We start from the raw sequence: 115343 nt of genomic DNA, 5'->3' as shown, positions 1-115343 counted from the left end.
TCGTTGAGGCCGTGCACGACGTTCCTGATGTCGCCCTTGCCGGGGGCGGTGAGCAGGACGCGTCCGACGCCGCGGCTGCCGAGGTGCCGGGAGAGCCCCTCGGCGTCGCGCCAGCGGCCGGTGTTGTCGATGACGAGGGCGTCGGAGATGCCGTGGGCGGTGTAGTCGACGGCGGCGGGGTCGTCGGAGTAGATGACCTGCACGGCGGTGCCGTTGGCGATGATGCGCTCGCGCTCCTCGTCGACGGTGATGGTTCCGGCGAACGCGCCGTGCACGGAGTCGCGGCGCAGGAGGCTCGCCCGCTTGACGAGGTCGTTGCTGCCGCCGCGCCGCACGACGATGGCGCGCAGGCGCAGCCCGGAGGGGTCCTCGCCGCGTTCGAGCAGGATGCGGGCGAGGAGCCGGCCGATGCGGCCGAAGCCGTAGAGGACGACGTCGCGGCTGTTCGGTGCGGCGGCCCGCCGCCCGAGCAGGGGGGCGAGGGCGGCCCGCACCCGCTGCCCGAGGTCGCCGTCGCCGTCCGCGCCGAGGCGGGCCACGTCGACGGCCGCGGGGGCGAGGTCGAGCCCGCTCAGCACCCGGAGGATCTCCAGGCTGGTCTGCAGCGGCAGCTCCACGTCGTCCACCCGCCGCGCGAAGCGGTGGGTCTTGATGATGCCGACGACGGACTTGCCCACGAGGCTGCGCCCGTGGACCGTCGGGACGATGCCCTTCTCGCGGTGCAGCCGGCCGACGAGGGGGAGCATCGCCTCCGCGAGCGCCACCTTCTCCGTCCACGCGCTCTGGTCCGCTCCCGCGGTGCGCTCTGCCTGTGCATCCCGGTCTGGATCGTGATCCACCATGGACTCCTCGAACCTCCTCGTTCGTCTGGGGCGTCGTGCGCCTGCCGGGCCTCCCCTCCGCTGCTGGTGGCGCTCGGGGGACGCGGGTCCGGCCCGGGCAGGGTACGGCCGCGGCGGGGAGCGGAGGGCCGGTGCGGGGCGGGTGGGGACGTGGGGCTCGTCACGCCGCCGGGGCGGGGCGCCGCGGCCGCTCAGGCGGGGGAGGTCCCGCTCGACTCGCGCACGAGCAGGCGGTGTCCGACGACGACGGTGCGCGGCGGGGGAGCGTCGTCCGGTGCGGCGGCGAGCCGCTCGGCGAGGCACTGCGCGGCCCGCTCGGCGATGGCGTGCTTGTCGGGGGAGATCGTCGTGAGGGACGGGGTGGCGTAGCGGCCGTCCTCGACGTCGTCGAACCCGACGACGGCGAGGTCCTCGGGCACCCGCAGGCCGTGCTCCCGCGCGGCCCGCTGCGCGCCGAGGGCGAGCTGGTCGGTGAAGCAGAAGAGGGCGTCGACGTCGGTGCCGCGCTGCAGCAGCCGGTGGACGGCCGCGGCTCCGTCGGCGCGGTGCAGCGCGGTCACGGCCAGTTCGAGGTCGGGGTCGCGGGGGATCCCGGCGGCCGCCAGGGCGCGGTGGTGGCCCTGCAGGCGCAGCCGCGCGGTGTCGTCGCCGACGCGCGAGCGGGCGCCGACGGCGGCGATGCGGCGCCGGCCCGTCGCCAGCAGGTGAGCGGTGGCCTCCGCGGCGGCCGCCACGTTGTCGATCACCACGTGGTCCGCGGGGACGGGGTCGCCGGCGTGCCCGTCCACCCGCTCGCCGAGGAGGACGAGGGGGGAGCTGTCCCGTCGCTGCGCCAGGTCCGCGGCCCGCAGGGCCCAGGGGCTGAAGACGACGCCGTCGACGAGCTGGGCGCGCATCCCGTCGAGCAGGCGGCGCTCGCGCTCGGCGTCGCCGCCGGTCTGCTCGATGAGCAGGGTCCACTGCCGCTGCTCCGCGGCGCGGCTGAGCAAGGCGGCGATCTCGCCGAAGTAGGGCGAGTCCACCTCCGGCACGACGAGGGCGACGAGGCCGGAGCGGGCGCGGCGCAGGCTGCGGGCGGCGGCGTTGGGCCGGTAGCGCAGTTCCCGCATGGCCTGCTCGACGCGCGTGCGGGTGGCGGCGGCCACGAGCGGGGAGCCGTTGACGACGTTGGACACCGTCCGCGGCGAGACGCCCGCGCGTGCGGCCACGTCACGCATGCTCGCCGCCATCCCGCGCTCCTCCCCGCCGCTCCGCGCTCCCGCCGTCCGCGGGTCATCGTCGCAGCAGGCGAGTGCGTGCGCCGCGTGGCCCCACGGTGGATCGGCCCCGCATTGCCACGTGGCAATGCCACGTGGCAACCTGCTGGGAGCCGTGGATCCGAGGAGGAGCCGAGCCCATGAGCCTGACCGTCACCCGCGCCGGTGAGCCGCCCGTTCCCGCAGGTGCCGACGAGGAGGCGCGGGAGATCCTCGCCGGCCTCTACGGCGACGGCATCATCGCCAGGAGGGGCGCCTTCTCCCGGGAGTGGGCCGCCCGGATGGGCGAGGACATCGAGACCGCCTTCGCCGAGGCCCGCGGCCGGGAGGGTGGCGCCGTGGGGCGCGGCCCCAACCGCTGGTACGTCGAGATCCACCCCGAGCAGTTGCGCGGCTTCGTCGACCTCGTCGACCACCCGTGGGTCCGCAAGGTCTGCGAGACGGTGCTCGGGCCGCAGTACCAGATCGTCGAGGTCGGCTTCGACATCCCCTTCGCCGGTGCGGTCGACCAGCCGTGGCACCGCGACTTCCCCATGCCCGAGGAGACCCGCACCACCGGGCGGCTGACGTCGCTGGCGTTCAACCTCACCGCGGTCGACACCGAGGAGGACATGGGTCCCTTCGAGATCGCCCCCGGAACCCAGTGGGACCACTCGGAGGAGTTCGGCCACGGCATGTTCCCGCCGAAGTCGATGTGCGCCCGCTACGAGGAGCGCGCGGTGCGCAGGTACCCGCAGATGGGCGACGTCTCGGCCCGCTCGGCGCTCACCATCCACCGCGGCACGCAGAACCGCTCGGAGAAGGCGCGTCCGGTGCTCGTGCTGGGTGTCGACGCCCCGGGCGCGGGCAACGCCGAGCACCACGACCTGGCCGTCACCCGCTCCTACTACGAGCAGCTGCCCCGGCGGGTGCGCGACCACCTCGTCTGCCCCGTCGTCGACGAGCTGCGGCCGATCACGCAGAAGCACAGCATCGAGGGCCTGGTGATGGGCGAGGCCTGACGCCCGCCGCCGCCGGGACCGGCCGCGGCCACCTCCGGACCGGAGGTGGCCGCGGCTTCGTCGGTCACGACCCCGTAACACTCGCCCCCGGCCGCGGGTCCGGCCGCCTTCCTGTCGTAGGCTGTGATGGAAACGTTTCCAGCAGCCTTCGCCCGCAGGAGGGTGGTGCGCCGTGGCCGGACCGGCCGACGTCGCGCCGCCCGCCCGGCGGGGGAGGGGCTCCCGGGCGTCCGGCGGCCCCTGAGTCCGCCGGTGCGCACCGGTGCGCCGGGGCGGCCGCGCGGCGGCCCGTCCTCGGGTCGCCGCGCCCTGCGCCGGTTCCCGCCGGCGCGCCGGGATCGCCTGCCCCGCGGGCGATCTCACCCGAACAGCCCCCTCCCGGGGAGTTGACAGCTCGCCGGGAGGGGTGGAGTCTTCGACCACCGCGATGAGACCGGTCCCATCAGGGACGCGGCCTCACCGGCCCGCGAATGGGACCGGTCTCATCGCCTCTCGAACGCCCGCTCTGCCCTTCCGGGACCCCCGGTGGCCGGCAGTGGTGACCGGCGGCACCGGAGCCGCCCAGGAGTTGAAGGAGTCGACGTGCGCAACACCAGGAAGCCGTGGCTGACCCTCGTCGCGGGCATCGCCGGGACCGCGCTGCTCACCGCGTGCGGCGGCGGCGGGGCGGGGACCAGCGGCGAGGACGGCAAGACCACCCTCACCATCGCGACGTTCAACGAGTTCGGGTACGAGGAGCTGCTGAAGGAGTACGAGGCGTCCCACCCCGACATCAAGATCGAGCACCGCAAGGCCGCCACGACCAACGAGGCGCGCGACAACATGAACACCCGCATCGCCGCGGGTGGTTCCGGCCTCGCCGACATCGAGGCCATCGAGGTGGACTGGCTGCCCGAGCTCATGCAGTACCCGGACAACTTCGCCGACCTGTCCGACCCGGAGGTCGAGGGGCGCTGGCTCGACTGGAAGGCCGAGCAGGCCACGACCGAGGACGGCAAGCTCATCGGGTACGGGACCGACATCGGCCCGCAGGGCATCTGCTACCGCGCCGACCTCTTCGAGGCCGCCGGCCTGCCCACGGACCGCGCCGAGGTCGCCGAGTTCCTGGGCGACAGCTGGGAGTCCTACTTCGCGGCCGGCGAGAAGTTCACCGCCGCGTCCGACGCCGCCTGGTACGACTCCGCCGGCGCCATCTACCAGGGCATGATCAACCAGGTCGAGGCGGCCTACGAGAAGCCCGACGGCACCCCGATCCCCCTGGACCAGAACGCCGAGGCCGAGAAGGTCTACGAGACCGTCCTGAACGCCTCGGTGGACCGCGGCCTCTCGGCGGGGCTCACCCAGTGGAGCGAGGACTGGACGAACGCGTTCCAGAACGACGGCTTCGCCACCATGCTCTGCCCCGGCTGGATGCTCGGCGTCATCGAGGGCAACGCCGCGGGCGTCCAGGGCTGGGACATCGCCGACACCTTCCCCGGCGGCGGCGGCAACTGGGGCGGTTCCTTCCTGACCGTCCCCGCGGCCGGCAAGAACGTCGAGGCCGCCCAGGACCTGGCCGCCTGGCTCACCGCACCCGAGCAGCAGCTCAAGGCGTTCGAGGCGCAGGGCACGTTCCCGAGCCAGGTGGAGGCGCTGGCCAGCGACGAGCTGCTCAGCCAGAAGGACGCGTTCTTCAACGACGCCCCGACCGGGCAGATCCTCGCCAACCGGGCCGACGCGGTGGAGGTCACGCCCTTCAAGGGCCCGAACTACTTCGCGATCCACGAGACCGTCGCCGACGCCATCACCCGCGTCGACACGGACAAGACCGACGACGCCGCCGGCTCCTGGGCCAAGGCCGTCCAGGCGTACGGCGAGCTCGGCCTCGACTGATCCGGCCCGCGGGCCGGGCGGGTGATCCTCTCCCCGCCCGGCCCGCGTCCCACGTCACCAGGCCCGGAAGGAGCCCCATGGCCGACGTCACCACCCGACGGGACAGCCCCGAGGCCGTCGCAGCCGAGAAGCCCGGTCGCGCGCCGTCCCCGGCGCCCGCGCCTCCCGACCGGGCGCGCGAACTGCGGAGCCTGCTCGCCAGGGCGGACGTGAAGCTCTCGCCCTACCTCTACATCGCGCCGTTCTTCGTGCTCTTCGCCCTCGTGGGCCTGTTCCCCCTCGCCTACACCGCCTACGTCTCGGTGCACGACTGGCACCTCATCGGCGGGCAGGGCGAGATGGTCGGCCTGCAGAACTACGCCGACGTCGTGCAGCAGCCCAAGTTCCTGACGGCGCTGCGGAACACGTTCAGCATCTTCCTGCTCTCGGCCGTTCCGCAGCTGCTGGCGGCCCTCGTGATCGCCGCCGTGCTGGACGCCAACCTCCGGGCGAAGACGTTCTGGCGGATGGGGGTGCTGCTGCCCTACGTCGTCGCCCCCGTCGCCGTGTCCCTGATCTTCTCCAAGCTGTTCGCCGACCAGTCGGGCATGGTGAACACGCTGCTGGGGTTCGTGGGCGTCGACCCGGTCCGCTGGCACGCGGACGCCCTCGCCAGCCACGTCGCGATCGCCACGATGGTGAACTTCCGCTGGACCGGCTACAACACGCTGATCCTGCTCGCGGCGATGCAGGCCATCCCGCGCGACCTCTACGAGGCTGCGATCATCGACGGCGCGAACCGGGTGCGGACGTTCTTCTCCGTCACCGTCCCGATGCTGCGGCCCACGATGATCTTCGTCATCATCACGATGACCATCGGCGGCCTGCAGATCTTCGACGAGCCGCGGCTGTACGACCAGCAGGGCGACGGCGGCGCCGACCGGCAGTGGCTGACGATGACCATGTACCTCTACGAACTGGGCTGGGGCGCGCAGAAGAGCTTCGGCCGCGCGTCCGCCGTCGCCTGGATCCTGTTCCTCCTCATCGTGGCCATCGGCCTCGTCAACTTCGCCATCACCCGGCGGATCGCCTCCGACGGGTCGTCCTCGGGAGGGAAGCGCCGATGAGCCGCTCCGAGCTCTCCCTGGCCGCGGTCCAGCAGACCGCCGGCGCCGGTGCCGCCCGTTCCGCGGCACGCCGCCGCGGAGGCGCCGGCATGGGCGCGAACCGCCGGCCGGGCCGGGTCACCTACGCCCTCCTCGCCGTCGTCCTCGCCCTGTCGGCCTACCCGCTGTACTACGCGGTCCTGCTGGCGTCCTCGGACGCGGTGACGATCGCGCAGACCCCGATCCCCTCGCTGCTGCCGCAGGGCCACCTCACGGAGAACCTGCAGCGGGTGCTGGGCTCGAACATCGACTTCCTCCTGGCGTTCCGCAACAGCCTCGTCATCGCCGTGGTGACCAGCGTGTCGGTGGTCTTCTTCGCCACGCTGGCGGGCTTCGCCTTCTCCAAGCTGCACTTCCGCGGCCGCAAGCCGCTGCTCGTGTTCGTCATCGCCACCATGGCGGTGCCGACCCAGCTCGGCGTCGTGCCCCTGTTCATCCTCATGAGCGAGCTGGGCTGGGTCGGGAAGCTCCAGGCCGTCATCATCCCGGGCCTCGTCACGGCGTTCGGCGTGTTCTGGATGACCCAGTACCTCGAGGGCGCGCTGCCCTACGAGCTCATCGAGGCGGCCCGCGTCGACGGCTGCTCGATGATCCGCACGTTCTGGCACGTGGCGCTGCCCGCCTCGCGCACCGCCGCGGCCATCCTCGCGCTGTTCACGTTCGTCGCCTCCTGGACGAACTTCTTCTGGCCCTTCATCGTGCTCGGGCCGACGAACCCCACGCTGCCCGTCGCGGTGCAGCTGCTGCAGGCGTCCTACTTCAAGGACATGTCGCTCATCATGGCCGGGGTGGTGGTCTCCACCGTTCCCCTGGTCCTGCTCTTCGTCCTCGTCGGTCGCCAGCTGGTGGCCGGCATCATGCAGGGAGCCCTCAAGGGATGACCACGATCCCCGCCGCGTCCCGCGCGGCGCTGACCACCGACCCGACCGCCACCGACGTCCCGGTCCTGCCCGCACCGGAGGTCGGCGACGCGGGCCTCCGGTTCCCCGCCGCCTTCGTCTGGGGCGCCGCCACCGCGGCGTTCCAGATCGAGGGCGCCGCCCGCGAGGACGGCCGGACCGCCTCCATCTGGGACACGTTCTGCCGGGTCCCCGGGGCGGTGGCGGGCGCCGACACCGGCGACGTCGCCTGCGACCACTACCACCGCTGGCGCGAGGACCTGGACCTCATGGCGGAGCTGAACCTCGGGGCGTACCGCTTCTCCACCGCCTGGCCGCGGATCTGCCCCGAGCCGGGCACGGTGAACCGCAAGGGCCTCGACTTCTACTCCCGGCTCGTGGACGGGCTGCTGGAGAAGGGCATCGCGCCGTGGCTGACCCTCTACCACTGGGACCTCCCGCAGGCGCTGGAGGACCGCGGCGGGTGGGCGAACCGGGACGTGGCGCAGTGGTTCGCGGAGTACGCCCTCACCGTGCACGGCGCGCTCGGCGACCGCGTGCGGCACTGGACCACCCTCAACGAGCCGTGGTGCTCCGCCCTCCTCGGCTACGCCGGCGGGCAGCACGCCCCCGGCCGGCAGGAACCGCAGGCGGCGGTGTCGGCCGTGCACCACCTGCTCCTGGCGCACGGCACGGCGGTCCGGGCGCTGCGCGCAGCCGACCCCAGCGCCCAGCTCGGCATCACCCTGAACATGACGGTGGCCGACCCCGCCGACCCCGACGACCCCGCGGACCGCGCCGCGGCGGACCGGCTCGACGCGCTGCAGAACCGCCTGTTCGCCGAGCCGGTGCTGCTGGGGCGCTACCCGCAGGTCGCGATCGACGCCCACGCCGCGGTGGGGGTGGCGCTGCCCGTCCGCGACGGCGACCTGGAGGTCATCTCCGCGCCGCTCGACTTCCTCGGCCTGAACTACTACACCGGGGCGTCGGTCACGGCGCACCCCCCGGCGGGGGTGGAGGTGATGCCCGGCGGTGCCGACGTGGCCCGCCCGACGTCGGAGCCGAACGTCGGCCTGGGGCAGGTCCACTCCGTCTCCCGCGGGCTGCCCCGCACGGCAATGGAGTGGGAGGTCCAGCCCGACGGGCTGCGCCGGCTGCTGGAGCGGGTGCAGGCCGACTGGACCGGCCCGGCCGACATCCCCCTCTACGTCACCGAGAACGGCGCCGCCTACGACGACGAGGTCGCCCCCGACGGGTCCGTGCCCGACGCCGACCGCGTCGCCTACCTCGTGCGGCACCTCGAGGCCGTCCACGCCGCCCGGCGGAACGGGGTGGACGTGCGGGGCTACTTCGCGTGGTCGCTGCTGGACAACTTCGAGTGGGCGTACGGCTACGACAAGCGGTTCGGCATCGTGCGCGTCGACTTCGACACCCTCGAGCGCACGCCCAAGGCGAGCGCGCGGGCCTACGCCGAGGTCGCGCGCACCGGGCGCCTGGCCCCCGGGGGTACCGTCTGGCCGTGACCACCGACGGGAACGGCGCGGGGGTGGGCGGGTCCGCGGACGCGCCCACCCCCGCGGGCCCCGTCGGCGCCCGGGGCGGCCGGCGCGCCGCGCCCACGCTGCGGCAGGTCGCGGCGGCCGCCGGGGTGTCCCGGGCCACCGCCTCGCGGGTCATCAACGGCGGTCACCTCGTCAGCGACCAGGCGCGCGCGGCCGTCGAGGCGGCCATCGCCGAGCTCGGCTTCGTCCCCCACCCCGTGGCCCGCAGCCTCGCCACCCGCCGCACGGACTCCGTGGCGCTCGTCGTCCCGGAGCCCAACGAGCGCCTGCTCGGGGACCCGTTCTTCGGGCACATCATCAACGGCCTGTCCCTCTCCCTGGAGGCCGCGGACCTGCAGATGGTCCTCGTCGTGGTCCGTCCCGGCAGCGGGCAGGACCGGGCGGTGCGCTACCTCACGACCGGCAAGGTGGACGGCGCCGTCGTCACCTCCCACCACCGGGAGGACTCCCTCAACCGCCGCCTCGTGGAATCCGGGCTGCCGTGCGCCTTCCAGGGGCGTCCGCTCGGGGTGGACTCCGCCTGCTACGTCGACACGGACAACGTCGCCGGGGCCCGCCGCGCCGCCGAGCACCTCATCGCCTCGGGGCGCCGGCGCATCGGCACGGTCGCCGGGCCGGCGGACATGGCGGCCGGCATCGACCGCCTCACCGGCTGGCGGGAGGCCCTCACCGCGGCCGGCCTGCCCGTGGACGCCGTCGAGCACGGCGACTTCACCGTGGCGGGCGGCACGGCCGCCGTGCAGCGCCTCCTGCGGCGCCACCCGGACCTCGACGCCGTCTTCCTCGCCAACGACCTGATGGCCTCCGGTGCGCTCGGCGTGCTCGCCGCCTCCGGGCGGCGCGTGCCCGAGGACGTGGCCGTCTTCGGCTACGACGACCTCGGCCTGGCCGCGACGACCACCCCGCCGCTCAGCACGGTCGTCAACCCCGTGGAGCGGATGGCCGCGAGGGCCGGGGCGATGATCGCCGACCTCCTCGCCGGCGGTGAGCCGTCCAGCGCCCCCGTGATCCTCGACGCCGAGCTGGTGCTGCGCGCCTCGGCGTGACGCGGGAGGGATGAGGGTTCGGATGGCCATCCACGTGGGCACCTCCGGGTGGAGCTACGACCACTGGGACGACGTGCTCTACCCGCCGGGCACGCCTGCCCGCGACCGGCTGGGGCACTACGTGCGGGAGTTCGGCACGGTGGAGCTCAACGCCAGCTTCTACCGCTGGCCGCGCGAGGCCTCGTTCGCGTCGTGGCGGCGGCGGCTGCCGGACGGCTTCGGGATGTCGGTCAAGGCGCCCCGCGGCCTGACCCACGCGAAGCGGCTCTACGCGCCCGAGGTGTGGGCGCAGCGCCTCGCCGCGTCCTGGCACGAACTGGGTGCCCGGCGGGCCGTGCTGCTGGTGCAGCTGCGCCCCGACCACGCCCGCGACGACGACCGGCTGCGGTACTTCCTGGACCGCCTCCCGTGGTGGATGCGGGTGGCGGTGGAGTTCCGCCACCCCAGCTGGCACGACGACGCCGTCTACGGCCTGCTCGCCGAACGCGGCGTCGCCTACTGCGTGATGAGCGGCGCGCACCTGCCGTGCGTGCTGCGGGTGACGGCGCCGTTCGCCTACGTCCGGCTGCACGGCCCCGACCACCACCACCTCTACGGCGGTTCCTACTCCGGCTCGGACCTGGCGTGGTGGGCGGACCGGATGCGGGAGTGGGAGTCGGCCGGCACCGAGGTCTACGCGTACTTCAACAACGACGGCGGTGGCAACGCGGTGCGGGACGCGCGGGGGCTGCTGGCCGCCCTCGCCCGCTGACGCCGCCCCCGGCCCGCCACGGGGGTCAGCCGACGCGCTCCGCCGGTGCCGCCCGTGCGGGTTCCACCGCCCGCGCCGGTCCGTCGGCGCGGACGACGAGGACGGCCAGGTCGTCGCGCGGCGCGGACGTGCTGAACTCCCGGACCTCCTCCTCGACGTGTCGCGCCAGCGCCTGGGCGCTGAGGTCCGCCCGCCCCCGCAGGAGGTCGAGGAGGGAGCCCTCGCCGAACTGCGTGCCGCCGTCGCGCCGCTCGGTGACGCCGTCGGTGTAGAAGACGAGGCTCTCGCCGCGCTGCAGCGCCAGGTGCGACTCCGACACGGCGACCGCGGGCATCACCCCGACCAGGTCGCCGGCCTGTCCCACGAGGGCGGCGCCCTGCTCGCCGAGGAGCGCGGGCAGCGGGTGGCCGGCGTTGCACAGCCGCACGCGCACGACGTCGCCGTCGACCTCGACGACGCCCGCGGCGGCGGTCAGGAACCGGCCGCGGTCCCCCATCTCGAGGAGCACGTCGTTGAGCCGCTGGAAGCACGCCGGCAGGCTGAACCCGTCCTGCATCGACCCGCGCAGCACCTGGCGGGCCAGGCCGGTGATCGCCGCCGCCTCGGGGCCCTTGCCGCACACGTCGCCGACGGTGAGGCCGTAGCCCCCGCCGGGCAGCGGGAACACGTCGTAGAAGTCGCCGCCGACCTGGCTCGTGCCGGCCGCGGCGTAGCGCGCACCGAAGGACAGCCCCACCGCCTGCGGCAGGGACGACGGCAGCAGCGACTCCTGCAGGGTGCGGGCGACCGCCGAGCTCTCCTCGTACAGGCGCGCGTTGTCGAGGGTCTGCGCGGCCCGGCGGGCCAGGTCGAGGAGCAGGGGGACGTCCGAGGTGGGCAGTGTGCGCTCGCCGACGACGACGAGCACACCCAGGGAACGCCGGCGCGCGACGAGCGGCACCGCCACGACGTGCGGGCCGAACTCCGCCAGCACCCCGGCCTGCGGCAGCTGCACGGCCCGGCCCGCCCTCCCGCGGGCGGCGAGGTCCACCACCAGCGCGTGGCCCTCCCTGCTCTCGAGCAGCTCGCGCAGTCGCGTCGAGCGCTCCTCGTCCCGGCAGGTGACCGCCTCCACCCGCGGTGCGCTCTCGGGCAGCGTCACCACGGCCGCGCCGGAGCCGAACCGGGGCACCAGCAGCTGCGTCGTGAGGGAGGCGGCGAGCCGCACGTCGAGGCTCTCGGCGAACAGCTCGCTCGCCTCCGCCAGCAGTGCGAGCGCCCCCCGGTCGCGCTGGCGCTGCTGCTCGCGCAGGTGGTCGACGATGAGCAGGGTGAGCCGGTCCGCCACGACGCGCGCCAGGGCACGGGCCTGCGGGGAGAGCACCCGGCCGGGGCGCAGGACGACGGCGCCGATCTGCCCGAGCCCGCCGACCAGGGGGAGGACCAGCAGCTCCCCGAGGTCCAGCACCCGCTGCGGGCCGCGTGGACCCGCGGGCACCGCGGTGACGTCCTCCTCGCGCAGCCCTTCGCCGCGCACGGCCACCTGCTCGGCCTCGCTGTCGGGGCCGAGCACCGCGAGCACCGCGGCGTGGTCGACGTGGAGCGCGTCGCAGAGGCGGTCCAGGAGCTCGCGCACGACCACCTCCAGGGGGAGGCGCTGCTCGAGGTCCGCGGGCAGGTCCACGACCCACGCCAGGTCCAGGTCCTCCACCGCGGGGGCGCCCACCGCCGGTGCCGGAGCCGGCTGCGAGGGCTCCGGCGTCGCGCCGGCCGGGGAGAACCGGCACCAGACGGCCTTGCCGTGCGAGCGGTGCGCCGTCCCCCACTCCGTCGCCAGGGCGTCGAGCAGCAGCACGCCGCGTCCGCTCTCCCGCTCGTCGTCGGGGGCGCGCAGCAGCGGCAGCACACCGGGCAGCCGGTCCGCGACCTCCAGCCAGAGCGCCTCCTGCTCGTCGCGCAGGCGCAGCTCGACCTCGGTCCCGGCGTGCAGCACGGCGTTGGTCACCAGCTCGGTGACCACGAGGAGGGCGTCGTCGAGCACCTGCTCGAGCGCGCTGCCGCCGACGGCCTCGCGCACGTGACGCCGCGCCATCGCGGCCGAGCGCACGTCGGGGGGCAGCCGCAGGCCGGGCAGGTCCCTCACCGCCGGCGCTCCTCGAGGCGCTCCCGCAGGGCGGCCAGCGGCGGCTGCAACCGGGCGGTGACGTCCGGCGGCGCGTCGGCGGTGGCGACCTCGACCCGTTCGAGCAGGGCCAGCATCTCCTCGGCGTCCCGCTGCGCCCGCCGTTGGAGGCGGTCGCGCTGGCGCTGCAGCGCGCGCCGCTGCTCGTGCAGCTCGATGAAGACGCCGACCTTCGCGCGCAGGACCCAGGGGTCGAACGGCTTGGCCAGGTAGTCCACGGCGCCCGCCGAGTAGCCGCGGAACGCCTGGTGCCCCCCCGCCTCCAGCGCGGTGAGGAAGATGATCGGGATGTCGCGCGTCTTCTCGCGCCGCTTGACGTGCTCCGCCGTCTCGAAGCCGTCCATCCCCGGCATCTGCACGTCGAGCAGGATCAGCGAGACCTCCTCGCCGAGCAGGTGCTTCAGGGCCTCCTCGCCGGAGCCGGCGCGCAGCAGCTGGTGGCCGAGGCCCTGCAGGATCGCCTCGAGGGCGAGCAGGTTCTCGGGCCGGTCGTCGACGAGGAGGATCTTGACCTGGCCGGTCGAGGCGGACTCAGACACCCGGACCCGCCGTCTGCTCGCGCCCGGTCCACGTGGCGATCAGGCTCAGCAGCCGGTCCAGGTCCACGGGCTTGGTGATGTAGTCCGACGCGCCCGCTGCCAGGCTCTTGTCGCGGTCGCCGGGCATCGCCTTGGCCGTCAGGAACAGCACCGGCAGGTCCGCGAACGCCGGCATGCTCCGCAGCACCCGCGTCGTCTCGTTGCCGTCCATGTCAGGCATCATGACGTCCATCAGCACGAGGTCGATCTCGGGGTGCTCCTGCAGCAGGGCGAGGCCGGACTTGCCGTTGTCGGCGTAGAGCACCCGCATCCCGTGCAGCTCCAGTGCGCTGGTCAGCGCGAACACGTTGCGCACGTCGTCGTCGACGACGAGGACCGTCAGGCCGGCGAGGCCCTCCAGGTCGTGGCTGGCGGGACGCGCCGTGATCAGCGGGGGAGCCGCCGGCGTCGCCTGCTCCGGCAGGGCCGGTCCGCCCGGGTTCTCGCCCTCGCCCGCGAAGGGGTACGTGGCGGGCACGTAGAGCGTGAACGTGGACCCGCGCCCGCTCTCGCTCTCGACGGTGATCGCGCCGCCGAGCAGCCGCGCGATCTCCCGGCTGATCGACAGGCCGAGACCCGTGCCGCCGTACTTGCGGCTGGTCGTGCCGTCCGCCTGCTGGAACGCCTCGAAGATGAGGCGCAGCTTCTCCGCGGGCACGCCGATGCCGGTGTCGGCGACCCGGAAGGCCAGGACCTGCTCGGCGTCGTTCAGGGAGGGGACGCTGAAGAGCACGCCGGGCGGGGGCGTGCCCACCGACAGCCGCACGCTGCCCCGCTCGGTGAACTTCAGAGCGTTCGAGAGCAGGTTCTTCAGCACCTGGTGCAGTCGCTGCTCGTCGGTGATGAGGGCCGCCGGCAGGCCCGGCTCCACCTCGACCACCAGGTCGAGGCCCTGCTGCTCGGCGAGGGGGCCGAAGGCGCTCTGCACGTGTTCGACGACCTCGCGCAGCACGACCGGGGCCGGATTCACGTCCATCTTCCCGGCCTCCACCTTGGACAGGTCGAGGATGTCGTTGATGAGCGCCAGCAGGTCGCTGCCGGAGCCGTGGATGGTGCGCGCGAACTCGATCTGCTTGTCGGTGAGGTTGCGCTGCGGGTTGTCGGCCAGCAGCTTCGCGAGGATCAGGAGGCTGTTGAGCGGGGTCCGCAGCTCGTGGCTCATGTTGGCGAGGAACTCGGACTTGTACTGCGAGGACAGCGCGAGCTGCTCCGCCTTCTCCTCCAGGCCGGTGCGGGCCAGCTCGATCTCCCGGTTCTTCGCCTCGAGGTCGCGCGACTGCTCCGTGAGCAGGCGCGCCTTGTCCTCCAGCTCGGCGTTGGTGCGCTGGAGCTCGACGGACTGCTCCCGCAGCTCCTGCGCCAGCCGCTGCGACTGGTCGAGCAGGGCCTCCGTGCGGGCGTTCGCGATGATCGTGTTGAGGACGACGCCGATCGTCTCGACGAGCTGCTCCAGGAAGGTGGCGTGGACGTCGTCGTAGCGCCGGAAGGACGCCAGCTCGATGACGCCGAGGACCTCCTCCTCGAACAGGACCGGCAGGACCACCAGCTCGGCGGGCACGCCCTCGCCCAGACCGCTGCGCACGCGCAGGTAGCCGGCGGGCACGTCGCGGACCCGCAGGGGCCGCTTGTCGAGCGCGGCCTGGCCGATGAGCCCCTCGCCGAGGGCGAAGGCGTCCTCGTCGCTGCGGCCGCTGCCGTAGCTGGCCGCCCGCCGCAACCGGGCCCGCCCGACCTCGTCGTGCTCGGCGAGGAAGAACGCGCCCTGCACCGCCTCCACGACCGGGGTGACCTCGCTCATGATGAGCTGGGTGACGGCGCTGAGGTCGCGCTGCCCCTGCAGCTGGCCGCCGATGCGGGCGAGGTTGCTCTTCAGCCAGTCCTGCTGGGCGTTCTTCTCGGTCGTCGCCCTGAGGTTGGCGATCATCTGGTTGATGTTGTCCTTGAGCTCGGCGACCTCGCCCTGCGCCTCGACCGTGATGCTGCGGGTCAGGTCGCCGCGCGTGACGGCCGTGGAGACCTCGGCGATCGCGCGCACCTGGGTGGTGAGGTTGCCGGCGAGCTGGTTGACGTTCTCCGTCAGGTGCCGCCACGTGCCGCTGACCCCGGCCACCTCGGCCTGACCCCCGAGCTTGCCCTCGGTGCCGACCTCGCGGGCCACCCGGGTCACCTCCGCGGCGAACGCCGACAGCTGGTCGACCATCGTGTTGACGGTGCTCTTCAGGTCGAGGATCTCGCCCTGCGCGTCGACGGTGATCTTCTGGCTGAGGTCGCCCTGGGCCACCGCCGTCGTCACGAGGGCGATGTTGCGGACCTGGCTGGTCAGGTTGGACGCCATGAAGTTGACGTTGTCGGTGAGGTCGCGCCAGGTGCCGGAGATGCCCTTGACCTGCGCCTGGCCGCCGAGGCGGCCCTCGGTGCCGACCTCGCGGGCGACGCGGGTGACCTCGTCGGCGAAGGAGGACAGCTGGTCGACCATCGTGTTGACGACGTTCTTCAGGTCGAGGATCTCGCCCTGGGCGTTGACCGTGATCTTCTGGCTGAGGTCGCCGCGGGCCACGGCGGTGGCGACCTGGGCGATGTTGCGGACCTGACCCGTCAGGTTCGCCGCCATGAAGTTGACGTTGTCGGTGAGGTCGCGCCAGGTGCCGGAGACGCCCTTGACCTGCGCCTGGCCGCCGAGGCGGCCCTCGGTGCCGACCTCGCGGGCGACGCGGGTGACCTCGTCGGCGAAGGAGGACAGCTGGTCGACCATCGTGTTGATGGTCTGCGCGAGGGCGGCGACCTCGCCCTTCGCGTCGACGGTGATCTTCTGGGAGAGGTCGCCCTTCGCGACCGCGGTCGTGACCTGGGCGATGTTGCGGACCTGGCTGGTCAGGTTGCCGGCCATGCCGTTGACGTTGTCGGTGAGGTCCTTCCAGGTGCCGGAGACGCCCTTGACCTGCGCCTGGCCGCCGAGCTTGCCCTCGGTGCCGACCTCGCGGGCCACGCGGGTGACCTCGTCGGCGAAGGAGGACAGCTGGTCGACCATCGTGTTGACGACGTCCTTGAGCTCGAGGATCTCGCCCCGCGCGTCGACGGTGATCTTCTGGGAGAGGTCGCCCTTCGCGACCGCGGTGGCCACCTGGGCGATGTTGCGGACCTGGCTGGTCAGGTTGCCGGCCATGCCGTTGACGTTGTCGGTGAGGTCCTTCCAGGTGCCGGAGACGCCCTTGACCTGCGCCTGGCCGCCGAGCTTGCCCTCGGTGCCGACCTCGCGGGCCACGCGGGTGACCTCGTCGGCGAAGGACGAGAGCTGGTCGACCATCGTGTTGATCGTCGACTTCAGCTCCAGCGTCTCGCCGCGGACGTCGACCGACACCTTCTGCGACAGGTCGCCCTGCGCCACGGCCGTGGTCACCTGCGCGATGTCGCGGACCTGGGCGGTCAGGTTGGCCGCCATGCCGTTGACGTTGTCGGTGAGGTCCTTCCAGGTGCCGGCCACGCCGGGGACGTCGGCCTGCCCGCCCAGCTTGCCCTCGGTGCCGACCTCGCGGGCGACCGTGGTCACCTGCTGGGCGAAGACCTGCAGGGTGTCGGTGAGGTCGTTGATCGTCTCTGCCAGCGCGGCGACCTCGCCCGCGGCGTCGACGGTGATCTTCTGCGTCAGGTCGCCCCGGGAGACGGCGGTGACGATCTGGGCGATGTTGCGGACCTGGCTGGTCAGGTTGCCGGCCATGGAGTTGACCGAGTCGGTGAGGTCCTTCCAGGTGCCGGCCACGCCGGGGACGTCGGCCTGCCCGCCCAGCTTGCCCTCGGTGCCGACCTCGCGGGCGACGCGGGTGACCTCGTCGGCGAAGGACGAGAGCTGGTCGACCATCGTGTTGATCGTCCCCGCCAGCGCGGCGACCTCGCCCTTCGCGTCGACGGTGATCTTCTGGCTCAGGTCGCCCCGGGCCACCGCCGTCGCGACCTGGGCGATCCCGCGGACCTGGTTCGTGAGGTTCACCGCCATGGAGTTCACCGAGTCGGTGAGGTCGCGCCAGGTGCCGCTGACGTCGCGCACCTGCGCCTGCCCGCCGAGGCGGCCCTCGGTGCCGACCTCGCGGGCCACGCGGGTGACCTCGTCGGCGAAGGACGAGAGCTGGTCGACCATCGTGTTGACGGTGGACTTCAGCTCCAGGATCTCCCCGCGGGCGTCGACGGTGATCTTCTGGCTCAGGTCGCCCCGGGCCACCGCCGTCGTCACCTGGGCGATGTTGCGGACCTGGCTGGTGAGGTTGCCGGCCATCGAGTTCACCGACTCGGTCAGGTCGCGCCAGACGCCCGACACGCCGCGGACCTGCGCCTGCCCGCCCAGCTTGCCCTCGGTGCCGACCTCGCGGGCGACGCGGGTGACCTCGTCGGCGAAGGAGGAGAGCTGGTCGACCATCGTGTTGACCGTGGCGCCGATGCGCAGGAACTCGCCCTTGACCGGCTGCCCGGCGATCTCGAGCGCCATGTGCTGGCTGAGGTCGCCCTCCGCGACGGCGGCGATGACGCGGGCAACCTCCGTCGTCGGCCGCACCAGGTCGTCGATGAGGCTGTTCACCGCGGCGGACGCCGTGCTCCAGTCACCCTCGACCCCGACCTCGTCGAGCCGCTCGGTCATCCGCCCCTCCCGGCCGATGACGCGGCTCGCCCGGACCAGCTCGCGGGTCCGCCGCTCGTGCAGCCCCGCCAGCTCGTTGACTCGGTCCGCGATGAGGCCGGCCGCGCCGGACCTCGGCTCCAAGCGGACGCTGAAGTCGCCGGCGCACAGGGCGGCGAGCGCTCCTGCGATGTCGGCCAGGTCGCGGTCCACCGCAGCGTCGGTGCTGGGCGGGGCGTCGAGGGTCATGCTGGCTCCAGCCACTCGGTCCAGGGTCGGAACCAGTGTGGGGCAATCCGGGCCCGCACTCCCTGCCCGGCGCCGTTCTCCGTCTGCTCCGTGCGGGTGGCGCCGGGCGGCGCCCCAGCTCGGGAGGGCTCGGGAGGGGGCGGGTCGTGGGCGCTCGTGCTCGGCGGAGGGCCGGTGAGGCACCGCCGATGACCGGGGGAGCGGCCTCCGCGCATCGCGTGAGGGGCCCCGCGGCCCTGTGGGCAGCCGCCGCGGCTCCCGGGCGTCAGCGGGCACACTGCTGGGGGAACCGGCTGCGACAGCTCACGGGATGGGGACAGCGCGTGGACGACCTCGAGGACGACGTCTACCTCGTCGGAGCACTGGGCCCGCCCCAGGTCATCGACGGAGCCGACCCCGACCGTCGCTACTGCGTCGTGCAGCAGGGCAGCACGGTGCGCGGCCACAGCGAGGAGAAGTACGAGATCCTCGACCGGCTGCGCCACGGCATCCTCGTGCGCGAGCTGCTGCCGCTGCTGGGTCCCGACGGCCAGCGGCAGCTGGCGGAGCTGGTCCGTGAGCGCCTCGTCGTCGTCGACCCACTGCGCCGCCCCGAGCTCCTCGACGAGCTGCTCCTGGTGTCGGTGCTGGAGGACCTGGGTCCCTACGAGGGCTCGGAGCTGATCCACACCGTGCGCTTCGGCGACGGCACCGAGGCCCGCATCAGCGTGCACACCCTCGCGATGATCGAGGAGTGCGACGCCGGGCGCACCCTCGGGCAGGCCGTCGCCCTGGCCGAGGAGCACGGGACGGACCGCGACCTGCTCATCGCCATGCTGGACAGCGACCTCGGCCACCTCTTCGCCCAGCGCGTCGCCATGTTCGACTGGCTCGAGGAGCAGGGGTGAGTGCGCCTGGCGCCAGTGCCGCGGGCAGGTCGTGGTCCGACGACCTCGTCCGTGACACCCGGCGGTTGGGACTCCCCACCGCCGTGGGGCTGGCCCAGGACGCCGTCCTGGCCGACCGGAGCACCCGCACGCGGTCGCGGAAGGTCGCCCTGGGCGTCGGGGCCCTCAAGATCGGCCTCGGTGTGAGCCGGCTGGTGACGCTGGACGTCGGCACCGGCTTGCGGCAGATCAGCAGCGGCGGACGGCAGATCCTCGAGGCCGCCGGGGCACTGAAGAACGAGACCGCGGAGCGCGAAGCCCGGTTGAACATGACGCGCACCCAGGTCGAAGCAGCCGCTGCGCGATGGCCCCGGGAGATCGACAACATCTTGATCGGCATGCGCCACCAGCGGGAGCTCTACTTCACGCAGAACCCGTCGAAGAACCCGTCGCCGTCGCCGGTGGCCACCGGCCGGCAGTTGACCTGGCAGATCTACAAGGTCTTCCGCGGCAAGGGGGCCGCCACGGAGGCCTACCGGGAGGCGCGCGCCCACCTGGAGCAGCTGCGGGCGAGCGAGGCAGCCCCGCAGGCGCTCGCCGCCCACGTCACGCGGGCGCGGCCGACGCAGGAGGTCGCCACGGCGCACGTCGTCCGCACTGCGCTGCTGAGCCGGCCTCCCCGGGGCGTCACCCCCGGACTGCCCGTTGCCACCCGAGACCCCCGGAGCCATCTCGTGCGCGGCCGGAGCGCCGACCAGCCACGACGTCCGGGCCGGGAGCGCTGAGGGCCGGAGACGGCTATCGGTGCACCGGCCGAGGCCCGGCGTCGACGCCCGCCGGGCGCGATCACGCCCGGCGGATCGTGCGCGGTCTGCGTGAGGCCCCTGAGGGCGGCATGCGAAAGGCCCAGGTCCAGCGATCATGCCGCTGACCTGGGCCTTCGTCTCTGAGCGGGTGACGGGAATCGAACCCGCACTATCAGCTTGGGAACTGAACAACCCCAGTGCTCACCACAGGGCATCCGTGCTCAGACGGGTGGTCGTGAGCGGCCTGGAGTGGCCCCTCGTGGTCTCCCCGTGTGGCCCGTGTGTGGCCCGTGGCCGCGGCATCGGACGCTGCAACACCCGGGTTGTTCCAGCGTCGTATCCATGGAGCGGGGACAGCGGGGACAGCGGGGACAGCCTCAAGGGCTGACATGCCGATTCAGCGTGGCAGCCATCGCGGTGCGGCAGTTCTTCCGCACGTCTTACTAGGGTGAGCCGTACAAGAGACCGTGTGCGACCGTCCTCGTTAGGCGGCGATTGTCGAGCGCCGATCCGCAACCGTTGGTCTCATGTAGTGCCACGTTGGTCGTCTGAGATCAAGAAAAGGCAGTGGCACGGAGGTGACCAGTCCACGCAGATGCTTCCAGACGCAGACCCGACCGGTTGGCACATCGACCAACCTCGCCGCGGCCACGAGGATGCAGTCGCGCTCCGAGGCACGCATGCACCATGCTGGGCCAGTGGCCGACCCCACCGAAGTTACTCGCCTTGAAGAGGAGGCTGAGACACAGTGGCTAACAAGGCTGGTTGCTGCGCCCGATGCATGGCGTACACGCGGAGCCACCGCTGGCGGACTTTTAGGAGCGGCAACGGCAGCAACGCTTGCTATTGCGCTAAATAGTCCATCCCTCGAGGATAACGTTCTATTGCGGTCCGCCGTTGCGGCCGCACTGCTGTTCTTTACGTTGGCCGTCGTTCTCTTTCTGGTGGCCAGCGTTTATCCAAGCCCGAAAGCGCCCTCAGAGACTACCAATTTCGCGGAGGAAGTTAAGACATACTGCGAGAATGAAGCGCGCCCGATACGAGGATTTGTGACGGTTGGCGCAGTCTCTGCCGTATTGGCGGTGGCGGCCACTCTCGTGGCCGCCACCATTGCGTTTTGGAAACCTTCAGACGAGTGGAAACAGATCCGGGTGTTAGGTGGGGCCGACAGGCAGGAACTGGTCGACGCATGCCCCGCCCTAAAGGATGTGGTCACAGCGCAGGTGGAAGGCGGAGTTGGCGAGCCATTCGTGCTTAAGGTGCGCCGCGGCGTCTGCGGTGAGGCCGAGACGTCATTTAGGCTTGATGATCCAGATGTTTCAATAATGATCACTGCGGTTCCATGATTATTATTGTGACCCAGTTCTCGGGTCATCCTATACATCATCAGTGGGAGCGAGCGTACTTAGGCGCTCGCGATGATGTAGAACAGTCCAGGGATGTCAGGGTTCTTGACATTCGACAAGTGCGGGAAGTGGGTGCCCAGCCGACGAGTCTGGCGATTCATGCATTGCTCACCCAAGACGTCTGGACGGGCCATGCTCAATCGTCGATCTTGGCCTCGCGGGAGCGGCAGTCCACTGATCCGACGCTGTCAATCGGCATCGCGGCATTGGGCAATGACGCTGAATTAGCTGGCCAGCGAGTATATGAGTGGATGGGTCCACCTGCGCCTGAAGCCTCATTTTGGATATTTTGCGGTCCAGTAAGTGGCCATGGGCTCCGTGAGCGGATTGTGGAGTGGCTGCTTTTGGTGATCGATCGGCAGGCTGGACGTCAGGCTTTACCTTATAGAGGCGTGAGCGCAGACAGTGGATCGCCCGAGCTGGCTAATGAGGGTAATCCGGCGAGTCGCCCCGTTCGCCCATTTTGGAGGATTCCGTGACATCGATGCGATGGCTACTTGCCGTCTTGAATCCGCACAGCGTTGCTCCGGATGCTGCCTACTACGACGCTATTTACACGGACGCGCCCGCCGTATTGGCGGGCATGTTGGTTGGGGAACGCCTCAATGAAGAGGACATAGCCGCGAAATTCAGCGAGCACTCGGACATCTTGATCGAACTCCGGCGCATGCTAGGCCCAGCTTCCAATGCCAGCGCCATAGATCGCTTTGAGCGCCTGGTGTATGAGTTCGATGCTGGCGATAGCCGACTTGCTGCTTCTGTTCTTGTCGCAGCAGTTTGTCTCTCCGATAGGGATGAGCAGCACCGTGCGCTTATGCTGCTCGATCATGCGATTTCAGTGCTTTCGCGATCAGATGATTTCACCGCGCGCCTGTCGCGCACCGCTCTTCTTTTTCAGCGCGCGTTCCGCCTTTGGGAGATGAATGAGGACTGGGTCAATGGTTTCACGGAGGGACTCAGTGCTCTGGATCGACTGAGCGATGACGCGCGCAGTATGGAGTGGGAGTCATTCCCTGTGCAATCTGAGTCAGTCATAGATTTGCTCGATGCTCTCCGTTGGTCCGGCGAAATCTCCCTTCGCATGAGGGATGACATTGCCTTCTCTGACCATCCCCAGACGCAGATGCCAGTTCCCACACTGACCGAGCATGCAACGAAACTTGCCACTCGAGGCTATGCATCGTTTGTGGATGAGCTCTTTCGCAATACAGCTGCGCCGCAGACCGGCGTGAGCTGGAGACGTGATCCAATTGATACGCCTTTTTGGGAAGCGCTCTGGCACTTTGAATTGCTAGGCAATATCCGCCTGGCGTGCCTATATCGCGAGCGTTTGGCGAAGTTGCGTCTCCTGCGAGGGCAAGGGGCCGCGGTTGGGGGCGTCTATTATGACGTCATCCGGCTTTTGCGACATGCCGAGAGAATGAAGGAACTGGACCAGGCGCTTCGGTACGTTCGTGAGAATGGTCCCTTGGCGGAGCTTGCCGAGAATGCGAGAAGGGTTATTTCGCGAGGTCGGCACTTCCGGCGACATGGCGACGCTGATCTGTCAGTGTTGCGTGCAGGTGCGAGCCTCCTTGATGTCGAATCCGCGGCGGAGGGATATGAGCAAGTAGTTGCTAGCCTTCAGCTGACTCCGAAGGACAGGCGAACCTTTACACATAGGAGTGTGCGGCTTGAGCGCCTCTGGAGCGCGGCGGTCGGGCTCGCCCTCACATCCAACCGGCTTGACCACTTCCTAAGTGACTTTCTTGCGCACGTTTCGGGGTTGCCCCAGAGTGATGAGCTACTTGATCGCTCCTATGCCCGAATCGTCCATGGGTTGGACTGGGATGGAGTGCCAACCGGCATTCAGTCCACCTGGCGTGATTGGTCTCAAGGTCAGGGTGTTACCTGGCCTCAGTTGAGCAGCGCAGTTTCGGTGGCGCTCGGTGGTTTTGAGGTGACATCCGCTGCAGGTGAGCTAACGGTGGGTTCGATTGCGCAAGAGGTCAACGATGCTATGGCCGGGCGCTTGCCTACATGGTCACCCAGCGAGGTCTCTGCGAGACGGAACCTAATAAGTGATCGCCTGGCTGCAATCCGACAAGATGCGGCGAATCGCTCCTATGCCGTAGGAAGCTTCGACCCATGCGATATAGCGGTCGGGTTGGCAATCTATTGCGATGTGAGCGAATTATGGTCGCCGATCACCTCATTCCTGTCGGATCCCTTGGTTGCCCGACAAGACAAAGGGGCAGCGCTCAATCGACTCTCTCGCGCAGCGGGTAGCATCCCGCAAGAAGTGCTCGATGCGCTCAGGGAGAATTACGACATCGTCCTGTCTGGCGGATTCTCGGGCCCATTCAGAGCACAAGTGAATCCATTCCCGGAAGCGGTTCGGGCGGCGGCCGTCTTGGGCTTGCGATCGCTAGATGAGTCACTCACGGATGTTTCACGTCTGTTAAGTGGATCTTCACCTCTCGCTCGAATTGAAGGAGCGCGCACGCTCGCTACGATGGCGCGGTTTTTGCAGCCAATCCCTGATTGGGTCCCTGCCCTCGCGTTGCAAATGACGAGGGATACTTCCGGGCAGGTGAAGGGTTATGCGAGTAGTGCCCTCGCTTCGATGCTTGCTGAGCGTGGGCCGCTTCATGTCAGCTTGAAGCTTCGCCTTCTCGAAATGATGGGTGAGGACGGGATGGCATCTCCCTTGCTGACATTAGGTGGGATGCAAGGGGTTGATGCTTTGCCTGGAGATGTCTATGAGCGCATCGAATCCATTGCTGCCCGACATCTGGCGCGCGAAGTGCGTAGCGCTGCCGAGGCGGTTCTTAAGTCCTGTGTGCCGCTTCCCGCCGAGGGGTGAGTTTGTATTCTCGTCGCTAGGTGCCCACAAGCGCATCCTGGGGCTGAGGATGTATGTACGGCCGGCACGTTGAGACGTGCCTATTGGGGTTCATGGCATGGCGGCAAGAAGCCCTTCAGGTTGCGGCCACTGATGATTCTTCAACGTCGTGGAAGCGGTCGTTAGGCTTGAGGTGCGGCTACGGCCAGGTCATGAAGTTGGCCGAGGTATATCTGTGTGGCAGCTTCATTCTCATGCTGTTCACGGAGTGCGGAAGTCAACTCTCGGCTAACCATAAGTAGGGAAGGTAGGGACTGCCGTTGAGAGGTCAGCGCCTGCCTTCCATAAGCCAAGGCGCCGTCGAGGTCGCCTGAGTGGACGGCGGTTACGCCTAGAGTGATGCGAGCTTCGGCGATGCGCATGGGCGATCGCTCCGTACCGTCGAAGTCAGTGCCTGCCCGTATGACTTCATGTGCGAGGGCTTCGGCCAAGGCGTCCTCGCCGAGCGTGCGGTAACAGTCCATGGCGTAGAAGTCGAACTTCGACGGGTCCACGACGAAGTGGTGATCGAGGTTGTCGGGGTGGTCCTGGCCTTCCAGTAGCTTGCGGCCGCGGTCAAGGGCAACCTCGGTCTGGCGCCGGTCGCCGATGCGTGCCCAGGCTTTGGCCTCCTGGGCGGCGAGCTGCACCGCGACGCTGCGGTGCGGGGCGATGTCCGTGCCGGTGCGGGCGGCGACGATGACGCCGCGGTAGTCCCCGCGGGTGAGGCAGGACCACGCGCGCATCTCGTGCGCCCAGCCGAGCACGTCGGCGTTCTCGGCCTCCGAGCCCAAGGAGAGGGCGGCCTGGCGAGTGGCCTCGAAGGATCGCCGATCGCCCAGGTCGTTCTCGACGCAGCCGACCAGCAGGGCCAGCCAGCCAGCCAGGTTGATGACCTCCCGGTGCTGCGACAGCGTCAGTCGCTGGGAGCGGAGGTTGGCCAGTCGTTGCAGCCACTCGCGTCCTTCGCTCAGGAGCTGCTCGCCGGGCAAGTAGGCGTACTCCGAGCAGAGTCGGTCGACGGTGATGCGCAGCGCTTCGAGCGTCGGGGCGTCGAGGTCAGAGGAGTGCAGTCGCTGGATGATCTCCAGGGTCTCCATGCCGCTGACGGCGGAGACCTCTGCGGCGCCGTCCCGATGGCCCGGCTCAGGAAACAGGGCCCGGGTGACGGTGCCGAGAGCGGCGGCGATGAGGGACTGGTAGTAGGCGCTCGGCGTGTGCTCGCCCGCCTCCCAGCGCTTCCACTGCCGCACGAGGTGGGGCTGGCTGGGCAGCGGCTTGGGCGCATGAGCGCGCAGGGCCTTCACGACATCGCTCTGCGACCAACCGCGGGCGTTGCGCTCCGCAGTGAGTCGCTGCGCCCATGCTGGGCGGTCGTCAGACACTCCGTGGCCTCCTCGCTCGCCTGCAGGTCGATGCCCAGCATGCGCGCTGCCGCTGGTGACAACCAAGGGGTGACAAGCAGCTGTCCGCGGACTGTCACCCCTCTGTCCCCACTAGATCACTGTTGGCGGACCGTCACTGTGGGCAACCGTTGAGTCATGCGCACCCGTCGTTTCCCTCTCGGCCAGCAGGCGCTCGATCGCGACCACTCGCGCGGCCAGGCGATCGACCTCCTCGCGCAGCGTCGCCAGTGCTGGGTCGTGCCCAGGGGCGGCCGTGCTGCGCTGGCCGGCGTCCTCGGCCACGAAGCTTCCGCGGTTGGGTGTCGTGACGGTCATGCCCTCCTCCCGCAGGAGACGAAGGGCATTCTGGACGGTCATCGGCGCGACGCCGAAGCGCTCCGCCAGGCTGCGGATCGCCGGAAGTCGCTGACCTGGGCGCAGCAGTCCGGCCGCGATGTCAGCACGAAGGGCATCGGCGACTTGCACGTAAGGCGGCCGAGGATCGTCCGCAGACAAGCTCATGCGCCGAGGGTAGCCATCAGGGCGCTCTAGCACGAGCTAGCGCATCTGTTGCATCAAGCTGATGTGCTAGGGCACACTGACACATGCCAGAACACCGCGCGGGGACGGCGCCCTACCGCCAAGCCAGTCGCCGTCCCCCGCCCCAGTGAAGGGACCCCCATCGTCATGCAATCCAACCGCATCCACACGCCCGATCGCCGGATCGAGCGAAGGACCGAGGAGCCGACCGCCAGCGACCTGCGGGCGATCGAGGCTGAGTGGCCGCTGATCGCGGCCGAGGTAGAGCTGGTCAACGCCGAGGTGGCCGCCCTGTCGGCGCCTTCGGCGATGAGTGAGCTGGCGCGGCGGCGGGTGCGCCGCGCCGAGGGCCGCGTGGTGGAGGAGGCCCGCACCTGGGCCGCCTGCCAGCAGCGACCCCGTCACACCCGTCGCCAGGCGCCGGAGGTGGCGGCATGAGCCTCGCCATCTTCGGTCTGTTCCTGCTCGGCGCGCTGGTCGCCGTCTGCTGGAAGGACACCCGTGCCACCTTCGTCGCCGTCGTGGCAGTCATGCTCGGACTGACCGTCGCGGGCTCCGACGGCGCCCTGGCCGGAGTGTCGCAGTCGCTCGTCAGTGGGGTGCGCGCTGCCCTGGACGGACTCGGCGGCAGTCTGTTCGGGGCGTGAACGCCATGACCACGATCCCAGCGACGAGCAGCGACGCGACCATGGCGTCTGCGGTGGTGGTGTGCCTGGTCTGCCGCTTGGCGGGCCGCGCAGGAAGCGGCGCGGAAGCGGCCTTCCTGGCCGCAATCCACGACGGGCTGCACCACGCTGCCCGGCCTACCGCCACGCCTGCCCCGCTCGCCGGGGATGGCGCGGCGCTGGGGGGTGCGGCATGACTTTCCAGCGCATCGAGACCCGAAGGCCATTCGGTGCGGTCGCCGCTCCCGAGGTCGAGGCAGCGGGGTGGGTGTCGTACCGGTGGGGGAGTGCCCCGGCCGGGTACGCCACCCGCCGTCAGTTGCGGATGGCCGGGCTGTGCCCGGGGGGCAAGCCGCCGCGTGCAGAAGTGCGCTGGGGGCGGCGCCTGGAGCGGGTGGCCTACCTCTACCGCCTGGCCGACGCCCAGCCCAAGCGGGTACCCAGCGCCGCGCAGCTCACAGCACTGGGCAAGGCGATGGCCGCACGTCGTACCTGCACCGCTTGCGGGCGGGATGCGGGCTACTGCGTGCCCACGTCCACGCGCGTGTGCGTGAACTGCATGTTCTCCGACAGTGGCAGCGCCGCTGTGACCTCGACGCGGAGGGAGGAGGCGGCATGAACCAGCACCACGACAAGAGTGCGCCGGGCGAGGAGAACAGGTGGCTCGTGGATCTACGCAAGAACGACGGCCCGGTCCGAGGCCTGGTGCGCGGTGAGGTGGTGGACCTGGGGGCGGCCCGCGCCCGCCGTCATCCCGACGACGATCTGCGTGACGCTGGGGCGGCGCCGAGTGACGTGGTCGAAGGTGTCGTCCTCGACGCCGATGCCGCGGTGCGGCGGGCAACGGTGGTGGACGTGCAGACGCGGCGGGAGGTGGTGCCCTCGTGGTGGTTCGACCGCGAGGCGGTGACTGGCCTGGTCCGCGAGCGAGTCGACGCGGCATGGCGGACCACTGCGTTCCACGCGCTTCGCCTGCCGCTGTACTGGCTGCGGCTGGCGCAGCGATCCCCGCGCGGGACGTGGCGCATCACGCGGGCGCTGTTCTGGTGGGCCAGTGACGGCAACGGCCGGCACGTCCGCCGCGCCATCGCGCTGGGGCAGGTCATGGGCTCGGCGGAGGCCACCGCGTTCCACCGGGTGAGCGAGCAGCACCGAGACCGGGTGCGCTGGCGCGTCGTGCTGCTGGGCGCCGCGGTCCTCGCCGCGGTGGTGGTCGCCTACGTCCTCGCTACGTCGCTGGCGGCGTGGGTGCTGCTGCTGGTGGTGGGTACCGCGCTTGCGGGGATCGGTGCGCTCGGTCGCCAGGCGGATGAGCGGATCACCGGTTCCGCGGTCTCGGCGTCGTCGGTGCCGAGGTTCACGTCCGAGCTGATCCTGACCGCGCTTGGCTCGCTGGGGGTGGCGGAGCTGAACAAGCACCTGCGCACCGGGGACGGGGTGCGCTTCGTCGCCCCGATCCACCGCGACGGGCCGGGCTGGCGCGCCGACTGCGACCTCCCGCCGGGCGTGACCGCGGGCGACGTGATCGAGCGCCGGGACCGGTTGGCATCGGGGCTGCGCCGGCCGCTGGGGTGTGTGTGGCCGGAGCCGGACTCCGAGCAGCACGCCGGACGCCTGGTCCTGTGGGTCGGTGACAGGGCTCTGTCCGCGGGCAAGCCGGTGGCGTGGTCGCTGGCCAAGACGGGCAAGGTGTCGCTGTTCTCCCCGTTCCCGGTCGGGGTGGACCAGCGGGGCCGCCCGGCGACGCTGACGCTGATGTACGCCTCGATGGTCATCGGCGCCACGCCTCGCATGGGCAAGACGTTCACCCTGCGCCTGCTGCTCCTCGCTGCCGCACTGGACCCGCTGGCCGAGCTGCACGTCTACGACCTCAAAGGCTCCGGGGACCTCTCCGCCCTGGAAGCCGTGGCCCATCGCTACCGGGCAGGGGATGAGGACGAGGACCTGGCCTACCTGATGGCGGACCTGCGGGCGCTGGTGAAGGACATGCGCCGCCGCTACACGGTGGTCCGCACCCTGCCCCGCACTGAGTGCCCCGAGAACAAGGTCACCCCCGACCTGGCCGCGAGGAAGGAGCTGGGCCTGCACCCGGTGGTGTTCGGGCTGGATGAGTGCCAGTTCCTCTTCGAGCACCCCGTCCACGGCAAGGACGCCGAGACCCTGGTGACCGACCTGGTCAAGCGCGGTCCCGCCGTCGGGATCGTCGTCCTGGTCGCCACCCAGCGCCCCGACGCCAAGTCCCTCCCGACCGGGATCAGCGCCAACGCCACCCTGCGGTTCTGCCTGCGGGTCATGGGCCAGACCGAGAACGACATGGTGCTGGGCACCTCGATGTACAAGGCCGGCATCAGGGCCACCACCTTCACCCGCTCCGACCTCGGCATCGGCTACCTCATCGGCGACGGCGCCGAGCCCGCCATCGTCAAGACCGCCTACCTCGACGCCCCCACCGCCGCCACCATCACCGCCCGCGCCCGCACCGCACGCCTCGCCGCCGGGCGCCTCACCGGCCACGCCGCAGGCCTCGACCCCGACACCGACGACACCGCCCCCGTGCCCACCGTCCTCGACGACCTCGCCGAGGTGATGGCGAACACCGCCGATCGGGAGTGGTCGGAGACGCTGGTGGAGCGCCTGGCCGAGCACCGCCCAGACGTCTACGCCGGATGGAGCGCGGCCGACCTGGGCGGAGCCGTCGCGCCCTTCGGCGTGGAGACGGTACAGATCGGCCGGCGCGACGGCGGAAAGGTCGTCAACCGGCGCGGCATCACCCGTCAGCAGATTCACAACGCACTCACTGAGCGTGACCAACGACGCAGTAGTTGACCATTTCTTGGGAAAGCTCGCGGGGCCGCTAACGCAAGGCCACTCGTCGCTAACGTTAGCGGCCCCGCTAACGCCCCCATGCCCGTCTTGAGCTGCCCGTTAGCGCGTTAGCGCCCCATTCGAGGGCATGAGCGAAACCGCAGGTCAAGTCGCCTTCTCGGGCTCCCGCTCGGCCCGCTAACCCAACGCCCTCGGGCATTCCCATGCCCGCGTGCGACTACTCCAAGTAACGAACTAGATGTGGAGGAACCCCCGTGTTCCAGCCCTCGACCGCACCGCTCGACCGACCGGCCGCGCCTGCGACCGATGTTCTGGCTGCTGCCCTCAACTACGCCGCCGCCGGATGGGCAGTGTTCCCGCTGCGCCCCGGAGACAAGCGCCCTGCCTTCCCCGACCACGCCGCCGACCGCTGCGGCGGCACCGACCTTCGCTGCGCCCGCGCCGGGCGCCACATGACATGGGAGGAGCGCGCCACCACCGATCCTGACCGCATCCGCGCCGCCTGGACCGGGCGCCGCTTCGGCATCGGCATCGCCTGCGGACCCTCCGGTCTCCTCGTCCTTGACCTCGACGTGCCCAAGCCGGACGAGGAAGCTCCCGGCTGCTGGGCTGACCGCAACGTGCGCGACGGCGCTGGAGTCCTCGCCGCACTGTGCGCCGAGCAGGGACGCGGCTTGCCGCGGACGTGGACGGCACGCACTGCCCGCGGCGGCTGGCACGTCTACTACCGCCAGCCCGAGGACGTGACTCTGCCGAACACGGGGCCGGGCAGCCCCAACCGACTGGGGTGGCTGATCGACACCCGCGGACGCGGCGGCTACGTCGTCGCGGCCCCCACCCGCACGACGAGCGGCGCGTACCGAGTCGTGCGGGCCGAGCCGCCCGCGCCACTACCGGAGTGGCTCACCGAGCGGCTGCGCCCGGCCCCCCTGCCGCCGAAGGAGCCCGTCAGGGTGCGGCTCGGCGCAGGAGGCGACGCCCGCCGCCGTGCCTACCTGCAAGCCGCCATCGACGGGGCCGTGCGGTTGGTGCTGACCTCCGGTCCCCACGCGCACAACGTCGCCCTGTTCGGCGCGGCGGTGCAGCTCGGGCAGCTCGTCGCCGGGGGCGAACTCGACGCGGACACCGTCCGCGCCGTCCTGCTGACGGCCGGGCAGCAGGTTGGGCAGTCCGAGACGGAGGCGCGCAAGACCATCGCCTCCGGTCTGCACCGCGGGCAGGACCGGCCCCGCACCTTCCAGAGCACCGACAGCAACGAGCGGAGCGCGGCATGAACAACGGGCTGGAACACCCCGCCGGGCAGCTTTCGCGAGGACAGCACGACCGGCAGCAAGCCGAACCAGACGGTCCTCGGCTGCGCCCGGTCCGTGACGGTGAGCCCGCCCCCGCCTGGACACCGCGACTGTGGGACGCCGATGCCCTCATGGCTACGGAGTTCCCCGAACCGAAGTGGGCCGTGCCCGGTGTCCTGTGCGAGGGCGTGTCGCTGCTGGTGGGTGCGCCGAAGGTCGGCAAGTCGTGGCTCTCCCTGGGGCTCGGCCTCGACGTCGCCCGCGGTGGGGCGGCGTTCGGGCGCATCGGGGTACAGCCGGGACCGGTGCTCTACCTCGCGCTGGAGGACACCCCCCGCCGGTTGCAGTCCCGCATGGGCAAGCTCCTCAACGGGGTCTCTGCGCCCGGCGGGCTCCAGATCGCCACCGACTGGCCGCCCCTGCCGGCCGGAGGGGATGCCGCGATAGCTGCGTGGCTCAGGGCGCACCCTGACGCCCGGATGGTCGTCCTCGACGTGTTCGCCAAGATGCGCGGGCCGTCGCCGCAGGGCATGAGCGCCTACGACGCCGACTACGCCGCGGTGGGTCGGGCCAAGCGCGTTGCGGATCACTTCGGCATCGCCGTCGTCCTCGTGCATCACGTCCGCAAGGCCGGGTCCGAGGACTTCCTGCAGGAGGTCTCCGGCACCAACGGCATCGCCGGGGCCGCCGACGCCACGCTCGTCCTCAAGCGGGCGCGCGGCCAGCACGACGGCGTCCTGCACGTCACCGGCCGCGACGTCGAGGAAAGCGAGCACGCCCTGGCCTTCGACCCGGCGACCGGGCACTGGCGGATGCTCGACCGGCCCGCCGACGAGCACGCCCTGGGCGACACCCGCGCCGCGATCCTGCGCCACCTGCGCACTACCGGAGCGGCCAAGCCCGCCGCTATCGCCACCGCGCTCGACGTGAGCCGCGACAACGCCAAGCGCACCTGTGCCCGCATGGCCGAGGACGGCCAGCTCGCCGTCGACCACACCGGCACCTACAGCGCTCCCGGCGACTGGCACCAGAGCACTGTCCCCGCTGTCCCCCTTGTCCCCGCAGTCCCTGAACAGGAGAACCGGTGAAGCCCGCCACCACGCCCGTGACCGTTGCTGCGCCCTTCGGTGAACTGCTCACGATCGAGGAGGCCGCAGCCCGCATCGGGATGAGCCCGCGCTATATCCGGCGACTGATCGCCGAACGGCGCATCGTCTTCTACCGACTCGGCCGGGCAGTGCGCCTTGACCCGGCCGACCTCGCCGCCCATGTCGCAGCCGGACGGGTGGAGCCGATGAGCGGGACCGGAGTCGGCGCCACGATCGGGAGGGCCGCCTGATGGTCAACCGCCCCGGCAGGCGTCGCTTCGGCAGCATCCGCAAGCGCGAGTCCGGTCGCTGGCAGGTTCGATACCGCGGTCCGGACGGTGTCATGCGCAGCGCCCCGCAGACCTTCGCCCGCAAGGAGGAGGCGCAGCGCTGGCTCACCCTCGCCGAGGCCGAGCTGATGCAGCAGGACTGGATCGACCCGCAGCGCGGCCAGGTTCTTGTCAAGGACTACGCGCAGCAGTGGATCGCCCAGCGCCCCGGCCTGCGACCGCGCACCGTCGCCCTCTACGAGTGGATTCTCGGCAAGCACATCACCCCCTACGTGGGGACGGTGCCGGTCGCGCGGCTGACCACGCCGATGGTCCGGCGCTGGCGCGCCCAGCTCCTCACTGACGGCGTCTCCGTCAACGGCGCGGCCAAGGCCTACCGGCTGCTGCGGGCCGTCCTCATGACCGCGGTCAAGGAAGACGAGATGATCCGCAAGAACCCCTGCCGCATCCCGGGCGCAGATCAAGAGCGGGCCGAGGAGCGGCCAGTGCTCACCGTGCCCCAGGTCTTTGCCCTGGCCGACGCGGTGCCCGAGCGCTTCGCCGCCCTCATCCTCGTGACGACCTTCGGCTGCCTGCGCTGGGGCGAGGCGGTCGCCCTGCGACGGCGCGACCTCGACGCCGACCTGGGCGTGGTGCGAGTGCGGGAGGCCTTCACCGAGCAGCGAGGCAAGGGCATGGTCCTCGGCCCGCCTAAGTCCCGCGCGGGCGTGCGCACCGTCGCCCTGCCGGCCGCGGTCCTGCCGAGGCTGCGCCATCACCTCGACACCTACGTGGGCGCGGAGCTGGAAGCCTTCGTCTTCACCACCCAGTCGGGCAGCACCATTCGGCGCGGCGGCTTCAACAAGCTCACCCGCTGGCAGCCCACCGTCGCCGCTATCGGAGCGCCCGGCCTGCACTTCCACGACCTGCGGCACACCGGCAACACCTTCGCCGCCCGCGCAGGCACGAGCCTGCGCGACCTCATGGCCCGCATGGGCCACGACAACCCCCGCGCGGCGCTGATCTACCAGCACGCCAGCACCGAGGCGGACCAGGCGATCGCGGCGGCCGTGAACGTTCTAGTGCTGCAGTTCCCCGGCGCTGTTGGAGGTATGGCGGCCGGAAGTCCGTACAGCATGATTGCTGAAGGTGACGTGTCGTAGTCGCGCTAGGCCGCCGGATGGATGCTGGCGGATTGCGGCCCGCCGGGGGTTGCCAGTATCCGTCTGGATCCGTAGAGTCTGTCTTGCAGGCAAGCCGGCACCCCGCCGGCTGGTCCCTCACCGGAGGTATGACATGACTACGACGTTCAGCTCTGAGCCGTGGCGCGAGCACATCGACCGCAACCCCCGCGGGGTGATCGAGGTCAGTGGGCACTCCTGGCGTGATCTCTCCCTGGGTAGCAGGGCGCGGGCGGCCCTGTTCCTCGCCACCGAGGTGGGTGAGGGGGGCGTGTTCACCGGCCTGGCCCTGCGCTACGCGATTCCCGACGTCACCGAGATCGACCGCCGTGCCCGCGAGCTCAGGCCCCTGCACGCCTGGAAGACCGCGTCCTACAAGACGGACCGCACCCTGCGCCCGGAGCAGCACCGTCTGGAGGTCATCGGAGACCACCTGTGGCTCCCCGGCATCCGCGCCCGCAGGCCCAGTGGCATCTCTCGTGTCCAGGTCCGCCGGGTCGTCGAGCGCGACGGGTACTGCAAGGTCTGCGGGGCAGTGGCCGGGATGAAGGACCCCTTCCCGCCCTATGGCTCGGTCGTGCTCACCGCCGGGCACAAGGAGCCGGCGATGCTGGCACAGGAGGGCTCCCGCCTGCACGACGACGACCTGCAGGCGGAGTGCGCCGGCTGCAACGAGCAGGCCCAGCAGTACACCGGCACCCCGGAGGACCTGCCCCGGCTGGCGCAGGACACCCGCCGCCTCAACCGCGCTGACCGCCAGCAGCTCAAGCGCTGGGTGCAGGCCGGCAAGCGGGACTTCACCCTGGCCGACACCCTCTACGCCCGCATCCACCGCCTCACCGCACCGGAGCGGGCAGCCTTCCTCGCTGAGATGCGCCGCATCTACGGTGCCGCCGACGGCTGGGCTGCCTGACCACCTGAGGCAGGTGAGCCCGGTCATGACCGGGCTCACCTGCCTCGCCGATCGCTGCGCCAGGAAGCGGCCGATGAGCCGCTGCCCAGTAGTACACGTAGGAGATGCTCATGAGTAGTGACCTGCACGCCCCTTCAGCAAATCGACAAAGGGCGACGCCGCTGATCGTGCCCGGGAAGCGGATCAGCGCGCCGGGCTTCGACTACCGCGACGAGGCCCTCGGGTCCCGTGCCCGGGTAGCTCTCTTCCTGGCGACTGAGGTGGGGGAGGGCGGCCGCTTCCTCAAGCAGGCCCTGCGGCAGGCCTTCCCCGGCATCGAGCAGGTCGACCGGCGCATGCGCGAGCTGCGCAGCATGGAGTGGGTCTTCACGTACGACGCTGACCCAGAAGACCAGCGTGTGCGGATCACCACACTCACCAAGATCGGCCTGTACATCTGGGACCCGGACGTTCCTCGCCCGACCTTGGGGCGGATCAGCGCGGTGCAGTCCCGGCGCATCTTCGACCGGGACAGGGTGTGCACCATCTGCGGCATCGCTGCCGGGGAGAGGTACGCCCCTGATGACGACCGCACCGCTCAGCTGATCATCCAGCACATCGTCCCGCTGTCTGTAGGGGGCAGCGAGGACGACTCCAACCTGCACGTGGTGTGCCTGCGTCACAGCGGAGGCCAGTGGGCTGCGCCCGAGAGCAGGGAGCAGGTGCAGCGCATCCTCACTCGCTTCGATGGCGAGCTTGATCCCAGGGCCCGCACCCAGTTCCTGTCCTGGGTGCTGCGCGGGCAGCGCACCTTCACCCCGGCCGAGCAGCTCTGGGCGACTTACCAGGCGCTGAGCCCCGCCGAGCGCGAGTCGGTGCGCGATGAGCTCGCCCGCAGGCTCGAGAGCCAGGACTGATCTGTTGCGCTCCTGGTGGGGCAGCGGCCTGCGGGAAGCCATCTCGGGCCACACGCGCATGGACCAAGCAGGCGCCCGGCCATGCAGCCAAGAGAGCCCGTCGGGTACGCCGGGGTGATGGCGGTCATGTGACTCATGGCCCGGGTGTGGCCCGCAGGCCACTGCAGCGGCACATGCGAAAGGCCCAGGCTCAGCGATCATGCCGCTGACCTGGGCCTTCGTCTCTGAGCGGGTGACGGGAATCGAACCCGCACTATCAGCTTGGGAAGCTGAAGTTCTACCATTGAACTACACCCGCAAGCCCGTTCCGGGGAACGTGCGCGACCTACTGTAGCCGAGGCCGCGGCGTGCTCCGAGCCCTTCCCCCAGTCGGCTGTCGGTGCGTGTCCCGCGCGGCGTCGGCCCGGTACCGTGATCGTGTGCTGCTCTCCGACCGCGACATCCGTGCCGAGCTGGCCAGTGGGCGCGTCGCCCTCGACCCGCTCGACGAGTCGATGGTGCAGCCGTCCAGCGTCGACGTGCGCCTCGACCGCTACTTCCGGCTGTTCGACAACCACAAGTACGCCGTCATCGACCCCGCCGTGGAGCAGCCGGACCTGACCCGGCAGGTGGAGGTGGAGCGGGGGGAGCCCTTCGTCCTCCACCCGGGCGAGTTCGTCCTGGCCTCCACCCTGGAGCGGGTCACCCTCCCCGACGACGTGTCGGCCCGCCTGGAGGGCAAGAGCAGCCTGGGACGCCTCGGCCTGCTCACCCACTCCACCGCCGGCTTCATCGACGCGGGCTTCTCCGGGCACGTGACGCTGGAGCTGTCCAACGTCGCCACCCTCCCGATCAAGCTGTGGCCGGGCATGAAGGTCGGTCAGCTCTGCTTCTTCCGGCTGTCCAGCCCCGTCGAGCATCCCTACGGCAGTCCGGGGTACTCCTCCCGCTACCAGGGGCAGCGCGGCCCGACACCCAGCAGGTCGCACCTGTCCTTCCACCGGACCGAGATCTAGCCAGACCGAGATCCAGCCAGCAGGTGCGCGCCGGTCGCCGCACCGAGAGGGCGACGAGGAGCAGACATGGGTGTGCTGGGCCAGTGGTGGCGGCGCCCCGGCGGGGGCCGGAGGCTGACGGCGTCGGAGCTCGCGGGCGCGCACCTGCTGCTGCTGCCCTCGGACGTGCCGCAGGCCGAGGTCTCGGCCGCGGTGCGCTGCCGCTGTCCCGACGCGCCCTCCCGCTCCGGTGCCCTCGTGCTCTCCGAGGACGGCCCCGCGCTGCTGCACCCCGCCCTCGACCTGTCCCCGCGTGCGGCGGCCCGCGCGGGCGTGACCGGCCCGTGGCGGCGCGCCCTCGCGCTGGCGGTGCCGCCGCAGCGCGAGGCCACGCACCCCCTGGGTCCCGACCGCGACGGCCTGCACCGCGCCTTCCCCGCCGGCCTGCCGACGGGCAGCGAGGCGGAGGGGCTGCGGCTGCTGCTGGGGCTGGCCCGCCGCTTCGGCGGAGCGGTGCGGATCGCGGGCAGCGGCGAGGTGCTGGAGCCGGACCCGCTGCGCGCCGTGGACCACCTCGTGCGCACCACGACCTGGCTGGAGCCGGAGGACCTGCTCGAGGCGCTCGGCGACCTCCTGCCCGACGCGGAGGCCGCGCGCTCCGGTGACCTGGAGGAGCTGGTGGACGGCGGGCCCGTCCCCCTCGACGTGGACCACCTGGTCGACCTGGGTGACGCCGACGCCGACGCGGGCGGCCCCGTGCCCGAGCCCTACGTCGTCTCCGCCGCCCTCGACGGCATCGACGTCCTGCTGCTCGTGCACCCGGAGGAGGAGATGACCGTCCCGGCTCCGGCGGACGCGGCGACCACCACGACCTACGAGGTCCGCTGGGACAGCACCGACGGCGGTGCGCGCCTGGCGGAGGAGCCCGACGAGCGCCACCGGGCCGAGCGCGCCCGTGCGCAGGCGGTCGTGGCCCGGGTCAGCGCCGCCGTGCTCGACCGCACGGGCGGCATCATCCTCGACGAGGACCTCCTGCCGGTCCTCGCCGCCGGTCCACCGCCGGGCCGGGGGCCGCGGTGACGTCCGGGGACCCCGCCGTTGAGCGCACAGCGGCATCCCGGCCGGCTTCGGCCGACCCCCTCACCGCCGCTCCCGACCCGTCCCGGCAGCCGCCGGTCCACGTGCCCGTGCGGATCGGGCGGCAGGGCATCTACGACGCCGAGCGCGAGCTCGCCGCCTACGAGCTCCTCTTCCGCGCCCACGGCGGCCTGCACGCGGGCCTGACCAGCGAGCGGGAGCAGGAGAAGGCCACCTCGCAGGTCATCAGCGCCACCTTCGGCGACTTCGGCGTCGAGCAGATCGCCGGCGACCTGCCGCTCTTCATCAACCTCACCCGCAGCTTCTTCACCGGCGACCTGCCCATCCCGTGCGAGCCGGGGCAGGTGGTCCTGGAGCTGCTGGAGGACATCCTCGTCGACGACGAGGTGATCGCCGGCGTGCGCGCCCTCGCCGGGCGCGGCTACCGCATCGCCGTGGACGACTTCGCGGGGGAGGAGCACCGCTGGCCGGCCGTGCGGCTCGCGGACTACGTCAAGATCGACATCAGCCAGACCGGTGACCGCTTCCCCGACGTGCTGCGCCTCGCCCGCGGGCTCAACCCCGACGCGCCGATCGTCGTCGAGCGCGTCGAGGACGAGGAGACGTTCGACGCCTGCCGGGACCAGGGCGTGGACCTCTACCAGGGCTACCTGCTGCAGCGGCCGGTGGTGCTGGAGTCGGTGAGCCTGTCCCCGTCGCAGGTCATCTGCCTCAAGCTGGTGCGGGCGCTGACCGGCGACGAGGCACCCATCGAGGAGATCGAGCGGCTCGTCGCCTCCGACCCCGGCATGAGCGTGCGGGTGCTGCGCACCGTGCGGTCCGCGGCGGTGGGGACGAGCCGCCAGATCACGTCGCTGCGGCAGGCGATCGCGCTGCTGGGGCGGCGCCAGCTCTGCTCCTGGGTGGTGCTCATGCTGCTCGGCGGCGTCACCCGCTCCGACCCGGAGGCGCTGACGCTCGTGCTGGCGCGCGCCACCGCCTGCGCCCGGCTGGTCGAGCCGGGCGGGCAGGTGGACGTCGCCTACACCGTGGGGCTGCTCTCGGGGGTGGCGAGGGTGCTGCGGATCAGCGACGAGGAGCTGATCGAGACCACGGGCGTGGCGCCCGTCGTGCGGGCGGCCCTGCTGAACCACGAGGGCCCGGCCGGCCGGGCGCTGGCCGCGGTGCTCGGCTACGAGGACGAGGACCTGCCGAGGGTCTCCGGCGCCGGTCACGAGCTCTACGAGGTCTCGCGGGCCTACCTCGCGGCGCTGAGCGGGGCGATGGCCACGGTCAGCCTGGTCACCCGGGGCAGCGCGGCCTGATCCGGTGCGGGCGTGCGCCGGCCCCGGCGGATCGTCCCACCGGGGCCGGGTGCGGTGCTCGTGGCGCGGGCGCCCGCAGGCTCAGCGGCCGCCGCCGCGCAGGCCGGGCGGGCGGGTGCCCACGGCCTTGCGGTAGTACGCCGCGGCCTGGCGCTCCGCCAGCAGCCGCGCGATGCCGATGACGGCGCCGGAGGCCAGCGCCCACAGCACCGCCTCCTTCCAGCCGACGTCCGGGTCCTCCGGGTTGTCGGGCGGGTTGCTCCCGGTGAGGAACTTCCAGCCGCCCTTGGTGACCGCGTTCGCGAGAGCACCCGCGCCGACGGCAGCGCCCGTGCCGATGAGCTTCCAGACCATGGGGTTCATGGTCCGCACCCTGCCCTAGAGGACATCCAGGAGCCAGCGCAGCACCGGCGTGAGGGCCGTGGCCGACACGGCGAGCAGTCCGACCACCACGAGCAGGGCCACGAGCCGCACCGCCCGGGAGGGAGCGCCGCTGGAGTCGTCGCGCAGGAGCCTGAGCACGGGCACAGCCTCGCAGGTCATCGCCCGGGACGTCGCGCGAGCGGACGGGCGATCCGCGTGGCGCCGGGGGGCCCGCCCCGTCCGGTACCGTCAGCACCACGACAGGGGAGCGCCGCGTGGCGCTGAGAGTGCGGGCAGCCGCAGACCCTCGAACCTGACCCGGCTAGCACCGGCGTAGGGAGTCGGGCCGTCTCGACGGGACCCACCGTGGGCACCCGTCCCCCTCCTGCTCGTCCGGGAGGAACCCATGACCACGCCCAGTCCAGACCCCACCAGGACGGACGCCCTGCAGCCGCACGGCCACGTGGTGGAAGGCGCCGTCGTGAGCCGGGCCGCGGGCACGCCCACCGCTGCGCCGGTCGCCGGGTCCGTGCCGGCCCGCCGGCCGCTGATGCGCTGGCGCAGCATCGACCTGATCACCGCCGCCATGCTCGGCGTCGTCTTCGGCGTCATGTTCTGGGGCTGGAACAACCTGTTCTACGTCATCCAGCCGGGCTGGGCCGCGTTCCCGCCGGCCGGCGGTCTGGTCTCCGGGATGTGGCTGCTGCCCGCGGTGGTCGGCGCGCTCGTGATCCGCCGCCCGGGCGCCGCCCTGTTCGTGGAGATGGTCGCGGCGCTCGTGGAGATGGCCATCGGCAGCTACTGGGGCCCGATGGTCCTCGTGTCGGGCCTGATGCAGGGCCTCGGCGTGGAGATCGCCGTCGCGATCTTCGCGTGGCGTCGGTTCAACCTCGGCGTCGCCGTCCTCGGCGGTGCCCTGGCGGCCGTGCTGGAGGTCGTGGCCTGGGAGTGGTGGTTCTACTGGGCCGACTGGGCGTGGAGCTGGAAGCTCGCCTACCTCGGCGCCTTCTCCCTCTCCGGCGCGCTGATCGCCGGCCTCGGCGGCTACGCCCTCGTGCAGGCGCTGGCACGTGCCGGTGCGCTGCGGTCCTTCCCGGCGGGTGCGGAGGCCCGCCTGGCGCGGGCTCGTGCCTGACACCTCCACCCCCCTCACCGGGGGCGCGACCGTGCGGGTGCGGGGCCTGACCTGGCACCCGCACGGCGCCGCGACCCCGGTGCTCGCCGACCTCGACCTCGACGTCGAGGCCGGCGAGCGGGTCCTCCTCGCCGGCCCCAGCGGCGCCGGCAAGTCCACCCTGTTGCGCGCGCTCGCGGGCCTGCTCGGCGCCTCCGACGGTGGCGACCCCGACGACGGGCAGCTCGCGGGGGAGGTGCTGCTGGACGGGCGGCCGGCCACCGGGGGCGGGGCCGGGCTGCTGCTGCAGGACCCCCTCGACGCGGTCGTCGCCGCCACCGCCGGGCGCGACACGGCCTTCGGCCCGGAGAACCTCGCCCTGCCCCGTCCGCGGATCGCCGAGCGCGTCGCGGCCGCGCTGGCGGCGGTGTCCTTCCCCTACGGTCCCGCCCGCTCCACCGCCGAGCTGTCCGGCGGTGAGCTGCAGCGCCTCGCCCTCGCCGGCGCCCTGGCCCTGCACCCCAGGCTCCTGCTGCTCGACGAGCCCACCTCGATGCTGGACACGGCGACCGCTGCGAAGGTGCGCGACGCCCTGCTGGCCTCGGTGGGGGAGCGCACCCTCGTCGTCGTCGACCACCACCTCGGCACCTGGGTCCCGGTCGTGGACCGGGTCGTCGTCCTCGACCGCACCGGCGCGGTCGTCGCCTCCGGCCCTCCCGGTCCCGTCCTCGGCCGCGACGCGGACTCCCTGGCCCGCGACGGCATCTGGGTGCCGGGCCTGCCGGCACCGGAGGCGCTCGCGGTGCCGGCGGACCTCGTCGGGCCCTGCCACGCCCCGCCCACCGGGGAGGCGGCGTTGCGCGGCCGTGGGCTGGGGGTCGTCCGCCGCCGCCGCGGCCTGCGCCCCGCCCCGCCCGCCCGCGTCCTCACCGGCGTCGACGTCGACGTGCGGGCAGGGGCGCTGACCGCACTGACGGGGCCGAGCGGCGCGGGCAAGTCGACGCTGGTCGCGGTCCTCGCCGGGCTGCTGCGCCCCAGCGAGGGCGACCTGGTCCCCGCGGCCGGCTTCGCCCGGGGAGCGGGCCCGAGGCCGTGGCGGTGGAGCTCGCCGGAGCTGGCGGCCCGCGTCGGCTGGGTGCCGCAGCACCCCGAGCACGGCTTCGTGGCGCGCACCGCCCGGGAGGAGGTGCGGGCCACGCCGGAGGTGCTGGGGCAGGGGGAGCGCGGGCGGCGGCGGGCCGACGCGCTGCTGGAGCTGGTGGGCCTGTCGGCCCGGGCGGACGTCGAGCCGCACCTGCTCTCGGGCGGGGAGCAGCGCCGCCTGGTGCTGGCCGCCGCGCTGGCCGCGGGTCCCGCGCTGGTCGCGGCGGACGAGCCGACGGTCGGGCAGGACCGGGGCACGTGGGCGGTGGTCGCCGGTGCGCTGCGGGGGGCGGCGGGGGCCGGGGCGGCCGTCGTCGTGGCCAGCCACGACGAGGTCCTCGTGGATCGCGCGTCGCACCGCCTGCGACTGGAGGCCGGGCGGGCGGTGGCGCCTGACGCACCGCCGGACGCGCGGGTGGTCGGGCAGGGGGTGCGCCCGTGAGCGCGGTCACCGCCGGGTCCACCGCCGAAACCGCCGCCGGGGCCGTCGCGGGGCCGGCGCGCACCCGCCTCGTCGCGCGCTGCGGACCGCTGTCCCTGCTCGCGGTGTCCTTCCTGTCGATCGTGGCCTCCCTCTTCGTCGACGACTGGCGCACGGGGGCCGTCGCGCTGGGCGTGCAGCTCTCGCTCGCGCCGTTCGCCGTCTCGGGGCTGCGGGCGGCCGCCCTCCGGCTCCTGCCGGTGTGCATCGCGGCGCTGTCCGTGGCCTGGTCCACCTGGTTGCTGGGCGAGGGCGGGCCGCAGCGGCTGGAGGTGGCGGTCACGGCCGCGCTGCGCATCGTGGTGCTCGTGCTGCCGGGCGCGCTGCTGGTGTCCTGGATCGACCCGAGCCGGCTCGGGGACCACCTGGCGCAGCGGCTGCACCTGCCCGCGCGGGCCGTGGTCGCGGCGGCGGCGGCCCTGCAGCGGTTCGAGTCGCTGCACGAGACGTGGGACTCCCTGGCCCGGGCGCGGCGGGCCCGTGGCCTGGGCCCGGGGCGCTCCCCGGCGGGGCGGGTGCGCTTCTTCGCGGGCATGGCGTTCGGGATGCTGGTGGGGGCGCTGCGCTCGGCGGAGCGGATGGCGGTGGCCATGGACGCGCGGGGGTTCGCGGACTGCTCGCGGCGGACGTGGGCGGAGCCGGCGCCGTGGACGCGGGCGGACTCGGCGCTGGTGGCCGTCGGTGCGCTCGTCGCCGCGGTTCCCGTATGCGTGACCCTCTGGTTGCGCTGAGTCAGTTCTGTGGCACCGGTGGGGTGCTCCCGCGCAGGAGCGGCACCCGGACGGTGCAGTGGGCTCCGGAGAACGGGCCCGCGGGCCCGGACCGGCGCCTAGGGTGAGCACCGGTTCCCCGCCGTGCACCCCGTCCCGGTGTGCCGGCCCCCTGCGCCCGCCCGGCGGGGGTGCCCAGCTCGTGCCCGTCCCCCTCGGGAAGGGTGCGGACCGTCCGCAGCCGAAGGAGGCGACCGTGACCGCGACCACCCCGGCACCGCGCCAGCCGGTGATGTCGGACGTGGCCCGCATGGCCGGGGTCTCGCACCAGACGGTGTCCCGGGTCCTCAACGACACCGGCCCGGTCCGCGAGGAGACCCGGCGGCGGGTGCTGGAGGCCATCGACGCCCTCGGCTACCGGCGCAACCCGGCCGCGCGGGCGCTGGTGACCCAGCGCTCCGGCCTCCTCGGCGTCATCACCCCCTTCGGCATCCACCACGGCCCCGTCCACACGCTGCTCGGCGTGGAGGAGGCGGCCCGCGCGCGGGGGATGTCCGTGGTGCTGTGCAGCCTCGCCGAGGTGCGCAGCGGCACGATGAGCGCCGCCATGCGCCACCTCGCCGGGCAGAACGTCGAGGGCATCGTGGTCGTCACGTCGGTGACGTCGGTGGTGGGCTCGCTGCCCGTGCCGGAGGGGCTGCCGGTCGTGGTGGCCCAGGCCCGTCCCGGGGGTCACCTGCCGAGCGTCTCCGTGGACCACGAGCTGGGCGCGCGGCTGGCGACGCGGCACCTGCTCGAGGCGGGGCACCGCACCGTCCTGCACGTGCGCGGGCCCCACGACTGGCCGGAGGGCGACCGCCGCGTGCGGGGCTGGGAGGAGGCCCTGGCGGAGGTCGGCGCGCCCGTGGAGGAGCCGCTCCTGGGGGACTGGTCCGGGGACAGCGGCTACCAGGCGGGGCAGGAGGTCGTGCGCCGGTGGCGGGAGCTGCCGGCTGGGGAGAGGCCGACCGCGGTCTTCGCGGCCAACGACCTGATGGCCTTCGGCCTGATGCACGCCCTGCACGAGGCCGGTCTGCGGGTGCCGGCGGACGTGGCGGTGGTGGGCTTCGACGACGTGCCCGGGGCGGCGCACTCCTGGCCGCCGCTGACGACGCTGCGGCAGGACTTCCGCGAACTCGGCAGGCAGTGCGTCCACGCTCTGCTGGCACGCCTCGACGGGGGGCAGCAGATCGAGCCGGTCGACGCTATACCACCGCAGCTGGTCGTGAGGTGCAGTTCGGGCGCTCCGTGACCTGAGCGATGCCCTTCCGCAGCATCCCCGTTGCGGCGTCGTCACCACTTCGCGACCTTTTGTTGCCCGGTGCTGCAAATGGGCGGGTCGCCCTTCGTGCTGCCTCCGTGAGCGTTAACATCGAAGGGCACGGTGCACCGCGACGGTCGCGGTCATGACCGCTGGGCCAGTACTCGCCCCGGTCGCGTGCAGGCGTCGATGTCGACGACGAATGGAGATGATCACGTGCTCAGCAAGAAGCTCGGGGCTGCCCTGGGGATGTCCGCCCTCATGCTGACCGCCTGCGGTGGCGTCGGCGACGCCGCCAACCAGGGTGACGAGGGCGACGGGGGCAAGGGTGTCGTCGGGATCGCGATGCCGACCAAGTCCTCCGAGCGGTGGGTGGGCGACGGCAACAACATGGTCAAGCAGTTCAAGGAGGCCGGTTACGGCACCGACCTGCAGTACGCCGAGGACGACATCCCCACGCAGGTCAACCAGATCGAGACGATGATCACCAAGGGCGTCGACGTCCTGGTGATCGCCGCGATCGACGGCAAGCAGCTCGGCGACGTCCTCCAGCAGGCCAAGGACAACAACATCCCGGTCATCTCCTACGACCGCCTCATCCTCGAGTCGCCGAACGTGGACTACTACGCCACGTTCGACAACTTCAAGGTCGGCCAGCTGCAGGGCGGCTACATCAAGGACGCCCTCAAGCTCGACGAGGCCCCCGGCCCCTTCAACATCGAGCTCTTCGGCGGCTCGCCGGACGACAACAACGCGTTCTTCTTCTTCGACGGCGCGATGGACGTCCTCCAGCCCTACATCGACTCCGGCAAGCTCGTCGTCAAGAGCGGCCAGACCAGCATGGACACCGTCGCGACCCTGCGCTGGGACCCCGCCACCGCCCAGCAGCGCATGGACAACCTGCTCAGCTCGTACTACGCCGACGACAAGGTCGACGCGGTGCTCTCGCCCTACGACGGCATCAGCATCGGCATCATCTCCAGCCTCAAGGGCGCCGGCTACGGCACCCCGGAGAAGCCGCTCCCCGTCATCACCGGTCAGGACGCCGAGCTGGCGTCGGTGAAGTCGATCATCGCCGGTGAGCAGACCCAGACGGTCTACAAGGACACCCGCGAGCTCGCCAAGGTCGCCGTGAACATGGCCACCGCCGCGCTGGAGGGCAAGAAGCCCGAGGTCAACGACGAGGAGACCTACGACAACGGCGTGAAGGTCGTCCCGTCGTACCTGCTCGACCCCGTCTCCGTCGACAAGTCCAACTACGAAGAGGTCCTCGTGGCCGGCGGCTACTACACCGCCGACCAGCTCACCAGCTGACGATCGACCTGCTGGTTTCGCGCCCCGTGCCCGCCACCGCGGGTGCGGGGCGCACCCGCAGCGGTCGTCGCAGACCGCTGCTCCCGGACCGACGGACACGATCCAGGGGCCCCTTCAGGGGCCGGCCAGGAGGGCCGCTTGCCTGACCTGATCCTCGAGATGCGCGGCATCTCCAAGACCTTCCCCGGCGTCAAGGCGCTGGACGACGTGAACCTCGCAGTCGAGCGCGGTGAGATCCACGCGCTGATGGGCGAGAACGGCGCGGGCAAGTCGACGCTGATGAAGGTGCTCAGCGGCGTCTACCCCGCCGGTGACTACGAGGGCGAGATCTACCTGAACGGCAAGCTCGCCGAGTTCAGGGGCATCAAGGACTCCGAGCACGCGGGCGTCGTCATCATCCACCAGGAACTGGCGCTCATCCCGCAGATGTCCATCGCCGAGAACATCTACCTCGGCAACGAGCGCGCCAAGGGCGGTCGCATCGACTGGGGCGAGACCACCCGCGCCACCATGGAGCTGCTCGCCAAGGTGGGGCTGAAGGAGGACCCGTCCACCCCCGTCTCCGCCATCGGCGTCGGCAAGCAGCAGCTCGTCGAGATCGCCAAGGCGCTGTCGAAGGACGTGAAGCTCCTCATCCTCGACGAGCCCACCTCCGCGCTCAACGACGAGGACTCCGAGAACCTGCTGGAACTGCTGCGGCAGCTCCGCACCCAGGGCATCACCTCGATCATGATCTCGCACAAGCTCAACGAGATCGTGGCCGTTGCGGACCGCCTCACGATCATCCGCGACGGGCGGACGATCGAGACGCTCGACGCGGCGACCGGGGCGACCGACGAGGACCGCATCATCCGCGGCATGGTCGGGCGCGACCTCGACCACCGCTACCCCGAGCGCACCCCCGAGATCGGGGACGTGCTCTTCGAGGTGCGGAACTGGAGCGCGTACCACGCGACCGCGCACGACCGGAAGATCGTCGACGACATCAACCTCACGGTCCGCCGCGGGGAGATCGTCGGCATCGCCGGCCTGATGGGCGCCGGTCGCACCGAGTTCGCGATGAGCCTCTTCGGCCGCAGCTACGGCACCGGGATCTCCGGCACCGTCCTGAAGGACGGCCGGGAGATCAGCACGAAGACGGTCGGCGAGGCGATCGCCCACGGCATCGCCTACGTCAGCGAGGACCGCAAGCACTACGGCCTCCACCTCGAGGAGGGCCTGTACTGGAACATGACGCTGGCGAACCTGAAGAAGGTCACCTCCGGCATGTCCATCAACGAGCACGAGGAGGTCGTGCAGGCCGAGCGGCTGCGCAAGACCCTCCACGTGAAGGCGCCGACCGTCTTCGTCAAGGCGAACACGCTCAGCGGCGGGAACCAGCAGAAGGTCGTCCTCGCGAAGTGGATGTTCGCGGAGCCGGACCTGCTGATCCTGGACGAGCCGACGCGCGGCATCGACGTCGGGGCCAAGTACGAGATCTACACGATCGTGCAGGAGCTGGCCGCCCAGCAGAAGGGCGTCCTGCTCATCTCCTCGGAGCTCCCCGAGCTGCTGGGGATGTGCGACCGCATCTACGTCATGAGTGAGGGGCGTTTCACCGGTGAGGTGCTGCGCAGCGACGCTTCGCAGGAGGGCTTGATGAGACTGATGACCCAGGGCCGGACGAAGACCGAGGCGGCGGTGCAGTGAACGCGCTGCTGACCGCGATGCGCGGCAACATGAGGCAGTACGGGATGATCATCGCCCTGGTGGCGATCGGCATCCTGTTCCAGATCCTCACCGGCGGTCTGCTGCTGAAGCCGCAGAACGTGTCCAACCTGATCCTGCAGAACTCCTACGTCTTCATCCTCGCCATCGGCATGATGCTCGTCATCATCACCGGGCACATCGACCTGTCGGTCGGCTCGGTCGCGGCGTTCGTCGGCGCGGTGGCGGCGGTCCTGATGGTGAACCAGGGCTGGAGCACGATCCCGACGATCATCGCCGCGCTGGCGATCGGGGCCCTGGTGGGCGTCTGGCAGGGGTTCTGGATCGCCTACATGCGGATCCCGTCGTTCATCGTGACCCTCGCGGGCATGCTCATCTTCCGCGGTCTGACGCTGACCCTGACGGACGGCAAGGCCATCGCGCCGTTCCCGGAGGACTTCCGGGCGATCGCGACGAGCTTCATCCGCGACTTCGCGGGCGGCTCCACGCTCACCACGATCATCCTGGGTGTCGCGGTGTCCGTGTTCCTCGTCGTGTCCGAGCTGCGCGGGCGCGCCCGCCGCGCCAAGTACGGCCTGCCGTTGATCCCGATGGGCCTGTTCGTGGCGCGCCTCGTGCTCCTCGTCGCCGCGATCAACGCGTTCACGGTGCTCCTGGCGCAGCGCAACGGCCTGCCCACGGCCGGCCTCATCGTGATCGTGCTGGTGGTCGTCTACTCCTACGTCATGTCGCGCACGGTCCTCGGCCGCCACGTCTACGCGGTCGGCGGCAACGAGAAGGCGGCGCTGCTGTCGGGCGTGCGGACCCAGCGCGTCACCTTCCTGGTGTTCGTGAACATGGGCGTCCTGTCCGCGATCGCCGGCCTCATCGTGACCGCCCGCCTCAACGCGGCCGGCCCCCGTGCGGGCACGAACTTCGAGCTCGACGCCATCGCCGCGGCCTTCATCGGCGGCGCCTCCGCCGCCGGCGGGGTCGGCACCGTCGTCGGTGCGATCATCGGCGCCATGGTCATGGGCATCATGACCAACGGCATGCAGATCATCGGCATCGAGGTCGACTGGCAGTCCACGATCAAGGGCCTCGTCCTGCTCGCCGCGGTGTTCTTCGACGTCTACTCGAAGAACAAGTCGGGCAAGACGTCCTTCTTCGTGAAGATCTTCAAGCGGCAGCCGAAGGACGAGCCCGACTCCGTCCTGAAGCGCACCTCCTCCGGCTCGGGGGAGAAGGTCGGGATCTGACCTCCGCACCCGCACGACGACGCCGGCCCCCCTCCTGTCGCAGGAGGGGGGCCGGCGTCGTCGTGCCCGGGGGGCGAGTCGGTGCGGGGACGTTCGGCCGGGGGCGCGCCGGTGTGTCGCGGCGCAACGTCCCCGCCTCGCCGGGCGCACACGTGGTGGGCGGGGGCGCGGCGGGGCGTGGCCGGGAACGATCGGGTCGCCCGCGGCGTTGACTTGAGCGACACCGGCTCAAGACCAGTGAGGCCCCACTTGACAAGGTGGGCGGCCCGTGGAGACTTGAGCCAGAGACACTCAACAGGCGCCCGGAGCCGCACGGCGACCGGGCGGGGCCCACGGGCCCGGCAGACGCTGAAGGAGCACGCACCATGGCACGAGCCGTCGGCATCGACCTCGGCACCACCAACTCCGTCGTCTCCGTCCTCGAGGGCGGCGAGCCGACGGTCATCGCCAACGCCGAGGGTGGTCGCACCACCCCCTCCGTCGTCGCCTTCGCCAAGAGCGGCGAGGTCCTCGTCGGTGAGATCGCCAAGCGCCAGGCGGTGACGAACGTCGACCGCACCATCCGCTCGGTCAAGCGCCACATCGGCACCGACTGGAAGGTCGGGATCGACGAGAAGAAGTACACGCCGCAGGAGATCAGCGCCCGCATCCTGCAGAAGCTCAAGCGGGACGCGGAGAGCTACCTGGGCGAGTCCGTGACGGACGCCGTCATCACCGTGCCTGCGTACTTCAACGACGCCCAGCGCCAGGCCACCAAGGAGGCCGGTGAGGTCGCCGGCCTCAACGTCCTGCGCATCATCAACGAGCCCACCGCGGCCGCGCTGGCCTACGGGCTCGACAAGGGCAAGGAGGACGAGCTCATCCTCGTCTTCGACCTCGGCGGCGGCACGTTCGACGTGTCCCTCCTGGAGGTCGGCAAGGACGAGGACGGCTTCTCCACCATCCAGGTGCGCGCGACCTCCGGCGACAACCACCTCGGTGGTGACGACTGGGACCAGCGGATCGTGGACCACCTGCTCCAGAAGGTGAAGCTCACCACGGGCATGGACCTGTCCAAGGACAAGATCGCCATGCAGCGCCTCCGGGAGGCCGCCGAGCAGGCGAAGAAGGAGCTGTCGAGCTCCACCGCCACCGGCATCTCGCTGCAGTACCTGTCGATGACGGAGAACGGCCCGGTCCACCTGGACGAGCAGCTCACCCGCGCCCAGTTCGAGCAGCTCACCGCCGACCTGCTGGACCGGACCAAGGCCCCGTTCCACCAGGTCATCAAGGACGCCGACGTCTCCATCAAGGACATCGACCACGTCGTCCTCGTGGGTGGTTCCACCCGCATGCCGGCCGTGGCCAGCGTCGTGCGCGAGCTGACCGGCGGCCGTGAGCCCAACAAGGGCGTCAACCCGGACGAGGTCGTCGCCATCGGCGCGGCCCTGCAGGCCGGCGTCCTCAAGGGTGAGCGCAAGGACGTCCTCCTCATCGACGTGACCCCGCTGTCCCTGGGCATCGAGACCAAGGGCGGGATCATGACGAAGCTCATCGAGCGCAACACGGCCATCCCGACCAAGCGCAGCGAGGTCTTCACCACGGCCGAGGACAACCAGCCCAGCGTGCTCATCCAGGTGTTCCAGGGCGAGCGCGAGCTGGCCCGCGACAACAAGCCGCTGGGCACCTTCGAGCTGACCGGCATCGCGCCCGCCCCGCGCGGCGTGCCCCAGATCGAGGTCACCTTCGACATCGACGCCAACGGCATCGTGCACGTCAACGCGAAGGACCGCGGCACCGGCAAGGAGCAGTCGATGACCATCTCGGGCGGCAGTGCGCTGTCCAAGGAGGACATCGAGCGCATGGTCAAGGACGCCGAGGAGCACGCGAACGAGGACAAGAAGCGTCGCGAGGAGGCCGAGGCCCGCAACCAGGCGGAGAGCCTCCTCTACCAGACGGAGAAGTTCCTCGCCGACAACTCCGACAAGCTCCCGGAGGACGGCAAGTCCGAGGTGCAGTCCGCGATCGCCGACCTGAAGAAGGCCCTCGAGGGCAGCGACGCGGACGAGATCAAGGCCAAGTCCGACGCCGTCGCGCAGGCCAGCCAGAAGCTCGGCGCCGCGATGTACGCGGCCCAGTCCGAGGGCGGCGCCGGCTCCGAGGGTGCGGGTGCCGGTGCGACCGGTGGCGCGAGCGCGGGCGCCGACGACGACGTCGTCGACGCCGAGGTCGTCGACGACGAGAAGGACAAGTGATGCCGGAGGAGACCGGGGCCCGCGACGAGCGGGACGAGAACGGCCCCGTGGTCCGCGACCGCCGTCGCCTCGACCCGCAGACCGGCCAGCTCCGCGAGGAGCCGGCCGGCGCGGGCGAGGCCGCGGAGGAGGGCCTGCCCTCCTACCCGGCCGACGTGAGCGCCGCGGGCGAGGCGGGCTCCTCCGAGCTGCTGGCGGCGCAGACCCTGGCGGCGGAGCGGCTGGAGGACCTCCAGCGGCTGCAGGCGGAGTACGTCAACTACCGCCGCCGGGTGGACCGGGACCGCGACGTGGCCAAGGACGCGGCCATCTCGGGCGTCGCCGAGGCGCTGCTGCCGGTGCTGGACGACATCCACCTCGCCCGCCAGCACGGCGACCTCTCCGGGCCGTTCGCGGCGATCGCGGACAAGCTGGAGGCGACCCTCGGCCGCTTCGGGCTCGTCCGCTACGGCGAGAACGGCGAGCCGTTCGACCCGGCGGTGCACGAGGCCCTGATGCACGCGCACTCCGACGAGGTCGAGGTGGCCACCTGCACCCAGGTGCTCCAGCCGGGGTACCGCTTCGGGGAGCGGGTGCTGCGGCCGGCCCGCGTCGCGGTGGCCGACCCGCAGTGACGGCCGGCGCTCCGAGGGCCGCGAGCACGACGACGACCAGCAGCGAGGGGAGGGGACGCCGGTGAGCATGCACGACTGGGCCGAGAAGGACTTCTACGACGTCCTCGGCGTGCCCCACGATGCGGACGCGTCGACGATCAAGAAGGCGTACCGGAAGAAGGCGCGGGACCTGCACCCCGACGCCAACCCCGGCGACGCCGAGGCGGAGCGCCGCTTCAAGGAGGTGGGGGAGGCGTACTCCGTCCTCTCCGACCCGGAGAAGCGGCAGCAGTACGACGGCATCCGCTCCATGCTCGGCGGCGGGGCCCGGTTCACCGCCGGCTCCGGCGGTCCCGGGCCCGGGTTCGAGGACCTGCTCGGCGGGCTGTTCGGGCAGGGCGGCGGCGGTGGCGGCCCGCGGATGCGCTTCGGCACCCCGGGTGCCGGCGGCGGTGCGCCCGGTCCCGGGTTCGAGGACCTGCTCGGCGGGCTGTTCGGGCAGGGCGGCGGTGGTGGCTTCGGTGCCCCGGGCGGCTTCGGCGGCCCCGGCGGCGGGGGGTTCGGCACTCCCACCGCGACCCGCGGCACGGACCTGGAGGCCACTGCGCGCGTGGGGTTCCGGGACGCGCTGGAGGGCGCGACCGTCACCCTCCGCGTGCCGGACCCCCGCGGGGGTCCCGTGCGCACCGTCAGCACCCGGCTGCCCGTCGGGGTGCGCGACGGCCAGCGGGTCCGGCTGCGCGGCAAGGGCCTGCCGGGCCCGGGGGGTGCGCCCGCCGGGGACCTGCTCGTCACCGTCAGCGTGGAACCGCACCCGGTGTTCCGCCGCGACGGCGACGACCTGCGGATGACCCTGCCGGTCACCTTCCCGGAGGCCGTGCTCGGCGCGACCGTGGAGGTGCCGACGATCGACGGGACCACCGTGCGGGTGAAGGTGCCGCCGGGCACGCCCTCGGGCCGCTCCCTGCGGGTCCGCGGGCAGGGCGCCCGGCAGGCCCGTGCCGACGACGCCCGGGGGGACCTGCTGGTCACTCTGGAGGTGGCCGTGCCGAAGCACCTCGACGACGCGGCGCGCAGGGCGGTCGAGGCCTTCGCCGAGGCCACGCGCGGCGACGACCCGCGCGCCGGGCTCCTGGAGCGCGCCAGGAGCTGACATGCCTGCGATGCTCACCCCGGAACCGCCCCCCGCCGGGCGAGGGCTGCGGGTGGGCCTGCGGGGCCGTCCCGGGCGGGACGGCCCCGCAGCCGTCGGCGGAGCGCAGGAGGAGCAGCGGAGGGAGGAAGCCGTGCACGACGACGACGCACCCGTCTTCGTCATCTCCGTCGCCGCGGAGCTGGCGGGCATGCACCCGCAGACCCTGCGGCAGTACGACCGGCTCGGCCTCGTCTCACCGCAGCGGGCACCCGGGCGCGGCCGCCGCTACTCCGCCCGGGACGTCGCCCGGCTGCGGGAGGTGCAGCGGCTGTCCCAGGAGGACGGCGTCAACCTCGCCGGCATCAAGCGGATCATGGAGCTGGAGAAGCAGGTCGAGACGCTCACCGACCGCGTCCAGCTCCTGGCCGAGGAGGTGCACCGGCTGCGCCAGGTCTCCGGCCGGGTCTTCGCGGCCGGGGCCGGTGGTGACATCGTCGCCACCTCCGTGGGGCGGCGCCCCCCGTCGCCGTCGCGCTCTCGCGCCCTCGTCCTGTGGCGGCCCGGCCGGGGCTGAGCCCCGGGCCGCGGGCGTCGCGCGCGAGGCGGGGACGTTGCGGCAGCGACACGTGGGCGTGTCGCTGCCGAACGTCCCCGCCCTGACGCGTCACGGGCCGAGCCCGCTCCTCGCCGGGGGGCCGTCCGTCAGAAGTCGAACTGGTCGATGTTCGACGCGTCGAACGTGGTGGGCGGGCCGAGCACGACCTCCCCGTCGGCGCCGATGGTGTACTCCCCGAGGCGGCCGGCCTCGAAGGTCTCACCCTCCGCGCCGGTGATCTGCCCGGCCTTGAGCGCGGCCCCGGCGTAGCCGGCGAGGTAGCCGATGTCGGCGGGGCTCCAGAGCGCGAACTCCTTCACCGTGCCGTCCTTGACGTACTCGCGCATCTGGTTCGGGGTGCCGAGGCCGGTGACGGCCACCTTGCCCTTGTAGTCGCTGGAGGAGATGTAGCGGGCCGCGGCGGCGATGCCGACCGTGGTGGGGGAGACGATGGCCTTCAGGTCCGGGTACTTCTGCAGCAGCGCCTGCGTCTGCTGGAAGGACTTCTGGTCGTCGTCGTCGCCGTAGGCCACCTCGACGAGCTCCACCCCGGCGTACTCCGGCTTGGCCAGCTCCTCCTTCATCACCTCGATCCACGCGTTCTGGTTCGTCGCGTTCGCCGTGGCCGACAGCACCGCGACCTTGCCGCTGCCGCCGGACAGCTCCAGCGCCTGCTCCGCGAGGGTCTTGCCGATGCCCTCGGTGGTGGCCTGGTTGATGAACACGTCGCGGCAGTCGGGGTTGGCGTCGGAGTCGAACGTGACGACCGGGATCCCCTTGGCGCGCGCCTGGTTGAGCGACGGGCAGACCGCGTTCGGGTCGTTGGCCGCGATGTTGATGACGTCCTGCTGCTGCTGGATGAGGGTGTTGATGTAGCTGACCTGGCTCGAGGCGCTGGCGTCGTTGGGGCCGACGAGGCTGTACTCGCCACCCAGCTCCTCCACCGCCTCCTTGCCACCGGCGGCCTCGATGTCGCTGTAGGGGTTGTTCAGCTGCTTCGGCAGGAAGGCGATCTTCAGGCCCTCGGGGATCTCGGCCGAGGGGTCGGCGGAGGCGGCCGCAGAGGACGACGGGGCGGGCGCCGCCGGCTGCTGGGCCTGGCTCTCCCGGGTGGTGCCGCCGCCGCAGGCCGTGAGGGCCATCGTCAGCCCGAGGCTGCCGGCGAGGACGAGGGAGAGGCCACGGCGAGAGGACATGGGAGTTCCTTCCGGGTTGCGCCCCGAGGGGCGGGGGGCCGGGAGTCGTCGGTGACCCCGGGTGGTGCGGGTGGAGGGAGGTGCGGGAGGCCTCAGCGGGCGCGTGAGGCCCGTGCGGAGGCGCTGCGCCGGCGGACGGCGCGCAGGACGTTGGGAGCCAGGACGGAGGCGATGAGGAGCCCGCCGGTGACGACGGTGAGGGCCTCGTTGGAGACGTTCTCCAGGCGCAGCGCGTTCTGCAGCGACGCCAGGAGCACGACGGCGGCGACGACCCCGGGGAGGCTGCCCTTGCCGCCGAAGATGGAGACCCCGCCCAGCAGGACGGCCGCCACCACCGCCAGCTCCAGTCCCGCCCCGTTGTCGGCGCGGGCGCTGGAGTAGCGCAGCGCCCAGAGCACGCCGGTCAGGGCGGAGACGACCCCCGAGAGGACGAACAGGGTGAACTTGATGCGCAGGGTCGCCAGGCCCGCGAACCGGGCGGCGGTGTCGGAGGCGCCGGTGGCCACGATGCCGCGGCCGGCGGGGGTGGCGTGCAGGGCGATCCCGAACGCCACGACGGCGACCAGCAGCGGCAGCAGCAGGTTCGGCACGACACCACCCCCGGCGGTGCCCGTCACCCAGCCCGTGTGGGCGAACGGGAAGTCCGCCACCGCGTTGCTGCCGAGGACGACGTAGGCCAGGCCCCGGTAGAGGGCGAGCGTGCCGATGGTCACCGCCAGCGACGGCAGCCCCAGCACCGTGACGAAGAACCCGTTCACGGCCCCGAGCACCGCGCCCAGCACCAGGCACAGCGGGATGATCGTCTCGATCGCCATGCCACCCACCCACAGCGAGCCCATCACCGCACCGGTGAGGCCCAGGATGCTGGCGACCGAGAGGTCGATCTCCCCGGTCATGACGATGAGGGTCATCGGCAGGGCGATGAGCAGGATGGGAGTGATGTCGAGCAGCAGGAACACCGCGTTGCCGGCGTCGCCGAACCCGTCGACGGTGAGGGAGGCGATCACGAGGACGAGCACCGTCAGCGCGATGATCGTCGCCTCCCACGAGGCGAGGGCGCCGAGGCGGCGGGCGGGTGCGGGTGCGGCGGCTCCGGCGGTTCCGGTGCTGCTCGGGACGTCAACGGCCATGGGAGTTCCTCCTCCGCAACTGCGCGGCGAGCCGGGTGGTGAGCACCCGGTCGGTCGAGATGGCCAGCAGGATGAGCGCGCCGACGATGGCCTGCTGCCAGAACTGGTCGATGCGCAGCACCGGCAGGGCGGAGTTGATGACCGTCAGCAGCAGCGCGCCGAGGGCGGCGCCCCAGACCGTTCCGCTGCCGCCGGTGACCACGACCCCGCCGACGACCGCCGCGGCGACGACGTTCAGCTCGTAGCCGGTGCCGGCCGCCGCGTCGACGGTCCCGAACCGTGCCGCGTACAGGGCGCCCGCCAGGCCGGCGAGGGCCCCGGAGACGACGAACGCCGCGAGGAGGCGGCGGCCCACGGAGATTCCGGCGAGGACGGCGGCGTCCGGGTTGGAGCCGATCGCGTACAGGTCGCGGCCTGCGCGGTAGCGGCCGAGGACGATGCCGGCCACCACGAGGACGACGGCGGCGATGAGCACGAGGACGGGCACCCCGAGGACGGTGGCGGTCCCGAACCCCAGGTAGTTCCCGGGCATCTCGTCGGCGTTGATCTGCTGCCCGCCGGCCCAGAAGAACGCGATGCCGCGGTAGATGTAGAGCGTGCCCAGCGTCACCACCAGCGCGGGGACGCCGCCGAAGCGGACGAGCACGGCGTTGACGAGCCCGCACGCCGCGCCCACCAGCATGGCCAGGCCGATCGCGACGACGATCGGGGTTCCCGGTGCGGCCTGCAGGAGGCTGCCCGCGGCGTAGGCGGAGAGCCCGAGGACCGAGCCGACGGACAGGTCGATGCTGCGGGTGATGATGACGATCGTCTGCCCGACCGCGAGGATCGCGAGGATCGCGGTGCTGAGGGCGATGTCGCGGAGGCTCTGGCCGGAGACGAACAGCGGGTTCGCCGCGGCGGTCACCGCCACGAGGACCACCAGGGCCAGGACGATGCCGAGGGAGCGGGCCTTGAGGACCCGCTCGACGGCCGAGGTCGGGGGTGCGGGCGGGACGGGGGTCTCCTGCGTCCGCTGCGCGGTGGCGGCGCTCACGCGGCACCTCCCAGGAGGGCGTCCTGCCCGGTGGCGGCGAGCATGATGCTGCGCTCGTCGGCGTCGGAGCGGGGGATGTCGGCGCTGATGCGGCCCTCGTGCATGACGAGGACCCGGTCGGCCATGCCGAGCACCTCGGGCAGTTCGGAGGAGACCATCACGACGGCGAGCCCTTCGGCGGCGAGGGAGGAGATCAGGCGGTGCACCTCGGCCTTGGTGCCGACGTCGATGCCGCGGGTCGGCTCGTCGATGAGGAGCACCTTGGGGTTCGTCGAGAGCCACTTGGCGAGGACGACCTTCTGCTGGTTCCCGCCGGACAGCGTGCCCACGGGGTCGCTGAGGCGGTGGAACTTCGTCTGCAGCCGCCGGGTCCACTCCGCCGCCGAGGCGCGCTCGCGCCCGCCGGTCAGCAGTCCGAAGCGGGCGAGCTGGCGGGAGCGGGGCAGGGTGGTGTTGCGCTCGATCGACATGTCGAGGACCAGGCCCTGCTGGCGGCGGTCCTCCGGCACCAGCGCCACCCCGGCGGCCATCGCGGCGCGCGGCGAGCCGAGTTTGAGCGGGCGACCGGCCACGCGGACCGTTCCCGCGTCGGCCCGATCGACGCCGAAGACCGCCTGCACGACCTCGGAGCGACCGGCTCCGACCAGGCCGGCGAGGGCGACGATCTCGCCGGCCCGCACGCTGAAGGACACGTCGCGGAACCACCCGGCGCGGGTGAGACCCTGGACCTCCAGCACGACCTCGCCGGGCTCGACGTCCTGCTTGGGGTAGAGGCTGGTGATGTCGCGGCCGACCATGCGGCGCACGATCTCGTCCACCGTGAGGTCCGGCATGGGGTCGCTGGAGACCCAGGCGCCGTCGCGCATCACGGTGACCCGCTGGCACAGGGCGGTGATCTCCTCGAAGCGGTGGGAGATGAACAGCACCGCCGCGCCGGCCGCCGTCAGCCCGTGGGTGACGCCGAAGAGGCGCTCGACCTCGTGGCCGGACAGCGCCGCGGTCGGCTCGTCCATGACGATCACGCGCGCTTCCAGGGAGATGGCCTTGGCGATCTCGACGAGCTGCTGGTCGGCGATGGAGAGGCCCCGGGCCTGGCGGGAGGGGTCCATGGGGGTTCCGAGGCGCCGGAACAGCTCGGCCGCCGCGGTCTCCATCGCCCGCACGTCGATGGCGCCGCCCCGGGCACGCGGCTGGCGGCCGATGAAGATGTTCTCCGCGACCGAGAGGTCGGGGAAGAGCGTCGGCTCCTGGTAGATGATCGCGATGCCGGCGGCGCGGGCGTCGGCGGGGCTGCCCAGCCCCAGCGGCGCGCCGTCGAGGACGACCTCGCCGGTGTCGGGGCGGTGGACGCCGGCCAGCACCTTGACGAGGGTCGACTTGCCCGCGCCGTTCTCGCCGACGAGCGCGTGCACCTCGCCGCGGAAGAGGTCGAGCCTGCCGTCGCGGAGGGCCTGCACCGCTCCGTAGGACTTGCTCACTCCCCGCAGCGACAGCACGGGAGAGGAATCGGGTGCGGCCACGCTGCCTCCAATGAAACGATTCACTGGGGGGAACAGTAGCCATCCGCCTGGGGCGCGTCAAGGAACTGGATTCCGTTCTGCCCGAGCGGTTGCCGCGGTTCCGCGCGACCGGGTTCAGGAAACCGCTCTCCGAAATTCGGCGGCGCAGCGGCGACGACGTCCGGCGGGTCGGGGGTCGACGAGGGGACGGGTGCGGGCGGAGTTTTCCGCCCGCACCCGTCCCCGTCCGCGCCCGAGGTGCGTCAGAAGGAGGCGCGTTGGCCGAGGCCGATGGCGTAGTCGGTCCAGAAGGTGCCGGCGGTGGGTCCGCCGTTGCAGGTGCCGTCGGACTCGCCCGGGCGCTTGATCCAGGTGAAGGCGTCGGCGCGGGCGCTGCCGGTGGCGGTGGTGAAGCGCTGTCCGAGGCCGCGGCCGGTGGGGTTGCACCAGGTGTCGCCGGGGCCGCGGCCGTTGCGGGAGGTGTCGACGAGGAAGGTCTTGCCGCCGAGGCGGGTGGACAGGTCCTCGCCGTAGGCGAGGGTGGAGGCGTCGGTGGCGAAGTTGCTCACGTTGAGGGAGAACCCGCGGGCCTGGGTCACGCCCGCGCTGCGCAGGCGCGCGGCCATCACGTCGGCGGCGATCCAGCCCGGTCCGCCCGCGTCGAGGTAGACGGCGGTGGCGGGGCTGGCGGCGAGGATGCCCACGGCCTCGGCGAGCAGGGCCATGCGCGCCTGCTGGTCGGCGGGGGAGAGGCAGTCCTGCATCTGCGCCAGGGCGTCGGGCTCCAGGACGACGACGGCCCTGCGGCCTGCGATGCCTGCGGCGAGCTGGCGGATCCACTCGCGGTAGGCGCCTGCGTCGGCCACTCCGCCTGCGGAGTAGAGGCCGCAGTCGCGGTGGGGGATGGCGTAGGCCACCAGCACGGGCAGGGCGCCGGCGCTCGTCTCGGTCCCGACCCGGGCGGAGACCTGGGAGGCGAGGGTCGAGGCCGGGATCCAGTCCCCGAACCAGGTGGCGCTCGGCCCGGAGGCGATCTTGTCCAGGGCGGCGGCCCCGGCCGGGTCCCAGGAGCGGCGGGCGTCGGCGGCGCGGCGGGCGGAGGAGGCGGGGTCGACGTAGCCGCGGGCCCCGGCGAACGGGTTCCCGCTCACCGGCTCCGGCACGGGCACGGGTGCGGGTGCGGGTGCGGGGAGGGACGCGTGCCGCGCGCTGACCACGTCGACACGCAGGTTGCGGTCGCAGGTGGAGGTGCGGAGATCGTTCGCGAAGGAGACCGCGACGCGGTGCGCGCCGTCCGGCCAGGACCCCGGGAAGGAGTAGTCCTGCCAGTCGGTCGAGGTCACGGTGGCGCTGCCGACCTCGCGGCCGTCCACGCTGACCTGCAGCGTCGGGCTGCCTGCGCACTGGTCACCCCGGGCCCGCAGCACCAGGTGGCTGACGGAGCCGCCGAGGAAGTAGCTGCCCGCGGCGGTGCCGTTGCCCCAGAGGAGCAGCCCGGCCCCCGCGGAGGCGGCGCTGTCGGAGAACGAGCGACCGGCGTCGGCCTGGAGGGACATGGTCTCCGCCTCCAGCGGCCCGACCGGTGCGGGGCGGCGGGTGCCCCGTTCGAGCGCCGCGGACGCGGCGGCCGGGGACAGCATCGCGCCGACGGCGAACGCGGTGCTCAGAGCGGTGACCAGGAGGACGCGCGGCATCGCACGGGGACCCATGGGGGGAACATCGGCAGGTGCCCGCCCGGACTTGAGCCGTTCGGGTGAACTTCTTCCCCTCGGTGGCCGGCCGGGCCAGGTCGGCGCCGGGCCGGCCACCGGGGGTGGCGGGATCAGAAGGAGGCGCGTTGGCCGAGGCCGATGGCGTAGTCGGTCCAGAAGGTGCCGGCGGTGGGTCCGCCGTTGCAGGTGCCGTCGGACTCGCCGGGGCGCTTGATCCAGGTGAAGGCGTCGGCGCGGGCGCTGCCGGTGGCGGTGGTGAAGCGTTGTCCGAGGCCGCGGCCGGTGGGGTTGCACCAGGTGTCGCCGGGGCCGCGGCCGTTGCGGGAGGTGTCGACGAGGAAGGTCTTGCTGCCGAGGCGGGTGGACAGGTCCTCGCCGTAGGCGAGGGTGGAGGCGTCGGTGGCGAAGTTGCTCACGTTGAGGGAGAACCCGCGGGCCTGGGTCACGCCCGCGCTGCGCAGGCGCGCGGCCATCACGTCGGCGGCGATCCAGCCCGGTCCGCCCGCGTCGAGGTAGACGGCGGTGGCGGGGCTGGCGGCGAGGATGCCCACGGCCTCGGCGAGCAGGGCCATGCGCGCCTGCTGGTCGGCGGGGGAGAGGCAGTCCTGCATCTGCGCCAGGGCGTCGGGCTCCAGGACGACGACGGCCCTGCGGCCTGCGATGCCTGCGGCGAGCTGGCGGATCCACTCGCGGTAGGCGCCTGCGTCGGCCACTCCGCCTGCGGAGTAGAGGCCGCAGTCGCGGTGGGGGATGGCGTAGGCCACCAGCACGGGCAGGGCGCCGGCGCTCGTCTCGGTCCCGACCCGGGCGGAGACCTGGGAGGCGAGGGTCGAGGCCGGGATCCAGTCCCCGAACCAGGTGGCGCTCGGCCCGGAGGCGATCTTGTCCAGGGCGGCGGCCCCGGCCGGGTCCCAGGAGCGGCGGGCGTCGGCGGCGCGGCGGGCGGAGGAGGCGGGGTCGACGTAGCCGCGGGCCCCGGCGAACGGGTTCCCGCTCACCGGCTCCGGCACGGGCGTCGGGGTCGGCGTCGGCGTCGGGGTCGGCGTCGGGGTCGGGGTCGGGGTGGTGGCGGGCAGGACGCTGACCGCGTCGACGCGCAGGTTGCGGTCGCAGGTGGAGGTGCGGACGTCGTTGGCGAAGGAGACGTCCAGGCGCCGGGTGCCGCCCGGCCACGCCCCCACCACGTCGAGGTCGCGCCACGTCGTCGACCCCACGCTCTGGGTGGACACGGCGCGCCCGTCCACGCCGACGGTGACCTGGGCCGAGCCCTGGCAGTCGTCGCTGCGCACGCGCAGGCGCACGGTGCCCGCGGGGGCGGTCAGGGTCGCGGACGCCGTGGCGTTGGACCAGATCAGCAGCCCCCGGCCCCCGGCGGCGGAGGAGTCGGCGAAGGACTGGCCGGACCCGCTCGGCAGCGACATCGCCTCCGCCTGCTGGGACACCGCCTCTGCCGCCGCGGCCTCGAAGCGCACCTGGTCGACCAGCAGGTTGCGGTCGCAGGTGGAGGAGCGGAAGTCGTTGGTGAAGGCCACCTCGATGCGGTGGGCGCCCGCGGCCCACTGGCCGGTGAAGGCGTGGTCCTGCCAGCCCGTGGTGGGCACCGCTGCGGTGCCGACCACCTGGCCGTCCACGCTGACCCGGAGGGCCGGCGCACCCGAGCACTGCTCACCCCTCGCCCGGACGACCAGCCGTCCGGCCGGCACGTCGGCGGTGGCGCTGCCGGTGGCGGTCGCGTTGCTCCAGATCAGGAGCGCGGCGCCACCGGACGCCGCGACGTCGGCGACGGTCCGGCCGGAGCCCATGGGCAGGCTCATCGCCTCGCCCTGCAGGGGCGGGGCGGCGGCGGCCGCCGTCATCGCCCCGGAGGCCGCCACGAGGGTGCCGGAGGCCAGTGCGCAGACGCCGGCCAGGACGGCCGCTCGCTTCGAAGTTCTCAACATGCCCGTCCCTCGACACGTGGGCGGGGAGCCTTGAGGCTGCTCGTCGGACCAGAGTGATGAGGCACCGGCAGAAAGTAGCTGGCTGGGCCGAACGGGTGAGGCAGGGCAACGCAGCGTCACCGCCGACGTGACGTGCTCACCCGACCGGAGCACCACGTTCGGGGGAGGTCCCGAAGCGGCGCTAGGTTGTGCACTGCCGGCGCGAGTGTGCCGGCACCCACCCCCGACGCCGGCCCCGCCGCTGTCGCGCGCCCACGAAGGACTCCCGTCGACGCACCCCAGGACTGGGGGCGCCTCGGCCGGGACACCGGGCGCCGGGTGGCCGAAGTCACGTCGATGCCGCCGTGGGCAGACGCGCAACCGATCGCAGCGACCGGTCGCGTGCTCCCGGCCTCGGCCGGGCTCTGCCCACTCCCGCTCGAGCCGTGCCCCGCGAGGCGCACGGCAGGAGCGGGAGGCGCACCCAGCACGAGGAGCAGTTCCGCCCATGACGCTGATCCACGAGGACCCGACCCGCGCCCAGGGGCTGCGGCTCCTGCCGTCGCCCGTGGACGCCGGGGCGGTGCCCGCTCCCCACTCGGTCATCGCCGGACCCGTCGTCGCGCCCGTGCAGGCCCGGGGCCGGTTCGTGCCCCGCTGGCGCAACGTCCCCCACCGCCACGGCCGCCTCGGCCGCACCATCCTGCTGGCGGCGGTGAACATCACCTTCGAGCTGGCGTTCGCCGTGTGGCTGCTCTGGCCCAGCCACTACCCGCAGCACCTCACCGACACCCTGCACCTCGTCGCGAACGTGCTCGTCATCGCCTCGATCGCGGTGGTGGAGACCCTGCGCCTCGTGAACGTCATCTCCCTGTCCGTCGCCTCGGTCATCGCCTGCGACCCGGTGCTCGTGGAGCCCGAGCGCGGCACCCGGCTGGCCTTCGCCACCAGCTTCGTCCCCGGCAAGGAGCCGCTGGAGATGCTGGAGGGCACCCTCGCCAGGATCTGCGAGGTGCGCGACCCCAGCGGTCTCGGCATCGACGTCTGGGTCCTCGACGAGGGCGACGACGAGGGGGTCCGCCGCCTCTGCGAGCGCCTCGGGGTGCACCACTTCTCCCGCCACGGCATCGAGCGCTACAACCAGCCCAGCGGGACGTTCAAGGCGCGCAGCAAGCACGGCAACTACAACGCGTGGCTCGACGCCGTCGGCTACGAGCGCTACGACGTGCTGATGTCGGTCGACACCGACCACCAGCCCGAGCCGAACTACGCCGAGCGGATCCTCGGCCCGTTCCGCGACCCCGACGTCGCCTACGTCGTCGGCCCGCAGGACTACGGCAACGCCGGTGACGGCTTCGTGCCGATGGGCGCCGAGAGCCAGCAGTTCCCCTTCCACTCCGTCATCCAGCGCGCCGCCAACCGCTACGGCGCGGCGATGCTCGTGGGCACCAACAACGCCTTCCGCCTCTCGGCGCTGCGCTCCATCGGCGGCCTGCAGGACTCCGTCACCGAGGACATGGCGACGGGGCTGGAGTTCCACACCCGGCGCAACCCCGCCACCGGGAAGCGCTGGTCCTCCGTCTACACGCCCGACGTCCTCGCGGTGGGTGAGGGCCCGATGACGTGGGGCGACTTCTTCAGCCAGCAGGACCGGTGGTCGCGCGGCACGTTCGAGGTGCTGCGCAACGACATGTGGCGCAAGGCCTGGCGCCTGCCCGCGGGGCACCTGCTGCACTACGCCCTGATCACGACCTTCTACCCCTCCATGGCGATCGCGTGGCTGCTCGGCGCCGTCAGCGTCATGCTCTACGCCGTCCTGGGCGCCGGTGGGCTCGTGGTTCCGGCGCACGTCTGGATCGCCCTCTACGTCGACGCGACGCTGTTCCAGATGTGGATCTACTTCTCCAACCGCCGGTACAACGTCAGCCCGTTCGAGCGCGAGGGGTCGTTCGGCTTCTCGGGGATGCTCATGTCGATCTTCGCGACGCCCGTCTACGCCGGCGCCTTCCTCAAGACGCTGCTGCGGCTCCCCGCGAAGTTCGCCGTCACCCCCAAGGGCAGTGCCTCCAACGCCGACGGCCTGTTCGCCTTCCGCCTGCACCTGTTCTGGATGGGCTGGTTCGCGGTGGCCATCGTCGTCAGCGCCCTCAACGGCCACGCCGCCCCCGCCAGCCTGCTGTGGCCGGTGATGTCCCTCGTCATCCTGTCGGCCCCCATCCTCCTCAGCCGCCGGGAGCAGCGCGCGAACCGCGTCGCCGACCTGAGGGAACCCCTGCACTCCGTCCCGACGCTCGAGAGGGCCGCATCGTGAGGTTCGCCCGACGCTTGACCCGCCACCCCCGCCGCGCCGCGGTCGCCCTCGCCCTCGCGGCCGGCGTCGTCGCGCTCAACGCCGGACCCGCCATCGGTGGCGCCCGGTACGGCTACCACGAGTGGCAGGTCCGCACGCCCGAGTACAAGGCCGAGCGCGGGTCCTGGTCGACGATGGAGCTGCCCGAGGAGTACCGGGTCAACGCCATCCACGCCGCGCTGCTGAAGACCGGGAAGGTCCTCGTCATCGCCGGGTCGGGCAACGACGAGGAGAGCTTCGACGCCGGGACCTTCCGCAGCATCCTGTGGGACCCCGCCACCGACCGGTTCACCGAGATCCCCACCCCGGCGGACATGTTCTGCGCCGGCCACGCCTTCCTGCCCGACGGCCGCCTCCTCGTGGCCGGGGGAACGCAGCGGTACGAGCTCCTCGGTGACGACGTCGTCCGCGCCGCCGGTGCGGTGAGCGTGCGCAACGAGGACCCGGACGCGATGGTCCGGACCTTCCCCAAGGGCACCCGCTTCACCGGTCCCAACGGCAAGGCGTACCAGGCCACCAGCGAGTTCACGCTCCCGCCCGCCACGAAGGTGGAGTTCCACGGCGGGGCGACGGTGACCGCCAGCGAGGTCGTCGTCTGGGCGGAGGCCCTGGAGGCCGGCGAGGAGTCCGTGACGGAGAAGCCGGGGCAGTTCACCGTCGAGGGCCTGGAGGGTTCCGACGCCCGCAACATCTACGGCATGGCGGAGGACATGACCCTGGACAAGCAGGACTTCCAGGGCACCCGGCACACCTACGTCTTCGACCCGGACACCGAGCGCTACGAGCGCGTCGAGGACATGGCCTACGAGCGCTGGTACCCCAGCCTCGTCCCCCTGGCCGACGGCACCGTGCTTGCGTCGTCCGGCCTGGACGGCACCGGCCGGATCCTCGAGGGCCAGACGGAGGTCTTCGACCCGAAGACCATGACGTGGGGCGAGCGCATCGACCTGACGCGCTACTTCCCCACCTACCCGTGGCTGTTCCCCGCCGCCGACGGCCGCCTCTTCTACTCCGGCTCCAACTCCGGGTACGGGCCCGCCGACGAGGGCCGCCGCCCGGGTTTCTGGGACCTGACCGACAACTCGTTCACGACCGTCCCCGGCCCCAGCGACGCCGACCTCCTCGAGACCAGCGGGTCCATCATGCTCCCGCCCGTCCAGGAGCAGCGGGTCATGGTCGTCGGTGGCGGCGGGGTCGGGGAGTCCCCGCGGTCCACCACGCGCACCGCGACGATCGACCTCGACGCCCCCGAACCCCGCTACGTCGACGGCCCGGACCTGCAGGCGCCGACGCGCTACCCGCACGTCGTGAACCTCCCCGACGACACCACCCTCATCTCGGGCGGGTCCTCGGACTACCGCGGCAAGGGCGACAGCGACAACCTGGTGGCGAGCCTGTACGACGCGCGGACCGGCACCCTGAGCCCCGCGGCCCCGCCCCGCACGGCGCGGAACTACCACAGCGAGGCGCTGCTGCTGCCGGACGGACGCGTCGTCGTGCTGGGTTCCGACCCGCTGTTCGCCGACGCCCGCAACACCATCGACGGGACGTTCGAGCAGCGCCTCGAGATCTACTCGCCGCCGTACCTGTTCCAGGGCGAGCAGCCCGTCGTGGTGGACGGCGACGAGGAGCTGGTGCGCGGCGGGCGGGCGACGTTCGAGCTGGGCGGCGCGGGGGACGTCGCCTCGGCGAAGCTCATGCGTCCCAGCGCGGTCACCCACGCGACCGACCTCGAGCAGCGCACCGTCGCCCTCGACTTCACCGTCTCCGGCGGCGAGCTGAGCGTCGAGGTGCCCGCCGCTGCGGGCATCGCCCCGGACGGCTGGTACATGTTCTTCGTCACGGACTCCCACGGGGTCCCCTCCCGTGCCCGCTGGGTCCACGTGTCCGGTTCCTGAGGACCCGCCGGCACGAACGCCCCGGTCCCCCTCGCGCGAGGGGGACCGGGGCGTTCGCGTCCCCGGCGGTGCCGGCCCGCCGCCCGCGCCGGAGGGCTCCGGCGCGAGGCGGCTGCGGCGGTGGGCGCCGGGTCAGGGATGGCCGGTGTAGGGGTGCCCCATGCGGGTGTTCATCACGAGGTCCAGCGCGTACTCGGGCCACCAGGCCCCGGCGGTGGGCTCGCCCGGCCGGCAGGACCCGTCGGAGTCGCCCGGCTGCTTGACCCAGAGGTAGGCGTCGATGCGCGGGTCGCCCGTGGCCAGGGTGGGCTCGGCCCCGAGGTGCCGGCCCGGGGGGTTGCACCACTCCGTCCCGCTGCCGTCGGGTTCCGCCGGGCCGGCACCGTTGCGGCTGGTGTCGATGACGAAGTGCGCACCGCCGGTGCGGTCGGACAGGGCCCGTCCGTAGCTGGCGCTCGACTCCGTCGTCTTGAAGTTCGACACGTTCAGCGCGAAGCCGTCGGCCTCCTCGAGGCCCGAGGCGCGCAGCGCGGCGGCGAGGGCGTCGAGGTCGTCGATCCAGCCGGCGTTGCCCGCGTCGAGGTAGACGCGGGTCGCGGGGTTGCGCTTGAGGATCCCCGTCGCCTCCCGCAGCGCGGCGTAGCGCTGCTCCGCGGTGTGGTGGGAACCCTCCAGGCAACCCTCCAGGGCGTGGGGGACCGCGTCCGGCTCGAGGACGACGATGGCGTCCGCCTCCCCGATCCCGTCGGCGAGGCGGCGCACCCAGTCCAGGTACTCCTCGTGGGTGGCGAGTCCGCCGGCGGAGTGCAGGTTGCAGTCGCGTCCGGGGATGTTGTAAGCGACGAGGAGGGCGGTCCGGTTCCGGGCGGCCGCGGCCGCGGTGAGCTCCGCCGCGGCAGGCCGCGGGTCGGCGTGGGGGTCACCGAACCACGTCGCGACGGGCTGCTCCGCGATCTGCCGCAGCCAGAACGCCTTCTCCTTCTCGCCGGCCGCGTTCCACGCGCGCAGCTGGGCGGCGGCGGGGCCCTCGGGGTCGACGTGGAGCCGCGGCGCCTCGGGGGGTTCCCCGCGGGGTGTGGCGCTGTCGGAGCAGGCCGCGAACGCCGTGGCGCTCAGGGTGAGCAGTGCGGTCGCGAACGCCGTCCGCAGGGTTCGGGTCCTCGGTCTCGGCCGGTCGGCAGGCAGGGTGAACTCCTCGATCCGCAGTCGAACCCACAGGTTAGGCCGTCTTCCGCGGGGTCTCCCGCCGTGGTGGCGGCCGACTCACCCGTTCAGGTGACGCGCGCGCCGCGCGGTTCAGCGCCGCGGCGGCACCTCGACGACGTCCAGGTCGCCGGCGACGACCACCTCGGTGTGCCCGCCGGCGTCGGCCACCGCCCGGGTGGCCTCGGCCAGGAACTCCGCCGGATCGGTGTAGCGCTGGGAGAAGTGCGTCAGGACGAGGCGGCGCACCCCGGCCGTGGCGGCCACCGTGGCGGCCTCCCGGGCGGTCATGTGGGCGTAGCGCTGCGCCAGGTCGGCGTCGCGGTCGAGGAACGTCGACTCGCAGACCAGCATGTCCGCGTCGCGGGCCAGCTCCGCCACGGCGGGGCAGAGCCGGGTGTCCATGACGAAGGCGAAGGACTGGCCGCGGCGGCGCTCGGAGACGTCGTCGGCCCGCACCCCGCGCAGCTCCCCGCGCTCGGCGAGCAGCTTCACCTCCGGTCCGCTGATGCCGGCGGCGGCGAGCAGCTCCGGGACGAAGCCGCGCCGCTGCGGCTCGTCGAGGCGGTAGCCGACCGCGGGGACGCGGTGGTCGAGGTAGCGGGCGGCGAGCCGGGCGCCGCCCACGACCGCGACCTCCACGTCACCGCCTGGGGGCGGGTCGCAGGGGAGCACCTCCACGTCGAGGTCCACCGCCGCGACGCCGACGAGGGCGCGCAGGTGGTCGGTGGCGGCGGCCGGCCCGTGCACGGGGACCCGCCGGGTGACGCCCTCGAGGTGCATGCGGGCCAGCACGCCGGGCAGGCCGAGGCAGTGGTCGTTGTGGGCGTGGGTGACGCAGATGCGTCCGACCCGGGTCACGGACACCCCGGCGTGCACCACCTGGCGCTGGGTGCCCTCGCCGGGGTCGAACAGCACGGCGTCGCCGTCCCAGCGCAGCAGGTACCCGTTGTGGTTGCGCGTGCGCGTGGGGGCCTGGCTGGCGGTGCCGAGGACGACGAGCTCGCGTGCGGACACCCCCGAAGCATCGCAGGAGCCGGCGCCCGGGGCGCGGACGCGGGAGCGTCCGGCCGCGCCGCGCCCCGGGCCGGTGCGGTCGTCCCCGCGCCGGGCGCGCCCCGGGCTGGGAGGGTCGGCGCGGGCGACCAGCGGGTCGCCGCACGAGAGGAGGGGCGCTGTGGACGAGTTGTGGTGGGGCGGCTGGGACCCCGTCGTCCGGCTGCTGGTGGTCGGGACCCTGGGCTACGTCTGGCTGGTGGGCGTCCTGCGCGTCACCGGCCCGCGCAACCTGGCGAAGATGACGCCGTTCGACTTCGTGCTGACGGTCACGCTCGGATCGGCCTACGGGCGGGTCCTCACCGCCACCGAGGTCCCCCTCGTCGTGGCGCTGCTCGCACTGACCCTGCTGGTGGCGCTGCAGTGGGCCTTCGCGGCGCTGCGTCGGCGCTCCTCCGGCTTCCGTCGGCTCGTCGACACCGGCCCCGTCCTGCTCTTCCACGACGGGGAGTTCGTCGAGCCCGCGATGAGGCGGCACCGCTTCCTCGAGTCGGACGTCCACTCCGCCGCCCGGGAGAACGGCTTGGGCAGCCTCGACGACGTCGCCGCGGTCGTGCTGCAGGCCGACGGCAGCTTCGCCGTGATCCAGCGCAGCTCGATGGGCGACGCCTCGGCGGTGGCGCCCTACATGTCGCCCCGCAGCGGCTGAGGCGGCCCGGCCCTCGGGAGGTGGGTGCGCAGGTGGGTCCTGACGCCGCTCCGTGTTGACCCCGTCACGCATGATCACCTAGGTTCCCGTTCCCGTGGCGCTCGGCCGAGTCCGCCACCCCCGTCGTCGGGGAGGAGTTCGACCGGTGGCACCCCGCCGCCGCGGGGAGGTTCCGTGCCCACCGACGTGCCCACCGACGTGCCCACCGACGTGCCCACCGACGTGCCCACCGACGCGCCGACCCGGACGCGACGCCGCGACGTCGGCAGTGCGCTGGCAGCCGTCGCGCTCGCCGCCTCCGGCCTGGTGGTCTCGGCGGCTCCGGCCAGCGCCGACACGGTCTGCGAGCGCTACGGCTCGGTCACCCCGTTCGGCAAGTACTGGCTGAACAACAACCTCTGGGGCGCCGACGCCGGCAGCGGGTCGCAGTGCCTCACCAGCGGCTCCGTCACGGGATCGACGATCTCGTGGAGCACGAGCTGGAACTGGTCGGGCGGTCCCACTGCGGTGAAGTCCTACGCCAGCGCCGTCATGGGCTGGCACTGGGGCACGAAGGTCCCCGGCAGCGGCCTTCCCGTGCAGCTCTCCGACGAACGGCCGATCGACACCCGCTGGCAGTACTCCGTCACCGAGAGCACCCCGGGCGCCATGAACGTGGCCTACGACCTCTGGCTGCACGACGTGGCCGACCCCACGTGGCAGAACCAGCCCACCGACGAGGTGATGGTCTGGACCCACCGCAGCGGAGGCGCCGCCCCCATCGGCCCCCGCGAGGCCACCGTCGAGTTCGGCGGCGCGACGTGGGACCTCCACCGGGGCAACATCGGCTGGAACGTCTACTCCTTCGTCCGCACCAGCAACACCGGCTCGGTGTCCCTCGACCTCGACGACGCGCTGGACGTCCTCGAGGCGCGCGGCTGGCTCGACGAGTCGAAGTACCTCACCAGCGTGCAGGCGGGCGCCGAGGTCTTCACCGGCGCCGGGCGGCTGGACACCACCGCGTACTCCGTCGACGTCGGCGCACCCGCCCCCGCCCCGACCCCGGCCCCGTTCCCGGGCGCCGTCCGCGGGAAGCAGTCCGGCCGCTGCCTCGACGTCCCCGGCGCCCAGCGCGGGGACTCGATCCCCCTGCAGATCTGGGACTGCAGCGGCGCGGTGAACCAGCGCTTCACCCGCACGGCGGCGCGGGAGATCCGCGTCTACGGCGACAGGTGCCTCGACGTGCTCAAGGCGCGCACGGCCCCCGGGGCCGTCGTCGGCACCTACCGGTGCAACGGCCGCGTGAACCAGAAGTGGGACGTCCGCGCCGACGGCACCATCGCCTCCGCCCACACCGGCATGTGCCTCGACGTGGAGGGTTCCGGCACCGCCAACGGGGCGCGGGTGCTGGTCTGGACGTGCATCGGGGCCGCCAACCAGCAGTGGGTCCTCGGGTAGGGGCGGCGCGGGGACGTCGCACCGGCGACGCGCGTCGTGTTGCCGGTGCGACGTCCCCGCCCCGAGGCGTGGAGCGGCCCTGACGCACAGGTTGAGCGGAACAAACTCAACTCTGGTGCGTTGTACCGGGCAGCCGTCCACACCACACCACAGGAGGGAGCACCCGTGGACCTGAAGCTCACCACCCGCGCCCAGGAGGCGCTCTCCGACGCCGTCAGCCGCGCCACCAACGGCGGTCACCCCATGGTCGAGCCCCTGCACGTCCTCGCCGCGCTCCTGGAGCAGGAGAACGGCGTCGCGGGCGTCCTGCTCGACAAGCTCGGCACCGACCGCCGCACCGTGCTCAACCGCGTCAAGGGCGCCCTCGCCTCGCTGCCCAGCGCCTCCGGCTCTAGCGTCGCCCAGCCGCAGCTGTCCCGTCCCGCCCTGCAGCTCATGCAGGCCGCCGGCGACGAGGCCCGCTCGCTCGACGACGCCTACGTCTCCACCGAGCACCTCCTCCTCGCCGCCGCCGCGGGCACCTCCGCCGCGGGCGAGGCCCTGCGCGCCGTCGGCGCCACCCGCGACGCGCTCCTCGACGCCCTGCCGTCCGTCCGCGGCGGCGCCAAGGTCACCTCGCCCGACCCTGAGGGCGCCTACCAGGCGCTGGAGAAGTACGGCGTCGACCTCACCGCGGCCGCCCGCGAGGGTCACCTCGACCCGGTCATCGGCCGCGACTCCGAGATCCGCCGCGTCGTGCAGGTGCTGTCCCGGCGCACCAAGAACAACCCCGTCCTCATCGGCGAGCCCGGCGTCGGCAAGACCGCCGTCGTCGAGGGCCTCGCGCAGCGCATCGTCGCCGGCGACGTGCCGGAGTCGCTGCGGGACAAGCGGCTCATCTCCCTCGACCTGGCCGCCATGGTCGCCGGCGCGAAGTACCGCGGTGAGTTTGAGGAGCGCCTCAAGGCCGTCCTCGCCGAGATCCAGCGCAGCGAGGGCCAGATCGTCACCTTCATCGACGAACTCCACACCGTCGTCGGCGCCGGTGCCGCCGAGGGCTCCATGGACGCCGGCAACATGCTCAAGCCCATGCTCGCCCGCGGCCAGCTCCGCCTCGTCGGCGCCACCACCCTCGACGAGTACCGCGAGCGCATCGAGAAGGACCCCGCCCTGGAGCGCCGCTTCCAGCAGGTCTACGTGGGCGAGCCGAGCGTGGCCGACACCATCGCCATCCTGCGCGGGCTCAAGGAGCGGTACGAGGCGCACCACAAGGTCGCCATCGCCGACTCCGCCCTCGTCGCCGCCGCGGCGCTGTCCGACCGCTACATCAGCGGCCGCCAGCTCCCGGACAAGGCCATCGACCTCGTCGACGAGGCCGCCTCCCGCCTGCGCATGGAGATCGACTCCTCGCCCATCGAGATCGACGAGCTGCGCCGGGCCGTGGACCGGCTCCTCATGGAGGAGCTCGCCCTGGAGAAGGAGGGCGACGACGCCTCCCGCGACCGGCTGGAGGCGCTGCGCGCCACCCTCGCCGACAAGCAGGAGCAGCTCGCCGCCCTCACCGTCCGCTGGGAGCAGGAGAAGGCCGGGCTCAACCGCGTCGGCGAGCTGAAGCAGCAGATCGACGAGCTGCGCTCCCAGGCGGAGCGGCTCCAGCGCGAGGGCGACCTCGGCCGCGCCAGCGAGATCCTCTACGGGCGCATCCCCGCCCTGGAGGCCGACCTCGCCGCCGCGCAGGCCGCCGAGTCCTCCGGCGGCACGCACAAGCCGATGGTCGCCGACGAGGTCGGCCCCGACGACATCGCCGACGTCGTCGCGGGCTGGACCGGCATCCCCGCCGGGCGCCTCCTCGAAGGGGAGACCGAGAAGCTCCTGCACATGGAGGACGTCCTCGGCTCCCGCCTCATCGGGCAGCACCGGGCCGTGGGCGCCGTCTCCGACGCGGTGCGCCGCTCCCGGGCCGGCGTCAACGACCCCGACCGCCCCACCGGCTCGTTCCTGTTCCTCGGGCCGACCGGCGTCGGCAAGACGGAGCTGGCGAAGTCCCTGGCGGACTTCCTCTTCGACGACGAGCGCGCCATGGTCCGCATCGACATGAGCGAGTACTCCGAGAAGCACGCCGTCGCCCGTCTCGTCGGCGCGCCCCCCGGCTACGTCGGCTACGAGGAGGGCGGTCAGCTCACCGAGGCCGTGCGCCGCAGGCCGTACTCGGTGGTCCTGCTGGACGAGGTGGAGAAGGCCCATCCGGAGGTCTTCGACATCCTCCTGCAGGTCCTCGACGACGGCCGGCTCACCGACGGGCAGGGCCGCACCGTGGACTTCCGCAACGCGATCCTGGTGCTGACCTCCAACCTCGGCTCGCAGTTCCTCGTCGAGCCCGGGCTGACGCGGGAGCAGAAGCACGAGGCCGTGATGGCGGCGGTGCGGGCGTCGTTCAAGCCCGAGTTCCTCAACCGCCTCGACGACGTGGTCGTCTTCGACCCGCTGTCGACGCAGGAGCTGTCGCGGATCGTGGAGCTGCAGGTCGAGCGGCTGGCGAGGCGGCTGGCCGACCGGCGGCTCACCCTGCGGGTCACCGACGCCGCCAAGGACTGGCTGGCGCTCACCGGCTACGACCCCGCCTACGGGGCGCGGCCGCTGCGCCGCCTCGTGCAGCGGGAGATCGGCGACCGCCTCGCCAGGGCGATCCTGTCCGGCGAGGTCCGCGACGGCGACACCGTCGAGGTGGACGTCCAGCCCGGCGCGCTGGAGCTCACCGACGGCTCCGCCGACGGGATCGACCTGTCGAAGGCGCACGTCGCCGGTGCGCAGGGCCTCGTGGTCCGGCGCGCGGAGGAGCCCGTCACCGTCTGACGGCCCGACGGGACCGGGCGCCGTCCGACGGCCCGACGGGACCGGGCGCCGTCCGACGGCCCGACGAGACCGGGCGGGGGCCGACTCCTACGAGTCGGCCCCCGCCCGGTCCGGCGCGCGGTGTCGAACGGTCAGCTCAGCACGTCCTGCCTCCGGCGATCCACGGCCGGCGCGCCCGCGTCGCGCACGTCGACCGTCGCGGGGAGCAGGGTCCGCACCGAGCGCAGCCAGACCCACAGGAACCAGCAGAGGATCGCCGCGAACTTCGTCGACTCCTCGTGCAGCCACATCGCCCCCACCGCGGGCACGGCGTCCGCCAGGAACGAGTGCGCGAACCACACGCCGGCCAGCGCCAGCAGCGGCAGGGTCCGGTCGGCGAGCAGCTCGCGCCGGAAGGTGAGGGCCCACACGCCCGCCAGCACCACCCAGGTCCCCATGATCGCCTGCTCGGGGATCTGCCCACCCAGGGGGCCGTCGTGCAGCATGAAGAGGTCGTCCGCCGCGAGGATCGCCGACAGCCCGCCCACGCCCAGCAGCAGCCCACCCGCTCGCCGCGACCCGCGCCGCAGGGCGACCCAGCCGGCCAGGACCGCGGCCGCGGCCGCGGCGATCCACCCCACGCACCCGGCGAAGGTGACGTAACCGGTGAAGAAGGGCAGCTGGTCACCGGAGCGCGCGACGGCGAGGACATCGCGCACCGCCGCCGTGAAGTACGCCGGGTTCGACTGGATCACGGCGCTCAGGAGCACCGCGATCGCCGTGCTGGCCACGGCAGCGACCAGGGTGAGGCGCACCTCCCAGCGTCCGTGCCCGACGGCGGATGCCGGTCGGGTGACCAGACGGTGAACGTGGGGTAGAGAGGCCATGGCCGTCAGTGTTGCACTGATCATCACCCGTTCGGCCTAGAGCCCGTCCTGCGGATCTCGGCGAGGGCTAGATGATCTTCCGCTCATGTCGATTTGAGGATGTGTTCTGTGGTGTGGAGGAGCTGCGCTAGTCCCACCACAGGCGCCAGGAGGCGGCGCCGATGAGGTCGGGCGCGTAGGGCCGCATCAGCGTGTGCTCCTGGTTGGCCGTCACGTGCTCGGCCGCGATCGCCATCGCCTCCTCCCAGGTCCGCGGCGGTGCGGCGACGCTGAGGTGGAGGCTGGCGAAGCCGACTCCGACGACCCGGGCACCGAAGCGGTCCTCCCACGAGCGCACCACCGACGAGAGCTTGCCGGTGTCCCACTCGAACTGCCCCGGCCCGTTCCAGCCGACTGCGGTGAGGGCGTCCGCTCCTCGGGCCGCGGCCACCAAGCCCAGCCGTGGCCTCGGCTCCGGGCTCACCAGCAGCTCCTCGGCGTGGGCGTCGGCGGCCTGGTCGGGGTCCTCGCGCAACGGCAGTTCAGGCGCCAGGCCCGGCCAGGTCGGGCCGTAGGGGGCCGCGTCGTCGAGGAAGTCGGGGTCCTCCCAGTCGTGCCAGCGCCACCACTCGGCCAGCACCGCCTCTGCTGAGTGCTCCCCCGGGACGGAGTACTCCGCGGGCGGGTTCAGCTCACCCACCGCCCACGGGCGCTGCTCGTGCTCCCCGCTGCCCAGGCCGTGCAGCAGTAGCGGCCACAGCCCGGTCCGGGGGTGCTGCGTGCGCAGCGCCGCCCAAGCGCCGGCCTCGGCCGGGCCACGGCTCAGCCACAGCACCGGCGCATGAGGCTCCTCCAGCGTCGGCCGCACGAGGTCACCGGCCTGCAGTTGCACACCGAGTCCCCCGGCCGGGCGCTGCTGCTCGGGCAGCAGATCCAGCGGATCCGCCGGCGGCCCCGACGGCGTTGGTGCCTCCTCGACGGCCGGCTCGGGCTCCTGTCGCCTCCTCCTCAGCCGCCACCACGCCATCACCCCATGCTGGCACTCAGCCCCACGGAGCGAGGCTTACGAACATCCGACTTCGCCGCGCTGCGGGCGCGGTCATGGGGGTGGAGGGTGTCGCCCCGCCTCAGGAGTCGGGGCGGAGGTGGGCCTGGAGCTGGCGCGCTGCCTGGTCGAGGTGGTCACGCGGTTCCGGCGCTGCGGGGGCGGCGCTGATGCGTAGCGGGTCGCCGGCCCTGCGGGGGATGACGTGCAGGTGAGCGTGGGGCACGCTCTGATCTGCCGCCTCGCCCTCAGAAAGCAGCAGGTTGATTCCCTGGGTCTCGGGAAAGGCGCTGCGCATGACTCCGGCGAGGCGGTGCGCGGTAGACCACAGCTGCAGGCCGACGTCCTCGGGCATGTCCGAGACGCCGAGGCAGTGCCGTCGGGGGACGACCATGACGTGTCCGGGGTTGACCGGCTCGATGTCCATGAAGGCGACCACATGGGTGTCCTGCACGACTATCGAAGCCGGGATGTCACCGGCGATGATCCGGCAGAAGAGGCAGCGGTCCGACGCCTCCCCTTGGATCACCGAGGGCTGCTCCTGGCCAGTCCGCTGATCTTCACCACGCTGCACATTGCGCAGCGTGCCACGTCCGCCGCCCCCAAGCGGCGACCCAACATCCGACCATGACGCCGTGCGGGCGCGATCATGTCGATCTGCGGATGTCCGCTCAGCCCGGCGTGGGGTGAGTGGCGGGACCCTGGAAGAGGTCGTGCGCCTCGCTCCAGGCGACGATGCGGCTCACCTGAGCAGGCGGGGGCGGGGAGGTGGCCGAGTCAGGCAGGCCTCCGGTGAACCAGTAGCGGTGATCGACGGTCTCCAGGAGCGCGAGAACGTCGAGGCGGTCGTCGACGAAGTGGGTGACGCCCAGCCGTTCGCACACCTGCGCCTTGTCCCGCCGCTCCCGTACGAAGTGCAGGTGGGACGCGTCGATGCCCGTGCGGTCGAAGAAGTGGTGGTGGGCGAGCCAGGCGCGGGTGACGGCTTCGATGCGGGCCGAGGCCTTGGAGACCAAGTGCACCCGGCCGCAGAAGGGGCCTGAGTGGAGATGAGCCAGAGCCTCCAGCGCTCCGGGGACTGCCGGCGTCTGCAAGGGGCGCGACCCGAAGAAGGAGGTGTCATCGTCGTGGTCGGCCCTAGCGACGATGACACCGCCGATGTCGACGCCGAGAGTTGAGGGACTACGCACCGCCTCAGCCATGAGCATCAGTGTGCCCAGGCGGGCCCGTTAGGGGCGCCGATGAAGGCTCGTGACTGGAGTCGGGTGGCGCCAAGATCCGCACGACGAACGTCCGCCTCTGCCGCGCTGAGTGCGCGATCCTGGGCGGTCGGCGGCGCAGTCACATGCCGATGAGCGAGCGATTGGGGTGTGGACACTAGAGGCGTGACGACGGACTCCACGCCCTACCGACCGAGCGTCGTCGAGGCCAGACCGCTGCTCAGCCTGCTCCTGCAGGTCAGCCGCAGCGGTCACCTGGGCCCACTGGTCTGCGGCATGCCGCTGCAGCCTTTGGAGCAGATCCTGGGACCCGCTCATGACCGCCAGAGACAGACCCGACCTCGCCGCTGGCGGCCCCGGTTGCACTACTGGGACGACCTGGAAGTCCTCATCTGCCACGGCATGGTGATCGCCTTCACCATCCCGACCTGGGGCGAAGAGCTGACCTTGCCCACCGCACTGACCGGCTGGGCCACGTCTACCCAGCCCAGCTTGCTGTCTCGCACAGAGATGCTGACCGCCTTGGCGGCGGCGGGGCTCACCTGCCATGCCGAGCCCCGCCTCGTCCTCGACGACGACGCGGAAGGGATTCACGTGCTCAACGGTGGCGTTGACCTCGTCTTCCTCACCGAAGGGGGTGAGAGCAGGCTCTCCACGCTCAGCAAGCGCCGGTACGACCTCGACACCAACGACCACTCGCCCCGGCAGGGGCGTCTCCCCGCCTAGTCACGACCAGAAGCAGCACGCGGTCGACATCCGCACACGCCGCCCTCAGGGCGCGATCCTGGGCGGTCGGCGGCGCAGTCACATGCCGAAGAGCGGATGGCGTGCGGCATGCTGCACCCCCGCGTCGATGCGCCCAGGAGGACCGCCCGTGGACTTCTTCCCCGATCCGCCCACCCCCGCTGAGGACGAAGTGGAGGAGAGCCCGCCGCAGCCGGTGTGGCAGAGCGCACCGGAAGACGTGGTCCCCGGGGTCGTCCCGGTCGAGCTGGTCCTCGGCCGCTCCGAGACCACAGTGGTCATGCTGACCGGCTTGCGTGCCTTTCCCACCGGGCTGGCCATGAACCTGGGCGTGCGGGTCCGCGGACGGGTGCGGCGCCGCGACCTGAACGCGGAAGTCTTCGACGGTCCCTACACCCACGACATGGAGCCCGACTGGCACGCCGGGCGGCTGAAGTGGGGCTTCGAGCTGGCCGACGGCCGCCGCGTCACCAACGTCGACCCCTCCCCCTGGGACGACCAACCTGACGACGGTCCCGGGGCCCCCTTCCGGAAGCCGGACCGCCCGATCCTCCACGGCGGTGGCGGTGGCGGTGGCTCCCGCTCGGTCGACCGGGACTACTGGATGTGGCCGCTGCCGCCGGCGGGCCGGCTCAAGGTGGTCTGCCAATGGCTGGACCAGGGCATCGAGACGACCGTGCACGAGCTGGACGCCCAGCCCTTCCTCAACGCCGCCGCCCGAGCACAGCCGATCTGGCCCGCCCCCTGACCAGCCAGGACATCAAGCTCACAAACATCCGACTTCGCCGCGCTGAGGGCGCGATCATGGGCGGCCAGCGGACGTCCGCCCATGTCGAAGAGCGAGCGGTGTGCATCTGACGCGGCATGCCGGGGTGGGCCGCGCGAGCCCGTTCGAGTGAGTAGGTTGCTTTCCTAGCTAGATAGCTGCACCATCATCTCGTGCCTACCGCAAGCACTGCTGTCGATGCCTGGCCCGCGCAGTGGTTGCGCGGAGTGTTGGACCTTGCCGTCCTCGCGGTCATCGCTCGTGGCGAGACCTACGGCTACCGGATCAGCGCCGACCTGCAGGAAGCCGGCCTTGGCAGCGTCAAGGGCGGCACTCTCTACCCCTTGCTGGCGCGACTGGAAGAGACCGGCGCCGTCGTGACCACCTGGCGAGAGGGCGAGTCCGGTCCCGGCCGCAAGTGGTACGCGATCACCCCGGAAGGACGCGCACGACTGCACGACGACGGTGAGCGATGGCACGCCTTCGCCTCCCTGACCACCACCCTGATCCCCGACGCCGTCGCTACCGGAGACCCCCGATGAGCAAGCCCACCGCCCCTGAGCACCACCCCGGTGCCGACCCTCGCGCCGCCGCCCCTCAGACGGTCGAGCGCTACTGCGAAGACTTGGTGGTGGCGCTGCGGATGAGGGACGTCTCCGGACGGCGCATCGGCGAGATCCTCGCCGAGATCCGGGACCACCTCCGCACCAGCGGCGAGGACCCCGCGGAAGCCTTCGGCACACCTCAGCAGTACGCCGCGGACCTGACCGCCGACGTGCCGGCACCCTCCCGCGCCTCCAAGCTGGCGCGGTGGGTCGGCTTCACCGCATGCGCGGTGGGCATCGCCTGGACGGACGACAGCGGGCGCGCTCTGCTGACTGGTGGGCTGGCGACCCTGACCGAGGCCGACCTCATCATCCCCGCCGTCGTCGGCGCAGCGATCACGCAGGCGTTCGACGCTTCGGCCGCCAAGCGCCGCGGCGCTGCACGGGGCTGGGTTGCAGTCGCCGTCGCGGTGTTCGTCGGCCTCCTGGTGGTTCAGTCGCTGCTGGGCCCGCTCGTCAGCGTCGACGTCCCCGCGCTGGCTTTGTTCATCCCTGGCCTGCTGCTCATCGCGGGCGCCATCGCCTACACCGTGCGCAGCGCGGACCCGGTCGTGGACCCGCTGCAAGATCCGGCCACGACCCGGGCGAAGCGCCGGCGGGACAGGGTGCTGCTGACCTTGCTGTGGCTGCCGCTCCTTGCCGCCATCGCCCTGCTCATCGCAGCCTCGCCATCCATGAGCTGACCAGCGCAGCACCCAATGCATCCATCCTTGACCGACAACCAGGTCAACAATCATGGGAGCAGAACGCGCGCCTTTGCCGCGGTGAGTGCGCGATCATGGCGGCCGCTGGACGTCCTCAGCCGCCGATGAGCGCGGCATCCAGGCGGTGCCGCCGGCCTGGCTAGCGTGGCTGCATGGGGATGCACTGGACGCTGGGATGCGACGCCGCCGACCCACACCGGCTGGCCGCCTTCTGGGCCACGGCCCTGGGCTACGAACCCGAGCCCGGCTACGACGAGCCCGACGGCGCCTCCATCATCGATCCCGAGGGCAAAGGGCCGGCCCTGAGCTTCCTGCGGGTCCCGGAGGCGAAGTCGGCGAAGAACCGCATGCACATCGACCTGCGGGTGGCCGGTGAGCCTCCGTGGGACGTGCCTGCGCGCGAGCAGCTCATCCACGCCACGGTCGAGCGACTGGTCGCCATCGGCGCGAGCACCGTGCGTGAGGTGCGCTACGAGCAGCAGCTGGGCCACGTCGTGATGCTGGACCCAGAGGGCAACGAGTTCTGCGTCGCCTGACACGCGCACTCATGACGCGCTGAGTGCGCGATCACGATGGTCACCGTGACGCGCTTGCCGATGAACGGCCAGGCAGGTGGAGGTACGCGCTCGATGCTGCGGCAGCCGAGTGCTCATCGCCTTGATCGAACGGGTCGTGACGACGACAGCTCCTACCGTTGGTGCGCTGAGCACCAGGCAGCTCCCCGAGGAGAGGTGTCGTGACAGACGCAGAGACGAGCCGCGAGCACCGGCAGCCCCGCATGGCGTCAATGCTGGGTGCGGGCGTCGGCGGCTTGCTCCTGCTCATGGTCGCGCTGCCGATCGCTTTCATGACCACGCTGCCGCTCGTCCTGGATCCAGAGGTCCCGGCCCGTGACCACCCCACGGCGCTGACGCTCATCGCGGTCTGCGCGCCCATCGCCGCTGCCGGCGCCATCGCCCTCAGGCAGCGAGCCAACGTCCGCGTGACCGTGCTGCTGGTGGCCGTGCCGGAGGCGGTCATCTGTGTGCCGCTGCTTCTGCTGTGCCTCTTGGGACGGCCCTGACCAGCCCTTCAACCAGCGCGACCGTGCACCTGCGTAGTGCTGGCGCCCGCGCATCGGCGTCACGACCGAACATCCGCAATCGCCGCTGGTCAGGCGCGATCATGGCCGCTGTGAACGACGCTGAGCCGCTACCGACGACGGACCCAGCCCTCCTGTCCGTGCTGGCCGAGCTACGGGCACGGGAGCCGCTCTTCCACCATCCCGAGCTGGGCACAAGCGCCGAGGACCTGGAGCAGCAGATGGCCCCCGACTTCTTCGAGGTCGGCGCCTCCGGCCGCCGCTACAGCCGCGACTTCGTCAAGGACGCTCTGCTGCGCCGCTACGCCGCAGGCGGGGAGGACCCGTGGGAGACCTCCGACTTCCACTGCCGTGACCTCGGCCGGGACACCTACCTGCTCACCTACGCCCTGCGCCAGGACCAGCGCCTCAGCCGACGCGTGACGGTGTGGCGACGCGCCGCGACGGGATGGCAGGTGCTCTACCACCAGGGCACCCTCGTCACCGACTGATCCACCAGGCGGAACATCCGACTTTGCCGCCCTCACTGCGCGATCATGGGTCGCCAGCGGACGTCCGACTTTGTCGATGAGCGAGCGATCGTCAAGCCGCTCCTATGCCTGCAAGTCGCCGCGGTCTTCGAGCCACTTCTTCTCCGCCAGCTCGTCGATCAGCCGTTGGCGACGGCTGACAGCTCGGCGCTGATGGCGAACCGTGCTCACGCAGGGTCCTTGTGCGGGTCATGCCGGGTCGCACGGTTGGGTCTGCCACGTCCCTGCGTACTTCATCACGACGACGTCACCGCTGGGCCGGTACACCGCCCAGCTCGCAATGTTGTGGTCGCCGTCGGGGCGGGTGCAGACGCTGAACGTGCGCAGGAGGAGCCCGCCGAAGTCGAAGGTCGTGTCCAGCGCGGGGCCGTCTGTGCTCACGCCGGTCAGCGTCCGGTCCTGCAGGCGTGTCAGGACCGCCTCGACGACCGGCACCTCGTCCCCTTCAGCGGCCAGGATCTGACCGTTCTCCTCTAGGCGCCAGGAGGCGGCCCAGACGATGAGGAACCAATCCTCCTCACCGTCACCACCGGCTCCGCCCCTCGAGGCCACCAGCTCCAGGCTGAGGGCACCGTGGCGGCGCCTATGCACCTGCGCCGCCAGCAACCCGAACGCCCCGCGCAGCAAGTCGGCGAAGGGCGCCTGAGCCGGCGACATGGTCGCGCCCAGGACCGCCACGCCCGACGCCGCAGCGGCGTGTCCGACTTGCATCCCGCCGGACTGGGCCTGGGGCCCGCCTCGTGGACGGTCGAGCGACTGCTCCACCATGTCGGAAGCGTCCAAGGACCAGCGCTCGTCCTGCCCCACCACGAGGACTCGACGATCCGGGCAGAAGAACATCCAGTTGTCGTACGGCTCACCGTCCTGGGCGGGGTGGGCGTAGATACTGAACGTCTTCAACCTCACCCCCTCGAAGTCGAACGTCGCATCCAGCACCGGCCCGTCCGCGCTGACGCCGGTCAGCCGGCGGCCGCAAATGCGATCCAGCGCCTCGGCGATGACCTCCCGGGAGTCCTCCGAGCCCGCCAGCAGCTCCCGGCCGGCCTCGATCCGCCACGAGGCCATCTGCACCCACAGCGACCAGCTCCCCCGCGCGTGCCCCGCCGCGTCCTCCGGCTGCGGTTCCCCGAACTCCAGCGTCAGCATGCTGCCCACGCCCTGCCAGGCACTCCACGGAGCCAGACCCACCACGCCGGCGAGCAGGCTCGCGAACGGCACACCGGCCTCTGCACCCGCCTCCACGTCTCGACTCTCTCAGGCGCGGCAGCCCCCTAGCGAGGCGCGCAGATGTCAGCACGCACGCCCGCACAAGACCCCGGCGGAACACGATCATGGTTGCCGCTGGACATCCGCCTTCGCGGTCTCAACCGGTTGTTGCAACGCCGTGGTGATGGGGTTGGGAGGGTGTGCCGATGCCGATGCCGATGCCGATGCCGATGCCGATGCCGATGCCGATGCCGGGTGCGCGGTTGGGTGAGTCGGAGCGGGTGCGGATCGAGGCGTGGTGGGTGGCGGGGTGGTCGATCCCGCAGATGGCGACCGCGTTGGGCCGTGACCGCAGCACGGTCTGGCGGGAGATCAAGCGCAACAACAGTGCCCGTCATGGGCCCAAGCACGGTGGCCGGGCGCTGCGTGAGCGTCTGGAGCGTCGACGCACCCGGCGAGGCGGGGACGGGCTCTACCGCTGGGGATACCAGGCCCGGCGGGCGCAGATCCGAGCCGACGCCCGCGCCCGGCGCCCGCGCGGGTGCAAGCTCGGCTTCGAGCCCAACAGCCGGGGGCGGGGCTGGTGCCCGCAGTGGGGAGTGGGCACCTCCACCCTGCTGCGCCGCACGGTGGTCAACAAGCTGGCCCGGCGCTGGTCACCGCAGCAGATCTCGGCATGGTTGAGGGAGAACTTCCCCGACCAGCCGGAGCTGCAGGTGTCCCACGAGACGATCTACCAGGCCATCTACGTCCAGGGCCGGGGCAATCTGCGGGCGGAGCTGACCCGCCAGGTCGCACTGCGCAGCGGACGGGCCGTGCGCCGCCACCAGAGCGAGGTCGCCGGGGTCGTGCACTCCCGCCGGCCTTGGGCAGCCGGCTTCAACATCTCCACCCGACCACCCGAGGCCGCGGATCGAGCCGTCCCCGGCCATTGGGAAGGTGACCTGATCATCGGGAAGAACAACGCCAGCGCCGTCATCACCCTCGTCGAGCGCAGCACCCGCTACGTCCTGCTGGGTCAGCTGCCCGCCGGGCGCGGCAGCGACGCTGTCGTCGAGGTCCTCTCCACCTTGGCCCAGCGCCTGCCCGCGCACCTGCTGCGGTCACTGACCTGGGACAACGGCAGCGAGATGGCCGCGCACGCCGGATTCACCATCGCCACCGGCTGCCCGGTGTTCTTCGCCGACCCCCACCACCCCTGGCAGCGAGGCTCGAACGAAAACACCAACGGGCTGCTGCGGCAGTACTACCCCAAGGGCAGCGACCTCAGCCGGCACACCCAAGCCGACCTCGACGCCACCGCCGCGGAACTCAACGACCGACCCCGCCAGACTCTGTCATGGCAGACTCCCCGCCAAGCGCTCCACAAGGTGCTCGTTGCAACAGCCGGTTGAGACCGCGCTTTGTCGATGAGCGAGCACTCAACGGCGGGATCGCCCGCTTCGGCGGCTGGCATGTTGGCAGGCGCATTGACAGCTCTCAGTGGTGTGTCGACCGGCGTGATGAGCCGATCGGTCAGCGCCCGTGAGCCGAGGGGGTGACGCGCTGTAGTGGTCGGCGCTTAACGCCTTACCTGGTCGAGCCGGTGCGGCACCATGGACGACGTGCGTGCGTGGACCGTGGGTCGAGGCCAGCCTTCTCGGCGATGCTGGCCCCGCCGGTGACCGGCCACGACCCGCGACCGGCTGGATCCTCCCACGTCCGTTCGGGCCGGGCCAGGAGCCCGCGCCATCGCGCCTCCCCTGGCCATCCGCACGTCCCCAGCCTCGACCGGCGCCCGCCGGAAGACGACGATCCCGCCTCCTGGTCGAACCGACTTGAGAAATGGGGCGCACACACCTTCTTCGCCGTCGTCGTCGCCGCCTCACTCGCCTTCGGGGCCTTGTTCACATATGAGGCCGTGACGCTCAGCACCCGGGGCGTTGAGACCACCGCGACCGTCACCTCCCTGTACGTGAGCGAGGGGGCTCGCACCAACTTCGCCCTCGCGGGCATCACCTTTCGCCTAGCCGATGGGACGTCGGTGGCCTCGGAGGTCGGCAACGAGGGTTACCGCGTCGGTCAGCAGGTCCCGGTCGTCTACGACCCCGCCTCCCCGCAGTCGGTCGACAACGTCGCCCACCTGATCACTCGCATGCTGTGGCCCCTGGGCGCGTTCGGCTGCGCCGTGCTGTGTTCCATCGTGTGGCTGCGGTGGAGTCGCGAGGCGTCGATGACGCCGGTGGAACCGGCTCCTGCCGTATGAGCGGGGTGGATCGGCTCGGGGTGCGAGGAAGCACCCTGGTGGGGATCGCGTCCATCGTGACCGCCTGCACCGTGCTGGGCGGGTCCACCTTCGCGCTGTGGTCTGCAGCGCAGGAGCAGTACGCGCGGGCTACGGCAGTCGCCGCCGGTGGGGTCGTCGACGTCTTCGGCGAGGACGAGCTCGACGTGACGGTGGAGTGGACCGACGCGGGCGGGGACGCGCACCGCGACGACTTCTACGTCCACGCCGAGGCCGACGCCGCGGTCGGTGTGCCCTTCGCGGTGCGCTACGACCCCGCCGACCCATCCGGGGAGGTGTTCCCCGCCGACCTGGAACGAGCGTCCGGGCCCGGCGAGGATGCGATGTTCACCGGCTTCCTCGGGGTGTCGACGGGGCTGGTGTGGCTGCTGGGCTGGGCGGTCCGGCTCGGGCGCAACCGCTGGGCTGCGGCAGCAGTGGGAACCTCGACCGGAACACCGATGGAGCTGATCGTCATGGGCGCTCAGTACAAGCGCGGCAGGCGCACCTTCGCAGCCCTCATGCCGCCCTCCTCCCTCACCGAGCCTCCCCTGCCGGCGCGCCGCAAGCTCCTGCACCGGCTCAGCTCGGGGCGGAAGGCGCAGGTGAGCTCCATCCAGGACCGGTACTACCAGGCGGTGGTGTGGGAACCGGTGCTCGACCAGATCGCGGGAGCCCTCACGCCCGTCACCGTCTACCCCTGCCGCGGCGGCAGGGCCGTCATCGTCCTGCCCGACGGGCACCGCCTCACTCCCGCCGGCCGGCTGCTGGCGCACGAGCCGGGTTCGTGGACGCTCACCCCCCGGGGAACGCCGAGGAAGCCGGCACGCCGCACCATCGCCACGCCCTTCGGCCTCACCTGGTTGATCCTGCTACCCGCCGCGTTCATAGGCGTCACCAGCGCCGGACTCCTCGGCGTCGCGATCGCCGTTCCCTGCTTCGCCCTCCTCGGTTCCGCCTTCTGGGCGTGGAACGGCGCCGAGCCGACACGCCAGTGACCCCCATGAGACGTGCATGCTCATGACGCGCTGCGTGCGCGTACGCGCCCTCGTCAGCCCTTGGCAGAAGCCATCCGCTCCGGGCCGGGCTCGGGGGCGGCAGCGTTGGGGTCCGCGCCGTGCAGCCGGAGCAGCCCAAGCTGGCCGTCGTCGAGTGCTTCGACATACACGACAGGGGTGCGGCCCTCGGCATGCTTCCGCGCCCACTGGAGGACCTCGTGGGCATCCTGCACGTCATGCAGCCGGTGCTCGTGGCAGGACCATCCACTCTGCGGGTCCGACGGCGACCGCTCCCAGAAGTAGACGCGGTAGACCGGCCGGTCGACCTCCCAGCTGGCGTCACGGGGGCCGCGTCCTCTACGCGCATCCAGCAACGATGTCAGGCACTAGCTGGCGAACGCACGACTTTGACGCGCTGAGGGCGCCATCGCGGTGGCTGAGCACACCGTGTCCAAGCTGCTGCTCGCGGTCTGCCCTACTGACTAGCGTCGGAGTCTTCGCACCAGCAGGGAGACGACGTGACCGAGCCCGACCGTCAGGACATCAAGTCCTTGGTCATCCCCACTTGCGACTGGGTGCTGCAGTGGCGCGGCGACGGCTACTGGCGCGAGACGCACCTGCAGCTCCACCAGGAGGAGCTCGCCGGCCGCAGCACCGCCGACGAGCTGGACTGGGGGAAGTGGACCGGGCAGGCAGCCATCACCGGCCGCGGCGGGTCATGGGACGGCTCACCCACCGGCTGGTCTCTGTTCGGCGAGGTACCGGAGGGAGGCGGGGTCGACGTCCATGTCCGTCTCACCGATGGCACCGAGCCCACCATCCACCACATCGGCTGGCTCTGGGCGTGCTGGTGGCACGGGCTCCCGCAGGCCGCGTCCGTCGAGGTCGGCCCGCGAACGATCAGCCTCCCCTTCACCAAGCCGCACTAGCACCGCTGAGACATCCGACTCCGCCGCGCTGAGGGCGCGATCATCGCCAGCTTGAGGTGGCTCCCTGATCCGCAGGACACGTCCTGGCCCGGTACACCCAGGGCCCCTCGACCGGCGTCAGTGGGGGACGCGCTGGCCCGGCAGGTCGTCCAGGTCGATCCGGCCGGAGCGGGCCGCCCGGGAGCGGCGCCAGGCGCCCAGCAGCGACTCCACCGCCTCGCTGTCGCCGGCGCAGCGGAACAGCCCCCGCCCGAAGACCTGCGCCGCCGCCGCCGCCTCGCCGTACCAGCCGTACGTCTCCCCGAGGAACAGGTACACCTCTGCGTCCGCGCGGACGTGGTCGGCCATCACGCGCTCCGTCAGGACCCACGCCTCCTCGCCGCGCCCGCAGGCCAGCAGCGCGGAGACGACGTAGCAGCGCGCGTCCGGCGGCACGTCGTCACCGGTCTCCACCGCCCGCTGCGCCAGGCGCAGCGCGCCGTGGGGGTCCCCCGCGTAGACGCGGTGCTCGCTCGCGGCGATCAGCAGGCGCCCGATGGAGACGGTGTCGCCCGGTTGGGGCGTGTAGGCCCAGGTCTCCAGGAGGTCGGCGACGGCCTGCTGCCCCCGGGCGTCGAGGGCGGCGGTCACCTCCGCCTCCTCGACGTCACGGCTGCTCACGGGTGCTCGCACGCCAGGGACAGTAGTGAGCGCCCGCCGCCGACGTCGCGCCGCGATACCCGTTCGGACCAGTGGCACGAGGGTGAGTTCCGGGCCCCCGGCCGTGCCGGCCGGAAGGGCTCAGTCGTCCAGGTCCACGACCACCGGCGCGTGGTCGGAGGCGCCCTTGCCCTTGCGCTCCTCGCGGTCGATCAGCGCCCCGCGCACCCGCGCCGCCAGCGCCGGGGACCCCAGGACGAAGTCGATCCGCATGCCCTGCCGCTTCGGGAAGCGCAGCTGCTGGTAGTCCCAGTACGTGTAGACCCCCGGGCCCGGGGCGTGCGGGCGGACCACGTCCGCGAAGCCGGTCTCGGTGAGGGCGCGGAAGGCGGCCCGCTCGGGCTCGGTCACGTGCGTCGAGCCCTCGAAGACCGAGACGTCCCAGACGTCCTCGTCGGTCGGGGCGATGTTGAAGTCCCCGCAGAGGGCCACCGGCGCCTGCGGGTCCTCCGCCAGCCACCGCTCGCCGCCGGCGCGCAGGGCCTCCAGCCACGCCAGCTTGTACGGGTAGTGCGGGTCGTCCAGGCCGCGGCCGTTGGGCACGTACAGGCTCCACACCCGCACCCCGCCGCACAGCGCCCCGATCGCGCGGGCCTCCACGACCGGCGGGTCGCCGAACGGGGGGCAGTCGGCCGCGAACGTCGTCCGCACGTCCTCCAGCCCCACCCGCGACAGCAGCGCCACCCCGTTCCACTGCGACAGCCCGTGGTGCGCGACGGCGTAGCCGAGGTCCTCGAACGGCTGCGCGGGGAACTGCGCGTCCTTGCACTTCGTCTCCTGCAGCGCCACCACGTCGACGTCGCTGCGCTGCACCCAGGCCAGGACCCGGTCGAGGCGGGCGCGGACGGAGTTCACGTTCCAAGTGGCCAGGCGCACGGCCGCGAGGCTACCCGCGCGTCCCGACACCCGGCCCCGCGGCCGCGCCGGTCCCGCTCACGCCGTCCAGGTGCCGGGGCGCTCCCGGCGGCCGGCGCGCCCCTGCGCCGGCCGCAGCTGCTGCGCCCACTCGTGCAGCCGCCGCACCAGCGGGGCGTACTCCTCCTCGGCGAGGGTGAACGGCAGCCGCAGGAACCGGTCGTGCGTGCCGCCGAGCCCGAAGCGGGGACCCGGCGCCAGCCGCACGCCCCGCGTCGCGGCCAGCTCCGCCAGTGCCGTGCTCACCGACTCGCCCAGGTCGATCCACGCGACCATCCCGCCCTGCGGCGGGTCGATCCGCCACGTCGGGGCGTGCTCGGCGAGCGCGGCCAGCAGGGCCTGCCGGCGGCGGCGCAGCAGCTCCCGGCGCTCGGCGAGCACCGTCCCGCCCCGCGCCAGGACCGCGACCGCCAGCAGCTGCTCGAGGACGGGGGAGGCGAGGTCCTGCCCGCCCCGCGCCGTCGCCAGCCGACGCACCACGTCCGCGGGCGCCCGCACCCAGCCGACCCGCAGCCCCGGCCAGACCGACTTGCTCAGCGAGCCCACGGTCAGCACCCGTCCCGGCGGTGCCAGCGCGGCCAGCGGCGGCGGCGGGCCGGCCTCCACGACGCCGGGGTCCAGCAGGTCCGCGAACGTCTCGTCCGCCACGAAGGTCGCCGACGGCAGCGCCGCCAGCAGCTCCCGCCGCTGCTCGGCCGAGGCGATGAGGCCGGTGGGGTTCTGCGCGTCCGGCGTCACGTGCGCCAGCCCCGGCAGGTCCGGTGCGGCCACGAGGTCCCAGCCGTCCGCGCTGACCGGCAGCGGGACGGGGCGCAGGCCGCGCGCCAGGACGGCGTCGAGCACGGAGGGGTAGCTGGGCTGCTCCACCAGGACGCGCGCGCCGGGACGGGCCAGCGCCCGCAGCACCAGGTCCCAGCCGTGCAGCGCGCCGGACGTCACGAGCACCTGCCCGGCGTCGGTGCGCAGGCCGCGCGCGCTGAACCGCTCGGCGACGGCCTCGCGCAGCGCCGGCAGCCCCAGGGGGTGCAGCCCGTGCCCGCCGAGGACCGCGGGCAGCGCGTCGGCCGCCTCGTGGGCGAGCTCGGCCAGCACGGAGGGCGCGGGCAGGGCCGCCACCGCCAGGTCGAGGACGTCGTCGCGCTCGGCGGCACCGGCGGCGGGGTCGAGCGCCGAGCCGGGCACCAGCGGGCGCACCGCCCGGGAGTCGGGGAGCAGCAGGGTGCTGCCGGCGCCGCGGCGGCTGCGCACGAAGCCCTGCTCGCGCAGCAGGTCGTAGCCGGCCGTCACGGTGGTGCGGCTGGCGCCGAGGGCGGCGGCGAGGTCGCGCTCGGAGGGCAGGCGGCTGCCGGAGGGCAGGCGCCCGTCGAGCAGCAGGGAGCGCAGGCCGGCGGCGACCCCGGCGTAGGCGGGGCCGCTGACGAGGTAGGGCCGCAGCAGCGTCGCCACCTGGCGGGGGGGCAGGACCGGCACCGCGGCCTCCTCCGGGGTCGGCCAGGCCAGTGCGACCGGCTTGGCTATGTCGAGACCAGGCCAATCCTGCCACCCTCGACCCATGTCCCGCTTCCTGCTGCCCCTCCCGGGAGACCGCCTCCTGCTGCGCATCGGCCTGCTCTACGCGGGCCTGCTGCTCTTCGGGGCCAGCCACGGGCTGATGCTGCTCGCCGGGCTCGGCGTGCCACCGTGGGACGTCCTGCACCAGGGCCTCAGCCGCACCTTCGGCCTGCAGGTCGGGACGTGGTCCATCCTCGTCGGCGCCGTCGTGCTGCTGCTCTGGCTGCCCATCCGGCAGCGACCCGGCCTCGGCACCGTGTCCAACGTCCTCGTCATCGGCCTCACGATCAACGCCACCCTCGCGCTGGTGCCCGCCCCCACGGGAGGCGCCGCCCGCGTCACCCTCCTCCTCGCGGGCGTCGCGCTGGCGGCCGTCGCCAGCGGCGCCTACATCGGCGCCGGCCTCGGCCCAGGCCCCCGCGACGGGCTCTCCACCGGCCTCGCCGCGCGCGGGCACTCCCTGCGGGCGGTCCGCACCACCGTCGAGGTGTCCGCGCTGGCCCTCGGCTGGCTCCTCGGCGGGAGCGTCGGCGCCGGCACGGTGGTCTTCGCCCTCGCCATGGGGCCCCTGACCCACTGGACGATCCCCGCGATGAACCTGGCCGAGCGCCCCCGCCCCGCCGGACCGGCACCGCTGGCCGCCTGAGCACCCCGCCACCGCCCGGGCGCGAGCACGTCCCGGGCCGGGCCCGCCGGGAACTACGCTTCGGCAGCGTGAGCGCCTCCTCCCCGACCCCCGCGAGCCCTCCCGCGACGACCTCCGCCACCGGCGCCGCCCGCGAGCGCCTCGCCGCCCTCATCACCGAGCGCGCCGTCGTGCGCGGCCGGGTCACCCTCGCCTCCGGCAAGGAGGCCGACTACTACGTCGACCTGCGCCGCACGAGCCTCGACGGGGAGGCCGCCCCCCTCATCGGGCCCGTCATGCTCGACCTCGTCGCCGGCTGGGACTTCGAGGCCGTCGGCGGGCTCACCCTCGGCGCGGACCCCGTCGCGCTGTCGATGGTGCACGCCGCCAACGCCGCGGGCTGGGCCGACTCCCACGGCGGGCGCCCCCTCGACGCCTTCGTCGTCCGCAAGGCCGAGAAGACCCACGGCCTCCAGCGGCGCATCGAGGGTCCCGACGTCGCCGGGCGCCGCGTGCTCGCCGTGGAGGACACCTCCACCACCGGCGGCTCCGTCCTCACCGCCGTGGAGGCCCTGCGCGAGGCCGGCGCGACCGTCGTCGGCGTCGCGGTGATCGTCGACCGCGACACCGGCGCCCGCGAGCGCGTCGAGGCCGCCGGCCTGGAGTACCGGGCCGCGTTCGGGCTGGCCGACCTCGGGCTGGAGGGCTGAGCGCCGTGGGCACCACCGGGATCGTCGTCCTCGTCGTCGTGCTGCTCCTCGTCCTCGCCCTCCTCGCCTGGGGCTGGACGACCCGCACCGCGCTGCTGCGCATGCGCGACCTCGCCACCACCGCCGGGCAGCAGGCCGACCGCCAGCGCGCCCGCCGCGACGAGCTGCAGACCGCGGCCGCCGACGACGCCGGTGCCCGCCGCGCGCTCGCCGACAGCCAGCGCCGCCTCGACGGCGACGTCGCGTACCACGTCGCCGGGGTGCGCGCCTACAACACCCGCATCGCCAAGGCGCCGGCCTCCCTGGTGGCCTCCGTCGCCGGCCTGCACCCCCTGCCGGAGCCGTCGCCCCGGCAGGCGCCCGCCGTCCTGGCGGAGGACACCGCGGCGGGCGAGGCCACCGGCCCGCGCGCCGCCGGCGCCACCAGGGCCGAACCGCCGCGGGACTGAACCCGGACCGCACCTGAGCCCCCGTCGGGGTGACGGGGGCTCAGGTGCACCCCGCGTCGGGCCGATGTCGTCTTCCGGGTCTCCCGCCAGGGGAGGCGGGCGGGGAGGCGATCATGGGCGAGGCGGTCGTCGTCGCACTCGCCGCCGCGCTCCTCGTCCTCTGCTGGTCCGTCGCGGGCGTCGCCTGGCACCGCCGGGGCAGGGCGCCCGCCGCCGTCCCGCTGGCCGTCGCACTCGTGTGCGTGGGGGTGTGGGCGGGCTTCGACGCCGCACTGAACGTCGCCCGCGCCCACCACGTCGGCGCCGCGACGCGCACCCTCCTCCTGGTGCTGGACTACACCGCCGTCCACGCCAGCATCGCGGCCGCGTTCGCCTTCTGCCGCAGCGTGCTCGACCCGGCCTGGCGGTTGCGGCGGCGCATCGGCGCGCTCCTCGCGGTGGCCCCGGCGCTGGTGCTCACGGCCGTCGCCACCAACTCCTGGCACGGCGCGTTCTTCACGCCCGCCACCGCGCCGGGGGGTGACATCGGCTTCGGGTCCCTCTTCTGGGTGCACGTCTCCTACTGCTACCTCCTGCTCGGCGGAGGCCTGGCCTGCCTCGTCGCCGCCCGCCGCCGCGTCGGGCCGGTGTTCCGGCGCCAGCTCGACAGCCTCCTCGTCGGGGCGTCGGTGCCGTTCGTGGGCGCCGCGACCGTGCTCTCCTGGGAACCGGAGACCCACGGGGTCGACCCGCTGCCCTTCCTCTTCGCCGTCTCCGCGCTCGTGCACTTCCGCGCCGTCTTCCGCCAGGGCCTGCTCCAGCTCGTCCCCGTGGCCCGCGCCCGGGTGATGGACACCATCGGCGAGGCGGTGTTCGTGCTCGACTCCACCGGCCGCGTCGTCGACGCCAACGCCGCCGCCCGCGTCCTCCTGCCGCGGCTGCGCCCGGACCTCTTCCACGCCGGGGCCGACGCCGACGCCGTCGGCCTCGGCGTGGAGGAGGTGCTGGGCGAGGACGTCATCCGCCCGCTCGGCGACGAGGGGCACCGGGTCGTCGAGGCGGCCCCCGGCGTGCACCTGGACGCCCGCACCACCGTCGTGCACGGCCACCGCGGCGAGGTCCTCGCCCGCGTCGTGGTGGTGCGCGACGTCAGCGATCTCGCCCGCGCCAACCAGCGCCTCCAGGAGCAGATCGTCGTCATCGAGCGCCTGCGGGAGCGGCTGCAGGAGGAGGCCGTGCGCGACCCCCTCACCGGCCTGCACAACCGCCGGCACCTCCTCGACGTCCTGGACTCCGCCCTCGTGCGCGCCCACGAGGAGGACGAGCCCTTGGCGCTCGTGCTCGTCGACGTCGACCACTTCAAGGCGGTCAACGACACCCACGGCCACCTCGCGGGCGACGAGGTGCTGCGCCGGGTGGCGCGCGTGCTGGTGGCCGGGGTGCGCGACGGCGACGTCGTGGCCCGCTACGGCGGGGAGGAGTTCCTCCTGCTGCTGCCCGGCATCGACGGCGAGGCGGCGCAGCGGCGCGCGGAGCAGATCCGGGAGAACTGCTCCCGGCTGCGGGTGCCCCTGCCGGCCCTGCGCCCCGTCGGCGGCGGCGACGGGGTGATCGTGAGCGGGGCGGCGGCCGTGCGCGTCACCGTCTCCGCCGGGGTGTCGGTCCTCCACGTCCACGGCCACGACGCCGACGGCCTCATCGCGGCGGCCGACGAGGCCCTGTACGCGGCCAAGCGCAGCGGCCGCAACCAGGTCGTGCTCGCCTGCTGAGCGGAGCCGCCTACCGGGCCTGCCCGGGGGGGTCCTCGAGCACGGTCGCGCCCAGCAGCTCCAGCCGCGGATCCGGACCTCCCGAGCGCAGCGCCGCCACCACCTGCTCCAGCCCCGGCAGCGACCCCGCGGGCACAGCCGCCTCCGCCCGCCACCCCTGCGCCGCCCACGTCGCGTCCAGCAGCACCCCGCCGGAGGCGGCCAGCCAGCGGCGCAGCTCCCCCTCGGTGCGCCCGGCCGCGGCGTGGCCCGCGGTGAGCAGCACCCGCTCCGCCGCCCGCCGCCGCAGCACCGGCGCCTGCTCCAGCGCGTGCGAGACCGCCCCGCCGTAGGCGCGCACCAGGCCGCCCGTGCCGAGCAGGGTGCCGCCGAACCAGCGGCTGACCACCGCCACCAGCCCGGACAGCCCCGACGCCCGCAGGGCCGCCAGCATGGGGGCGCCCGCCGTCCCCGCCGGCTCCCCGTCGTCGCCGCTGCGCTGCTCGGCGCCGTCGAGGCCGAGGACCGCGGCGGTGCAGTGGTGGCCCGCGCCCGTCAGCTCCGCGCGCACCGCCGCCACCGCGGCATCGGCCGCCGCCGCGTCCAGGGCGGGCAGCAGGGTGCACACGAAGCGGGAGCGCTCCACGACGGTCTCCGTCCGCACCGGTGCCGCCAGGCCGTCGCGCAGCGAGCTGTCGACCCTGCCGTCGCGCAGCGGGCCGGTCACGGCAGCGCCCGCCCGGCCCGACGCTGCCGCAGCCGCCGGACGCCCGCGGCCACCGGCCCGGCCAGCGACGCGGAGATGGCGACGACCGCCACCGCGTAGGCCGCGTGCTTCACCCACGGCACGGAGGCCGCGGCGTAGCCGGTGAGCACCAGCCCCGCGCCCCACAGCAGGGCGCCGGCGACGTTGGCGGTGACGAAGCGCGGGTACGGCATCCGCGCGGTGCCCGCCACGATCGGCGTGAAGGTGCGGATCCAGGGGAAGAACCGGCAGGCGACGACCGCCCCCCACCCCCAGCGCTCGTAGAAGGACTCCGCCGCGGGCAGGTGCCGCGCCATCCGGCCCGCCCGCCGCAGCAGCCACGGGCGGCCGAGGCGGCGCCCGCACCAGTAGCCGACCGCGTCGCCGAGGACCGCCGCGAGCGTCACCCCCGCCACCAGCACGGCCAGCGACAGGGGGCTGCCCTCCGCAGCGGCGAGCAGGCCGGCGGTGAAGAGGACCGTGTCACCGGGGAGGAAGAAGCCGAGCAGGATCCCCGACTCGGCGAAGACGATGCCGAAGACAACGGCGTAGACCGCCGCCGCCCCCAGGGAGGCGAGGTCGGGGGAGAAGATCCCGGCCAGCCACTCCGACACGTGCTCCTCCCGGGCGTCTCAGCCGGCGGCGGGGCCCGCGTCGGCGGCCGCCTCGGGTCGCCTGCCGCCGCGGCGCAGCACGGGCGGGGCGTCCCGCAGCCCCTCCAGCGCCGCGCGCTGCTCGTCGTCGAGCCGGCGCGGGCGGCCGGTGGTGAAGTCGTAGGAGACCAGCGACGTCGTGGCCCGCAGGTAGACCGGCCCGCCGTCGGGCTCGAGGACCTCGTAGCCCACGTCGAAGCTCGCCCCGCCGACCGCGTGCACCCACAGGTCGACCGCCACCGGCTCGGGGCGGTAGTCGAGGCTCGCGAGGTACTCGACCTCGTGGCGGGCGACGACCATGCCCGTGCCCAGCATGGAGTCCCCGCCGCGTCCCAGCGGCTGGCTGAAGACCCGCACGCGGGCCTCCTCCAGGATCCGCAGGAGCTCCACGTTGTTCACGTGGCGGTAGGCGTCCATGTCCGCCCAGCGCAGGGAGATGAGGAGTCGCTGCCGTGCCACGCAGCACATCCTGCCCGGTCCCCCGGAGCGGACGGAGGCCGCCCGCCCCGGTGGGGGGCGGGCGGCCTCGGAGTCTCGCGGGGCGCGGCGGCGCGCGTCAGGGCCTGCGGGCGTCCTCGGGCTCGTCGGTGACGTCCGCGATGTCGTCGGCGACGACGTCGGTGATGGTGCTCTCGCCCGCCGCGGTCCCGGCGCGGCCGCGGTCGCGCAGACGGGCGCGCAGCACCTCGATGACGATCGGGAGCACCGACACCGCCACGATGAGCAGCAGGCCCGCCTCGATGTTCTCCTTGACGACGGGGATGCCGCCGAGGAAGACGCCGAGCAGCGTCACCCCCGTCGCCCACAGCACCGCACCCACGGCGCTCCACAGGAAGTACGCCTGCCGCGGCATGGCGGCGGCCCCGGCCGTGACGGTGATGAAGGTCCGTACGATCGGCACGAAGCGCGCCAGCACGATCGCCCGGGCGCCGTACTTGGCGAAGAACGCCGACGTCTTCTCCACGTGCTGCTTCTTGAAGAAGCGGGAGTTGGGCCGCTCGAAGACGGCGGGCCCGGCGCGCCGGCCGATCTCGTAGCCGCAGACGTTGCCGAGGAAGGCGGACAGCGTGAGGATCGCGCACGCCAGCCACACCGGGTGGGTGATGTAGCCGCTCTCCAGGAACATCCCCACCGTGAAGAGCAGCGAGTCGCCCGGCAGGAAGAAGCCGATGAGCAGCCCGCACTCCGCGAAGACGATGAACACCGCCGCCCAGAACGCATGATCGCCGAACTCCTGCAGGAGGTTCTGCGGGTTCAGCCAGTCGGGCAGCAGGGCCGGAGCGGCTGCTGGGGCGGCGGCGGCCACGGAGGCGGCCAGGTCTGCGACCGGCAGCGCTGAGAGGAAGGGCACGGGTCCAGGGTAAGCGGCGCGCCGGAGGGCTCGTGTGGGGTTCCTGGGCAGATCGCCGGGATGGCAGGTGGCCGGGCGGCGTCCGGTCAGGCGTGCGCGGGCCGGGGAGGGGCGCCGTCAGGAGCCGTCGGAGGGCAGGGCCTCCAGCCGGGGCAGCTCCACCAGGTCCAGCACGAACGCCGCGGCGCTGCCCGTGGGCGCCACCAGCCGCAGGGACCGGTCGCCGGCCCCGGTGAGGGTGAGCAGGTCCTCCAGCACCCGCACCCCCGCGCTGGCCAGGTGCGTCACCTCCCGCAGGTCCAGGACGAGGTCCACCGCGCCGCCGCGGCAGGCGTGCAGCAGCTCCAGCCGCAGCCGCTCGGCGCAGCCCTCCTCCACGGCCCCGCGGACGTGCACCGCGTCCCGCGCCGCCACCACCCGCAGCGCGGCACCCGCCACGGGCGGCGCGGCCCGCCCGGGAGGAGCGGCCGCGGCCGTGCGCGGGTGGCGCACCCGCCGGGCGAAGGAGACGGTCGTGCCGGTCTCGCTCCGCTCGACGAACGGCCCCGACCCGACCTCCGCCAGCATCCCCAGCCCCCGGCCGGAGTCCCCGGGCAGCGGTGACGGTGAGCGCCACCGCCCGTCGTCGGCCACGCCGACCCGGAGGCAGCCGTCGTCAGCGAGCTCCGCCACCACCCGGACCCGCCCGGGCGCCCTGCCGCGGTAGGCGTGCACCACCGAGTTCGCCAGCGCCTCGCTCACGCCCAGCCCGACCGCCAGCACGTCCTCCTCGCTGCAGCCCAGGTGCGTCAGCCACCAGCGCAGCTCGTCCCGCGCCAGGGGCAGCGAGGCGGGCGCCGCGGGCAGGTCCAGCCGCAGCGGCGGCACCCGGTCCCGGACCTGGGCGGCGAGCACCGTCACGTCGTCGCCGTAGCCGCGCCGCGTCAGCAGCTCCACCACCTGCCCGCAGACGCGCTGGGCGGCCGAGCCGGGCGCCCCCACCGGCAGCGCGCGGCCGGCGACGACGTCCACCGCCACCCGCGCCAGCTCCGCCAGGGAGTCCCCGCGTGCGACGCCCGGCCGTTCCACGAGGCCGTCGGTGAAGAGCACGAGCACGTCGCCGGGGTCCAGCTCGGCGGTGCCCACCGCGCCCGGGCGGCCCGAGCCGAGCGTCCCGCCGCCCGTCCCGGGCAGGTAGCGGCCGCGGCCCGCCGCCACGACGAGCGGTGGCGGGTGCCCGCGAGTGCAGTACTCCAGCCGCCCGGTGGGCGCGTCCAGCACCGCCACGCACACCGTCGTGCCCGCCGCGCCGGGGATGCGCCGTGCGGCGCCGTCCAGGGCGGCGAGGGCCTCGGCGGGGGGTGCGCCCGCGTGCAGCCGCTCCGCGAGGACCGCCCCCAGCCGGCTCATCGTGCTGGCGGCGGCCAGGCCGTGACCCACGACGTCGCCGACGACCAGGGCCACCCGTCCCGAGTCGAGGACCACGGCGTCGTACCAGTCCCCGCCGGCCGCCTGCTCCTCGCCGGCCACCAGGTAGCGGGCGGCGAGGTCGACGCACGGCAGCACGGGCAGGCTGGGGGGCAGCAGCGCGCGTTGCAGCTCCGCGACGACGTCGAGGGTGCGGCGGTAGCGGGCGCCGGTCACGGCCGCGTCGTCCTCGGCGCGCTGCCGGGCGCGGACGGCCGCGGTGACGTCGGCGCCGAGGGCCATCACCCCGCGGCGGGTGCCGTCGCGGCCGTGCCAGGGCGCGACGGTCCAGCTGAGGACGTGCTCCTCCAGCGTCCCGTCGCCGTCGGAGTCGATCTGGACGCGGAACTCCTCGGCGGTGGAGGGGGTCCCCGAGCGCAGGGTGTCGTCGAGCAGCCCGAAGAGGTTCTGGCCCTCGATCTCGGGGTGGGCCTCGCGGGCGGTCAGGCCGATGAGGTCCGCGCGCGGGGACAGGGCGCGGGCTCCGGCGTTGGCGGCGACGATGCGGTGCTCGGGGCCCGCGAACACCCACCAGAACCCCGGGGCCTCGTCGAAGGCACGCAGCGCTGCGGCGAGGTCGTCACCGACGGGGTCGTTGCCCGGGGACGCCGCCTCGCCCGTCGTGCCGTCCACCGCGCCCACCTCCGGACGTGTCGGCCGGCTCGGGGGGTGCCGGGGTCAGACCCCCAGCGCCGCGACGGGGGAGGGGAACAGCGCGAGGCCGTGCCCCGGGACGAGGCTCAGACTGGCCGTCCCCGGCGCGACGACGATGCGCAGCGGGGTCGACGCCGCTTCGCACCGCCGGTTCGCCACGATCAGCATCGTGACTCCCACCGACCCTACGTGCGTGGCGTCCCGCAGGTCCACCACCACGGGACCCGGGACGCGCCCGGCGCTGACGAGCCGGTTGAGGGCGGAGGAGAACTCCGGGGCGGTGGCGAGGTCCACCTCGCCGCTGACCCGCAGCACGGGCGTGCGGCCCTCGAGGACGAGGGTGGTGCGCAGGCGCTCGTGCCGCTCGGGGGCCCGCTCCGCGGCGGGGCGGACGCCGTCCAGCGCGGCCGTCGCGCCGTCCAGCGTGCCGTCCTCCGCGTGGCGCCCGTTGCGCGTGGTGAGAAGGGCGGAGATGACGTCGTCGACCCGCTGGCGGGCGGTCGGTCCCAGGTCGAGGCCGCCGCGGACCGCGTCGAGGAGCTGACCCGCGAGCACGGTGAGCTTGACGTTGCCGCGCTGCGACGCCCAGCGCAGCAGGCCGAAGGCGTCGTCGCTGCTGGTCTGGTACACCACCATGAGGACGCCCTTGGCCTGGTCGATGACCTCCCGGGAGGCCAGCGCCCGCCCGACGTGCCAGTTGGCCTGCTCGGCGACCGCGCGCTCCTGCTGGTCGGTCACGTCGACCGCGTGGCCCTCCACCGTGCCGGAGGCGCTCGTCCCGTCGGCGGTGTCGGTGCCCTCGCCGATCCAGGTCACCCAGCGCTGCCGGCCGCTCGCGTCGAGGAGGCGGTTGAGGCAGCCGAACGCCCTGCCGCCGTGGAGCTGCTGCTCCAGCAGGCGCGCGAAGCGTGCGCGGTCGTCGGGGTGCTGGTGGTGCGACATGAGCGCTGCTGTGGGCACGACCTCGCCAGGGGCGAAGCCGAAGATGGCGTAGAGCCCCTCGGACCACCACCACTGGTCCGACGCGCGCGTGTACCGGTACCGCCCCGTCGGCGCCGACGACTCCGCCTGCACCCCCGCCTCCCCTCAGGCCTCCCGCACATGGGGAGCCGAACCTCCGCGGGAGCCGCGTGGGCAGCCGTTGGAGGGGGTGGGTGCTGGTTCCTCAACGCCCGTCGCTGCGACCGGCCGGGCTGGTGGTACCAGCCCGGATGACGCATTCCCGACCTTAGGGCATGGCCGTGACCGCTCACCGCTGCTCATCCACAGCCGTGACCCGGTCGGGTGATCTAGGGCCAACGACCCTGAGTGGCGGGAGGGGTCCGCAGCCGGTCACCGGGGGCGGGCGACAGGGTGCCGGCGGCGCCGGTGGTGGGCGGGCCGCGCGGGGGCAGGGGGAGCACGCCGCGCGGCCCCCGGGGACGGGGCGGAACGCCACCCACGCCCGGCTGCCCGGCCGGTACGGCTGGGCCCGGCCCTTGGCGACCAGGCCGTCGACCCGCGCCGCGGCGTCCGACAGCCACGCCCGTGCGCAGCCCTCGTCCCCCGTCGCGGGGGTCAGGTGCAGGGGCGCGCGGACGCGGGTGAGGAGGTCCTCGAGCAGGCCGCGGCGCACGTGCCAGGGCTGCTCGCGCACGTCGCGCCCGCCCGGCGCCGCGAGCAGGTCCACCGCCACGTAGTGGGGCTCACCCGCACCGTCGCCACCCGCACCGCCGCCCACGGCCCGCGGCCACCGCTGCGGCACGAGGTCACGGCACGGCGCCGGGGCGGCCAGCGGCAGCGCCCCCGTCTCCACGAGCGCGCCGTCGAGCACGGTGCCCGCGGGGAGCTGCGCCACGGCCGCCGCGAGCACGTCCTCCCGGCCCGGCCCGAGGTCCTCACCGGTGCGGGAGCGCAGCAGGCACGCGCGGGCACGGCCGGGACCGGCCGGCGGGAGCAGGAAGAGCAGGGCGCGCCGTCCCGCCCAGCGCGGTTCGTACACGCAGCCGCCGGGCAGGTCCGCCCCCGTGGGGAGGTCCGGGGCCGTCCGGGTGCGGGCGACCACCACCGCGTTCGGGAGCACGAGCCCATCGTGCTCCCCGCCCCGGACACCCCGCCCCGGACACCCCGCCCCGGACACCCCGCCCCGGACGACCACCGCGGGCGGCCCCGCGCGGGCGTGCGAGCATCGCCGGGTGCCCCCTGCGACCGGCTCCGCCCCGTCCGCGGCGGTTCGGCAGGGCGTGTGGGTGGGGGCCGCCACCGGCCTCTACGGCATCTCCTTCGGGGCGCTGTCCGTGGCGGCCGGGCTGTCCGTCGCCCAGACCTGCGCGCTGAGCCTGCTGATGTTCACGGGCGGATCCCAGTTCGCCTTCGTGGGCGTGGTCGCCGCCGGGGGCACCGGGCTGTCCGCCACCGCCGGGGCCGCGCTGCTGGGGGTGCGCAACGCCTTCTACGGGTTGCAGACCAGCCCGCTGCTCGGGGCCCGCGGCCTGCGGCGGCTGGCGGCGGCGCAGCTGACGATCGACGAGTCCACGGCCGTGGCCGTCGCCCAGGACGAGCCGGGCGAGCGGCGGCGCGGGTTCTGGGCGGCGGGGCTGGCCGTGTTCGGCTTCTGGAACGCCATGACGCTGCTGGGGGCGCTGCTCGGCGACGCGCTGGGGGATCCGCGCCGGTGGGGGCTGGACGGGGCGGCGGCCGCCGCGTTCCTGGCGCTGCTGTGGCCGCGGCTGCGGCAGCGGCGGGCCCGGGCGGTGGGGGCGCTGGCGGCGCTGGTGGCGGTGCTGCTGGTCCCGGCGGCACCGGCCGGGGTGCCGGTGCTGGCCGCCGCGGTGGTGGCGGTGCTGGTGGCGCTGCTGCGGCGGCCGCGTCCGGAGGGCACGGCGGGGGAGCGCGGCGGGGGGCCGGCGTGACGGGCTGGCTGCTGCTGGCCTGCGCGGCGTGCTTCGCGCTGAAGCTGGCCGGGTACCTGGTGCCGGCGTCCGTGCTGGGCGACGCGCGGATGGCCGACGCGGCGGCGCTGGTGACGGTGGCGCTGCTGTCGGCGCTGGTGGCCGTGCAGACGGTGGGCGGCGGCTCGGCGGGCGCGGGGGAGGTCGTGCTGGACGCGCGGCTGGCGGCGCTGGTGGCGGCCGCGGTGGCGCTGCTGCTGAGGGCGCCGTTCGTGGTGGTGGTGCTGGTGGGGGCGGCGGTCGCGGCGGGCTGCCGGGCGCTGGGCTGGGGATGACCCCGCGGGGACGGCGTGAGCGGGTCGCACTCCCGGGTCACGTCCATCGTCCGATCGGGTGAGGCGCCGCGCCAGGGCCCGCTCCTAGGGTCGATCGCATGCTGATCGCGGACGTCCCATGTTGATCGTCGACGGGGTGAGCCGGCGCTTCGGGGACCGCGTCGCCCTGGACGCGGTGAGCCTGAGCGTCCCCGAGGGCCGGATGGTCGGCTTCGTCGGGGCCAACGGCGCGGGCAAGACGACGACGATGCGGATCGTGCTGGGCGTGCTGGCGCAGGACTCCGGCACCGTGACCTGGCGCGGGCGGGTGCCGGACCTGGCGGTGCGGCGCCGCTTCGGGTACATGCCGGAGGAGCGCGGCCTCTACCCCAAGGCGCAGCTGGCCGAGCAGCTCGTCTACCTGGCCCGGCTGCACGGGCTGGACCGCGCGGCGGCGCAGCGGCGCACCGCCGACCTGCTGGAGCGCCTCGGCCTGGCCGCGCGGGCGAAGGAGCACCTGGAGTCGCTGTCGCTGGGCAACCAGCAGCGCGTGCAGATCGCCGCCGCCCTCGTCCACGACCCGGAACTGCTGGTCCTCGACGAGCCGTTCAGCGGGCTGGACCCCCTCGCGGTCGACGCCATGGCGCAGCTGCTGCGGGAGCGCGCGGCGGCCGGTGTGGGGGTCCTCTTCTCCAGCCACCAGCTGGACCTGGTGGACCGGCTCTGCGACGAGCTGGTCGTGCTGCACGCCGGGCGGGTCGTGGCGGCGGGGGAGCCGCAGGAGCTGCGCCGCGCCGGCGCGGGGTCCCGCTACCGCCTGGAGATCGGTCCCGAGGTCCCGGGCGGGCTGGCGTGGCTGCCGGCGGTGCCCGGGGTGCGGGTGCTGCACGTGGACGGCCCGGTGGCAGTGCTGGAGCTCACGGAGCCGCGGGCCGGGCAGGAGGTCCTCGCCCGGGCCCTGCGCAACGGCGAGGTGCGGGCCTTCTCCCCGGTCGTGCCCACGCTCAGCGAGCTCTTCTCGGAGGTGGCCCGGTGACCGCGACGACGACCGCAGCCACCCCGGCGGCGCCCGGTGCCGACCTGCGGGGCCTGTGGCGCCTCGTGGCCCGGCGCGAGGTGTCGGTGCGCCTTCGCGACAAGGGCTTCGTGGTCTCCACGGTGCTGCTGCTGCTCATCGTGCTGGCGTCGATGTTCCTGCCGCCGCTGCTGGCCGGCGGTCCCGACCGCTACGAGGTGGCGGTGACGGCGCGGACCGCGCCGCTGCTGGCCGCACCGGGGGCGGACGGCGGCGCCGCGGCGGGGACGGAGGGGACGGTGGTGGTGGCGCGGGAGGTCGCCGACGCCGCCGCGGCGGAGGCCCTCGTCCGCGACGGTGCCGTCGACGCCGCGCTGCTGCCCGGTGCGTCCGCTCGCGCGGAGATCGTCGGCGGCACGTCGGTGCCGCAGGGGTTGCTGGAGGTCCTCACCGAGCGGGTCGCCGCGCAGCAGCTCGTCTCGGGCCTCGTGGAGGCGGGCGTGCCGCCGCAGCGGGTGGGGGAGCTGCTGGCCACCCCGCCGCCGGCGACGAGGCTGCTCGACCCCGACGCGGTGGACCCGGTGACGGCGATGCTGCTGGGCATCGCGTTCGCGGTGCTGTTCTTCCAGGTGGTGCTGATCTTCGGGTTCTCCATCGCGCAGAGCGTCGTGCAGGAGAAGCAGACCCGGGTGATCGAGCTGCTGGTGACGGCCGTGCCGGTGCGCCAGCTCCTCGTCGGCAAGATCGTCGGCAACGGGCTGCTGGCGTTCGGGCAGATGGCGCTGCTGGTGGGCGTCGGCCTGGCCGGGTTCGCGCTCAGCGACCGCGAGGCGCTGGCGTCCCTGCCGAGCCTGCCGCTGGCCGCCGGCTGGTTCCTGGTGTTCTTCGTCTTCGGCTTCGCGATGCTGTCGTGCCTGTGGGCGGCGGCCGGGGCGATGGCCAGCCGGCTGGAGGACCTGCAGTCGACGGCCACGCCGGTGCAGTTCCTGGTGATGATCCCCTTCTTCGCGGCGGTGTTCGTGCGGGACCCGGGGCCGGTGCTGACGGCCCTGTCGTACGTGCCGCTGTCGTCGCCGCTGGTGATGCCGCGCCGCGTGCTGGCCGGGGACGCGGCGGTGTGGGAGCCGTTCGCGGCGCTGGCGCTCATCGTGGTCACGGCGCTGGTGCTGGTGGTGGTGGCGCGGCGGCTGTACGAGAACTCGCTGCTGCAGACGGGGCGCACGCTGGGGTTCCGGGCGGCCTGGCGGCGGCCGGTCTGACGGCTGCGTGCCCGCCCTGACGGCGGCGCGCCGGGGGTGCGGCAGGCTGGGGGGATGCTCGAGGACCCGACGCGCGCGCCCGCTCCGGAGGTCGCGGACGACGACCAGCCCGACCCGAGGGCGGGGCGCGTCGTCGGGGTGGGCCCGTGGCCGGGGGGGCGGGAGTGCTGGCCGGACGATCCCCGCCTCGACCCGGAGCTGCTGGCCGAGGGCGACCGGCGCAACGTGGAGGACCGCTTCCGCTACTGGTCGAACGCGGCCATCGTGGCGGAGCTGGACCGCACCCGGCAGCCCCTGCACGTGGCGGTGGAGAACTGGCAGCACGACGCCAACATCGGCTCCGTGGTGCGGACCGCCAACGCGGTCAACGCGGCCGGCGTGCACGTGGTGGGGCGCAGGCGCTGGAACCGCCGCGGCGCGATGGTGACCGACCGCTACCTGAGCGTGCACCACCACGACGGCGTCGCGGGGTTCGCGGAGTGGGCGCGGGCGGCGGGCCTGGTGGTCGTCGGCATCGACAACGTGCCCGGCTCGGTGCCGCTGGAGACGTACGACCTGCCGCGGGAGGCGGTGCTGCTCTTCGGGCAGGAGGGGCCGGGCCTGTCGGAGGAGGCGCTCGGCGCGTGCGTGGCGGTGCTGTCGATCGCGCAGTTCGGCTCGACCCGCTCGATCAACGTCGGCGCGGCGGCCGCGGTGGCGATGCACGCGTGGGTGCGCCGCCACGTCTTCGGGCAGTCGCCCGTGCGGGATCCCGGTCTCTGAGCCGAGGTCCCGGACGAGCCGACGTTCCCGACGAGCCGGAGTCCGTCGACGGGGACGTCGCCCGCGCGGTGTGCGCGGGCGACGTCCCCACCCCGAGGAGTCGTGCGGGGCCGCGTGCCGAGCCGGCCCGGAGGCGGTGCCGGCCTCAGGGGAGGCGCAGCACCTGGCCCACGCGGATGGCGCCCGGGTTCGGGCCGATCTCCGCGTGGTTGAGGTCGTACACGTGGCGCCAGCCGCCGGGCACGCCGTTCTTCACGGCGACGCGGTAGAGGGTGTCGCCGGGCACCACGGTGTAGGTGCGGGTGGCCGCGGGCGCCGCGGGAGCGGGAGCCGGGGCGGGGGCGTGCAGGCGGGCCTCCGCGCCGACCGGGTCGGCCGCGCCGCGCAGGCCGAGCTTGCGCGAGCACGCGGGCCACGCGCGCCAGCCCTGGCGGGCCAGGACGCGCTCGGCGACGACGATCTGCTGCTCGCGGGTCGCCTGGTGGGCGCGGGGGGCGAACTGGCCGCCGCCGAAGCCGCTCCAGGTGCGGGGGTGGAACTGCAGGCCGCCGGAGTAGCCGTTGCCGGTGTTGATGTTCCAGCGGCCGCCGGACTCGCACTGCGCGAGGCGGTCCCACTCGGAGACGGGGGCGGCGCTCGCGCTGCCGGCGGAACCGACGACCATCGCGGCACCGGCAGCGCCGGCGACGACGGCGAGGGCACCGCGCCGGGCGAGGGCCGCGGCGGTCGAGGTCGGCTCCGCGCGGTGGCGGGGGGCGTGCTTGGGCGTGCGGGTGCGCAGGGTCGTAGGCATGCGTCGTGACCTCCAACGCCTACGAGGTGAGCTGTCGGGTTCGGGTCGGAAGTTGACCCGGCCGCTCGGAAGCGGCTTCACCCCGAGGACGCACCGCGGTGCGTCCGAGGAACTGTGGGTCCCCCGCTCCTGCCCGTGAGGTAGAGGCTCCGGTCGCGGCGGGCAGGACTCGGCGTTCCGCGACGTACCCCCATCGGCCTGGGGGCGAGCCGACCGTAACAAGACAGACGCCCGCGTGACATGTTCGAGACATTCGTCACACCGGCGGCCGGGACCCTTGACAGCCCGCGGGGCCCGGCCTCACCACCGGGGCCGGTGGGGCCGGTGGGACGTCAGCGCGGGCGGCGGCGCAGCAGGGCCCGGCGCGGAGCGCCCTCCGGACGCGGCCCGACCTGCGCACCCGCCGCCTGGTCGGCCGCCTCCGCGTCCGCGAGCAGCTTCACCACGGCGTCCTGCACCCGCGCCGTGAAGGCGGCCGCCTTCTCGCCCGGCAGCCCCCGCAGCGGCTCGCCGAAGTGCACCGTGACGCGCGGGCGGCCGGGAGCCGGCCAGTTGCGCTTCTTCGGCGGCATCGCCTCGTGCGTGCCGCGCAGCGCGACGGGCACGATGGGCACGTCGTTCTCCAGCGCGATGTAGGGGGCGCCCTTCTTGAACTGCCGCAGCTTCCCGTCGTAGGAGCGCCCGCCCTCCGGGAACCACAGGAGGCTCCAGCCCTGCCGCACCAGCTCGCTGGGGATGCTCGACACCCCGCCGCGCCGCTCCAGGGGGAAGGCGCCGATGACGAGGCCCGAGGGGACCGCGCGCCACCAGACGTCGAAGAAGTAGTCCGCCGCCGCCGCGGCCGCCGTGCGCCGGCGCCGCTTCGGGGGCAGCGCCTGCAGCAGCACCGCCGTGTCCAGGTGGGAGGAGTGGTTCGCGACGATCACCGCGGGCCCGTCGATGCGGTCGAAGACGTCCGCGCCGTGCACCTCCGTGCGCAGCTCCGCCCGCAGCACCGGGATGAGCAGGCCCCGCTGCAGCGCGGAGCGGAGCAGCGTCGCCGGGCCGCTGCGCACCCAGTCGTTGGAGTGCATGCCGCGCTCCGGGGATCCGCCGGGGGAGCCGGCGGCACCGCCCGGGGACGGCGAACCGCCCGCGCCCGGGCGCCGCAGCAGCCCCGACAGCCAGCGGGAGGGCCGCGACGTCGACATCAGCAGGGTCATCGGCGGACCTCCTCGCCCACGGCGGCCGGCGCGGCCGCTGTCGTCATGCGAAGCCGGGCGCGGAGCCCGGCGGGAACTGCGGCAGGGGGCACGCCGCGCATCCAATCACGCCCGTGCCCGGCCGACCGGTCGAGCGCGGCGGGCCCGTTCAGCCCCGGCCCGCTCAGTCCCGGCCCGCCAGGATCCGCTGCGGCAGCCGCAGGCGGCTGGTGGAGGCCTCCGCCGCCCAGTCCGCCACCGGCCACCGCGCCGCCCGTGCGGCCCGGAACAGCGGCACGTCGGGGGAGACGGCGGTGGGGGAGCCGACCGCCCGCAGCAGGGGCAGGTCCGAGTGGGAGTCGGCGTAGGCGTGGCTCGCCCCCAGGTCCGCGCCCTGCAGCTCTGCGTAGCGGCGCAGCCAGGCGGCGCGGGACTCGCCCACCAGCGGCGGGGAGGTGAGGAAGCCCGTGGCCAGGCGGCGCCCGGAGTCGATGCGCTCCTCCAGCTCCGTGCACACGACCTCGTCGAAGAGGCCCGTGAGGGGGCGGGTGATCTGTCGCACGTCACCGGTCATGAGGATCGTGCGGTGCCCCGCCTCGCGGTGGGCGGAGATGCGGCGCAGCGCCTCGGAGCTGATCTGCTTCAGCAGCTGCGGGCCCACCACCTCGTCGACGTACTCCTCCAGCTCGTCGAGGTCCACGCCGTCGTAGCCGCGGAACAGCGAGCGCAGGAAGCTGCCGCGGTCGCGGCGCTCGGCGGCGATCCACCGCGGCACGCGGCGCATGATCCGGGAGAACTCCCGCACCCGGTCGGCGGCGTCGAGCTGGGACAGGCGCAGCTGCAGGTAGGTGTCCACCACGGTGCCCGGCTTGAGGGTTCCGGCGAGGTCGAACACCGCCAGCACCGGCGCGTCGCCCTCGGCCACCGGCTTCAGCTGCCGCGGTGCGGCGGCGGACTCGTTCTCCTTGCGGCGGCGGCGGATCTCGTCGTACTTGCGCATCTGCGCCGTGACGCTGGGGCAGTGGATGTCCTCCACGTACTCCCGCCAGTCGATGACGGCCGTGTCGAAGCCCCACGCGTCGACGTCGGCCGGGTCGAGGGAGCGGTGCAGCGCAAGGGTGTTGTCGTCGACGAAGCGCAGCTCCGCCTGCGTGTACACCTGGTACAGGTCCATGTAGCGGCGCAGGAACTCCAGCTGGCGGCGCTGCTTGTCCAGCTTGCGGGCGGTCTCGCGGGCCCGGTCGCTGCGGGGAGCCAGGCTCAGCGCCCGGTCGGCGACCTTGATCGCGAGTTCCCCGCGCACGAGCTTGCGCTCGATGCGGTCGGCGCCGGGGAAGTTCCACACGGGCAGCTCGGCGGGCGCGCCCTCGAAGGGGTGCTGGCGGAAGTGCTCGCGGATGTGCTCGTAGAACGTGCGGAACGTCGCGGGGTTGCGCGAGCCGGAGGCGACGTGGAAGTAGCCGGGCCGCGACGGCGGCGGCGGGGTCGCGCAGACCTTGAGGATCGCGTTGACGACGTGGTCGATCGGCACGACGTCGAGGACGGAGTCGGGGGCGGCGGGGAACTCCGGCATCTCACCGCGGCCGTAGGCCAGGATGATCGGCTCGGCCATCTTGAAGCCCTCGATCCAGCCCGGGTGCGGGTGCTTGAGGGCGGACTCGATGATGCTGGGCCGCACGATGCTCGTGGGGATGCGCGGCGCGGCCAGCTCCTCCACGACCCGCTCGCCCATGGCCTTGGTGAACGTGTAGACGTCCGTCCAGCCGAGGGTGCGGGCCCGCTCCTTGCCGGCGGCCTTCTGCTGCTCCACGACCCACTCGCCGCGGCGGCGCTCGGCGTCGGCGGCGGCGGTCAGCGGCCCGGCGTGGCCGTGCTCGCGCTCGGCCTCGCGCAGGAAGCGGACGAGGTGCTCCTCGGTGCGGGAGAGGTCCTCGATGCGGGCGGCGACGCGCTCCCCGGCGGCGGCCTCGACGCGCCAGTCGACGGTGTGCTCGACGGCGCGCTCGGGGATCGCCCCGCGGCGGCGGCCGCCGACGTAGGCGGTGGAGACGTGCACGTAGTGGATCTGCGAGGTGGTGCGCCCGTTCGCCTCCAGCACCCGCTGCACGAGGCGCTCGGTGCCGTGGACGTTCGTCGAGAACGCCTCCTGGATCACCGGGTCGAAGGAGACGTCGCCCGCGCAGTGGACGACCACGTCCAGGTCTCCGGGCAGCTCGGGGACGTCGTCGAGGTCGGCCTCGAAGACCTCCAGGCGCTTGGCGAGCACCTCCTCGGCGTCGAGGCCGGAGAAGATGGGCTTGCGCAGCAGCTTGCGCATGCGCTCCTCGCCCGACTGCCCGGGCTTGGGGCGCACGAGCGCCACGACCCGCGTGCCGGGCAGGTCGACCAGCAGGCGCTGGAGCAGGGCCTCCCCCACGAATCCGGTGACCCCAGTCAGGAAGAGGCGCTTGCCGTCGAGCTCGTCTGCCAGTCTCACGAGGAGGAATCCAACCACGTCATCGCACCGCCGCCGTCCCTCCGCGCCGCCCCGCGCGCACCGCGCCCACCCGCCGTCGGCCGTTCGAGGGACCGCGCACGGCCTGTCCGAGTGACATCGGGGCCACGGCGGGTGAGGATTCGCGGCGGGGCGCCCCTCTGCGGCGCCCCCGCCAGTGCCGGCGGGGCCGTTCGCGGACGGTGACCGCCGGCCGGCGTGGATCTCGCGAGGAGGCCCGCTGTGCCCTCGACGTTCGCGCCCCCACCGGGCGGAACCACCCCAGACCCCGGCGACGCCCCCACCACGGGCCGGCGTCGCCCCACCCCCGCCTCGATCGCCCTCTGGGTCGGCGTCGCCCTCGTCGGCGCCGTCGCCTGGAGCGTGCTCGCCATCTCCCGCGGCGAGCAGATCTCCGCCCTGTGGATCCTGTTCGCGGCCCTGGCCTCGTACGCGATCGCCTACCGCTTCTACGCCCGCTTCATCGCCACGCGCGTGCTGCGCGTCGACGACCGCCGCGCCACGCCGGCAGAGCGGCTGGAGAACGGCCTCGACTACGAGGTGACCGACCGCCGGGTCCTCTTCGGCCACCACTTCGCGGCCATCGCCGGCGCGGGCCCGCTGGTCGGCCCGGTGCTGGCGGCGCAGATGGGCTACCTGCCCGGAACCATCTGGATCGTCGTCGGCGTCATCTTCGCCGGGGCGGTGCAGGACATGACCGTGATGTTCTTCTCCATCCGGCGCGACGGCAAGAGCCTCGGCCAGATGGTCCGCGAGGAGATCGGGCCGGTGGGTGGTGCCGCCGCCCTGGTCGCCGTCTTCGCCATCATGATCATCATCCTGGCGGTGCTCGCCCTCATCGTGGTGAACGCCCTCGCCGAGTCCCCCTGGGGCGTGTTCTCCATCGCCCTGACCGTCCCCATCGCCCTGTTCCTCGGCGTCTACCTGCGCTACCTGCGCCCGGGGCGGGTGCTGGAGGCCACGGCCATCGGCGTCGTGCTGCTGCTGCTGGCGATCGTCGGCGGCGGCTACGTGCAGCAGATGGGCCTCGCGGAGTCCCTGACCCTGTCCAAGGAGACGCTGGTCGTCGCGCTCGTCGTCTACGGCTTCATCGCCTCGGTGCTGCCCGTCTGGCTGCTGCTGACCCCGCGCGACTACCTCTCCACCTTCATGAAGATCGGCGTCATCGTCCTGCTGGCGCTGGCCCTGCTGATCGCCCGTCCGGTGCTGGCCAACGACGCCGTGACGACGTTCGCGCTGGAGGGCAACGGCCCCGTCTTCGCGGGATCCCTGTTCCCGTTCGTGTTCATCACGATCGCCTGCGGTGCGCTCTCGGGCTTCCACGCGCTGATCGCCTCGGGCACCACGCCGAAGATGATCCAGAAGGAGAGCCAGGTCCGGCTCATCGGCTACGGCGGCATGCTCATGGAGTCCTTCGTCGCCATCAGCGCCCTCATCGCCGCCTCCGTCATCGACCAGGGCGTCTACTTCGCGATGAACTCCCCGGCGGGCGCGACCGGCGGCACCCCCGAGTCGGCCGCGGAGTTCCTCGCCGGCATCGGGATCTCCACGCCGCCGGAGACCATCGCCGCCACCGCCGCCGCCGTGCAGGAGGACATCGTCTCCCGCACGGGTGGTGCCCCCACCCTGGCGCTGGGCATCGCGCAGATCTTCAACTCCGCCTTCGGCGGCAGCCTGATGGCCTTCTGGTACCACTTCGCGATCATGTTCGAGGCGCTGTTCATCCTCACCGCGGTGGACGCCGGCACCCGGGTCGGGCGGTTCATGCTCCAGGACACCGTCGGCAACGTGTGGAAGAAGTTCGGCGACCTCTCCTGGAAGCCGGGCACCTACATCGCCAGCGCCGTGGTCGTCGGGGCGTGGGGCGGCTTCCTCTACCTCGGGGTCACCAACCCCCTGGGCGGGGTCAACCAGCTCTTCCCGCTGTTCGGGATCGCCAACCAGCTGCTGGCGGCCATCGCGCTGACCCTGGTCACCACGCTGCTCATCAAGCACGGGCGCGCGAAGTACGCCTGGGTGCCGGGCATCGCGCTGGCGTGGGACCTCACCACGACCATGACGGCCAGCTGGCAGAAGGTCTTCTCCGACAACCCCAAGCTCGGCTTCTTCGCCCAGCGCGACGCCTACGCCGACGCCCGCGCGAACGGTGAGCTGCTGGGCCCGGCCAAGGACATGGACCAGATGGACCAGATCATCACGAACTCCACGATCAACGGCTTCCTCCAGGCGTTCTTCGCCGTGCTCGTGCTGGTCGTCCTGGCCAACGCGCTCGTCGTCATCGCCCGCGCCCTGCGCGCCGGCGGCCTGCCGACCACGGAGGTGCCGGCGGTGGAGTCGCGCATCGTCGCGCCGTCGGGGCTGTTCGCCACCGAGGAGGAGAAGCGGGCGATGGCCGAGCACGAGCAGGCGCTGAGCGGTGCGTCGCGGTGAGGCGGGCGTGAACCCGCTCGCGGCGCTGGGCCGCGGCCTGCGCGGCCTGCGCTGGTACGTGCGCGCCCTGGCGGGGGAGACCCGCTGGGACGACTACCTGGCCCACTGCGCCGAGCACGGCCACCAGCCGGTGTCCCGGCGGGAGTTCGAGCAGTGCCGGGCCGACGCCCGGGCCAGCAGCCCGCAGTCGCGCTGCTGCTGAAGGTCGCGCCGGGCCGGGTGGCGTATCGTCGCCACCCGTCCCGGCGTGCCCCGTCGACCGGCCCCGGTCGGGCCCTGCCGGGTGTTCGACGACGGCAGGAGGACAAGGCAGTGAAGGTCGAGGCGACGCCCCCGCGCGGCTTCCGGGACCTGCTGCCCGCCGATGTGGCGCTGCGCGCGGAGGTCCTCCGCGCCATCACCCGCGCCTACGCGACGGCGGGCTTCCAGCAGGTGGAGACCCCGGCGGTGGAGTCCCTGCACCGGCTGCAGTCCGACTCCGGCGGCGAGAACGAGAAGATGCTCTTCCGCATCCTGCGCCGCGGCCTGGAGGAGGACCAGCCCGTCCTGCCCCACGACGCGTGCGACCTGGGCCTGCGCTACGACCTGACGGTCCCCCTGGCCCGCTACTACGCCAACAACCGGGCGCAGCTGCCCACCATGTTCCGCAGCCTCCAGATCGGGCCGGTGTGGCGCGCCGAGCGCCCGCAGAAGGGCCGCTTCCGTCAGTTCGTGCAGTGCGACATCGACGTCCTCGGGGAGGCGTCGGTGCTCGCGGAGGTCGAGCTGTGCGTCGCGACGCTGCGCGTCCTCGGCGAGCTGGGCCTGACCGGCTGCGTGCTGCGCGTCAACGACCGCCGCATCCTCACCGGCATGCTCGCCGCGGCCGGGGTGCCCGAGCAGCTGCACGGGCGGGTCCTCGTCGCCGTCGACAAGTTCGACAAGGTCGGCGCCGAGGGTGTGGCGGCGGAGGTGCGGGGCCTCGCGGGCCTGGAGCCGGCCGCCGCAGAGGCGGTGGCCGCGCTGGTGGCGGGCTTCGGCGCCCCCGGCTCCGACGCCCCGATGCCCGCGGGCGCCCCCGAGGACGCCGCCGAGGGCATCGCGACGATCTCCGACGCCGTCCGCCGCCTCGTGCCGGGCGCGCAGGTCGTCTTCGACCCCAGCCTGGTGCGGGGGATGGGCTACTACACCGGTGCGATCTTCGAGGTGGCGCACCCGGCCTCGCGCAGCTCCATCGCCGGCGGCGGCCGCTACGACGGCCTGATCGGCAAGCTGGGCGGCGTCGCCACCCCCGCGTGCGGGTTCTCCCTCGGCTTCGAGCGGATCATGGAGATCGTCGACCCGGACGTGCTGCTGCCCCAGCAGCGGGTGGTGGCGCTGCTGCACCGCGACGCCTCGCCCGTCACCCTCGGCCTGCTCCAGCAGCGGCTGGTGACCGAGGGCTGGACCGTGCGCGCGGTGCGGCGGGGGCGCAACCCGCGCCGGCAGCTGGAGGAGCTGCGGGCGCAGGGCGCGACCCACCACGCGTCGGTCGACGGCGACGACCCGGACCGGGAGCTCGACGTCCGGGAGCTCACCGCGGACTGAGCCCGGCCCGCGCCTGCGGGCGCCCGGCGCAGCCTGTCCGGGCCGCCCGCTAGCGTCCGCGCGGTGCTCGGCCACTCCCACGCCACGACCGGTCTCGCCGCCGGTGCCGCGCTGCTGCCCCTCGCCCCCGTCGCCGGCACCGCCGAGCAGCTCGCCTGGGTCGCGGCCTGGGGTGGCTTCGCCCTGCTGCCCGACCTCGACCAGGGCGGGCTGCACTGGCGGCGGGCGCTGCCGCGGCTGTCCGGCTCCACCGTGGCGACGATGTGGGGGCCGGTCACGACGGGGCTGTCCTCCGGTGTCGCCCGTCTCGCCCGCGGGCACCGGCAGGGCACCCACGACGTGCTGCTCGCGCCGCTGGTCTTCGGGGCGGTCACGGCGCTGGCGTCGCTGTGGCAGCCGACGGCGATCGCCGCCCTCGCCCTCGCCCTCGGCATGGCGCTGCGGGCCTGCCACGTCGTGATCCCCGGGCGGCTGGAGACGACGGTCGTGGGCAACGCCGTGCTCTCCTGGGGCGGCGCCTGGTGGCTGACGACGCGGGAGCTGGGTGACGTCCGGTGGCTGCCCCTGGCGGTGGCCGGCGGGGTGGTGGTGCACATCCTGGGCGACTGGCTGACCCGCGGCGGGGTGCCCGTTCCGTTCACGTGGCTGCGCCGGCGCCGCAGGCGCGTCTCGCTCGACCTGTTCCGCACCGGCTCGCCCGTCGAGCACTACCTGATCGTCCCGGTGGCGGGCTTCGCCGCGCTCGCCCTCGTCGCCCTGCACACGGGGCTGTGGGCGCGGATCACCGGCTGAGCGGGCGGGCCGGACGGGGCGGGGCGCGGGGCGCCGGAACGGGCGGGCAGAGTGGTCGCCGTGGTCGAGATGACGCGGGAGGACTTCGAGGAGGCGGTGGCCGACGCGCTGGACGCCGTCCCGCCGGAACTGGCGCGCGCGATGGAGAACGTCGTGGTCCTGGTGGAGGACGTGCCCCCGCCGGACGCGCCGCAGGACCTGCTGGGCCTCTACGAGGGCGTGCCCCTGACGGAGCGCGACTCCTGGTGGGCCGCGGGGGCGCTGCCCGACCGGATCACGATCTTCCGGCTGCCGACGCTGGCGATGTGCGAGGACGCCGACGAGGTCGTCGACGAGGTCCGCACCACCGTCGTCCACGAGATCGCCCACCACTTCGGCATCGACGACGAGCGCCTGCACGAGCTGGGCTGGGACTGACCGGGGCGGGCGGCGCGGGCTGGTGCGGGCAGGGCAGGATCCCGTCCGTGACCGACCCGAGCCCCGCCGGCCCCGAACAGCCGCCCGTCCCCCGCAGGTGGCTGCTGGCCGTGGCGATGACCGCGGAGGCCGCCGCCCTGCCCCGGGAGCACCCCGCGGTGCTGGACGTGCTCGTCACCGGCATCGGCAAGGTCAACGCCGCGGCCCGCCTCGCCCACCGCCTGGCCCGGCTGGCGGGCGAGCGGGGCCTGGACGGGGTGGGCGTGCTCAACGTCGGCACCTGCGGCGGGCTGCGCGACGGTGTGGCCGGGGTGGTCCGCCCCAGCGAGGCGTGGGCGTGGGACGTGGGCCGGGTGGCGGTGCGGGCGCAGCCGGGGGAGGTGCCGCGGGAGGCCTACCCGCTCGTGCTGGGGGACGGGGGGACCATCGCGACGGGGGACTCCTTCGTCGCCGACGAGGCCCGCCGGGCGCAGCTCGCGGCCCGGGCGGTGGTGGTGGACATGGAGTGCGCGGCGCTGGCGCAGACGTGCCACGGCCTCGGGGTGCCGCTGGCGGCGCTGAAGTGGGTCAGCGACGGGGCCTCGGAGGGCGCGCTGCGGGACTTCGCCGGCACCCTCGACCGCGGTGCGCGCGAGCTCGGCCGCGCCACCGCAGCCTTCCTCGACGCGCTCTGACGCTGCCCGCCTCCCGACTCCCGCGCCCCCCTCCGACCCCGGAAAGGGTCCTTTCCATGCCCGGAGTGCCCTCCTCGACCCCGGAAAGGGTCCTTTCCGGGGCGGGATGGGACGGTCAGCGGCGGCCGGCCACCTTCGAGATCGCCTTCACCTCGTACATGTGGGCGTCGGCGCGGGCGAGGATCTCCGCCGGGTCGACGGTGCAGCGGTCGCTGATGCCGATGCCGATGCTGACGCCGACCCGGACCTCCTCGCCGCTCGCGATGGTGTGCGGCACCCCCACGGTGGCCCGGATGCGCTCGGCGATGGCCTCGGCCACCGACGGGGCGTCGAGGTCCTCGCAGAGGATCACGAACTCGTCGCCGCCGAGGCGGCAGACGGTGTCCGCGGGCCGCACGCTCTCCCTGATCCGGCCGCCCACGACCTTCAGCAGCTCGTCACCGGCGGCGTGCCCGTAGGTGTCGTTGATCGGCTTGAAGCCGTTCAGGTCGCAGAACAGCACCGCGAGCGGGCGCATGCTGCGGCTGGCCCGGTGCACCGCCAGCTTCAGGCGGTCCTCGAGCAGCACCCGGTTGCCGAGCCCCGTCAGCGGGTCCCGCAGGGCCAGCGCCGCCAGCCGCTCCGACTCCGCCCGGCGGGCCGTGATGTCGTCGGCCTGCGTGACGGCGTAGTGCGGGGTGCCGTCGGCGCGGGCGACCATGGCGGTGTTGACCTCCACCCAGACGACGTGCCCGGCGGCGTGCCGGTAGCGCTTCTCGTAGGTGGCGCTGCTGTCCTCGCCCTGCGTCAGCCGCTCGACGGCCGCCCGGTCGTTCTCGACGTCCTCGGGGTGGGTGAGGTCCTGCTCGCGCATGGTGAGCAGATCCGCGGCGCTGCGGCCCAGCAGGGAGCAGTAGGCGTCGTTGACCCGCAGGATCCTGCCCTCGTCGCCGGGGGTGAGGTCGGTGAGCACCATGCCGACGGGGGAGCGGTCGAAGGCGTGGCGGAAGCGCTCCTCCGCCTGCCGCAGCTCCTCGGCGGCCTCGCGGGCCGCGGTCGCGTCGCGCAGGACGCTGATGGTGCGGTCGAGGCGGCCGGTGTGGTCGCGCACGGCGACGGTGACGCACTCGGCGATGTGGGTGCTGCCGTCGGCGTGCAGGAACGGCACGTCCCCGTGCCAGCTGGGGTGTGCGACGAGGTGCTCCTGCGCCGCCCTGCGCCGGGCCTCCTGCGCGGCCGGGTCGCCGAGGTCGAGGCTGGCGTCGGCGCGGCCGAGGAGCAGCACCTCCTGCGGGTAGCCGGTCATGGCGGCCATCGCGGGGTTGCAGTCGACGAGGGTGCCGTCGGCGTCGTTGATGAGCACGGCGTCGTGGATGACGTCGAAGACCGCCGCCTGGCTGCGCAGCTGCTCCTCGACGTAGCGCTGGCGGGTGATGTCCTGCAGGTGCATGACGATGTGCAGGGCCTCGCCGTTCTCGTCGCGGACCATCGCGACGGAGGAGTCCACCCAGACGACGTACCCGGCGGCGTGCAGGTAGCGCTTCTCCAGCGCGTAGTCGTCGATCTCCCCGGCGAGGAGGCGCTTGGCGAGGACCAGTTCGCCCGCGAGGTCCTGCGGGTGGGTGATGTCGCGCCAGGTGCGGGTGCGCAGGTCGGCCTCGCCGTAGCCGAGGATGCGGCGCAGGGCCTCGTTGGTGTGCAGGAACCTGCCGTCCAGGGTGGCCAGCACGATGCCCGTGGGGGCGTGGTCGAGGGTGAGGCGCCAGCGGGTCTCGGCCTGCTCGAGCTGGCCCTGGCTGCGCTTGCGGTCGGTGATGTCGGAGAAGACCGCCACGGCGCCGTGCAGGCCGGCACCCGCGCCGAGGGGGCGTCCGGAGACGGACAGGACGGTGCCGTGCTCCTGGTCGGGTCGCTGCAGCAGGACCTCGACGTCGTCGGTGCTCTCCCCGGCCAGTGCCCGCGCCAGCGGCGTCTCCCGCATGGGGAAGCGGCTGCGGTCGGGACGGAGGATCCGGTAGCTCGACAGCCACTGCGCGGGGTCGTCGCAGGTGTCGTCGGGGTCCAGCACGGCCTTGGCGGCCTCGTTGTGCAGGAGCGGGTCGCCGTTCTCGTCGATGACGACGACGCCGTCGCTGATGCTGTTCATGACGGCGCTCATGAGGGCGCTCTGCTG

The 115343-nt window shown here is 73.1% G+C and carries 102 protein-coding genes, 1 tRNA gene and 2 riboswitches (2 of these 105 only partly in view); of the genes, 66 read left to right on the top strand and 37 right to left on the bottom strand.

What is annotated here, in order from left to right; genetic code table 11:
* Both CLV92_RS03935 and CLV92_RS03930 read right to left on the bottom strand, forming a co-directional pair.
* Positions 1–839 carry the 5' portion of a glyceraldehyde-3-phosphate dehydrogenase gene (locus CLV92_RS03935; protein ID WP_211290845.1) on the bottom strand. 694 nt of this gene lie to the left of the window's left edge, so 839 of the gene's 1533 nt are visible here — the first part of the coding sequence; its start codon is at positions 837–839; its stop codon lies beyond the left edge, outside the window.
* Positions 840–1033: 194 nt separating this feature from the next.
* Positions 1034–2071, bottom strand: a complete 1038-nt coding sequence (locus CLV92_RS03930) for a LacI family DNA-binding transcriptional regulator (protein ID WP_104431490.1) — start codon at positions 2069–2071, stop codon at positions 1034–1036.
* A gap of 167 nt (positions 2072–2238) precedes the next feature.
* On the opposite strand from CLV92_RS03930, the gene CLV92_RS03925 reads away from it, so the two are divergent.
* The 7 genes from CLV92_RS03925 to CLV92_RS03895 all read left to right on the top strand — a co-directional run bounded on the left by CLV92_RS03925 (position 2239) and on the right by CLV92_RS03895 (position 10353).
* Positions 2239–3099, top strand: a complete 861-nt coding sequence (locus CLV92_RS03925) for a phytanoyl-CoA dioxygenase family protein (RefSeq protein WP_104431489.1) — start codon at positions 2239–2241, stop codon at positions 3097–3099.
* A gap of 582 nt (positions 3100–3681) precedes the next feature.
* Positions 3682–4971 (top strand): ABC transporter substrate-binding protein, encoded by a 1290-nt coding sequence (locus tag CLV92_RS03920; RefSeq protein ID WP_104431488.1) that lies wholly within the window; start codon positions 3682–3684, stop codon positions 4969–4971.
* A gap of 77 nt (positions 4972–5048) precedes the next feature.
* Positions 5049–6077, top strand: coding sequence for a carbohydrate ABC transporter permease (locus CLV92_RS03915; RefSeq protein ID WP_104431487.1), 1029 nt, complete (start codon positions 5049–5051; stop codon positions 6075–6077).
* The gene (locus CLV92_RS03910; protein ID WP_104431486.1) at positions 6074–6997 is read left to right on the top strand and encodes a carbohydrate ABC transporter permease; all 924 of its coding nucleotides are present in this window, start codon (positions 6074–6076) and stop codon (positions 6995–6997) included. Before CLV92_RS03915 ends, CLV92_RS03910 begins: the two co-directional genes overlap by 4 nt.
* Positions 6994–8517, top strand: a complete 1524-nt coding sequence (locus CLV92_RS03905) for a GH1 family beta-glucosidase (RefSeq protein ID WP_104431485.1) — start codon at positions 6994–6996, stop codon at positions 8515–8517. Before CLV92_RS03910 ends, CLV92_RS03905 begins: the two co-directional genes overlap by 4 nt.
* Complete coding sequence (locus CLV92_RS03900; protein WP_245886394.1) at positions 8514–9602, top strand: LacI family DNA-binding transcriptional regulator; 1089 nt, start codon at positions 8514–8516, stop codon at positions 9600–9602. Before CLV92_RS03905 ends, CLV92_RS03900 begins: the two co-directional genes overlap by 4 nt.
* 22 nt (positions 9603–9624) lie before the next feature.
* Positions 9625–10353 carry a DUF72 domain-containing protein gene (locus tag CLV92_RS03895; protein WP_104431484.1) on the top strand — a complete coding sequence of 243 codons (729 nt, stop codon included), beginning with the start codon at positions 9625–9627 and terminating at the stop codon, positions 10351–10353.
* Between the two features lie 25 nt (positions 10354–10378).
* Here CLV92_RS03895 and CLV92_RS03890 read toward each other — a convergent pair whose 3' ends face one another.
* The 3 genes from CLV92_RS03890 to CLV92_RS03880 are packed head-to-tail and all read right to left on the bottom strand — an operon-like array spanning position 10379 to position 17947.
* Positions 10379–12475 (bottom strand): SpoIIE family protein phosphatase, encoded by a 2097-nt coding sequence (locus CLV92_RS03890; RefSeq protein WP_104431483.1) that lies wholly within the window; start codon positions 12473–12475, stop codon positions 10379–10381.
* The gene (locus tag CLV92_RS03885; RefSeq protein ID WP_104431482.1) at positions 12472–13053 is read right to left on the bottom strand and encodes a response regulator; all 582 of its coding nucleotides are present in this window, start codon (positions 13051–13053) and stop codon (positions 12472–12474) included. The genes CLV92_RS03890 and CLV92_RS03885 overlap by 4 nt, the downstream gene beginning before the upstream one ends.
* Positions 13046–17947, bottom strand: a complete 4902-nt coding sequence (locus CLV92_RS03880; protein WP_104431481.1) for a HAMP domain-containing protein — start codon at positions 17945–17947, stop codon at positions 13046–13048. Before CLV92_RS03880 ends, CLV92_RS03885 begins: the two co-directional genes overlap by 8 nt.
* Positions 17948–18270: 323 nt before the next feature.
* Between CLV92_RS03880 and CLV92_RS03875 the strand changes: the two genes are divergently transcribed.
* From CLV92_RS03875 to CLV92_RS20855, 4 genes are all read left to right on the top strand, one after another.
* Positions 18271–18834, top strand: coding sequence for a hypothetical protein (locus tag CLV92_RS03875; protein ID WP_104431480.1), 564 nt, complete (start codon positions 18271–18273; stop codon positions 18832–18834).
* Positions 18831–19598, top strand: coding sequence for a hypothetical protein (locus CLV92_RS03870; protein WP_104431479.1), 768 nt, complete (start codon positions 18831–18833; stop codon positions 19596–19598). Before CLV92_RS03875 ends, CLV92_RS03870 begins: the two co-directional genes overlap by 4 nt.
* 719 nt (positions 19599–20317) lie before the next feature.
* A complete protein-coding gene (locus CLV92_RS20860) occupies positions 20318–20965 on the top strand; it encodes a hypothetical protein (RefSeq protein ID WP_146099406.1) in 648 nt (215 codons plus the stop codon).
* A gap of 535 nt (positions 20966–21500) precedes the next feature.
* Entirely contained in the window at positions 21501–23870 is a 2370-nt protein-coding gene (locus CLV92_RS20855) for a hypothetical protein (protein WP_146099405.1), read from the top strand.
* Between the two features lie 161 nt (positions 23871–24031).
* On the opposite strand, the gene CLV92_RS03860 is transcribed toward CLV92_RS20855, so the two are convergent.
* Entirely contained in the window at positions 24032–25273 is a 1242-nt protein-coding gene (locus CLV92_RS03860) for a helix-turn-helix domain-containing protein (protein WP_104431477.1), read from the bottom strand.
* 111 nt (positions 25274–25384) lie between these two features.
* Positions 25385–25795 carry a GntR family transcriptional regulator gene (locus CLV92_RS03855; RefSeq protein ID WP_104431476.1) on the bottom strand — a complete coding sequence of 137 codons (411 nt, stop codon included), beginning with the start codon at positions 25793–25795 and terminating at the stop codon, positions 25385–25387.
* Between the two features lie 165 nt (positions 25796–25960).
* Here CLV92_RS03855 and CLV92_RS03850 point away from each other — a divergent pair, with 165 nt between their 5' ends.
* From CLV92_RS03850 to CLV92_RS03800, 10 genes are all read left to right on the top strand, one after another.
* Positions 25961–26251, top strand: a complete 291-nt coding sequence (locus tag CLV92_RS03850; protein WP_104431475.1) for a DUF6284 family protein — start codon at positions 25961–25963, stop codon at positions 26249–26251.
* Positions 26248–26460 (top strand): hypothetical protein, encoded by a 213-nt coding sequence (locus CLV92_RS03845; RefSeq protein ID WP_104431474.1) that lies wholly within the window; start codon positions 26248–26250, stop codon positions 26458–26460. The genes CLV92_RS03850 and CLV92_RS03845 overlap by 4 nt, the downstream gene beginning before the upstream one ends.
* Positions 26461–26671: 211 nt before the next feature.
* Positions 26672–27097 (top strand): RRQRL motif-containing zinc-binding protein, encoded by a 426-nt coding sequence (locus CLV92_RS03835; RefSeq protein WP_211290843.1) that lies wholly within the window; start codon positions 26672–26674, stop codon positions 27095–27097.
* Positions 27094–29304: an FtsK/SpoIIIE domain-containing protein gene (locus tag CLV92_RS03830; RefSeq protein ID WP_104431472.1), complete on the top strand. Its 2211-nt coding sequence runs from the start codon at positions 27094–27096 to the stop codon at positions 29302–29304. The genes CLV92_RS03835 and CLV92_RS03830 overlap by 4 nt, the downstream gene beginning before the upstream one ends.
* A 254-nt stretch (positions 29305–29558) precedes the next feature.
* A complete protein-coding gene (locus CLV92_RS03825; protein ID WP_104431471.1) occupies positions 29559–30578 on the top strand; it encodes a bifunctional DNA primase/polymerase in 1020 nt (339 codons plus the stop codon).
* Entirely contained in the window at positions 30575–31684 is a 1110-nt protein-coding gene (locus CLV92_RS03820; RefSeq protein ID WP_104431470.1) for an AAA family ATPase, read from the top strand. Before CLV92_RS03825 ends, CLV92_RS03820 begins: the two co-directional genes overlap by 4 nt.
* The gene (locus CLV92_RS03815; RefSeq protein WP_211290841.1) at positions 31681–31935 is read left to right on the top strand and encodes a helix-turn-helix domain-containing protein; all 255 of its coding nucleotides are present in this window, start codon (positions 31681–31683) and stop codon (positions 31933–31935) included. The genes CLV92_RS03820 and CLV92_RS03815 overlap by 4 nt, the downstream gene beginning before the upstream one ends.
* Positions 31935–33116, top strand: coding sequence for a tyrosine-type recombinase/integrase (locus CLV92_RS03810; protein ID WP_104431469.1), 1182 nt, complete (start codon positions 31935–31937; stop codon positions 33114–33116). The genes CLV92_RS03815 and CLV92_RS03810 overlap by 1 nt, the downstream gene beginning before the upstream one ends.
* 133 nt (positions 33117–33249) lie before the next feature.
* Positions 33250–34047 (top strand): hypothetical protein, encoded by a 798-nt coding sequence (locus tag CLV92_RS03805; RefSeq protein ID WP_104431468.1) that lies wholly within the window; start codon positions 33250–33252, stop codon positions 34045–34047.
* 110 nt (positions 34048–34157) lie between these two features.
* Positions 34158–34943, top strand: a complete 786-nt coding sequence (locus CLV92_RS03800) for an HNH endonuclease (RefSeq protein WP_146099404.1) — start codon at positions 34158–34160, stop codon at positions 34941–34943.
* Positions 34944–35170: 227 nt separating this feature from the next.
* Here the strand turns inward: CLV92_RS03800 and CLV92_RS03795 are convergent.
* A tRNA-Gly gene (locus CLV92_RS03795) sits at positions 35171–35241 on the bottom strand.
* Between the two features lie 121 nt (positions 35242–35362).
* Between CLV92_RS03795 and dcd the strand changes: the two genes are divergently transcribed.
* The 3 genes from dcd (at position 35363) to CLV92_RS03780 (ending at position 38319) form a co-directional block, all read left to right on the top strand.
* Positions 35363–35938 (top strand): dCTP deaminase, encoded by a 576-nt coding sequence (gene dcd, locus CLV92_RS03790; protein WP_104431466.1) that lies wholly within the window; start codon positions 35363–35365, stop codon positions 35936–35938.
* 66 nt (positions 35939–36004) lie between these two features.
* Positions 36005–36997 carry a hypothetical protein gene (locus CLV92_RS03785; protein ID WP_104431465.1) on the top strand — a complete coding sequence of 331 codons (993 nt, stop codon included), beginning with the start codon at positions 36005–36007 and terminating at the stop codon, positions 36995–36997.
* Positions 36998–37098: 101 nt separating this feature from the next.
* Positions 37099–38319 (top strand): EAL and HDOD domain-containing protein, encoded by a 1221-nt coding sequence (locus CLV92_RS03780; RefSeq protein WP_146099403.1) that lies wholly within the window; start codon positions 37099–37101, stop codon positions 38317–38319.
* A gap of 81 nt (positions 38320–38400) precedes the next feature.
* On the opposite strand, the gene CLV92_RS03775 is transcribed toward CLV92_RS03780, so the two are convergent.
* Together CLV92_RS03775 and CLV92_RS21260 are read right to left on the bottom strand one after the other, a co-directional pair.
* Positions 38401–38682 (bottom strand): DUF4235 domain-containing protein, encoded by a 282-nt coding sequence (locus CLV92_RS03775; RefSeq protein WP_104431463.1) that lies wholly within the window; start codon positions 38680–38682, stop codon positions 38401–38403.
* Positions 38683–38697: 15 nt separating this feature from the next.
* On the bottom strand, positions 38698–38841 hold the full coding sequence (locus CLV92_RS21260) for a hypothetical protein (RefSeq protein ID WP_158257118.1): 144 nt from the start codon (positions 38839–38841) through the stop codon (positions 38698–38700).
* Between the two features lie 93 nt (positions 38842–38934).
* Positions 38935–39039: riboswitch (TPP riboswitch) on the top strand.
* A gap of 49 nt (positions 39040–39088) precedes the next feature.
* Between CLV92_RS21260 and CLV92_RS03770 the strand changes: the two genes are divergently transcribed.
* From CLV92_RS03770 to CLV92_RS22760, 11 genes are all read left to right on the top strand, one after another.
* Positions 39089–39817 carry an ECF transporter S component gene (locus CLV92_RS03770; RefSeq protein ID WP_245886393.1) on the top strand — a complete coding sequence of 243 codons (729 nt, stop codon included), beginning with the start codon at positions 39089–39091 and terminating at the stop codon, positions 39815–39817.
* Positions 39810–41381 (top strand): ATP-binding cassette domain-containing protein, encoded by a 1572-nt coding sequence (locus CLV92_RS03765; protein ID WP_211290839.1) that lies wholly within the window; start codon positions 39810–39812, stop codon positions 41379–41381. The genes CLV92_RS03770 and CLV92_RS03765 overlap by 8 nt, the downstream gene beginning before the upstream one ends.
* Complete coding sequence (locus CLV92_RS03760) at positions 41378–42151, top strand: energy-coupling factor transporter transmembrane component T family protein (protein ID WP_104431462.1); 774 nt, start codon at positions 41378–41380, stop codon at positions 42149–42151. The genes CLV92_RS03765 and CLV92_RS03760 overlap by 4 nt, the downstream gene beginning before the upstream one ends.
* A gap of 235 nt (positions 42152–42386) precedes the next feature.
* Positions 42387–43421: a LacI family DNA-binding transcriptional regulator gene (locus CLV92_RS03755; protein ID WP_211290838.1), complete on the top strand. Its 1035-nt coding sequence runs from the start codon at positions 42387–42389 to the stop codon at positions 43419–43421.
* A gap of 258 nt (positions 43422–43679) precedes the next feature.
* Positions 43680–44744 (top strand): multiple monosaccharide ABC transporter substrate-binding protein, encoded by a 1065-nt coding sequence (gene chvE / locus CLV92_RS03750; protein ID WP_104431657.1) that lies wholly within the window; start codon positions 43680–43682, stop codon positions 44742–44744.
* Between the two features lie 138 nt (positions 44745–44882).
* Entirely contained in the window at positions 44883–46433 is a 1551-nt protein-coding gene (gene mmsA, locus CLV92_RS03745; RefSeq protein ID WP_104431461.1) for a multiple monosaccharide ABC transporter ATP-binding protein, read from the top strand.
* Positions 46430–47689, top strand: a complete 1260-nt coding sequence (mmsB, locus tag CLV92_RS03740) for a multiple monosaccharide ABC transporter permease (RefSeq protein ID WP_245886392.1) — start codon at positions 46430–46432, stop codon at positions 47687–47689. The genes mmsA and mmsB overlap by 4 nt, the downstream gene beginning before the upstream one ends.
* A gap of 365 nt (positions 47690–48054) precedes the next feature.
* Entirely contained in the window at positions 48055–49923 is a 1869-nt protein-coding gene (gene dnaK, locus CLV92_RS03735; RefSeq protein WP_104431460.1) for a molecular chaperone DnaK, read from the top strand.
* A complete protein-coding gene (gene grpE, locus CLV92_RS03730; protein ID WP_104431459.1) occupies positions 49923–50537 on the top strand; it encodes a nucleotide exchange factor GrpE in 615 nt (204 codons plus the stop codon). The genes dnaK and grpE overlap by 1 nt, the downstream gene beginning before the upstream one ends.
* Positions 50538–50598: 61 nt before the next feature.
* Positions 50599–51669, top strand: a complete 1071-nt coding sequence (locus CLV92_RS22765) for a DnaJ C-terminal domain-containing protein (protein ID WP_104431458.1) — start codon at positions 50599–50601, stop codon at positions 51667–51669.
* A 190-nt stretch (positions 51670–51859) separates the two neighbouring features.
* Positions 51860–52225, top strand: a complete 366-nt coding sequence (locus tag CLV92_RS22760) for a heat shock protein transcriptional repressor HspR (protein WP_425433557.1) — start codon at positions 51860–51862, stop codon at positions 52223–52225.
* Between the two features lie 128 nt (positions 52226–52353).
* On the opposite strand, the gene rhaS is transcribed toward CLV92_RS22760, so the two are convergent.
* The 6 genes from rhaS to CLV92_RS03690 all read right to left on the bottom strand — a co-directional run bounded on the left by rhaS (position 52354) and on the right by CLV92_RS03690 (position 60759).
* Positions 52354–53442 carry a rhamnose ABC transporter substrate-binding protein gene (gene rhaS / locus CLV92_RS03715; protein ID WP_104431457.1) on the bottom strand — a complete coding sequence of 363 codons (1089 nt, stop codon included), beginning with the start codon at positions 53440–53442 and terminating at the stop codon, positions 52354–52356.
* 92 nt (positions 53443–53534) lie between these two features.
* The gene (locus CLV92_RS03710; protein ID WP_104431456.1) at positions 53535–54572 is read right to left on the bottom strand and encodes an ABC transporter permease; all 1038 of its coding nucleotides are present in this window, start codon (positions 54570–54572) and stop codon (positions 53535–53537) included.
* Entirely contained in the window at positions 54562–55608 is a 1047-nt protein-coding gene (locus CLV92_RS03705; protein ID WP_104431455.1) for an ABC transporter permease, read from the bottom strand. Before CLV92_RS03705 ends, CLV92_RS03710 begins: the two co-directional genes overlap by 11 nt.
* Positions 55605–57128, bottom strand: coding sequence for a sugar ABC transporter ATP-binding protein (locus CLV92_RS03700; RefSeq protein WP_104431454.1), 1524 nt, complete (start codon positions 57126–57128; stop codon positions 55605–55607). Before CLV92_RS03700 ends, CLV92_RS03705 begins: the two co-directional genes overlap by 4 nt.
* A 242-nt stretch (positions 57129–57370) precedes the next feature.
* Positions 57371–58816 carry a glycoside hydrolase family 6 protein gene (locus CLV92_RS03695; protein ID WP_104431453.1) on the bottom strand — a complete coding sequence of 482 codons (1446 nt, stop codon included), beginning with the start codon at positions 58814–58816 and terminating at the stop codon, positions 57371–57373.
* 113 nt (positions 58817–58929) lie between these two features.
* Complete coding sequence (locus CLV92_RS03690; RefSeq protein WP_146099402.1) at positions 58930–60759, bottom strand: glycoside hydrolase family 6 protein; 1830 nt, start codon at positions 60757–60759, stop codon at positions 58930–58932.
* Positions 60760–61246: 487 nt separating this feature from the next.
* On the opposite strand from CLV92_RS03690, the gene CLV92_RS03685 reads away from it, so the two are divergent.
* Complete coding sequence (locus CLV92_RS03685) at positions 61247–63049, top strand: glycosyltransferase family 2 protein (protein ID WP_104431451.1); 1803 nt, start codon at positions 61247–61249, stop codon at positions 63047–63049.
* Positions 63050–63063: 14 nt separating this feature from the next.
* Entirely contained in the window at positions 63064–64986 is a 1923-nt protein-coding gene (gene glxA / locus CLV92_RS03680; RefSeq protein WP_104431450.1) for a radical copper oxidase GlxA, read from the top strand.
* Between the two features lie 132 nt (positions 64987–65118).
* Here glxA and CLV92_RS03675 read toward each other — a convergent pair whose 3' ends face one another.
* Both CLV92_RS03675 and CLV92_RS03670 read right to left on the bottom strand, forming a co-directional pair.
* The gene (locus CLV92_RS03675) at positions 65119–65994 is read right to left on the bottom strand and encodes a glycoside hydrolase family 6 protein (RefSeq protein ID WP_281256895.1); all 876 of its coding nucleotides are present in this window, start codon (positions 65992–65994) and stop codon (positions 65119–65121) included.
* Between the two features lie 288 nt (positions 65995–66282).
* Complete coding sequence (locus tag CLV92_RS03670) at positions 66283–67206, bottom strand: MBL fold metallo-hydrolase (protein ID WP_104431448.1); 924 nt, start codon at positions 67204–67206, stop codon at positions 66283–66285.
* A 160-nt stretch (positions 67207–67366) separates the two neighbouring features.
* On the opposite strand from CLV92_RS03670, the gene CLV92_RS03665 reads away from it, so the two are divergent.
* From CLV92_RS03665 to clpB, 3 genes are all read left to right on the top strand, one after another.
* Positions 67367–67894 carry a DUF421 domain-containing protein gene (locus tag CLV92_RS03665; protein WP_104431447.1) on the top strand — a complete coding sequence of 176 codons (528 nt, stop codon included), beginning with the start codon at positions 67367–67369 and terminating at the stop codon, positions 67892–67894.
* Positions 67895–68068: 174 nt separating this feature from the next.
* The gene (locus CLV92_RS03660) at positions 68069–69331 is read left to right on the top strand and encodes a lectin (protein WP_104431446.1); all 1263 of its coding nucleotides are present in this window, start codon (positions 68069–68071) and stop codon (positions 69329–69331) included.
* Positions 69332–69496: 165 nt separating this feature from the next.
* Complete coding sequence (clpB, locus tag CLV92_RS03655) at positions 69497–72163, top strand: ATP-dependent chaperone ClpB (protein ID WP_104431445.1); 2667 nt, start codon at positions 69497–69499, stop codon at positions 72161–72163.
* A 131-nt stretch (positions 72164–72294) separates the two neighbouring features.
* On the opposite strand, the gene CLV92_RS03650 is transcribed toward clpB, so the two are convergent.
* The 4 genes from CLV92_RS03650 to CLV92_RS03635 form a co-directional block, all read right to left on the bottom strand.
* Positions 72295–72957 carry a hypothetical protein gene (locus CLV92_RS03650; protein ID WP_104431444.1) on the bottom strand — a complete coding sequence of 221 codons (663 nt, stop codon included), beginning with the start codon at positions 72955–72957 and terminating at the stop codon, positions 72295–72297.
* Between the two features lie 199 nt (positions 72958–73156).
* Positions 73157–74035, bottom strand: a complete 879-nt coding sequence (locus CLV92_RS03645) for a DUF4253 domain-containing protein (RefSeq protein ID WP_104431443.1) — start codon at positions 74033–74035, stop codon at positions 73157–73159.
* Positions 74036–74135: 100 nt separating this feature from the next.
* Complete coding sequence (locus CLV92_RS03640) at positions 74136–74582, bottom strand: HIT family protein (protein ID WP_158257117.1); 447 nt, start codon at positions 74580–74582, stop codon at positions 74136–74138.
* A 142-nt stretch (positions 74583–74724) separates the two neighbouring features.
* A complete protein-coding gene (locus CLV92_RS03635) occupies positions 74725–75255 on the bottom strand; it encodes a hypothetical protein (protein ID WP_104431654.1) in 531 nt (176 codons plus the stop codon).
* Positions 75256–75438: 183 nt separating this feature from the next.
* On the opposite strand from CLV92_RS03635, the gene CLV92_RS03630 reads away from it, so the two are divergent.
* The 7 genes from CLV92_RS03630 (at position 75439) to CLV92_RS03600 (ending at position 79664) form a co-directional block, all read left to right on the top strand.
* Positions 75439–75999, top strand: a complete 561-nt coding sequence (locus tag CLV92_RS03630) for a hypothetical protein (protein ID WP_104431441.1) — start codon at positions 75439–75441, stop codon at positions 75997–75999.
* 148 nt (positions 76000–76147) lie between these two features.
* Positions 76148–76765, top strand: coding sequence for a hypothetical protein (locus CLV92_RS03625; protein ID WP_104431440.1), 618 nt, complete (start codon positions 76148–76150; stop codon positions 76763–76765).
* A gap of 191 nt (positions 76766–76956) precedes the next feature.
* Entirely contained in the window at positions 76957–77325 is a 369-nt protein-coding gene (locus tag CLV92_RS03620) for a PadR family transcriptional regulator (protein WP_104431439.1), read from the top strand.
* Positions 77322–78071, top strand: a complete 750-nt coding sequence (locus CLV92_RS03615) for a hypothetical protein (RefSeq protein ID WP_104431438.1) — start codon at positions 77322–77324, stop codon at positions 78069–78071. The genes CLV92_RS03620 and CLV92_RS03615 overlap by 4 nt, the downstream gene beginning before the upstream one ends.
* 173 nt (positions 78072–78244) lie before the next feature.
* Entirely contained in the window at positions 78245–78628 is a 384-nt protein-coding gene (locus CLV92_RS20850; protein ID WP_146099400.1) for a VOC family protein, read from the top strand.
* Between the two features lie 200 nt (positions 78629–78828).
* A complete protein-coding gene (locus CLV92_RS03605; RefSeq protein WP_104431436.1) occupies positions 78829–79155 on the top strand; it encodes a hypothetical protein in 327 nt (108 codons plus the stop codon).
* A 110-nt stretch (positions 79156–79265) separates the two neighbouring features.
* Positions 79266–79664: a nuclear transport factor 2 family protein gene (locus tag CLV92_RS03600; protein ID WP_425433555.1), complete on the top strand. Its 399-nt coding sequence runs from the start codon at positions 79266–79268 to the stop codon at positions 79662–79664.
* Between the two features lie 228 nt (positions 79665–79892).
* On the opposite strand, the gene CLV92_RS03595 is transcribed toward CLV92_RS03600, so the two are convergent.
* Positions 79893–80945 (bottom strand): hypothetical protein, encoded by a 1053-nt coding sequence (locus CLV92_RS03595; protein WP_146099399.1) that lies wholly within the window; start codon positions 80943–80945, stop codon positions 79893–79895.
* Between the two features lie 212 nt (positions 80946–81157).
* On the opposite strand from CLV92_RS03595, the gene CLV92_RS03590 reads away from it, so the two are divergent.
* The 4 genes from CLV92_RS03590 (at position 81158) to CLV92_RS03570 (ending at position 85099) form a co-directional block, all read left to right on the top strand.
* Entirely contained in the window at positions 81158–82303 is a 1146-nt protein-coding gene (locus CLV92_RS03590; RefSeq protein WP_425433556.1) for an IS30 family transposase, read from the top strand.
* 506 nt (positions 82304–82809) lie between these two features.
* On the top strand, positions 82810–83154 hold the full coding sequence (locus tag CLV92_RS23190; protein ID WP_425433554.1) for a DUF3592 domain-containing protein: 345 nt from the start codon (positions 82810–82812) through the stop codon (positions 83152–83154).
* 38 nt (positions 83155–83192) lie between these two features.
* Complete coding sequence (locus CLV92_RS03580) at positions 83193–84170, top strand: DUF3592 domain-containing protein (RefSeq protein ID WP_104431431.1); 978 nt, start codon at positions 83193–83195, stop codon at positions 84168–84170.
* Positions 84171–84688: 518 nt separating this feature from the next.
* A complete protein-coding gene (locus CLV92_RS03570; protein ID WP_104431429.1) occupies positions 84689–85099 on the top strand; it encodes a hypothetical protein in 411 nt (136 codons plus the stop codon).
* Positions 85100–85216: 117 nt separating this feature from the next.
* On the opposite strand, the gene CLV92_RS03565 is transcribed toward CLV92_RS03570, so the two are convergent.
* The 3 genes from CLV92_RS03565 to yczR all read right to left on the bottom strand — a co-directional run bounded on the left by CLV92_RS03565 (position 85217) and on the right by yczR (position 88183).
* Positions 85217–85771 carry a hypothetical protein gene (locus CLV92_RS03565; protein ID WP_146099396.1) on the bottom strand — a complete coding sequence of 185 codons (555 nt, stop codon included), beginning with the start codon at positions 85769–85771 and terminating at the stop codon, positions 85217–85219.
* 108 nt (positions 85772–85879) lie between these two features.
* Positions 85880–86674 (bottom strand): exodeoxyribonuclease III, encoded by a 795-nt coding sequence (locus CLV92_RS03560; protein WP_104431427.1) that lies wholly within the window; start codon positions 86672–86674, stop codon positions 85880–85882.
* Between the two features lie 57 nt (positions 86675–86731).
* Positions 86732–88183, bottom strand: a complete 1452-nt coding sequence (gene yczR, locus CLV92_RS03555) for a MocR-like transcription factor YczR (RefSeq protein ID WP_158257116.1) — start codon at positions 88181–88183, stop codon at positions 86732–86734.
* A gap of 82 nt (positions 88184–88265) precedes the next feature.
* On the opposite strand from yczR, the gene yczE reads away from it, so the two are divergent.
* The 4 genes from yczE (at position 88266) to CLV92_RS03535 (ending at position 91796) form a co-directional block, all read left to right on the top strand.
* On the top strand, positions 88266–88910 hold the full coding sequence (gene yczE, locus CLV92_RS03550; RefSeq protein ID WP_104431653.1) for a membrane protein YczE: 645 nt from the start codon (positions 88266–88268) through the stop codon (positions 88908–88910).
* A gap of 152 nt (positions 88911–89062) precedes the next feature.
* A complete protein-coding gene (gene pyrE / locus CLV92_RS03545) occupies positions 89063–89599 on the top strand; it encodes an orotate phosphoribosyltransferase (RefSeq protein WP_342762189.1) in 537 nt (178 codons plus the stop codon).
* Between the two features lie 5 nt (positions 89600–89604).
* Positions 89605–90048, top strand: coding sequence for a LemA family protein (locus CLV92_RS03540; protein ID WP_104431424.1), 444 nt, complete (start codon positions 89605–89607; stop codon positions 90046–90048).
* A 113-nt stretch (positions 90049–90161) separates the two neighbouring features.
* Positions 90162–91796, top strand: a complete 1635-nt coding sequence (locus CLV92_RS03535) for a histidine kinase N-terminal 7TM domain-containing diguanylate cyclase (RefSeq protein WP_104431423.1) — start codon at positions 90162–90164, stop codon at positions 91794–91796.
* 10 nt (positions 91797–91806) lie between these two features.
* Here the strand turns inward: CLV92_RS03535 and CLV92_RS03530 are convergent, their stop codons facing one another.
* The 7 genes from CLV92_RS03530 to CLV92_RS03500 form a co-directional block, all read right to left on the bottom strand.
* Positions 91807–92502, bottom strand: coding sequence for an IMPACT family protein (locus tag CLV92_RS03530; RefSeq protein ID WP_170112716.1), 696 nt, complete (start codon positions 92500–92502; stop codon positions 91807–91809).
* On the bottom strand, positions 92499–93134 hold the full coding sequence (locus CLV92_RS03525; protein ID WP_211290837.1) for a DedA family protein: 636 nt from the start codon (positions 93132–93134) through the stop codon (positions 92499–92501). Before CLV92_RS03525 ends, CLV92_RS03530 begins: the two co-directional genes overlap by 4 nt.
* Before the next feature lie 18 nt (positions 93135–93152).
* Positions 93153–93632 (bottom strand): acyl-CoA thioesterase, encoded by a 480-nt coding sequence (locus tag CLV92_RS03520; RefSeq protein WP_211290836.1) that lies wholly within the window; start codon positions 93630–93632, stop codon positions 93153–93155.
* A 97-nt stretch (positions 93633–93729) separates the two neighbouring features.
* The gene (locus CLV92_RS03515) at positions 93730–94524 is read right to left on the bottom strand and encodes a DedA family protein (protein WP_211290835.1); all 795 of its coding nucleotides are present in this window, start codon (positions 94522–94524) and stop codon (positions 93730–93732) included.
* Between the two features lie 117 nt (positions 94525–94641).
* Complete coding sequence (locus CLV92_RS03510; protein ID WP_158257115.1) at positions 94642–96603, bottom strand: SpoIIE family protein phosphatase; 1962 nt, start codon at positions 96601–96603, stop codon at positions 94642–94644.
* A 45-nt stretch (positions 96604–96648) separates the two neighbouring features.
* Positions 96649–97698 carry an ANTAR domain-containing protein gene (locus CLV92_RS03505; RefSeq protein ID WP_104431420.1) on the bottom strand — a complete coding sequence of 350 codons (1050 nt, stop codon included), beginning with the start codon at positions 97696–97698 and terminating at the stop codon, positions 96649–96651.
* A 175-nt stretch (positions 97699–97873) separates the two neighbouring features.
* On the bottom strand, positions 97874–98686 hold the full coding sequence (locus tag CLV92_RS03500) for a DNA ligase-like domain-containing protein (RefSeq protein ID WP_104431419.1): 813 nt from the start codon (positions 98684–98686) through the stop codon (positions 97874–97876).
* A 112-nt stretch (positions 98687–98798) separates the two neighbouring features.
* On the opposite strand from CLV92_RS03500, the gene CLV92_RS03495 reads away from it, so the two are divergent.
* From CLV92_RS03495 to CLV92_RS03475, 5 genes are all read left to right on the top strand, one after another.
* Positions 98799–99515, top strand: a complete 717-nt coding sequence (locus CLV92_RS03495; protein ID WP_104431418.1) for an AzlC family ABC transporter permease — start codon at positions 98799–98801, stop codon at positions 99513–99515.
* Positions 99512–99829, top strand: coding sequence for an AzlD domain-containing protein (locus CLV92_RS03490; RefSeq protein WP_104431417.1), 318 nt, complete (start codon positions 99512–99514; stop codon positions 99827–99829). Before CLV92_RS03495 ends, CLV92_RS03490 begins: the two co-directional genes overlap by 4 nt.
* Before the next feature lie 118 nt (positions 99830–99947).
* Complete coding sequence (locus CLV92_RS03485) at positions 99948–100844, top strand: ABC transporter ATP-binding protein (protein ID WP_104431416.1); 897 nt, start codon at positions 99948–99950, stop codon at positions 100842–100844.
* A complete protein-coding gene (locus tag CLV92_RS03480; RefSeq protein WP_211290834.1) occupies positions 100841–102082 on the top strand; it encodes an ABC transporter permease in 1242 nt (413 codons plus the stop codon). The genes CLV92_RS03485 and CLV92_RS03480 overlap by 4 nt, the downstream gene beginning before the upstream one ends.
* Positions 102083–102136: 54 nt before the next feature.
* Positions 102137–102844, top strand: a complete 708-nt coding sequence (locus CLV92_RS03475) for a TrmH family RNA methyltransferase (protein ID WP_104431415.1) — start codon at positions 102137–102139, stop codon at positions 102842–102844.
* Between the two features lie 145 nt (positions 102845–102989).
* On the opposite strand, the gene CLV92_RS22755 is transcribed toward CLV92_RS03475, so the two are convergent.
* The 3 genes from CLV92_RS22755 to CLV92_RS03460 all read right to left on the bottom strand — a co-directional run bounded on the left by CLV92_RS22755 (position 102990) and on the right by CLV92_RS03460 (position 107294).
* Complete coding sequence (locus tag CLV92_RS22755) at positions 102990–103637, bottom strand: LysM peptidoglycan-binding domain-containing protein (RefSeq protein ID WP_104431414.1); 648 nt, start codon at positions 103635–103637, stop codon at positions 102990–102992.
* Between the two features lies 1 nt (position 103638).
* Positions 103639–103822: riboswitch (cyclic di-AMP (ydaO/yuaA leader) on the bottom strand.
* Positions 103823–103969: 147 nt separating this feature from the next.
* Positions 103970–104839, bottom strand: coding sequence for a lysophospholipid acyltransferase family protein (locus tag CLV92_RS21870; RefSeq protein WP_104431413.1), 870 nt, complete (start codon positions 104837–104839; stop codon positions 103970–103972).
* A 163-nt stretch (positions 104840–105002) separates the two neighbouring features.
* Positions 105003–107294 (bottom strand): SDR family oxidoreductase, encoded by a 2292-nt coding sequence (locus CLV92_RS03460; RefSeq protein WP_104431412.1) that lies wholly within the window; start codon positions 107292–107294, stop codon positions 105003–105005.
* A gap of 240 nt (positions 107295–107534) precedes the next feature.
* On the opposite strand from CLV92_RS03460, the gene CLV92_RS03455 reads away from it, so the two are divergent.
* The 6 genes from CLV92_RS03455 (at position 107535) to CLV92_RS03430 (ending at position 113191) form a co-directional block, all read left to right on the top strand.
* Positions 107535–109742, top strand: a complete 2208-nt coding sequence (locus tag CLV92_RS03455) for a carbon starvation CstA family protein (RefSeq protein WP_245886390.1) — start codon at positions 107535–107537, stop codon at positions 109740–109742.
* Positions 109743–109749: 7 nt separating this feature from the next.
* Complete coding sequence (locus CLV92_RS03450) at positions 109750–109944, top strand: YbdD/YjiX family protein (protein WP_104431647.1); 195 nt, start codon at positions 109750–109752, stop codon at positions 109942–109944.
* 110 nt (positions 109945–110054) lie between these two features.
* Positions 110055–111308: a histidine--tRNA ligase gene (hisS, locus tag CLV92_RS03445; RefSeq protein WP_104431411.1), complete on the top strand. Its 1254-nt coding sequence runs from the start codon at positions 110055–110057 to the stop codon at positions 111306–111308.
* A gap of 63 nt (positions 111309–111371) precedes the next feature.
* Complete coding sequence (locus CLV92_RS03440) at positions 111372–112100, top strand: metal-dependent hydrolase (protein WP_104431410.1); 729 nt, start codon at positions 111372–111374, stop codon at positions 112098–112100.
* 69 nt (positions 112101–112169) lie between these two features.
* A complete protein-coding gene (locus CLV92_RS03435) occupies positions 112170–112517 on the top strand; it encodes a metallopeptidase family protein (RefSeq protein ID WP_104431646.1) in 348 nt (115 codons plus the stop codon).
* Between the two features lie 47 nt (positions 112518–112564).
* Complete coding sequence (locus CLV92_RS03430; RefSeq protein WP_104431409.1) at positions 112565–113191, top strand: nucleosidase; 627 nt, start codon at positions 112565–112567, stop codon at positions 113189–113191.
* Between the two features lie 115 nt (positions 113192–113306).
* Here the strand turns inward: CLV92_RS03430 and CLV92_RS03425 are convergent, their stop codons facing one another.
* On the bottom strand, positions 113307–115343 hold the 3' portion of the coding sequence (locus tag CLV92_RS03425) for a PAS domain S-box protein (protein ID WP_104431408.1). 729 nt of this gene lie beyond the right edge of the window; only the last 2037 of its 2766 coding nucleotides appear in the window; its start codon lies beyond the right edge, outside the window; the stop codon is at positions 113307–113309.

Origin of the sequence: Kineococcus xinjiangensis, from assembly GCF_002934625.1 — a bacterium.
GTDB lineage: Bacteria > Actinomycetota > Actinomycetes > Actinomycetales > Kineococcaceae > Kineococcus_A > Kineococcus_A xinjiangensis.
This window is presented reverse-complemented; position numbering and strand designations above follow the sequence as displayed.

What these genes read in the sequence shown, in the direction of transcription:
- CLV92_RS03820 (WP_104431470.1), top strand. Translation starts at nt 30,575, where the DNA reads ATGAACAACGGGCTGGAACACCCCGCCGGGCAGCTTTCGCGAGGACAG.
- CLV92_RS03845 (WP_104431474.1), top strand. Translation starts at nt 26,248, where the DNA reads ATGAGCCTCGCCATCTTCGGTCTGTTCCTGCTCGGCGCGCTGGTCGCC.
- CLV92_RS03615 (WP_104431438.1), top strand. Translation starts at nt 77,322, where the DNA reads ATGAGCAAGCCCACCGCCCCTGAGCACCACCCCGGTGCCGACCCTCGC.
- CLV92_RS03835 (WP_211290843.1), top strand. Translation starts at nt 26,672, where the DNA reads ATGACTTTCCAGCGCATCGAGACCCGAAGGCCATTCGGTGCGGTCGCC.
- CLV92_RS03810 (WP_104431469.1), top strand. Translation starts at nt 31,935, where the DNA reads ATGGTCAACCGCCCCGGCAGGCGTCGCTTCGGCAGCATCCGCAAGCGC.
- CLV92_RS03710 (WP_104431456.1), bottom strand. Translation starts at nt 54,572, where the DNA reads ATGGCCGTTGACGTCCCGAGCAGCACCGGAACCGCCGGAGCCGCCGCA.
- CLV92_RS03535 (WP_104431423.1), top strand. Translation starts at nt 90,162, where the DNA reads ATGGGCGAGGCGGTCGTCGTCGCACTCGCCGCCGCGCTCCTCGTCCTC.
- CLV92_RS03635 (WP_104431654.1), bottom strand. Translation starts at nt 75,255, where the DNA reads ATGGCTGAGGCGGTGCGTAGTCCCTCAACTCTCGGCGTCGACATCGGC.
- CLV92_RS03475 (WP_104431415.1), top strand. Translation starts at nt 102,137, where the DNA reads ATGCTCGAGGACCCGACGCGCGCGCCCGCTCCGGAGGTCGCGGACGAC.
- CLV92_RS03930 (WP_104431490.1), bottom strand. Translation starts at nt 2,071, where the DNA reads ATGGCGGCGAGCATGCGTGACGTGGCCGCACGCGCGGGCGTCTCGCCG.
- CLV92_RS03590 (WP_425433556.1), top strand. Translation starts at nt 81,158, where the DNA reads ATGCCGGGTGCGCGGTTGGGTGAGTCGGAGCGGGTGCGGATCGAGGCG.
- CLV92_RS03895 (WP_104431484.1), top strand. Translation starts at nt 9,625, where the DNA reads ATGGCCATCCACGTGGGCACCTCCGGGTGGAGCTACGACCACTGGGAC.
- CLV92_RS03485 (WP_104431416.1), top strand. Translation starts at nt 99,948, where the DNA reads ATGTTGATCGTCGACGGGGTGAGCCGGCGCTTCGGGGACCGCGTCGCC.
- CLV92_RS03905 (WP_104431485.1), top strand. Translation starts at nt 6,994, where the DNA reads ATGACCACGATCCCCGCCGCGTCCCGCGCGGCGCTGACCACCGACCCG.
- CLV92_RS03690 (WP_146099402.1), bottom strand. Translation starts at nt 60,759, where the DNA reads ATGTTGAGAACTTCGAAGCGAGCGGCCGTCCTGGCCGGCGTCTGCGCA.
- CLV92_RS03770 (WP_245886393.1), top strand. Translation starts at nt 39,089, where the DNA reads ATGACCACGCCCAGTCCAGACCCCACCAGGACGGACGCCCTGCAGCCG.
- CLV92_RS20850 (WP_146099400.1), top strand. Translation starts at nt 78,245, where the DNA reads ATGGGGATGCACTGGACGCTGGGATGCGACGCCGCCGACCCACACCGG.
- CLV92_RS03805 (WP_104431468.1), top strand. Translation starts at nt 33,250, where the DNA reads ATGACTACGACGTTCAGCTCTGAGCCGTGGCGCGAGCACATCGACCGC.
- CLV92_RS21870 (WP_104431413.1), bottom strand. Translation starts at nt 104,839, where the DNA reads ATGACCCTGCTGATGTCGACGTCGCGGCCCTCCCGCTGGCTGTCGGGG.
- CLV92_RS03645 (WP_104431443.1), bottom strand. Translation starts at nt 74,035, where the DNA reads ATGGCGTGGTGGCGGCTGAGGAGGAGGCGACAGGAGCCCGAGCCGGCC.
- chvE (WP_104431657.1), top strand. Translation starts at nt 43,680, where the DNA reads ATGTCCGCCCTCATGCTGACCGCCTGCGGTGGCGTCGGCGACGCCGCC.
- CLV92_RS03855 (WP_104431476.1), bottom strand. Translation starts at nt 25,795, where the DNA reads ATGAGCTTGTCTGCGGACGATCCTCGGCCGCCTTACGTGCAAGTCGCC.
- yczE (WP_104431653.1), top strand. Translation starts at nt 88,266, where the DNA reads ATGTCCCGCTTCCTGCTGCCCCTCCCGGGAGACCGCCTCCTGCTGCGC.
- dnaK (WP_104431460.1), top strand. Translation starts at nt 48,055, where the DNA reads ATGGCACGAGCCGTCGGCATCGACCTCGGCACCACCAACTCCGTCGTC.
- CLV92_RS22755 (WP_104431414.1), bottom strand. Translation starts at nt 103,637, where the DNA reads ATGCCTACGACCCTGCGCACCCGCACGCCCAAGCACGCCCCCCGCCAC.
- rhaS (WP_104431457.1), bottom strand. Translation starts at nt 53,442, where the DNA reads ATGTCCTCTCGCCGTGGCCTCTCCCTCGTCCTCGCCGGCAGCCTCGGG.
- CLV92_RS03910 (WP_104431486.1), top strand. Translation starts at nt 6,074, where the DNA reads ATGAGCCGCTCCGAGCTCTCCCTGGCCGCGGTCCAGCAGACCGCCGGC.
- CLV92_RS03800 (WP_146099404.1), top strand. Translation starts at nt 34,158, where the DNA reads ATGAGTAGTGACCTGCACGCCCCTTCAGCAAATCGACAAAGGGCGACG.
- grpE (WP_104431459.1), top strand. Translation starts at nt 49,923, where the DNA reads ATGCCGGAGGAGACCGGGGCCCGCGACGAGCGGGACGAGAACGGCCCC.
- CLV92_RS03925 (WP_104431489.1), top strand. Translation starts at nt 2,239, where the DNA reads ATGAGCCTGACCGTCACCCGCGCCGGTGAGCCGCCCGTTCCCGCAGGT.
- CLV92_RS03915 (WP_104431487.1), top strand. Translation starts at nt 5,049, where the DNA reads ATGGCCGACGTCACCACCCGACGGGACAGCCCCGAGGCCGTCGCAGCC.
- CLV92_RS03775 (WP_104431463.1), bottom strand. Translation starts at nt 38,682, where the DNA reads ATGAACCCCATGGTCTGGAAGCTCATCGGCACGGGCGCTGCCGTCGGC.
- CLV92_RS03685 (WP_104431451.1), top strand. Translation starts at nt 61,247, where the DNA reads ATGACGCTGATCCACGAGGACCCGACCCGCGCCCAGGGGCTGCGGCTC.
- CLV92_RS03785 (WP_104431465.1), top strand. Translation starts at nt 36,005, where the DNA reads ATGGGTGTGCTGGGCCAGTGGTGGCGGCGCCCCGGCGGGGGCCGGAGG.
- CLV92_RS03695 (WP_104431453.1), bottom strand. Translation starts at nt 58,816, where the DNA reads ATGGGTCCCCGTGCGATGCCGCGCGTCCTCCTGGTCACCGCTCTGAGC.
- CLV92_RS03830 (WP_104431472.1), top strand. Translation starts at nt 27,094, where the DNA reads ATGAACCAGCACCACGACAAGAGTGCGCCGGGCGAGGAGAACAGGTGG.
- CLV92_RS03435 (WP_104431646.1), top strand. Translation starts at nt 112,170, where the DNA reads ATGACGCGGGAGGACTTCGAGGAGGCGGTGGCCGACGCGCTGGACGCC.
- CLV92_RS22760 (WP_425433557.1), top strand. Translation starts at nt 51,860, where the DNA reads ATGCACCCGCAGACCCTGCGGCAGTACGACCGGCTCGGCCTCGTCTCA.
- CLV92_RS03850 (WP_104431475.1), top strand. Translation starts at nt 25,961, where the DNA reads ATGCAATCCAACCGCATCCACACGCCCGATCGCCGGATCGAGCGAAGG.
- CLV92_RS03880 (WP_104431481.1), bottom strand. Translation starts at nt 17,947, where the DNA reads ATGACCCTCGACGCCCCGCCCAGCACCGACGCTGCGGTGGACCGCGAC.